Annotated in this window: 104 protein-coding genes, 3 tRNA genes and 1 pseudogene (2 of these 108 cut by a window edge); 62 read left to right on the forward strand and 46 right to left on the reverse strand. The window is 40.7% G+C overall.

Going from position 1 to position 115,343, the window contains the following annotated elements; all coding sequences use genetic code 11:
• The 4 genes from MB09_RS00290 to MB09_RS00305 form a co-directional block, all read right to left on the reverse strand.
• Nucleotides 1–1,496 carry the 5' portion of a S41 family peptidase gene (locus MB09_RS00290; protein ID WP_045078878.1) on the reverse strand. Its footprint begins 106 nt before the window's first position, so only the first 1,496 of its 1,602 coding nucleotides appear in the window; its start codon is at nt 1,494–1,496; its stop codon lies beyond the left edge, outside the window.
• Nucleotides 1,497–1,931, reverse strand: coding sequence for a deoxycytidylate deaminase (locus MB09_RS00295; RefSeq protein ID WP_045078879.1), 435 nt, complete (start codon nt 1,929–1,931; stop codon nt 1,497–1,499). It abuts the gene before it with no gap.
• A 149-nt stretch (nt 1,932–2,080) separates the two neighbouring features.
• Entirely contained in the window at nt 2,081–2,659 is a 579-nt protein-coding gene (locus MB09_RS00300) for a HupE/UreJ family protein (protein WP_045078880.1), read from the reverse strand.
• A 133-nt stretch (nt 2,660–2,792) separates the two neighbouring features.
• Nucleotides 2,793–2,874: transfer RNA gene (locus MB09_RS00305), tRNA-Leu, on the reverse strand.
• A 193-nt stretch (nt 2,875–3,067) separates the two neighbouring features.
• Here MB09_RS00305 and MB09_RS00310 point away from each other — a divergent pair.
• The 10 genes from MB09_RS00310 to MB09_RS00355 all read left to right on the forward strand — a co-directional run bounded on the left by MB09_RS00310 (nt 3,068) and on the right by MB09_RS00355 (nt 11,599).
• Nucleotides 3,068–4,006 carry a ribose-phosphate pyrophosphokinase gene (locus tag MB09_RS00310; protein WP_045078881.1) on the forward strand — a complete coding sequence of 313 codons (939 nt, stop codon included), beginning with the start codon at nt 3,068–3,070 and terminating at the stop codon, nt 4,004–4,006.
• A 150-nt stretch (nt 4,007–4,156) separates the two neighbouring features.
• Nucleotides 4,157–4,804 carry a 50S ribosomal protein L25/general stress protein Ctc gene (locus MB09_RS00315; RefSeq protein WP_045078882.1) on the forward strand — a complete coding sequence of 216 codons (648 nt, stop codon included), beginning with the start codon at nt 4,157–4,159 and terminating at the stop codon, nt 4,802–4,804.
• A gap of 81 nt (nt 4,805–4,885) precedes the next feature.
• Complete coding sequence (gene pth, locus MB09_RS00320; protein WP_045078883.1) at nt 4,886–5,521, forward strand: aminoacyl-tRNA hydrolase; 636 nt, start codon at nt 4,886–4,888, stop codon at nt 5,519–5,521.
• Between the two features lie 2 nt (nt 5,522–5,523).
• Nucleotides 5,524–6,456 carry a bifunctional riboflavin kinase/FAD synthetase gene (locus MB09_RS00325; RefSeq protein ID WP_045078884.1) on the forward strand — a complete coding sequence of 311 codons (933 nt, stop codon included), beginning with the start codon at nt 5,524–5,526 and terminating at the stop codon, nt 6,454–6,456.
• On the forward strand, nt 6,449–7,792 hold the full coding sequence (locus MB09_RS00330) for an HTTM domain-containing protein (RefSeq protein WP_045078885.1): 1,344 nt from the start codon (nt 6,449–6,451) through the stop codon (nt 7,790–7,792). Before MB09_RS00325 ends, MB09_RS00330 begins: the two co-directional genes overlap by 8 nt.
• Nucleotides 7,793–7,822: 30 nt before the next feature.
• Nucleotides 7,823–8,062 carry a hypothetical protein gene (locus tag MB09_RS00335; RefSeq protein ID WP_045078886.1) on the forward strand — a complete coding sequence of 80 codons (240 nt, stop codon included), beginning with the start codon at nt 7,823–7,825 and terminating at the stop codon, nt 8,060–8,062.
• Between the two features lie 2 nt (nt 8,063–8,064).
• The gene (locus MB09_RS00340) at nt 8,065–8,373 is read left to right on the forward strand and encodes a hypothetical protein (RefSeq protein ID WP_045078887.1); all 309 of its coding nucleotides are present in this window, start codon (nt 8,065–8,067) and stop codon (nt 8,371–8,373) included.
• 81 nt (nt 8,374–8,454) lie between these two features.
• The gene (gene serS, locus MB09_RS00345) at nt 8,455–9,726 is read left to right on the forward strand and encodes a serine--tRNA ligase (protein ID WP_045078888.1); all 1,272 of its coding nucleotides are present in this window, start codon (nt 8,455–8,457) and stop codon (nt 9,724–9,726) included.
• Between the two features lie 357 nt (nt 9,727–10,083).
• The gene (locus MB09_RS00350; RefSeq protein WP_045078889.1) at nt 10,084–11,061 is read left to right on the forward strand and encodes a ribonucleotide-diphosphate reductase subunit beta; all 978 of its coding nucleotides are present in this window, start codon (nt 10,084–10,086) and stop codon (nt 11,059–11,061) included.
• A gap of 136 nt (nt 11,062–11,197) precedes the next feature.
• Entirely contained in the window at nt 11,198–11,599 is a 402-nt protein-coding gene (locus tag MB09_RS00355; protein ID WP_045078890.1) for a four helix bundle protein, read from the forward strand.
• A gap of 25 nt (nt 11,600–11,624) precedes the next feature.
• On the opposite strand, the gene MB09_RS16070 is transcribed toward MB09_RS00355, so the two are convergent.
• Nucleotides 11,625–11,789, reverse strand: a complete 165-nt coding sequence (locus tag MB09_RS16070; protein ID WP_165586659.1) for a hypothetical protein — start codon at nt 11,787–11,789, stop codon at nt 11,625–11,627.
• 12 nt (nt 11,790–11,801) lie between these two features.
• Between MB09_RS16070 and MB09_RS00360 the strand changes: the two genes are divergently transcribed.
• On the forward strand, nt 11,802–14,216 hold the full coding sequence (locus MB09_RS00360) for a ribonucleoside-diphosphate reductase subunit alpha (protein ID WP_045078891.1): 2,415 nt from the start codon (nt 11,802–11,804) through the stop codon (nt 14,214–14,216).
• A 76-nt stretch (nt 14,217–14,292) separates the two neighbouring features.
• Here the strand turns inward: MB09_RS00360 and MB09_RS00365 are convergent, their stop codons facing one another.
• The 3 genes from MB09_RS00365 to MB09_RS00375 form a co-directional block, all read right to left on the reverse strand.
• A complete protein-coding gene (locus MB09_RS00365; protein WP_045079306.1) occupies nt 14,293–15,069 on the reverse strand; it encodes a hypothetical protein in 777 nt (258 codons plus the stop codon).
• 194 nt (nt 15,070–15,263) lie between these two features.
• Nucleotides 15,264–17,507 (reverse strand): inorganic phosphate transporter, encoded by a 2,244-nt coding sequence (locus MB09_RS00370; RefSeq protein WP_045078892.1) that lies wholly within the window; start codon nt 17,505–17,507, stop codon nt 15,264–15,266.
• Between the two features lie 78 nt (nt 17,508–17,585).
• A complete protein-coding gene (locus MB09_RS00375) occupies nt 17,586–18,788 on the reverse strand; it encodes a porin (RefSeq protein ID WP_045078893.1) in 1,203 nt (400 codons plus the stop codon).
• Nucleotides 18,789–19,187: 399 nt separating this feature from the next.
• Between MB09_RS00375 and MB09_RS00380 the strand changes: the two genes are divergently transcribed.
• On the forward strand, nt 19,188–19,547 hold the full coding sequence (locus MB09_RS00380) for a hypothetical protein (RefSeq protein ID WP_045078894.1): 360 nt from the start codon (nt 19,188–19,190) through the stop codon (nt 19,545–19,547).
• Between the two features lie 71 nt (nt 19,548–19,618).
• Here MB09_RS00380 and MB09_RS00385 read toward each other — a convergent pair whose 3' ends face one another.
• Nucleotides 19,619–22,450, reverse strand: coding sequence for a TonB-dependent receptor (locus MB09_RS00385; protein ID WP_045078895.1), 2,832 nt, complete (start codon nt 22,448–22,450; stop codon nt 19,619–19,621).
• A gap of 92 nt (nt 22,451–22,542) precedes the next feature.
• Nucleotides 22,543–23,790 (reverse strand): hypothetical protein, encoded by a 1,248-nt coding sequence (locus tag MB09_RS00390; protein ID WP_045079307.1) that lies wholly within the window; start codon nt 23,788–23,790, stop codon nt 22,543–22,545.
• 188 nt (nt 23,791–23,978) lie between these two features.
• On the opposite strand from MB09_RS00390, the gene MB09_RS00395 reads away from it, so the two are divergent.
• Both MB09_RS00395 and MB09_RS00400 read left to right on the forward strand, forming a co-directional pair.
• Nucleotides 23,979–25,307: a deoxyguanosinetriphosphate triphosphohydrolase gene (locus tag MB09_RS00395; protein ID WP_045079308.1), complete on the forward strand. Its 1,329-nt coding sequence runs from the start codon at nt 23,979–23,981 to the stop codon at nt 25,305–25,307.
• Nucleotides 25,308–25,474: 167 nt separating this feature from the next.
• Nucleotides 25,475–28,075: a T9SS-dependent M36 family metallopeptidase gene (locus MB09_RS00400; RefSeq protein ID WP_045078896.1), complete on the forward strand. Its 2,601-nt coding sequence runs from the start codon at nt 25,475–25,477 to the stop codon at nt 28,073–28,075.
• 51 nt (nt 28,076–28,126) lie between these two features.
• On the opposite strand, the gene MB09_RS00405 is transcribed toward MB09_RS00400, so the two are convergent.
• Nucleotides 28,127–29,905: a 1-deoxy-D-xylulose-5-phosphate synthase gene (locus MB09_RS00405; protein WP_045078897.1), complete on the reverse strand. Its 1,779-nt coding sequence runs from the start codon at nt 29,903–29,905 to the stop codon at nt 28,127–28,129.
• Between the two features lie 122 nt (nt 29,906–30,027).
• On the opposite strand from MB09_RS00405, the gene MB09_RS00410 reads away from it, so the two are divergent.
• The gene (locus tag MB09_RS00410) at nt 30,028–30,477 is read left to right on the forward strand and encodes a nucleoside deaminase (protein ID WP_045079309.1); all 450 of its coding nucleotides are present in this window, start codon (nt 30,028–30,030) and stop codon (nt 30,475–30,477) included.
• Nucleotides 30,478–30,531: 54 nt separating this feature from the next.
• On the opposite strand, the gene MB09_RS00415 is transcribed toward MB09_RS00410, so the two are convergent.
• The 13 genes from MB09_RS00415 to MB09_RS00475 all read right to left on the reverse strand — a co-directional run bounded on the left by MB09_RS00415 (nt 30,532) and on the right by MB09_RS00475 (nt 45,198).
• Complete coding sequence (locus MB09_RS00415; RefSeq protein WP_045078898.1) at nt 30,532–30,729, reverse strand: cold-shock protein; 198 nt, start codon at nt 30,727–30,729, stop codon at nt 30,532–30,534.
• Between the two features lie 96 nt (nt 30,730–30,825).
• A complete protein-coding gene (locus MB09_RS00420) occupies nt 30,826–31,071 on the reverse strand; it encodes a hypothetical protein (RefSeq protein ID WP_045078899.1) in 246 nt (81 codons plus the stop codon).
• Nucleotides 31,072–31,126: 55 nt separating this feature from the next.
• Complete coding sequence (locus tag MB09_RS00425; RefSeq protein ID WP_045078900.1) at nt 31,127–32,923, reverse strand: chloride channel protein; 1,797 nt, start codon at nt 32,921–32,923, stop codon at nt 31,127–31,129.
• Nucleotides 32,896–33,759, reverse strand: coding sequence for a tetratricopeptide repeat protein (locus MB09_RS00430; protein WP_407637639.1), 864 nt, complete (start codon nt 33,757–33,759; stop codon nt 32,896–32,898). The genes MB09_RS00425 and MB09_RS00430 overlap by 28 nt, the downstream gene beginning before the upstream one ends.
• Nucleotides 33,740–34,285 carry a hypothetical protein gene (locus MB09_RS15365; protein ID WP_052671262.1) on the reverse strand — a complete coding sequence of 182 codons (546 nt, stop codon included), beginning with the start codon at nt 34,283–34,285 and terminating at the stop codon, nt 33,740–33,742. Before MB09_RS15365 ends, MB09_RS00430 begins: the two co-directional genes overlap by 20 nt.
• A gap of 89 nt (nt 34,286–34,374) precedes the next feature.
• Entirely contained in the window at nt 34,375–36,129 is a 1,755-nt protein-coding gene (gene aspS, locus MB09_RS00440; protein ID WP_045078902.1) for an aspartate--tRNA ligase, read from the reverse strand.
• A gap of 442 nt (nt 36,130–36,571) precedes the next feature.
• Nucleotides 36,572–37,273: a T9SS type A sorting domain-containing protein gene (locus MB09_RS00445; protein ID WP_045078903.1), complete on the reverse strand. Its 702-nt coding sequence runs from the start codon at nt 37,271–37,273 to the stop codon at nt 36,572–36,574.
• 3 nt (nt 37,274–37,276) lie between these two features.
• Nucleotides 37,277–37,963 carry a T9SS type A sorting domain-containing protein gene (locus tag MB09_RS00450; protein ID WP_045078904.1) on the reverse strand — a complete coding sequence of 229 codons (687 nt, stop codon included), beginning with the start codon at nt 37,961–37,963 and terminating at the stop codon, nt 37,277–37,279.
• Between the two features lie 79 nt (nt 37,964–38,042).
• Nucleotides 38,043–41,543: an efflux RND transporter permease subunit gene (locus tag MB09_RS00455; RefSeq protein WP_045078905.1), complete on the reverse strand. Its 3,501-nt coding sequence runs from the start codon at nt 41,541–41,543 to the stop codon at nt 38,043–38,045.
• A gap of 15 nt (nt 41,544–41,558) precedes the next feature.
• Nucleotides 41,559–42,719: an efflux RND transporter periplasmic adaptor subunit gene (locus MB09_RS00460; RefSeq protein ID WP_045078906.1), complete on the reverse strand. Its 1,161-nt coding sequence runs from the start codon at nt 42,717–42,719 to the stop codon at nt 41,559–41,561.
• A gap of 60 nt (nt 42,720–42,779) precedes the next feature.
• Nucleotides 42,780–43,142, reverse strand: coding sequence for a four helix bundle protein (locus tag MB09_RS00465; protein ID WP_205618081.1), 363 nt, complete (start codon nt 43,140–43,142; stop codon nt 42,780–42,782).
• Nucleotides 43,143–43,154: 12 nt separating this feature from the next.
• Nucleotides 43,155–44,594, reverse strand: coding sequence for a TolC family protein (locus tag MB09_RS00470; RefSeq protein ID WP_084709000.1), 1,440 nt, complete (start codon nt 44,592–44,594; stop codon nt 43,155–43,157).
• Nucleotides 44,587–45,198 carry a TetR/AcrR family transcriptional regulator gene (locus tag MB09_RS00475; protein ID WP_045078907.1) on the reverse strand — a complete coding sequence of 204 codons (612 nt, stop codon included), beginning with the start codon at nt 45,196–45,198 and terminating at the stop codon, nt 44,587–44,589. Before MB09_RS00475 ends, MB09_RS00470 begins: the two co-directional genes overlap by 8 nt.
• 156 nt (nt 45,199–45,354) lie before the next feature.
• On the opposite strand from MB09_RS00475, the gene MB09_RS00480 reads away from it, so the two are divergent.
• Nucleotides 45,355–46,329, forward strand: a complete 975-nt coding sequence (locus tag MB09_RS00480; RefSeq protein WP_045078908.1) for a polyprenyl synthetase family protein — start codon at nt 45,355–45,357, stop codon at nt 46,327–46,329.
• Here MB09_RS00480 and MB09_RS00485 read toward each other — a convergent pair.
• Nucleotides 46,326–46,859: a hypothetical protein gene (locus MB09_RS00485; protein ID WP_045078909.1), complete on the reverse strand. Its 534-nt coding sequence runs from the start codon at nt 46,857–46,859 to the stop codon at nt 46,326–46,328. The two genes, MB09_RS00480 and MB09_RS00485, sit on opposite strands and share 4 nt — an antisense overlap.
• Before the next feature lie 113 nt (nt 46,860–46,972).
• Between MB09_RS00485 and MB09_RS00490 the strand changes: the two genes are divergently transcribed.
• The 3 genes and pseudogenes from MB09_RS00490 (at nt 46,973) to odhB (ending at nt 51,466) form a co-directional block, all read left to right on the forward strand.
• Nucleotides 46,973–49,744: a 2-oxoglutarate dehydrogenase E1 component gene (locus MB09_RS00490; RefSeq protein ID WP_045078910.1), complete on the forward strand. Its 2,772-nt coding sequence runs from the start codon at nt 46,973–46,975 to the stop codon at nt 49,742–49,744.
• A 127-nt stretch (nt 49,745–49,871) separates the two neighbouring features.
• A pseudogene (locus MB09_RS15660) lies at nt 49,872–50,042 on the forward strand (ORF6N domain-containing protein); the annotation flags it as partial.
• 131 nt (nt 50,043–50,173) lie between these two features.
• The gene (odhB, locus tag MB09_RS00495) at nt 50,174–51,466 is read left to right on the forward strand and encodes a 2-oxoglutarate dehydrogenase complex dihydrolipoyllysine-residue succinyltransferase (protein ID WP_045078911.1); all 1,293 of its coding nucleotides are present in this window, start codon (nt 50,174–50,176) and stop codon (nt 51,464–51,466) included.
• Between the two features lie 72 nt (nt 51,467–51,538).
• Here odhB and MB09_RS16075 read toward each other — a convergent pair whose 3' ends face one another.
• The 4 genes from MB09_RS16075 to MB09_RS00515 all read right to left on the reverse strand — a co-directional run bounded on the left by MB09_RS16075 (nt 51,539) and on the right by MB09_RS00515 (nt 54,909).
• Nucleotides 51,539–51,682 (reverse strand): hypothetical protein, encoded by a 144-nt coding sequence (locus tag MB09_RS16075; RefSeq protein WP_165586660.1) that lies wholly within the window; start codon nt 51,680–51,682, stop codon nt 51,539–51,541.
• Between the two features lie 78 nt (nt 51,683–51,760).
• A complete protein-coding gene (locus MB09_RS00505) occupies nt 51,761–52,399 on the reverse strand; it encodes a response regulator (protein ID WP_045078913.1) in 639 nt (212 codons plus the stop codon).
• Nucleotides 52,396–54,405: a sensor histidine kinase gene (locus tag MB09_RS00510; protein ID WP_045078914.1), complete on the reverse strand. Its 2,010-nt coding sequence runs from the start codon at nt 54,403–54,405 to the stop codon at nt 52,396–52,398. The genes MB09_RS00505 and MB09_RS00510 overlap by 4 nt, the downstream gene beginning before the upstream one ends.
• 63 nt (nt 54,406–54,468) lie before the next feature.
• A complete protein-coding gene (locus MB09_RS00515; RefSeq protein ID WP_205618082.1) occupies nt 54,469–54,909 on the reverse strand; it encodes a retropepsin-like aspartic protease family protein in 441 nt (146 codons plus the stop codon).
• 48 nt (nt 54,910–54,957) lie between these two features.
• Between MB09_RS00515 and MB09_RS00520 the strand changes: the two genes are divergently transcribed.
• From MB09_RS00520 to MB09_RS00560, 9 genes are all read left to right on the forward strand, one after another.
• Nucleotides 54,958–55,722 (forward strand): TatD family hydrolase, encoded by a 765-nt coding sequence (locus MB09_RS00520; RefSeq protein WP_045078915.1) that lies wholly within the window; start codon nt 54,958–54,960, stop codon nt 55,720–55,722.
• 32 nt (nt 55,723–55,754) lie between these two features.
• A complete protein-coding gene (locus tag MB09_RS00525) occupies nt 55,755–56,147 on the forward strand; it encodes a hypothetical protein (RefSeq protein WP_045078916.1) in 393 nt (130 codons plus the stop codon).
• 180 nt (nt 56,148–56,327) lie between these two features.
• On the forward strand, nt 56,328–57,362 hold the full coding sequence (locus tag MB09_RS00530) for an asparaginase (protein WP_045079314.1): 1,035 nt from the start codon (nt 56,328–56,330) through the stop codon (nt 57,360–57,362).
• A gap of 80 nt (nt 57,363–57,442) precedes the next feature.
• A tRNA-Ser gene (locus tag MB09_RS00535) sits at nt 57,443–57,530 on the forward strand.
• A 121-nt stretch (nt 57,531–57,651) separates the two neighbouring features.
• Nucleotides 57,652–58,461, forward strand: a complete 810-nt coding sequence (locus tag MB09_RS00540; protein ID WP_045078917.1) for a MotA/TolQ/ExbB proton channel family protein — start codon at nt 57,652–57,654, stop codon at nt 58,459–58,461.
• Between the two features lie 12 nt (nt 58,462–58,473).
• Nucleotides 58,474–58,899 carry a hypothetical protein gene (locus MB09_RS00545; protein WP_045078918.1) on the forward strand — a complete coding sequence of 142 codons (426 nt, stop codon included), beginning with the start codon at nt 58,474–58,476 and terminating at the stop codon, nt 58,897–58,899.
• Nucleotides 58,899–59,525: an ExbD/TolR family protein gene (locus MB09_RS00550; protein ID WP_045078919.1), complete on the forward strand. Its 627-nt coding sequence runs from the start codon at nt 58,899–58,901 to the stop codon at nt 59,523–59,525. Before MB09_RS00545 ends, MB09_RS00550 begins: the two co-directional genes overlap by 1 nt.
• Before the next feature lie 10 nt (nt 59,526–59,535).
• A complete protein-coding gene (locus tag MB09_RS00555) occupies nt 59,536–60,009 on the forward strand; it encodes an ExbD/TolR family protein (RefSeq protein WP_045078920.1) in 474 nt (157 codons plus the stop codon).
• A gap of 100 nt (nt 60,010–60,109) precedes the next feature.
• Nucleotides 60,110–60,814 carry an outer membrane beta-barrel protein gene (locus MB09_RS00560; RefSeq protein WP_045079315.1) on the forward strand — a complete coding sequence of 235 codons (705 nt, stop codon included), beginning with the start codon at nt 60,110–60,112 and terminating at the stop codon, nt 60,812–60,814.
• On the opposite strand, the gene MB09_RS00565 is transcribed toward MB09_RS00560, so the two are convergent.
• The 7 genes from MB09_RS00565 to pyrH all read right to left on the reverse strand — a co-directional run bounded on the left by MB09_RS00565 (nt 60,809) and on the right by pyrH (nt 69,946).
• Nucleotides 60,809–61,414 (reverse strand): hypothetical protein, encoded by a 606-nt coding sequence (locus MB09_RS00565; RefSeq protein ID WP_045078921.1) that lies wholly within the window; start codon nt 61,412–61,414, stop codon nt 60,809–60,811. The two genes, MB09_RS00560 and MB09_RS00565, sit on opposite strands and share 6 nt — an antisense overlap.
• Nucleotides 61,414–62,877 carry an RNA polymerase factor sigma-54 gene (gene rpoN, locus MB09_RS00570; protein ID WP_045078922.1) on the reverse strand — a complete coding sequence of 488 codons (1,464 nt, stop codon included), beginning with the start codon at nt 62,875–62,877 and terminating at the stop codon, nt 61,414–61,416. Before rpoN ends, MB09_RS00565 begins: the two co-directional genes overlap by 1 nt.
• A 90-nt stretch (nt 62,878–62,967) precedes the next feature.
• Nucleotides 62,968–64,410 (reverse strand): asparagine--tRNA ligase, encoded by a 1,443-nt coding sequence (gene asnS, locus MB09_RS00575; protein WP_045078923.1) that lies wholly within the window; start codon nt 64,408–64,410, stop codon nt 62,968–62,970.
• Between the two features lie 141 nt (nt 64,411–64,551).
• Entirely contained in the window at nt 64,552–66,942 is a 2,391-nt protein-coding gene (locus tag MB09_RS00580) for an efflux RND transporter permease subunit (RefSeq protein ID WP_045078924.1), read from the reverse strand.
• A gap of 309 nt (nt 66,943–67,251) precedes the next feature.
• Nucleotides 67,252–68,517 (reverse strand): DUF5686 family protein, encoded by a 1,266-nt coding sequence (locus tag MB09_RS00585; RefSeq protein ID WP_045078925.1) that lies wholly within the window; start codon nt 68,515–68,517, stop codon nt 67,252–67,254.
• 87 nt (nt 68,518–68,604) lie between these two features.
• A complete protein-coding gene (frr, locus tag MB09_RS00590) occupies nt 68,605–69,159 on the reverse strand; it encodes a ribosome recycling factor (RefSeq protein WP_045078926.1) in 555 nt (184 codons plus the stop codon).
• Nucleotides 69,160–69,238: 79 nt separating this feature from the next.
• The gene (gene pyrH / locus MB09_RS00595) at nt 69,239–69,946 is read right to left on the reverse strand and encodes a UMP kinase (RefSeq protein WP_045078927.1); all 708 of its coding nucleotides are present in this window, start codon (nt 69,944–69,946) and stop codon (nt 69,239–69,241) included.
• 183 nt (nt 69,947–70,129) lie between these two features.
• Between pyrH and MB09_RS00600 the strand changes: the two genes are divergently transcribed.
• The 5 genes from MB09_RS00600 to MB09_RS00620 all read left to right on the forward strand — a co-directional run bounded on the left by MB09_RS00600 (nt 70,130) and on the right by MB09_RS00620 (nt 76,059).
• Nucleotides 70,130–71,524 carry a peptidoglycan DD-metalloendopeptidase family protein gene (locus MB09_RS00600; RefSeq protein WP_045078928.1) on the forward strand — a complete coding sequence of 465 codons (1,395 nt, stop codon included), beginning with the start codon at nt 70,130–70,132 and terminating at the stop codon, nt 71,522–71,524.
• 294 nt (nt 71,525–71,818) lie between these two features.
• Complete coding sequence (locus tag MB09_RS00605) at nt 71,819–72,775, forward strand: hypothetical protein (RefSeq protein WP_045078929.1); 957 nt, start codon at nt 71,819–71,821, stop codon at nt 72,773–72,775.
• Nucleotides 72,776–72,855: 80 nt separating this feature from the next.
• Nucleotides 72,856–74,385, forward strand: a complete 1,530-nt coding sequence (locus MB09_RS00610; protein WP_131459789.1) for a hypothetical protein — start codon at nt 72,856–72,858, stop codon at nt 74,383–74,385.
• 18 nt (nt 74,386–74,403) lie between these two features.
• Nucleotides 74,404–75,273, forward strand: a complete 870-nt coding sequence (locus tag MB09_RS16310; protein ID WP_045078931.1) for a T9SS type A sorting domain-containing protein — start codon at nt 74,404–74,406, stop codon at nt 75,271–75,273.
• Between the two features lie 57 nt (nt 75,274–75,330).
• On the forward strand, nt 75,331–76,059 hold the full coding sequence (locus MB09_RS00620) for a hypothetical protein (protein WP_045078932.1): 729 nt from the start codon (nt 75,331–75,333) through the stop codon (nt 76,057–76,059).
• 408 nt (nt 76,060–76,467) lie between these two features.
• On the opposite strand, the gene tsf is transcribed toward MB09_RS00620, so the two are convergent.
• The 6 genes from tsf to polA form a co-directional block, all read right to left on the reverse strand.
• Complete coding sequence (gene tsf, locus MB09_RS00625) at nt 76,468–77,433, reverse strand: translation elongation factor Ts (protein WP_045078933.1); 966 nt, start codon at nt 77,431–77,433, stop codon at nt 76,468–76,470.
• 118 nt (nt 77,434–77,551) lie between these two features.
• On the reverse strand, nt 77,552–78,436 hold the full coding sequence (gene rpsB, locus MB09_RS00630) for a 30S ribosomal protein S2 (protein WP_045078934.1): 885 nt from the start codon (nt 78,434–78,436) through the stop codon (nt 77,552–77,554).
• A 179-nt stretch (nt 78,437–78,615) separates the two neighbouring features.
• Complete coding sequence (gene rpsI / locus MB09_RS00635; RefSeq protein WP_045078935.1) at nt 78,616–79,002, reverse strand: 30S ribosomal protein S9; 387 nt, start codon at nt 79,000–79,002, stop codon at nt 78,616–78,618.
• On the reverse strand, nt 79,002–79,457 hold the full coding sequence (gene rplM / locus MB09_RS00640) for a 50S ribosomal protein L13 (protein WP_045078936.1): 456 nt from the start codon (nt 79,455–79,457) through the stop codon (nt 79,002–79,004). Before rplM ends, rpsI begins: the two co-directional genes overlap by 1 nt.
• A gap of 262 nt (nt 79,458–79,719) precedes the next feature.
• Entirely contained in the window at nt 79,720–81,261 is a 1,542-nt protein-coding gene (locus tag MB09_RS00645; protein ID WP_165586661.1) for a T9SS type A sorting domain-containing protein, read from the reverse strand.
• Between the two features lie 108 nt (nt 81,262–81,369).
• On the reverse strand, nt 81,370–84,210 hold the full coding sequence (polA, locus tag MB09_RS00650; protein ID WP_045078938.1) for a DNA polymerase I: 2,841 nt from the start codon (nt 84,208–84,210) through the stop codon (nt 81,370–81,372).
• 99 nt (nt 84,211–84,309) lie between these two features.
• Between polA and MB09_RS00655 the strand changes: the two genes are divergently transcribed.
• The gene (locus MB09_RS00655; protein WP_045078939.1) at nt 84,310–85,242 is read left to right on the forward strand and encodes an isoaspartyl peptidase/L-asparaginase family protein; all 933 of its coding nucleotides are present in this window, start codon (nt 84,310–84,312) and stop codon (nt 85,240–85,242) included.
• 48 nt (nt 85,243–85,290) lie between these two features.
• Here the strand turns inward: MB09_RS00655 and MB09_RS00660 are convergent, their stop codons facing one another.
• The gene (locus MB09_RS00660; protein ID WP_045079316.1) at nt 85,291–86,163 is read right to left on the reverse strand and encodes a cyanophycinase; all 873 of its coding nucleotides are present in this window, start codon (nt 86,161–86,163) and stop codon (nt 85,291–85,293) included.
• Between the two features lie 96 nt (nt 86,164–86,259).
• Between MB09_RS00660 and cphA the strand changes: the two genes are divergently transcribed.
• The 5 genes from cphA (at nt 86,260) to MB09_RS16320 (ending at nt 92,399) form a co-directional block, all read left to right on the forward strand.
• Nucleotides 86,260–88,896: a cyanophycin synthetase gene (cphA, locus tag MB09_RS00665; RefSeq protein ID WP_045078940.1), complete on the forward strand. Its 2,637-nt coding sequence runs from the start codon at nt 86,260–86,262 to the stop codon at nt 88,894–88,896.
• 221 nt (nt 88,897–89,117) lie between these two features.
• On the forward strand, nt 89,118–90,344 hold the full coding sequence (locus MB09_RS00670) for a metallophosphoesterase (RefSeq protein WP_045078941.1): 1,227 nt from the start codon (nt 89,118–89,120) through the stop codon (nt 90,342–90,344).
• Nucleotides 90,345–90,399: 55 nt separating this feature from the next.
• Nucleotides 90,400–90,696 carry a thioredoxin family protein gene (locus tag MB09_RS00675; RefSeq protein WP_045078942.1) on the forward strand — a complete coding sequence of 99 codons (297 nt, stop codon included), beginning with the start codon at nt 90,400–90,402 and terminating at the stop codon, nt 90,694–90,696.
• A gap of 228 nt (nt 90,697–90,924) precedes the next feature.
• A complete protein-coding gene (locus MB09_RS16315) occupies nt 90,925–91,494 on the forward strand; it encodes a hypothetical protein (RefSeq protein ID WP_240484786.1) in 570 nt (189 codons plus the stop codon).
• 59 nt (nt 91,495–91,553) lie between these two features.
• Nucleotides 91,554–92,399, forward strand: a complete 846-nt coding sequence (locus tag MB09_RS16320) for a hypothetical protein (protein WP_240484787.1) — start codon at nt 91,554–91,556, stop codon at nt 92,397–92,399.
• On the opposite strand, the gene MB09_RS00685 is transcribed toward MB09_RS16320, so the two are convergent.
• The gene (locus tag MB09_RS00685; protein WP_045078943.1) at nt 92,386–93,024 is read right to left on the reverse strand and encodes a polysaccharide deacetylase family protein; all 639 of its coding nucleotides are present in this window, start codon (nt 93,022–93,024) and stop codon (nt 92,386–92,388) included. The two genes, MB09_RS16320 and MB09_RS00685, sit on opposite strands and share 14 nt — an antisense overlap.
• Before the next feature lie 27 nt (nt 93,025–93,051).
• Entirely contained in the window at nt 93,052–96,375 is a 3,324-nt protein-coding gene (locus MB09_RS00690; RefSeq protein ID WP_045078944.1) for a glycosyltransferase family 117 protein, read from the reverse strand.
• A gap of 190 nt (nt 96,376–96,565) precedes the next feature.
• On the opposite strand from MB09_RS00690, the gene MB09_RS00695 reads away from it, so the two are divergent.
• Nucleotides 96,566–96,638, forward strand: a tRNA-Gln gene (locus MB09_RS00695).
• A gap of 212 nt (nt 96,639–96,850) precedes the next feature.
• Here MB09_RS00695 and MB09_RS00700 read toward each other — a convergent pair.
• Nucleotides 96,851–98,098, reverse strand: coding sequence for an NAD(P)/FAD-dependent oxidoreductase (locus MB09_RS00700; RefSeq protein ID WP_045078945.1), 1,248 nt, complete (start codon nt 98,096–98,098; stop codon nt 96,851–96,853).
• Nucleotides 98,099–98,199: 101 nt separating this feature from the next.
• Here MB09_RS00700 and MB09_RS00705 point away from each other — a divergent pair, with 101 nt between their 5' ends.
• The 22 genes from MB09_RS00705 to MB09_RS00810 all read left to right on the forward strand — a co-directional run.
• Complete coding sequence (locus tag MB09_RS00705; RefSeq protein ID WP_045078946.1) at nt 98,200–99,726, forward strand: HAL/PAL/TAL family ammonia-lyase; 1,527 nt, start codon at nt 98,200–98,202, stop codon at nt 99,724–99,726.
• A gap of 61 nt (nt 99,727–99,787) precedes the next feature.
• Entirely contained in the window at nt 99,788–100,921 is a 1,134-nt protein-coding gene (locus tag MB09_RS00710; protein ID WP_045078947.1) for a WG repeat-containing protein, read from the forward strand.
• Nucleotides 100,922–100,984: 63 nt separating this feature from the next.
• Nucleotides 100,985–101,737, forward strand: a complete 753-nt coding sequence (gene fabG / locus MB09_RS00715) for a 3-oxoacyl-ACP reductase FabG (protein ID WP_045078948.1) — start codon at nt 100,985–100,987, stop codon at nt 101,735–101,737.
• A gap of 78 nt (nt 101,738–101,815) precedes the next feature.
• Nucleotides 101,816–102,067, forward strand: coding sequence for a DUF6364 family protein (locus MB09_RS00720; RefSeq protein WP_045078949.1), 252 nt, complete (start codon nt 101,816–101,818; stop codon nt 102,065–102,067).
• Nucleotides 102,068–102,484: a PIN domain-containing protein gene (locus MB09_RS00725; protein WP_045078950.1), complete on the forward strand. Its 417-nt coding sequence runs from the start codon at nt 102,068–102,070 to the stop codon at nt 102,482–102,484.
• Between the two features lie 11 nt (nt 102,485–102,495).
• A complete protein-coding gene (locus MB09_RS00730) occupies nt 102,496–103,716 on the forward strand; it encodes a beta-ketoacyl-[acyl-carrier-protein] synthase family protein (RefSeq protein ID WP_045078951.1) in 1,221 nt (406 codons plus the stop codon).
• Between the two features lie 2 nt (nt 103,717–103,718).
• Nucleotides 103,719–103,961 carry an acyl carrier protein gene (locus tag MB09_RS00735; protein WP_045079317.1) on the forward strand — a complete coding sequence of 81 codons (243 nt, stop codon included), beginning with the start codon at nt 103,719–103,721 and terminating at the stop codon, nt 103,959–103,961.
• A gap of 18 nt (nt 103,962–103,979) precedes the next feature.
• Entirely contained in the window at nt 103,980–104,861 is an 882-nt protein-coding gene (locus MB09_RS00740) for an LpxL/LpxP family acyltransferase (RefSeq protein WP_045078952.1), read from the forward strand.
• Nucleotides 104,862–104,864: 3 nt separating this feature from the next.
• Nucleotides 104,865–105,782 carry a flavodoxin family protein gene (locus tag MB09_RS00745; protein ID WP_045078953.1) on the forward strand — a complete coding sequence of 306 codons (918 nt, stop codon included), beginning with the start codon at nt 104,865–104,867 and terminating at the stop codon, nt 105,780–105,782.
• Nucleotides 105,782–106,915, forward strand: coding sequence for a beta-ketoacyl-ACP synthase III (locus MB09_RS00750; RefSeq protein ID WP_045078954.1), 1,134 nt, complete (start codon nt 105,782–105,784; stop codon nt 106,913–106,915). The genes MB09_RS00745 and MB09_RS00750 overlap by 1 nt, the downstream gene beginning before the upstream one ends.
• On the forward strand, nt 106,916–107,353 hold the full coding sequence (locus tag MB09_RS00755) for a hypothetical protein (protein WP_045078955.1): 438 nt from the start codon (nt 106,916–106,918) through the stop codon (nt 107,351–107,353).
• Nucleotides 107,353–107,811, forward strand: a complete 459-nt coding sequence (locus MB09_RS00760) for an ABC transporter permease (protein WP_045078956.1) — start codon at nt 107,353–107,355, stop codon at nt 107,809–107,811. The genes MB09_RS00755 and MB09_RS00760 overlap by 1 nt, the downstream gene beginning before the upstream one ends.
• A 2-nt stretch (nt 107,812–107,813) precedes the next feature.
• Nucleotides 107,814–108,215 (forward strand): hypothetical protein, encoded by a 402-nt coding sequence (locus MB09_RS00765; RefSeq protein WP_045078957.1) that lies wholly within the window; start codon nt 107,814–107,816, stop codon nt 108,213–108,215.
• A 123-nt stretch (nt 108,216–108,338) separates the two neighbouring features.
• Nucleotides 108,339–109,346 (forward strand): BtrH N-terminal domain-containing protein, encoded by a 1,008-nt coding sequence (locus MB09_RS00770; RefSeq protein ID WP_240484788.1) that lies wholly within the window; start codon nt 108,339–108,341, stop codon nt 109,344–109,346.
• 95 nt (nt 109,347–109,441) lie between these two features.
• The gene (locus MB09_RS00775; protein ID WP_045078958.1) at nt 109,442–110,185 is read left to right on the forward strand and encodes an ABC transporter ATP-binding protein; all 744 of its coding nucleotides are present in this window, start codon (nt 109,442–109,444) and stop codon (nt 110,183–110,185) included.
• Entirely contained in the window at nt 110,178–111,446 is a 1,269-nt protein-coding gene (locus tag MB09_RS00780) for an ABC transporter permease (RefSeq protein WP_045078959.1), read from the forward strand. The genes MB09_RS00775 and MB09_RS00780 overlap by 8 nt, the downstream gene beginning before the upstream one ends.
• Nucleotides 111,436–111,864 carry an acyl-CoA thioesterase gene (locus MB09_RS00785; protein WP_045078960.1) on the forward strand — a complete coding sequence of 143 codons (429 nt, stop codon included), beginning with the start codon at nt 111,436–111,438 and terminating at the stop codon, nt 111,862–111,864. Before MB09_RS00780 ends, MB09_RS00785 begins: the two co-directional genes overlap by 11 nt.
• Nucleotides 111,865–111,866: 2 nt before the next feature.
• The gene (locus MB09_RS00790) at nt 111,867–113,015 is read left to right on the forward strand and encodes a beta-ketoacyl synthase N-terminal-like domain-containing protein (protein WP_045079319.1); all 1,149 of its coding nucleotides are present in this window, start codon (nt 111,867–111,869) and stop codon (nt 113,013–113,015) included.
• A 32-nt stretch (nt 113,016–113,047) separates the two neighbouring features.
• A complete protein-coding gene (locus MB09_RS00795; RefSeq protein WP_240484789.1) occupies nt 113,048–114,094 on the forward strand; it encodes a methyltransferase in 1,047 nt (348 codons plus the stop codon).
• A gap of 4 nt (nt 114,095–114,098) precedes the next feature.
• Nucleotides 114,099–114,731: a 3-oxoacyl-ACP synthase gene (locus MB09_RS00800; RefSeq protein WP_117624759.1), complete on the forward strand. Its 633-nt coding sequence runs from the start codon at nt 114,099–114,101 to the stop codon at nt 114,729–114,731.
• Nucleotides 114,728–114,985: a phosphopantetheine-binding protein gene (locus MB09_RS00805; protein WP_045078963.1), complete on the forward strand. Its 258-nt coding sequence runs from the start codon at nt 114,728–114,730 to the stop codon at nt 114,983–114,985. The genes MB09_RS00800 and MB09_RS00805 overlap by 4 nt, the downstream gene beginning before the upstream one ends.
• Before the next feature lie 10 nt (nt 114,986–114,995).
• Nucleotides 114,996–115,343, forward strand: the 5' portion of a protein-coding gene (locus tag MB09_RS00810; RefSeq protein WP_045078964.1) for a beta-ketoacyl-[acyl-carrier-protein] synthase family protein. 855 nt of this gene lie beyond the right edge of the window; 348 of the gene's 1,203 nt are visible here — the first part of the coding sequence; the start codon lies at nt 114,996–114,998; the stop codon falls past the right edge of the window.

Consider the following 115,343-nt stretch of genomic DNA (forward strand, 5'->3'; position numbering starts at 1 on the left):
TGAGCAATGTTTGCCTTGAGGGTTCGCTTTAAATCTTCGGTGTAGTTTGAAAGATCTATCTGGGCTTCGTTAAATTTGGCATATTCAATAAATTCTTTTGAAAGCTTTTCGTCCACGATAAAGTTTTTTCTGAAATCTTCAAATTTCACTCCTTTAAACATATCGCGATTTTTTTCGAGGTATTCAAAGATGAAATAGCTCATAAAACCACTTCTCGACACATATTGAAGAGTTTCATTTTCCACGCTCGTATCTTTTGGAACAAATACGTCCGGTATAATTCCACCGCCGCCATACACTACTTTGCCTTTTGGGGTTTTGTATTTTAGGGAGTCTGCAACCTTTATACTGTCTGCGTGTATCAGTTCTCCGTTACGGTATCGCTTTTCATAATCGCTGTAATACGTATCATTGCCGTTGCCATAAGGCCGCTGGATGGAACGGCCGGTAGGAGTGTAATAGCGAGCAATAGTTAAGCGTACGGCACTGCCATCGCCAAGCGACATTTCGCGCTGCACCAGTCCTTTCCCGAAAGAGCGGCGGCCAATTATGGTTCCCTTATCGTTATCTTGAAGTGCGCCGGCGACAATTTCACTGGCCGAAGCGGAGTTTTCATTGATGAGAACATAGAGCTTGCCATGCTCAAAATCACCCCGACGCGTGGCGTAGGTTTTGTTGATGTCGCCACTTTTATTTTTAGTGATAAGTACTAGTTTGTCTTTTTCCAAAAATTCATCCACAACCCGTTCGGCAGTTGAAATGTAACCTCCTGGATTGTTGCGAAGATCCAAGACCAATTTTTTGATACCTTGATCCTTGAGATTGTCCAGCGCGGTTTCAAACTCCTTAAATGTTGTTTCGGAAAAGCGATTGATTTTTATATATCCCAAATCATCTGCCAATTTATAGGAAGCGTCCACACTTACGAGTGGTACTTGTTTTCTTCTCACTTTAAGCTCCAATACCTTATTTTCACTGGGGCGATAAACGTCTAGAGCAACTTTGCTGTTTATCTCGCCTTTTAAATAATTTGAGATGCTATCGCGATTTACCAATTCGCCAAAAAGTTTTTTGCCGTCGGCATAAAGAATTCGGTCACCTCCCTTAATGCCCGCTTTTTCAGCAGGTCCTCCTTCGATGGAACGGATTACGGCGATGGTATCTTTATAAATATAGAAACTTACGCCAATGCCGGTAAAGGCTCCACGCATATCATCAGCATTGTGCTGATATTCGCTTTTGGGAATATATACGGAATGCGGGTCCAGGTTTTCGAGTATGCCGTTTACGGTAACGTCCACGATGCTGTCTGTATTTACCTTGTCCACATATTCGTAGTCTATGTAATCTATAAGCCTGTTGAGCTTGTCCTTTTTGGAGCTTGTGGCAAAGATCTTTTCGGTATCGTCGTTAAAATTGAGTTTTGACCCAATAAAAACACCTGCGGCCAGCGCCAGTCCAATCCACAAAGGCAAGTATTTTTTTTGATTTCCCATTTATTCTAAATCCAAATCTGTAATGTGCTGTATGCTTACGCCTGCTTTTTCAAGAAAGGTAATGCCGGAGTTGTCTTTATATTCGTTTAAATAAACCATTCTTTTTATACCGGCTTGGTGTATTAATTTGCTACACTCCTTGCAGGGCGACATTGTAATGTAAAGCGTTGCTCCCTGACAGGCTTGGGTACTTGAAGCTACTTTTAAAATCGCATTTGCTTCTGCGTGAAGTACGTACCATTTGGTAAAACCTTCCTCGTCTTCGCAAATATTCTCAAAACCTGTGGGGGTGCCGTTATAACCGTCGCTAATAATCATTTTATCCTTTACAATAAGCGCGCCAACCTGTCTTCGCTTGCAATAGGAAAGTTTGCTCCATTCTTGGGCCATTCGCAGATAGGCAATGTCATACTTGCGTTGTTTGCTGTCCTTCATACAATTAAATAAGTAGCGAAATTACTGGGAAGTTACGCCACTGCCAAAAAAAATGTTGTTAAGTTATTGCCAAAGAAGGATAAGAGTGGATGCGTTTAGAAATTTAAGGGTATTTCTGAAACTGCTTTTCCGCGAAACTTGCTAATTCTTTAAAAAATCCAATTGTCAATTAGCATCGGGATTATCATCCCTATCACCAATGAAGAAACCACCAATACCCAATCTCTTTTGTTGAAACGGAAAATGGTTTGAAAGATAAAGGCGATAATTAAAATGATGATAACAACTATAATTTGGGCTGCTTCAATCCCTAGAGCAAATTCAAGCAATGGTAAAAACCCATTGCCGCTGTCCAAAGCAGTGAAGAAGGAGGCAAACCCCAAGCCGTGTATCAATCCAAAAAAGATGGTAACAATATAGAAAATACCCATTTTCTCCATTTTCTTTTCCTTACCGGCGGTAAAAAGATTGAAAAGCGCCGTAACCAAAATGGTAACGGGAATCAGAAACTCAATAAGCCTGCCCGAAACACTTACCACGTTGTAGCTTGCCAGAAGTAACGAAAGTGTATGGCCAATAGTGAACATGGTCACCAAAAGCAACAATCTTTTCCATGACGAAAAAGTATAAGCTGCGCAGAGCACAATTAAAAATAGAATGTGGTCATAGGCCTTCCAATCCAATACGTGGTGAAGACCAAGGTTAAAATACAACCAGAAATCAGACATTGGGGATATTGGGTTTTCAGGGTTTGCCCAAATATAGTGATTGTGTGGAAGATTTCTAATTAAAATTTATGTAGTTTTTGTAATTTTTATGGAAAAAATAAACCCCAACATTTCTGTTGAGGTTAGTTATCTGTACTCGAGGTGGGAATCGAACCCACACTCCCGAAAGAACTGGATTTTGAATCCAGCGCGTCTACCAATTCCGCCACTCGAGCTTATTAGTTATTTATTTTTTTACCCCAGCGCTTCTATCATCCCGATTGCTATCGGGGCCGCCACTCGAGCAAACGGGAGGCAAAAATAAACAAATTATTATAATTACATTAAATTTTTATGCGGCTATTTTTTTAAAAATCGCTAACTATTAATTTTTACCTTTGTAGCCTATTCAACCAAAACCATATAATAATGCCGACCATCGCACCAGACCCCAAGATTTTTGCTTGTAAACAAAGTGAAGTTCTCGCTAAAGATATAGCAGAAGCCTTCGGAATACCTTTGGGAAAGGTAATAACGGCCCATTACAGCGATGGCGAATTTCAACCTTCCTTTGAAGAATCCGTTCGCGGCAGCCGTGTGTTTTTGATTGGTTCCACATTTCCGAACAGCGACCATTTAATGGAGCTTTTACTGATGATAGACGCCGCAAAGCGAGCTTCGGCAAGACATATTACAGCCGTATTGCCTTACTTTGGTTGGGCGCGCCAAGATAGAAAAGACAAGCCCCGTGTGCCGATCGCCGCAAAATTGGTCGCAAAAATGCTTGAAACCGCAGGAGCTACGAGAATTATTACAATGGATTTGCACGCAGACCAAATTCAAGGTTTTTTCGAAAAACCTGTGGACCACCTTTTTGCTTCAACTATTTTTCTTCCTTATTTAAGAAGTTTGAATCTTGAAAACCTAACAATTGCCTCGCCAGATATGGGCGGTTCAAAACGCGCCTATGCCTATTCAAAATTTTTGGAAAGCGATGTGGTAATCTGCTACAAGCAGCGTGAAAAGGCTAATGTTATCTCACACATGGAACTCATTGGCGACGTAAAGGGTAAAAACGTTGTTTTGGTTGACGATATGGTCGATACTGCTGGCACCCTCACCACCGCTGCCGATTTGATGATGGAGCGCGGTGCTTTGAGCGTTCGTGCGGTCTGTACGCATCCGTTGCTTTCGGGGAATGCTTACGAGCGGATTGAAAAATCACAAATGCTCGAACTAATCGTTTCAGATTCCATTCCTACCAAACCGAGCAAAAAAATCAGAGTGATAAGCTGCGCAAAATTGTTTGCAGATGTTATGTTGAGCGTAAATGCCAACAAGTCCATCAGCGGTAAGTTTTTAATGTAATAGCCCCCTAACCCCCGAAGGGGGAACTTTTATTTTCGAAAGAAAAAATCGTAAATCGTAAATCGTAAATCCAAAATAAACCCTATCTTTGCCGTCCTTAAAAAACGGGGTTTCAAGAACCCAATAACTTAATAATTAATAACTTTTACAATGAAATCTATTACAATTAAAGGATCACAAAGAGAAAGCGTGGGCAAAAAGGCAACGAAGGCCCTACGTAATGCTGGAATGGTTCCTTGCGTAGTTTACGGAGGGGATGAGCCAATTAGCTTTTCAGCAGAGGAAATTGCATTTAAAGACTTGGTTTACACTCCAGACGTACACACGGTTGTAATCAACCTGGGAGGCACAAAGATTAACGCCATCCTTCAGGATATACAATTTCACCCAGTGACTGACCGTATTCTTCACATCGATTTTTATCAAATTTTTGATGACAAGGAAGTAACTATGGAAATTCCGGTGCGTACCGTTGGTAACTCCCGCGGTGTTCGTAACGGTGGGGTTTTGCGTATTGTTAACCGTAAACTTCGTGTGAAGGCGTTGCCCGAAAATCTACCGGATTTTATTGAGGCAGATATTACCGAAATGCGTATTGGTAATAAAATGTACACAAAGTCGCTTAAGACAGACAATTACAAAATCATGCACCCAGATAACACTGTTATCTGTCAGGTTAGAACTTCACGTACCGCCATTGTGGACGAAGTTGAAGAAGAAGATGAAACTGCTGAAGGTGCAGAAGGAGAAGAAGTTCCAGCTACAGAAACCGATGATGTTGCTGCAGTAAAGGAATAAATTTCTTTTTAAGAAGATTACCCAAAAGCATCCCGTTAATTCGGGGTGCTTTTTTTATTTTTACCGAAGATTGACAGCAATATGTTTTCATTTTTCAAAAAACTTTTTTCGGCAAAAACTGTCGATACTATTTCAGAAGAAACAGATCCAATGAAGAAATTCCTTATTGTGGGCCTTGGCAATATTGGCCCAAAATACGCAAACACCCGCCACAACATCGGTTTTAAAGTGGTCGATTTTTATGCCGAAAAGAATTCCCTTTCGTGGGAAACGGCCAAATTGGGCGACGTTACTTCGCATAAAATAAAAGGAAGAACGCTCATATTTCTGAAGCCGAGCACGTATATGAATTTAAGCGGAAAGGCCGTAAATTACTGGCTCGAAAAAGAAAAAATCCCTTTGGAAAATATGCTGGTGATTACGGACGATTTAAATTTGGCCTTTGGAACCATTCGCATAAAAACCAAAGGCAGCGACGGCGGGCACAACGGGTTGAAGGATATTCAGAATACGCTGCAAACCACTAATTACAACCGTTTCCGTTTCGGGATAGGCGATGCTTTCTCAAAAGGGAGACAGGTAGATTACGTGTTGGGCGAATGGGAAGCCGAAGAAGAAAAACAACTGCCCGAGCGGCTGGAGTTAAGCTGCAAAATTATTGAATCCTTTGCCCTCGCGGGGATGAATATTACGATGAACACATATAACGGCAAATAATTTTGAAGAAATATCCCTCAGCTTCCGCATATAAAAATTCCCGCCAAAGTGTGGTCACAATCGGCACTTTTGATGGCGTGCATATTGGCCACAAAGCCATTTTGAAGCGTTTGGTAGAAACCGCAAAAAAGGAAAATCTGGATTCCGTGGTGCTGACTTTTTTCCCACATCCGCGGATGGTGCTTCAACAAAATGTGGATATAAAATTGATAAACACCATCGAAGAGCGCACCGAACTGCTCGAAAACACAGGGCTGGACCATTTGGTTATCCATCCGTTTACCCACGCTTTTTCACGATTGACCGCTTTGGAATACGTGCGTGATATTTTGGTAAATAGTTTAAAGGCGAAAAAAATCATTATCGGTTACGACCATCGCTTCGGAAGAAACCGCAATGCCGATATCGAGGATTTAAAGGAATTCGGAAAAACCTATAATTTTGAGGTTGAGGAAATTTCAGCAAAGGAAATTGACGATGTTGCTGTAAGTTCCACTAAAATAAGAAAGGCGTTGAACGAAGGCGATATTGAAACGGCCAACAATTATTTGGGGTATAACTTTATGATTTCGGGCGAAGTGGTTAAAGGAAAAGCCATTGGCCGAACTATAAATTACCCCACTGCAAATCTGAAATTGAAGGAAAAATACAAACTCGTTCCCAAAAACGGCGTTTATATTGTGCAGTCCACAATTGAAGGCGAAAAAATCTTCGGAATAACCAGTATCGGCACCAACCCCACCGTTGGCGGAACCGAAAAAACCATCGAAACGCATTTTCTCAATTTCAACAAAGACCTATACGGAAAGGAAATAGCCATTGCGTTTTTAAAATACATCCGCGATGAGGAAACGTTTGATTCGGTGGAAATTCTAAAACAAGAAATTGAAAAGGACGAAACGTTCGCAAAGCAATTTTTAGAGGGCCGTGGATAAATTTCTTTTCAAACAAATTGACAATATAGGTCTGGTTCTTTTTCGGGCCGTTTTTGGTCTTTTAATAACCATCGAGGCTTTTGGGGCAATTGCCACGGGGTGGGTGCGGCGTACACTGGTAGAACCGCCTTTCACTTTCAACTTTATCGGGTTTGACTTTTTGCAGCATTTGCAAGGTCCCGGAATGTATTATTACTTCGTGATAATGGGCATTTTCGGGATTTTTGTGATGCTTGGTTTTAAGTATAGGTTCAGTATGATAGCCTATGCGCTAATGTGGACCTGCGTCTATTTAATGCAGAAAAGCAGCTACAACAACCATTATTACCTAATGATGCTGCTGTGCTGGATTATGGCCTTTCTTCCCGCCAACCGATGGTTTTCAGTGGATGCAAACCTAAATCCTGAAATTAAATCGCCGTCCATGCCGCGGTGGGTGCTGTTGATTTTGATTTTGCAGGTATGGATAGTTTATACCTACGCCTCCATCGCAAAACTATACCCGGACTGGCTCGATGCCTCCATGCCGGCACTGTTGATGGCCGGGAAAAAAAATTATTGGCTCATTGGCGAATTTTTACAGCAAAACTGGGTGCATTGGGCCATTGCCTATACGGGCATCTTTTTCGATTTGCTCATAGTGCCGTTAATGCTGTGGAAACGTACGCGTTTATTGGGTTTTATAATTTCCGTGTTTTTTCATCTTTTCAACTCAATCGTCTTTCAGATTGGCATTTTTCCGTATATGTCCATTGCGTTCGCCCTGTTTTTCTTTTCTCCGGAAATACTCAAAAAACGATTTCTTCCGAAGAAAAAATTATACACGGGCAATGCGGTAATCGTGCCGAAATACAAAAACCTGTTGCTTGCGGTTTTTGGGATTTATTTCGCCTTTCAAATAGGTTTGCCGTTGCGGCATTGGTTCTTTAAGGACGATGTGCTTTGGACCGAAGAAGGCCACAGGCTTAGCTGGCGCATGATGCTCCGTTCCAAAAGCGGAAGTCTTACGGTGTGGGTAAAAAACAAGCCTGATGGGGAAAAGAAGCGGTACAATTATAGTGAGCTTTTGGGTTCCAAACAACAAGGCTCCGTCGCAACAAAGCCAGATGTTATGTGGCAACTTGCCCAAAAAATAAAAGCAGTGGAAGCTAAAAAAGGGCGTGATGTGGCTGTGTATATGGAAGCTTCCGTTCGCGTAAATCACGGTAAATACCACCCCTTTACCGATCCAACCGTAGATTTGGCCGCCGAGCCTTGGCATCCCTTTAAGCATAGTGAATGGATTTTGCCCTCGCCAGAGGATTATAATGAAAAGCCAAAACCAAACTCAAACTAAATTTCATTATATTTAAATAAAAAAGGAATCATGAATATTCAATTGGAAAAATACAAATTGGTTGAATGGTTAATCCAACAGAATAGTGAAGAAGTTATTGAGAAATTGAAGAATTTCAAGGAATCATTTTCTAAAGATACTGACTGGAATTATGATATTTCTGAAACCGAAAAGCTTTTTGTTGAGGCTGGATTAAAAGATATTAAGGAAGGAAATGTTTTTACAAATGAAGAAGTTATTCTTGAGATTAATGAAAAGTATGGCCTGTAAAAATGGAAATAGTTTGGTCAAAACTTGCGCTTATTACGTATAAAGAAATTTTTGAAAATCTTCAATTTCGGTGGACGAAAAAAGAAATGAGAAAATTCAGGGATTTGACCCAAAGTCTGATGCAGAAAATTGCAACCCAACAAATAAAGTGTCCTGTAGTAAATGAAAAACTAAGTATCCGAAAAGCTGTCGTGCATAAAAATGTTTCGTTTTATTATCGCGAAGATATTTCTGTCCAAAAAATTTACATCATTACCTTTTTCAATAATAGAATGAATCCCAAAACCTTGAAAAAACTTTTAAGGGAATAGATTTTAATCATAAAATAAGACCCCAAAGTGTTTGAAAACCTTTGGGGTCTGTTGTAACTTAGCGGCTTCAAAAATCAGAACATGCTACAAGTAACCGACATCCGCGAAAACAAAGAAAAGTACATAAAAGCACTGGCCAAACGCGGCATAGATGCTGCTTCCGTTTTGGAGGAAGTTTTAAATGTGGATGAAGAACGCCGCGCTTCGCAAGCGCAGCTGGATGAGGTTTTGGCACAGAGCAATTCCTATTCAAAGGAAATCGGGAAACTTTTTCAAAGTGGCGAAGTCCAAAAAGCAAACGAACTAAAAGAGAAAACAGTTGAATTGAAGGAATCCTCAAAACAACTGAACGAGCAAATGCTTGCGGCTGCCGAAAAATTGCAGCAATTGCTTTATACGCTTCCAAACATTCCGAATGATTTGGTGCCTGCCGGAACCGATGAAAACGACAACGAAGAAGTTTTCAAAGAAGGCGAAATTCCAAAACTTGTTGAAGGCGCGCTGCCGCATTGGGAACTTGCCAAAAAATACGATTTAATCGATTTTGAGCTCGGCGTAAAAATTACGGGTGCAGGTTTTCCCGTCTATAAAGGGAAGGGCGCACGTTTGCAACGGGCGTTGATTGCTTACTTTTTGGATAAAAACACAAAAGCTGGTTATACCGAATATCAAGTGCCGCATTTGGTGAACGAAGCTTCGGGTTATGGCACCGGCCAACTTCCGGACAAGGAAGGGCAGATGTACCACGTGGGCATTGACGACCTTTATTTAATCCCCACCGCTGAGGTTCCCGTAACAAATATGTTCCGCGGCGATTTACTGAACCATTCGGAATTACCAATTACCTGCACAGGCTATACGCCTTGTTTCCGTCGTGAGGCAGGAAGCTACGGCGCACATGTTCGCGGTCTCAACCGTTTGCACCAATTTGATAAAGTTGAAATAGTTCGTATCGAGCATCCCGATAATTCATACGCAGCTTTGGACGGAATGGTGGAGCACGTAAAGGAAATTCTTCGCGAATTGAAATTACCGTACCGAATTCTTCGCCTTTGCGGCGGCGACTTGGGCTTTACTTCAGCATTGACGTATGATTTCGAAGTATTTTCAACCGCGCAGGACCGTTGGCTGGAAATTTCGTCATGTTCAAATTTTGAAACCTTTCAAGCCAATAGATTGAAACTTCGCTTTAAGGATAAAGACGGTAAAAACAAACTTGCGCACACCTTAAACGGAAGCGCCTTGGCATTGCCGCGCGTTCTGGCGGGCATTCTTGAAAACTACCAAACCGAGGATGGAATAAAAATCCCGGAAGTCTTAGTGCCGTATTGCGGGTTTGATTTTATAAAATAATTTATTTACCACGAATTCACGAATAATTTTTAAAATATTCGTGAATTCGTGGTAGTATTTCTTCTCAGAGAACAGTTTTTCACGGCTTGGGGAATCATTTTAAATGTTTAGAATATTCTGAATATAGTTTTCATTTTTTGTAAACTTTTTTACTTGCCAAGTCCACTAAAAAGTATATAATATTCTTATTATAAGAATATTAGAAAAAATGATTTCAATTTTTTTGTAAACTTTTTATTTTTTATGTTGAAAACTTTGTTAAAAAAGACAAAACAATTCATCTGAAATAACCTTTTAATTTCTTCATATTTGTTAGTCCCAAGTATCAATAAATTTTAATCTAAAAACAAAGGACTTATGAGTGCAATTGAACCAATTTTACAGGAAAACAAAAACAGATTCGTAATATTTCCCATTCAACACCACGACATTTGGGACTGGTATAAAAAAAGCGAAGCCAGTTTTTGGACAGCCGAGGAAATTGATTTGCACCAAGACCTTACCGATTGGACCTCAAAGTTAAATGATGACGAGCGTTATTTCATAAAGCACATTCTTGCTTTTTTCGCCGCTTCTGATGGCATTGTGAATGAAAACCTTGCTGAAAATTTCGTAAACGAAGTACAGTACAGCGAGGCAAAATTCTTCTACGGTTTCCAGATTATGATGGAGAACATCCACAGTGAAACCTATTCTCTTTTGATTGATACGTACGTAAAGGATGAAAAGGAAAAAGACCAGCTTTTCAACGCCATTGAAACTTTTCCGGCAATTAAAAAGAAAGCAGATTGGGCTTTGAAATGGATTGAGAGTGATTCATTCGCGGAGCGTTTGATTGCTTTTGCTGCGGTTGAGGGCATTTTCTTCTCCGGGGCTTTCTGCTCTATTTTTTGGTTGAAAAAGCGCGGCTTGATGCCCGGGCTTACTTTTTCAAACGAATTGATTTCCAGAGACGAAGGCGTTCACTGCGACTTTGCCGTTCATCTTCACAACCACCACTTGGTGAACAAAGTTTCTAAAGAGCGCATCCGCGAGATAATTGTTGACGCTTTAAATATTGAACGTGAGTTTATTACCGAATCACTTCCCGTAAGTTTGATAGGGATGAACGCCAAATTGATGACCCAATACCTTGAATTTGTAACCGACAGGCTTTTGGTGGAATTGGAATGCGAAAAGGAATACAACGTTACCAACCCATTTGATTTTATGGATATGATTTCGCTTCAAGGGAAAACCAATTTCTTCGAAAAGCGCGTAGGCGAGTACCAAAAAGCTGGGGTTACAAACAAAGACAAGGAATCAAACAAAATCAGTTTCGACGCGGAGTTTTAGATTATTGATACTTGGTAGATACTAAGTGGATACTATAGATTCTAAATTGATTCTATTGTAACTTCCCAACAAACAACAGCCTCAACAGTATCAACAGCATCAATAGTATCAACAGCATCAATAGAACCATTTCAAAATGAGTTATAGGAATTTACAGATTTGGCAGCTTGCTCGATTGCTTGTTATTGATGTACATAATATGTCTTTAAATCTTCCTGTATTTGAAAAATTTGAAGTTGGGAGCCAAATTAGACGGTCTGTAAAATCTGTAAAATCAAATATTGTAGAAGGATATGGTAGAAGAAGATATAAGCAAGAATACATTCGGTTTATGGTTTTTGCGCTTTCTTCAAATGATGAAACAATAGATCATTTGGAAACACTATATGAAACGAAGTCCTTAAAAAATGAAGAGTTGTATCAAGATTTACACAAAAGAACAAAGCAATTAGGAATTAAAATCAACAACTTTTTGCAAAGTATAGAAAAGAATCACAATAAGTTCGATGATTTGAATGATTATATGGATACTAAGTAGATACTAAGTGGATACTAAGTGGATACTAAGTGGATACTATAGATACTAAATTGATTCTATTGTAAACATCAACAGCATCTACAGTATCAATAGTATCAACAGCAACAACAGAATCAATAGCATCCATAGCAACAACAGAATCAATAGCATCCATAGCAACAATAGTATCAACAGTAGTATCTAACCACAAAAATTAAGAATTATGAATGTAGTAAAAAGAGACGGCCGGAAAGAGCCCATAATGTTTGATAAAATTACGGCTCGCGTGCGCAAACTGTGCTACGGTTTAAACGAATTGGTAGATCCCGTAAAAGTAGCAATGCGTGTAATTGAAGGGCTTTACGACGGTGTAACAACCAGCGAGCTGGATAATTTGGCTGCGGAAATTGCCGCAACAATGACCACTTCGCACCCGCATTACGCACGTTTGGCGGCTCGAATCTCTGTTTCCAACCTTCATAAAAACACCAAAAAATCATTTTCGGAAGTGATGACGGATCTATACGAATACGTAAATCCGCGTACCGGAAAAAAAGCGCCATTGTTGAGTGATGAGGTTTTTGAGGTAATAAAAAACAACGCTGAGGAACTGGATTCAACCATCATTTATAACCGTGATTTTGGGTACGATTATTTCGGTTTTAAAACTTTGGAACGCTCCTATTTGCTGAAACTGAACGGAAAGATTGCAGAACGTCCACAGCATATGTTGATGCGTGTTTCCGTAGGAATTCATATGAACGATTTGGCAGCAGTGAAGGAAACCTATGAGTTGATGTCGAAGAAATATTTCACCCACGCAACCCCGACACTTTTCAACAGTGGAACTCCGAAACCGCAGATGTCATCCTGCTTTTTGCTTACAATGAAGGACGACAGCATCGATGGAATTTACGATACGTTGAAACAGACCGCAAAGATTTCACAATCTGCTGGCGGAATTGGTCTTTCAATCCACAACGTTCGTGCAACGGGTTCTTATATATCCGGTACCAATGGAACTTCAAACGGAATTGTGCCGATGCTTCGCGTTTTTAACGATACCGCGCGGTACGTGGACCAAGGCGGCGGAAAGCGAAAGGGAAGTTTTGCAATTTATGTAGAACCTTGGCACGCTGATATTTTTGACTTTTTGGATTTGAAGAAAAACCACGGAAAAGAGGAAATGCGCGCCCGCGATCTTTTTTACGCCATGTGGATTCCAGATTTGTTTATGCAACGCGTTCAGGACGATGCCGAATGGACATTGATGTGCCCAAACGAATGCCCCGGACTATATGATTGCCATAGTGAGGATTTTGAAGCACTTTACCATAAATATGAAGCTGATAACAAGGGCAGAAAAACCGTAAAGGCCCGTGAGCTTTGGGAAAAAATCCTGGAATCGCAAATTGAGACCGGCACGCCGTATATGCTCTACAAAGATGCCGCAAACCGAAAGAGCAACCAGAAGAATTTGGGAACCATTCGTTCTTCAAATTTATGTACCGAAATTATGGAATACACTTCCAAAGATGAGGTAGCGGTTTGTAATTTGGCCTCCATCGCACTGCCTATGTTCGTGAAAAATGGCGAATTTGACCATAAAGAACTTTTCAAAGTAACCAAACGTGTAACCAAAAACTTGAATCGCGTAATTGACCGAAATTACTATCCGGTTATTGAAGCGCAAAACTCCAATTTCCGCCACCGTCCGGTTGGGTTGGGAATTCAAGGTTTGGCAGATGCTTTTATCATGCTTCGTTTACCGTTTACCAGTGATGAAGCCAAAAAATTGAACCAAGAAATTTTTGAAACGCTCTATTTTGCAGCTGTTACTGCTTCTATGGAAGAAGCGAAGGCAGATGGTCCCTACGAAAGTTATAAAGGCTCACCTATTTCCGAAGGATTATTTCAGCATAATTTATGGGGAATAAAGGACGAAGAGCTCAGCGGCCGCTGGGATTGGGGAAAACTGCGCAAAGACGTAAAAAAGCACGGCGTTCGCAACTCACTTTTGGTAGCACCGATGCCGACTGCTTCCACGTCGCAGATTCTTGGAAATAACGAGGCGTTTGAGCCATACACTTCAAATATTTACACCCGTCGCGTACTTTCGGGAGAATTTATTGTTGTGAACCAACACCTTTTGGAAGACTTGGTTGAACTTAGTTTGTGGAATGAGGATTTAAAGGAAGAAATTATGCGCGCCAATGGTTCTATCCAGGATGTTGAAATAATTCCGCAGGAACTGAAGGAACTTTATAAAACCGTGTGGGAACTTTCTATGAAAGATATTATTGATATGAGCCGCCACCGTGGTTATTTCATTGACCAAAGCCAATCGCTGAACCTATTTATGGAAAACGCAAATATGGCAAAACTAACCTCGATGCATTTTTATGCTTGGAAAAGCGGTCTTAAAACCGGAATGTATTATTTACGCACGAAAAGTGCCGTGGATGCTATTAAATTCACACTTAAAAAGGAAGAGAAAAAAGAAACCGTTGGTGCCGAAGTTGAGGCAATGGCAACAAAAGATGTTTCCACTAAACCAATGACGCCACAGGAATTGCGCGAAATGCTGGCACAATCCAAAAACGCTCCGGATGATGATTGCTTGATGTGCGGATCTTAAATTTTGGAATAGTTTTATAATGGAAAAAGCCCTTGTTCAATTGAGCAAGGGCTTTTTCGATTTAAGAAGAAATTATTTATCCTTCGTCGGAAGGCAGGGACATTCTGGTATATTCCAGCACGAGGGCACTCAGCCAATCCCAGTTAATTGATTTGTACGGATATTTCGCCATAAACTCGGCATTGTCGCCAAATAGTAATTCATAATTTTCCTCAAAATCACTTTTTGGCAGCCAGAATATTTTATCGCCCTTCTGAACGTAGTACGATTTCACAACACCGCCACCAATGGTAGGGCCGGGGCCCATTTTAAAACCTTTTGATTCTTTGGCAAATGGATCGTGATAAACCGAAATTATTTGGCTGAATTCGGGATTTATCAGTTGCATCAAAAATTCCTTTTCGTCTTTTTTGTTTTTTAGGGAAACTTTTTGGTTCACAAAATAAATCTGGTCATTGCTGGTCAATTTTTTTGCGCTGTTTCTTCTTCCCATCCCATAATTGCTGAACTTTTGGGAAACCTTTCCGAATTTTTCCCATCCGCTGGCGTAAAGGTAAGCCTCGGCAATCTGCGATGCATCGTAGGTTTCTTTTTTGTCGGTAATACTGTCCTTAAAGACCATTTGGGCAATCTGCCCTTTTTTGGTTACAATGCCTTTGCAGTAGCCCTTGTGTTCGGAACCGTCCTTCATAATCACGGTCGATACTTTTTTAGTGGCAGGTTGGTCAAAACCTTCGTTGAAATAATAGGTTTTTAACATGTCCTTTTCCTCGTCGCTATATTTAACCTTGTCCTGCGCAAAGCCAAAGCTGCAGGCCATTAATAGTACGATTGATAAAAATTTTAGTTTCATAATGTTGAGATTTATTGGTTGCTGAAACAATATTCCAACATTAATTTGAAACGGAGAATTATTTTGGTGAAAAATCGGTTCCGAAAGCATCAAAATACGGCAGATGCCCTATAAAGTTTAACGACACTTCAAATTTTAAAAAGAAAAAGGAGCCCGATTCGGACTCCTTTTTGCTAAAGGTGTTCTAGAATTTACTACGCTTTCTTATAACTGGTGTAATATTCTTCCATCAAGTTCATCAAGGCCGTTACCAGATCTTTAGTTTCAAGCAATAGGCTGAAATACAAAGTGGTGTTTTTAGGGCTTGACTCCTCGGTGCGGGTTCGGGCTATTTGCTTTTCAATTTTATTTGAAAGGCTTGCGAAGATTTCGTCTTTCTTCTCAAGTACATTCCCGATGCGCTGGAATTCCTTTTTGTGGAAGATGTCCTCAATTTCATTTAAAAGCTCTTCCAAATGGTTGTCTATTTCCTGAAGATCCTTTATTTGGTTGAAACGAAGCGCCTTGTGATTGTTGTTCACGTGCTTGTAGCTCGCCTTTGAAATAAATTCCAGCGACTGTACAACATCGGTTAGATAGCCGAGGATGATAATGTAGAAATTGCTTCCGCGAACGCTGGTCTCGTCCAGATTCTTGATAAAGTAGAAAATATTGTCTCGCAGTTCTTCAACTTCGTCATTAAGTTTATTTACGCCTTTTTTGCTCTTTTTCAGTTTTTTGGTGTCCTGTTTGGCAAGACCACGAAGCATATCAGTATAAATTTTATTTGAGCGTGAGACTACATTGCTAATGTTTTCAGCACTTTCCTGGATAATCCCCTGAACGGTTTTGCTTTCGGTCTTTTTCAGTCCGCTTTTGTCCAGTTTCAATTTCACCTTATTTTTATGTGAAAGATAATTTCGAACCAACAAAAGGATGGCCAATAGCAGCAATACGGCAATCATGGCGCCCCTTCCAATATAGATTAGGTATGCCAGCGTGCCGGCAGCCGTAAAGGCCACAAACGCGGTAAAGAACCATCCGCCTATTACATTCATAACCCCTGCCACGCGATAAACGGCACTTTCGCGGCCCCAAGCCCTATCGGCAAGTGATGTACCCATGGCTACCATAAAGGTTACATAGGTGGTGGAAAGTGGTAGTTTCATAGAAGTTGCCGTAGCGATCAAAATACCCGCAACCATAAGGTTTATGGAAGCACGGATCATGTCAAAGGCAGGAAGTTCGTAGGTTTTGTGCTTTGGAAGATTTACTACAGGTTTTTCAAAACGCTTATCTATTTTTGTTTGAAGCGATTTCGGAATAATAAATTCAAAATAAGTTGCAACCTGTGTACTCGACTTTACCAAAAAGCGCGAAAGCATATTGGGACTGAACTTTTCGTGCCCTTCGCCTTGGCGGGCTAGGTCTATCTCGGTATCAGAAACGGTACGTGCTTTTTTGGAAAACCAAAGGGTAAGTACCATAATACCACCCGCAATAAATAGAAGCAAGGGTTCTGCGGGCACCTGATCTGCCAGACTGTGCATGTTGTAATCTGAAGCCGCCACCCCGGAAGCTGCCCAATCTATGTAACTATGGTAGGCCGCCATCGGTACGCCTATAAAGTTTACCAAATCGTTCCCCGCAAACGCAAGGGCAAGACTGAAAGTACCTACAGCAATTACGATTATGAGAATATTCTTCTTGAAAATCATCATAAAAAGCTGTGAGAAAACCGTCCAGAATATGAAGCTACCGCCGATAAGCAACCAAGTGTCGCTTTCAATAATGTTTTTAAAACTTCCGTAAAATGGCGTACCCTTTAATCCTTTTACGAGGATGAAATAACTAATACAGGTAAGGGCCAAACCACCAAAAATAGCCCCGAAATATTTCATTTTTCGCTCAACGTGGAAGGTAAATACTAGCCTCGACAGGTATTGAACTACTGCCCCCACGGTAAAAGCAATCACAACCGAAAGTAGAATTCCTGTTATAATTTCTACCGCTTTTTCGGTATTGATGTATTTTGTAATTGCTGAAATTGTCTCTGCATCGTTATGGCCAATTTTTATCAATGCCATAATTACAGCGGCACCCAAGAGCTCAAAAACGATGGAAACCGTTGTAGATGTAGGTAAACCAATAGTATTAAAGAAATCCAGCAGTAAGATATCGGTAATCATTACTGCCATGAAAATAATCATTATTTCATCGAAGTAAAATTCTCCGGGGACAAAGATGCCCTTTCGCGCAACTTCCATCATTCCACTGGAGAAAACGGCACCAATGAAAATACCTAAACTGGCTATTATTAAAATAGTCCTAAAGGAAAGTGCTTTAGAGCCAATGGCTGAGTTTAAGAAGTTTACGGCATCATTACTAACGCCAACCACTAGATCTGCAATTGCAAGCGCGGCAAGTGCAACAATCATTAATAAATAAATATTATCCATTCTAGTTTTAATTAAGTTGGTGCAAATTTCCCATATAAAATAGGATTGATTGTTACCAAATTGTTATCTGTATTTTTCTTAAAAATGAAGGTCAAAACCCAGCCTGTATTCCAAAGAGCTGCTTTCACCCGCAATGGTTGAATATGATAAATCTGTTTGAATTTTTAATTTATGGCCCACTATATATTTAGACCCTCCCAAAGTATATTGATTTTGTGTGTCATTGGAAGAAAATGTATTGTCTGGCAAAATAGTGGTAAAACGTCCGGAAATTTCCCAATTGTTTTTAAAAACATAGCCTCCTTGAAAATTGAGCCCTTGCCCCGTATAAACCTCCTGCTCTGTAATAGAACCATCACTATTGATTACTAGAGGGTTTTCAGCATCGCGATAACTATATTCTCCCATTAATGAAAACCCGTTATACTTAAACATGGCATCCACAAAAATGGTACTTATATTGGTTTCGTAAAAACCGATATCATTGCGCATATAGCTGCCTTGATTGCTTCGGGTTTTTACGGCATTATTGTTAAAATCATAGGTGGCGCCAATGGCAAGTTTTGGCGTTTTTTCGCGATAAATGTCGCCGCCAATATAATCTCCTTTTTTGGTGAACTCGCCAAAAGGCAATAATTCTACGCGGGTTGTATATTGAAACCCTCCAATATTTCCGGTTGTAATATTTCTACCTTCTCCCTGTGAAACGGCAAACATTTCGCGAATTAGGAAATTTTCAGAAGCCTTAAAACTATGGTGCAATTGCATTCCAAGGTCCCTGTCAATATTGAATAACCTGTTAAGTCTGGAACGGTCTATAAGCTGAAGATTACCGGAAGATATTACACGTTCCCTGTTCCCGGGAAGTTTTGTCTGTCCTGCCCATAGCTCCAGATTTTTGTAGAACTCCCACATTATTACTGCGTCATAAATGATTCGAGGAGCATTGCCAGTGAATTCTGAAGCTCCTGCCACATCAAAATTTGAAAGGCCTAATTCAATTTTATAGCGCAGCTTTGGAGAATAAGCAAATCCATCAAATTTTAATCTTGCACGGCGGATAATAAAGCTTTGTTCCGGTTTTCCAAATTTATCGCCATCGTGATCCCAGGAAGAATTGGCCCGTACTTGAATTCGTGGCGCAAAACGGACGCTCCACATACTGTCTTTGCCCACAACGTTAAGCATGCCGTCACCAAATTTTGGAACGCTTATTTGTGAATGGACCGCGGAAACACATAAAAATAGAAAACCAAAAAAGAAAATATTCTTTAGGTACATTTTAAAATCGATTATAGTTTTTGTCGCTGCAAAGGACTAAATTTTAAACTAATTGTATGTTTCCGTAATGTTAAGCAACGTTTCTTTAGTTTCTTATAAATTTAATAAAAAAGGGCTGTCCATAACGAACAGCCCCATTTGAAAATCTAGTCGACAAAAACTAAACGATTTCAAAAATTGCCCAATATAATAGGCAATTACAAAGAAAATCTATCGATCATAACTTAGTGTGAAGATAGCTTTACCAAATCATTAAGATATTGATTCGAAACAAAGGATTTTTTTAAAACACTGAAAATAAACAGGTTAAAGGTTTAATGTTAAGTTAACGTTACCAAATGGTTTCGTAAGCGTTAATTTTGTAAATTTGATTATTCTGAAAATCTAAAACTTTGAAAAATGAAAAATTTAATCACCCTTTTTGCAATCGTATTAACAGTTTCAATGGCATTTGCACAAAATGCTAATAAAAACACGTATTATTTGGATGGCAATGTGATTAAGGCAACAATATATCACGATAATGGAACGGTTGCACAAACTGGCTACTATACTGCAGACAATAAGCTAACTGGAGAATGGGTGAGCTATGATTTTAACGGTAATAAGGCTGCCATTGCGCAATATAATAATGGTGAAAAAGTGGGCACGTGGTATTTCTTTACAAATGAAGACATAAAAGAAGTTTCTTATGCTGATGCCCGTATTGCCAAGGTTGTAACTTGGAAATCTGACGATATTCAGATTGTTTCTAATTAAACTCTAATTCTATTATACATAAAAAACCCTAGCTCAAATGCTAGGGTTTTTTATTTTTCAAGTAATCCATTTTAAAATTTGAGTGAGTAGCCCAAACTAATTTCTTGTCCCGGACTCCATTTGGAAAATAGTTGATCCTCTGCTCCAAACGATTGATAAACGCTTTCAATATCGTCATTTAATAAGTTGTCAAACTTTAAGGATATTGTTGAATTTTTGTTTGACCCAAAGCTTTTTGAAATGTTCAGTTTCACATTGTGAAAGGGCATTGTATAAACATCTGCCACATCTCCTGCGCCTACAATTTGAAGGGTTTTTCCCTGAGTATTGTAGAAAAGGCCTCCTTGGAGTCCAGTTTCCACATCTTTATAATTGAAGCCAAGATTTATTAAATAAGGGCTTTGGCCTTGCAATTGTCTATTGTCATCAAGTGTTTCACCGGTACGTAAATTATCTAGCCTTCCTGTCCTTTCGTCTTCACTGTACTGCTGTTGCGATTCTATAAGTGAGAAATTTAAATTGAAATCTATATTCTGTAAACCGCTTATAAACCCGAGATTTTTTCTTATTTCTAGCTCACCCCCAAAAACTTTCGCGTCTCCTAAGTTTAGTGGTGTGTATTGTCCATACGCCCTTCTGATAAATGAAAGTTCAATAGGATCAGTAAAAGATTTATAGAATCCGCTTATTGCGAAGAAATCTCCTGCTTCTCCATATTGTTCGTATCTAATGTCAAAATTATTTACATAAGTAGGCTGAAGGTTTATATTGCCAATAAATGTGGTACTGCTTATTGGGTCAAAAATTTCGGCGAGTGAGGCTTCTTTAAATGAAGGTCTTGCCGTAGTTCTTGAATAGGAAGTACGTATTTTTTTGTTTTCATCTTCATTCAAATCAAAAATTAGATTTGCCGATGGGAAAAAGTCTGATTTTTCTAAAATTTTGGCATCTTCCAGTCTGGTTCCGTCCTGTCTTTCACCTGTGTAAATCAAGTCGAATTTTTCAAACCGCACCCCTAAAGCTGCATTCATCCAATTTGTTACCTTAAATTCTTCAGCTATATACCCTGCTGCGATTTGTATTTTTGAATTGTAAGAATCTGAATCGTTGGAGTCTTGGCGCACATAGGTTCCGCTATTTGTATTTGGGTCATAAATATTTTCTGGGATCAATAGTTGGTTTGGATCACCTCCAAATGTTGCCGTCGAAAAATTAAGCAACGGCAAAGAGTATTTTATTACTTCAAAGTCTCTTTCTTTTTGGGTAAAGGCACCGCCGATTTTAGCTTTTGCTTCAAAGCCAAAAAGATTGTGCTCCTTTTCAAGACCAATTTTTCCGGCAAGATTTAACTCTTCAAGTGATCTAAAAAACCTTGACGCATCGCCAGATTCACTTGGCTCAATTGTAAATACTTCCTCACCCGTATTGGGATTTATTGATACTCTAAATGGAGTTGTGCGAAAATCTTTATCGTCCACCTTGGCAAGGGAGGGCGATAGGTTCCATTCCAAATTCCAGTCATTATTACTGCCAAGGGTATGTGTGCCTTTTAATAGTCCATTTGTAATGGATCTCTGAACGTAGGTAAGGTTGTCTTTTTTAATCGTATTGCTGCTAACTATAAAATTATCCAGCCTAAAAATGCCAGCTTCAGATTCTCCATTTTGGATGTGAAGTACATTAAATTGATATTTTGATTTTTCGGTTTTAAATGTCAACCCACCAAGGGCGCTAATTAAAACGGTGTTGTTTCCTAACTCACCAGTTTGTGTGCGGTCTGCTAAAAGTTCAAAATTAGATCTGTCTGATTCGTCTTTTCTGTATAGCTGGCCATTGATGTATTCATCGTAATACTTTGTTTCATTTCGGTATGACACTGATGCCAAATACCCTAATTTATTTTCGCCTACATCAAATTGATCTCCCGCTGTTATAGCAAAGTTATAGTTCATAAAACTTTGTTCCCGCTCTGCTGCCATTTGTGGGTTAAACCGTTGGGTTAAATCTCGAACAAGCTCTCCGTCCTGTTGCGGTAAAGGCACTTGTTGCGATTGGGGAATAGGATTGTCCCTTAGCCCGTCATCAAAACCTAAAAAGTCTGTACCACTTTTATCTCCTGTTAAGTAGTTGTTTTTGAAATGAAAATCAGCGTTGTAGCCCACTCCAAGCGAAATACTATATTCAGCCCTGCTAGGAATGTCCTTAGTTACGATGTTTATTACACCACCGGTAAAGTCGGCTGGCTGGTCTGCAGTTGCAGATTTGGTAATCAATACATTCTCTAGAATTTGTGAAGGAAAAATATCCAGTTGCAGTGTATTTCTATCAGGATCCAAACCTGGCACTTCCATGCCATTTAGTATGGATTTTGTGTATCGGTCTCCTAAGCCCCTAACATACACGTATTTTCCTCCTTGTACCGAAACGCCCGGAACGTTTTGAACTGCTGAAGCCACATCGCTTGCACCAGTTTTTTTAATGGATTCCAAAGACAAGCCATCCATTAGGGTAACTGAGTTTTTCTGAATGCTTAAAACAGAAGCTTCTGTGTTTTTACGGGCAGTTGTGGTAACAACCACTTCATCCAGTTGTCCAGCAGAAGCATTAAGCGTAACATCAACAGTTGTGGTTTGGCCTGGATTTATTTTTACTTCTGTAATTTCCTTAGTTTGATATCCAACGAACGAGAAAACAAGTGTGTAAGTTCCAGCATCTAACTTTAGGTTGTACTTGCCATCAAAATCAGAGGTTGTTCCCGTTTGTGAACCTTTCACAATAACGTTTGCAAAAGAAAGCACGTCATTATATTCACCATCATTTATAACCCCCGTAACAACACCTGTTTGTGAAAAGGAAATTTGAAATAAAAACATTGCAATAAGCAATGGGAAAATATTTTTCATAAAAATATATTTATAAAATTTGCCCGTCTTCTTTTAGAAAGACGAGCAAATTGCTAATTGATTTAAAACAAGTTAAATGAGAATACAAATTTTTAGAAAGCTCCTTTAGATTGTGTGTAAGTCCAAGTAAAGTTTGAAAGATTGGCTCCTCCTGAATTTCCAGAGTTTGCCCAAGAAGCAGCTCTTTCAGTAAATGATGGATTAAGGATTATCGGTGTTTCGCCTTCGCCAGTTTTTTCAACAAAAATGTCATTTGCGTTAGCAACACCACTAGGTAAGCTTACAGTCCAATTTGAAAACGATAGCTTTCCATTGAGGAAGTTTTGTGCCACTGCATTGTTGTCTAACTCTACATCAGAATCTGCTTTAAAACCTACTGCATAAATGTTTTTTAGGGTGCCCATTGCTCTATCGCGCAAATCTGCATATTCGCCATTTTCTGTAGTAGTATTTCCGATTAACGTGATACCGTCCAGTGTGAATCTTCCTTCCAACGATCCTGCTGGGCCGTCAATTTCTAAAGCGTGGTCTGAAACATTTCCTAAGATTGCTACAGAATTTGAAATTGTACCGGAATAAGCCTCGTCTATATCAAGTGCATCATCACCGCAGGCCCAAACTATTGCGTTTGAAACATTTACAGATCCTCCGAACCACTCGATGCCATCATCTACATTTGCTACAACTTCAATGTTTGAAATAGAAGTTCCTGTTCCCACGGCTCCAAGTGTAAGACCGTTAATTTCATTACCATCCCCAATAGAAGTACCTCCGTGGCGAATGGAAACATAATTTAAAGTACCTGAATCATCTGCATTATCAGATCCTCCATAAAGACCATTCGTGTCACTGGCTGGAATACCTTCAATTTGGTTTTCAAGGGCATCACCAGACAAAGAGGCTTTTGCCTTACCTAATATTATAACACCGCCCCAAAGGCCTCTGTCATTTTCAGTAAGATTAGTGCCAAATTTTTGTCCCAATGCTATATTATCTGCAATTGAAGTAAATATAATTGGCTTATCTGCCGTTCCATTAGCTTCAATTTTTGCACCTCTAGCAATAATAAGCACAGCAGCACTAGCTTCTTGACCCGCATAGGCTTTTATTATTGTTCCTTCATTAATGGTTAAGGTAGCGCCGGAGGTAACTGTTACACGGCCATCAAGTTCCCAAATAACATCATTGGTTAATGTCATGTCTGATGTAATTTGACCAGATAGTTTATTGTTTACGGGATCTGGGTCTGGATCAATAATTGGTCCGTCATCATTACTGCTGCAGCTAACGCTAAGCAGAAGAGCAAAAATCGCTATTAGAGGTAAAAAGAATTTTTTCATTAGTTTCATCTTAATTTTATAGATTAATTTCTTGGGGCAAAGATGGTTCTCTTATGTAAGGTTTGTGTTAAACTGAAGTTACCAGTTCGTCATTTTAGGGTTAGCTAAACGTTAAGCCGAAACCAAAAAAAATTGATTGGTTTGCCTTTTGAAAATAGTATCTTGCCTACAAAATTTTTAAAATTATGATGCAATGGGAACAGTTGCTTTCACTACGGAAGCACGGAGATAAAAACAAAAGACTGAGAATTGAGGAGAACGAGACCCGTTTGGGGTTTGAAGTAGATTATGACCGGGTAATTTTTTCCTCCGCTTTCCGAAGTTTGCAGGATAAAACCCAAGTTATCCCACTTTCAAAGACTTCGTTTGTTCACACCCGATTAACGCATAGTTTGGAAGTTTCCGTGGTGGGGCGCTCATTGGGAAGAATCGTGGGGAAGGAAATCCTCAAGAAACATCCACAATTGCAGGGTGTGCACGGGTATCAGTTTAACGATTTTGGGGCGATTGTTGCTGCCGCTGCCTTGGCACACGATATTGGCAATCCTCCGTTCGGTCACAGTGGCGAAAAGGCCATTGGCGATTACTTTCTGAACGGAAATGGCAAACGTTTTAAAAATCAACTTTCCGAAAAGGAATATCAGGATTTGGTTGCTTTTGAAGGAAATGCCAATGGGTTCAAAATCTTGACGGAATCCAAAAACGGGGTTGAAGGCGGCCTGCGGCTGACCTTTGCAACCTTGGGAGCCTTTATGAAATACCCCAAGCAATCGCTTCCGAAAAAACCCACGTCACACGTGGCCGATAAAAAATTCGGCGTTTTTCAAAGTGATACAGATTTTTTTAATGAAGTTGTTTCCGAACTCGGTCTTTTGAACAGAAACGATAATGGATTTGCCCGGCACCCACTTGCTTATCTCGTGGAAGCCGCCGATGATATTTGCTATACCATTATCGATTTTGAGGATGGCATAAACCTGGGACTGATTGAAGAGGAAATAGCATTGGAATATTTGATAAACCTGGTGAGGGACAGTTTGAAAAAAGATATTTATTCGCGCTTAAGGACCGTGCAGGATCGGTTGGCATATTTGCGCTCACTCGCCATTAATACCTTGATTTCTGAGGCGGCAACAATTTTTATAGAAAATGAGGAAGAAATTTTAAATGGCACTTTTTCCGAAGCCTTGCTGGACAGGAGCCAATACAGAGCCCAAATTGCCGACATTATAAAAATAAGCGTTGAAAAAGTGTATCAAAGCACGGAAGTAACGGAAAAGGAAATAGCAGGGTACACCATTTTAACAACCTTGCTTGAGGCCTTAACTACCGCCTTTGAAAACTATCACAACGAGCGGCTTCGTCATTACGATAAGATTTTGTTGCAGCTTATTGGTTTCAACAGCATGGGGAGCTATTCGGTCTATGACTATTTAATGGAAAGTTGTAGCTATATTTCTCGACTAACGGATGGTAATGCGCTTCAGATTTTTCAAAAAATAAGAGGTAACCTTTAAATTTTAAATATTTTAATGGCTGAAAACTGTTAAAAATTGATATTTGAAGGGTGATATTGTCAATTTTATGATATTTTTAGCAATCCTTTTTTAAGGATGCAATAATCAACATTTTTTAGATAGTCCATATCTATTCTTATTCACCTAAAAACTTAATTTTTAAGCTTATGAAAAAAGTTCTTTACTTAATTATCATTTTTGCTGTAAACGTATCCTTTGCACAGGATTACAGCAATGTGGTAAAAGCGTACCTTCAACAAAATCGATCGCAGCATTCGTTCCAACCGCAGGATATAAATGATATTTCGATAGCCTCGCAGAGTTTTTCAAAGAGCATGCAGGCCCACAATGTTTATGTGGAACAGCATTATCAAGGCATTGAGATTTTCAATTCAACCTCTCCATTCGTGATTAAAGATGGAGCTGTGTACAGTGCTAAAATTTCTTTTACGGATAATATTTCTGCAAAGGTAAACGGTACTACTCCTTCAATATCTGCTGTGGGCGCCATAGGAAAAGCAGCAAATGCCCTTGGCTTGCAGAGTCCTTCAAATCTGAATCTTATTGAAACACTTTCAGATCATAGTTACATTTTCTCAGATGGAAATATTTCCTTGGAAAACATTCCCGTGGAACTGGTTTACCAAAAAATGGAACAAACGGGCAACTTGAAGTTAGCTTGGAATCTGAGCATCTATCTATTGGATGCGTCACATTATTATAGTGTTCGTGTGGACGCAATGACAGGTGAATTATTGGATACTATGGATTGGGTAGTTAGCTGTAATTTTGGCTCAGAATCACATTCGCACGCCAATACGGCGAGCATTCTTTTCGCAAATAAGAGTGAAGCTAGCGCGCCTATTACCAATGCCGCAGCAGCCTATCGAGTTTTTCCATTGCCTTTGATTGGGCCTAATAATGGTTCTGATCAATTAGTTAGCGATCCGGCCGATCCGGTGGCGTCTCCTTTTGGATGGCATGATACCGATGGTGTGGCTGGACCTGAATTTACTTATACAAGAGGTAACAATGTTCTTGCCCAGGAAGATAAAAATGGCAATAACGGGTCTGGAGCAACTGCAGAAGGAGGTCCAACCCTTACATTTGATTTTCCTTTTAATTTACCACAGGATCCAAATTTATTTACCGATGGTGCAATCACCAATCTGTTTTATATGAATAATATGATGCACGACATCTCTTTTCATTATGGATTTGACGAGGAAAGTGGAAACTTCCAAATAAGAAATTATACAGGAGCTCCTGGCGCTGGTGATTTTGTTTTTGCAGATGCTCAAGATGGAAGCGGGCTTAACAACGCCAACTTTGGTACTCCTCCAGATGGAAGTGCTCCTAGAATGCAGATGTTTCTATGGTCTGCACCAGGAAGTGTGCTCGGAACTTTGCTAACCGTAAATAACGGACCTTTAGCTGGATCTTATTACGCCTTTGATTCAAGCTTTGCACCGCCATTAACTACTACTCCTATAACGGCAGATCTTGTTGTGGTGGAGGATGATAACTCTGGTGCTTCTACCGATCCTTATGATGGTTGTGATAATATTACAAATGGTTCGAGTATTGCTGGGAAAATCGCAGTAATACGAAGAGGCGAGTGCAATTTTGCCGTGAAAGTGCAAAGCGCACAGGATCAAGGTGCACTGGCCGTTATAATGGTAAATAACACCCCCTTGGATCCTATCCCAATGGGGGGAACGGGAACCGGTATTACCATTCCGGCTATCATGATCTATCAGGCCGATGGGGAAGCATTAATTGCATCTCTTTTAAATGGTGATACAATTAACGCAACTTTAGTGGACGATGGTTCGGGAGATGATCCGTTCCAGCGCGATGGTGATCTGGACAATGTAATAGTTGCTCATGAATACGGGCACGGAATTTCCAACCGTTTAACAGGTGGAAGACTCCAAGCAGGATGTTTACAGAATCAAGAGCAAATGGGCGAGGGTTGGAGTGATTTCTTCGGATTTATATTAACAATAAAACCTGGAGATACCAGATTTGATGCTCGAGGTACAGGGACATATGCGGTAGGTCAGGGAATTGCAGGCCTTGGATTAAGAACCAAGCCTTATAGTTCAGATTTTGCTGTTAACAATTTCACTTATAATAACATTCGATCACAAGCAGTTCCACACGGAGTAGGATCAGTATGGGCTACCATGTTGTGGGATTTAACGTGGGATTTGATAGATGAATACGGCTTTGATCCAGATATTTACAACGGGACAGGAGGAAATAATATAGCCTTGCAACTAGTTATGGATGGAATGAAGTTACAACCATGTAGTCCAGGCTTTGTAGATGGTCGTGATGCAATTTTAGAGGCAGACCAAATTGCCAATGGAGGTGCTAATAGATGTCTAATTTGGCAAGCCTTTGCAAAACGTGGTTTAGGCTTAAGTGCTGATCAGGGAAGTTCTGGCAGCAGATCTGATGGAACAGAGGCTTTTGACGTTCCTGGGGATTGCCCACTGGGTGTGTCAGATAACGGTGGACTTGAGAAAAATTTCATAGTATATCCCAATCCATCTAACGGTGAGATTACAATTAAATCTCGTGTGGATGTGGGAGAAGCCACCATATCTATTTTTGATATGAATGGAAGAAAAGTTTTCACCCAACAACTGGAGCTACATACATCTGCTAACGTAAATGCTAGTGGACTTAAAGCCGGAATTTACTTAATACAAATAGATGGAGATAACCGCTCTCAAACTTCTAAACTTATAATTAATTAAGTTTGAAAATGATTTTTAAATTAAAAGAGGCTCAAAGGAGCCTCTTTTTTTTTATAGATAGTTTTGAATGATTTTATAAATTTCACCAGAAGAAATTCCCATTTGCATTTGTAGTTCGTCGATCGTGCCGTGCTCTGGAAAGACGTCTGGAACCCCCAGCGTTTTTATATTTTTTCGATAACCGTTCGCGCTGGCAAAGGCAGTAATACTTGTTCCTAAACCTCCTATAAGCGTTCCATCCTCAATGGTAATAATTGTTTTATACTTCTGAAAAACCCGGTGCAATAAATTTTCATCCAAAGGTTTTAAGAAGCCAATATCCACACAGCCAACTCTATCTCTATCAGAAGAATTCAGCAGCTCAATGGCCATTTGCGCATTTTGGTTTGCAGTCCCTATTGTAAGTAGGAGAATATCGCTTCCTTCTTTTAAAATTTCGCCTTTACCAATTTCAATAGCATTAAAGCAGCCCTGCCAATTCAATATTTTCCCCCTTCCCCTGGGATAGCGGATAAAAATAGGTAAGTCTAACCCCAGTTGTGCGGTGAACATTATATTGCGCAATGCTATTTCATCCCTCGGAGCAAAAATGATGAGGTTTGGTATGCAGTTCAAATATGCCAAATCGAATATTCCGTGGTGGGTGGCGCCATCCTCGCCTACAATACCGGCACGATCCAAACAGAAGATTACTGGGATTTTCTGGAGACAAACGTCGTGGATCACTTGATCATAAGCACGTTGTAAAAACGTAGAATAAATATTGCAGAAAACCCGAAATCCTTGAGTAGCCATCCCTGCGGCAAAAGTTACGGCATGTTGTTCGGCAATGCCAACATCAAAAGCGCGTGTTGGGTATGCATCCATCATAAATTTTAAGGAACTGCCGGTGGGCATCGCGGGAGTAATGCCTATGATCTTTTCATTTTGGGAGGCCAGTTCCACCAGTGTTTTTCCGAAAACATCTTGAAATTTTGGCGGGTGCATTTTATCGCTTCGGGGAGGTAGGTCACCTGTGAGCGCATTAAATTTCCCCGGAGCGTGATATGCTACTTGATTTTCCTCAGCCTGTCGAAGTCCTTTTCCCTTGGTAGTAATTACATGCAGGACTTTTGGCCCGGCGACATGTTTAAGTCGCTCCAGTTCTGAAATCACCAAATCTAAGTTATGTCCATCTATCGGGCCGGAATAATTGAAGTTTAGCGCTTCAAAAATATTGTCTTCATTTTTGGTTCCGTTGGATTTTACTTTCGTGAAATAATCTTTTAATGCGCCTACACTTGGGTCAATCCCTATGGCATTATCGTTCAGGATAATTAATAGATTAGTGTCTGTAACGCCGGCATGATTTAACGCTTCAAACGCCATTCCGCTTGCTATCGAGGCATCTCCAACTACTGCGACGTGCTGCCTATCAACCTCACCGTTCAGTCTAGAGGCAATTGCCATTCCGAGCGCAGCGGAAATTGCGGTGCTGCTATGGCCAACCCCAAACGTGTCGTATTCACTTTCGTCTCGTTTCGGAAATCCACTGATGCCGCCAAGCTGACGGTTGGTATGGAAAATTTCCTTTCTGCCCGTTACTATTTTATGGCCGTAGGCTTGATGGCCCACATCCCATACTAAAATATCATCCGGTGTGTTAAAAACGTAATGAAGGGCTAAGGTAAGCTCCACTACGCCGAGACTAGCCCCCAAATGTCCTTCTTTTGTGGCTACAATATTTATTATAAAGTCACGAAGTTCCTGTGCCACTTGAGGCAATTTTTCTTTTGAAATTTTCCGCAGATCTTCGGGAAAGTGAATTGTATTTAGTAAGTTTTTTGGCACGCAGTAAAGATACGGTTATTACGAAATTGTTACTTGGAGAATTCGTTAATTTGTATTTTCGTTTTTATTTATCTGAATGTAAATTACGCAGGTAATAGAACCTATATCCTAAAACTTTGAGCATCATAAATCCATACAACGACGCCTTTTTTATGAAAAAAGCCCTGCGGGAAGCAGAGGCTGCCTATGAGAAGGGCGAAATACCAATTGGTGCGGTGATTGTTATCAATAATCAAATTATCGCCCGGGCGCATAATCTTACCGAAACCTTGAATGATGTAACGGCACATGCAGAAATGCAGGCCATTACGGCTGCGGCCAATTACTTGGGAGGTAAGTATTTAATAGATTGCACACTCTATGTAACCATAGAGCCATGCCAAATGTGTGCAGGGGCTTTATTTTGGAGCCAAATTTCCAAAGTGGTGTATGGTGCGCGAGACGAACATCGGGGATGTATTAACCTAAATACCAAACTGCATCCAAAAACCGAACTAATGGGAGGGATTATGGCCGAGGAAGCTTCGCAACTTTTGAAACGTTTCTTTATCGAGAAAAGGAACTTAAACTAAATAAAAAAGCCTTTCACAGTTGAAAGGCTTTAACAAATCGCAACGTATATCTTTTTAGTCGTGGATTACGCGAACTTGAGCGGCAACCATTCCTTTTCTTCCTTCCTCTTCAACATATTCTACTTTGTCACCCTCATTAAGAGCTTCACCGTTTAAGCCGGTTACATGTACAAAAATGTCCTTTCCGGTTTCATCATTTGTGATAAAACCAAAACCTTTTGATTCGTTAAAAAATTTTACTGTTCCTTCCATTTTAAATAAAAAATAAATTAATAATAGATGCAAATGTATAATTTTTATGATTTCAATTGTTAATAAAATGCAAATATTTTGAGGGAAGGCAAGCGTTTAAATTTTTTTATCTTTCTGATAATCTTGCATCTTTTTGATATTTTCCTTGGTAAGCATATAGTCTTTTACGCTTCTGTTTTTCCATCTGTAATAGATAAAAAGGGGCATGAGCACTAGAAACCCGATCATCAAGGAAAGACCAATTATTAAATTGCCGGTGGCTTCGTCCTCCAGCTTAATATAAAACCCAATGCCCAAACCGATGAGTACTGAAAAAAATAGTGTGAGTAGAAAGTATTTCATTTTCTGTGAATATTCAAACGTTAATATGCTAACGAAACTGTCTCCATTTGATTTCTTATTTCCCCGAAAAATCTATCAACTTTCGGCGATAGGCCGTTAGCAATTTTGATTTTGAAACAAAACCGTAATATTTACCTTCATTGATAACCGGTAAATTCCAAGCGCCCGTATCTTGAAATTTTTTCATTACATCGGTCATTTTATCCTCTTGAAGATTTATGATATCGGGCGGATGGTGCATAAGTTCCTTGGCGGTTACTTCTTCGTATAAATTTTGATCGAACATCACGGGCCGCAAATCGTCCAGTAAAATAATTCCTTCTAATGAGTTTGTGGTTTTATTTAGTACCGGAAACAGATTCCTTTTAGATTTTACGATGGCTTGATGTACGATTTCACCTAAATTCATCTCGGGGTATATGCTAATAAAATCGCGTTCTATCACCGTTTGTATGTCCATTAATGTAAGTACCGCATGGTCTTTGTTGTGCGTTATTAGGTCGCCCTTTCGGCCCAATTCCATAGCATAAACCGAATGGGGAATAAAATATTTGGTGATTGAAAAGGAGATGGCAGCCGTTATCATTAGCGGGATAAAAAGCTCGTAACCGCCGGTCACTTCAGCGATTAAGAATATAGCGGTAAGTGGGGCATATAGTACCCCGGCCATTAAGCCAGTCATGCCAACCAAGGTGAAATTACTTTCTGAAACACCGTTTGGAAAAAGCCCGCAATTGTTCAGAATTTTCGCAACTACGTTACCCATTATACTTCCCATGAACAATACTGGTGCAAAAATACCACCTACGCCCCCAGCACCGAAGGTTAGTGCACTTGCAATAATTTTGAAAAACACCAAACCCGCCAAGAGCGCGATAACCACCCAGATACTGCTTAATTCCAACTGAAAAATATTATTCTCCAATGCTATTTCAGGATTTCCTTTTACCAAATTGTTAATTACGTCAAATCCTTCCCCATAAAGTGGAGGGATAAAATATATAAGCACGCCAAGACCAACGCCACCAATAAGAAGGCGTTTACCAGGAGATTTAATTTTTTCGAAAAAAGCCTGTATGCCTGCATATACTTTTGTGAAATAAACCGAAGTGAAGCCTGCTGCAAGGCCTAAAAGCATATAGAAAGGGACATCGCTAAGGTAAAAAGCATCCGTGTTTTTGAACGGCAGTAAAACATCGCTCCCAAAAAAGAAATAGCTGGTAAGTATCCCCGAAATGGAGGCCAAAAGTAGCGGCAGCATAGATGCCAAAGTTAAATCTAAGCTGAAGACCTCTATGGCAAAAATAAGAGCCGCAATGGGCGCCTTGAAGATTGAAGCCATGGCCCCCGCAGCCGCGCAACCTATTAGCAGGGTTCTATTTGCTTGGTTGAGATGTAAAATTCTTGAAAGATTGGAACTTAACGCGGCTCCCGTAGCCACTGTTGGACCTTCCAATCCTACGGAGCCCCCAAATCCAACCGTGATAGGTGCTGTTAAAATGCTGCCAATCATTTGGTAGCGTTTTATAAGCCCTTTTCTTTTTGAAATTGCAAATAGGGTGGATGGAATACCGTGACTCACTCTTTGGCGAATTACATATTTAATTATAAAATACACCAAGGTTAATCCAAGAATAGGAAAAACAAAATAAAATGCTGTGTGGTAATACTGTACAAGATTGCCTTCCAGCAAATGCTGAATAAAGTGTGTTAGGTTTTTAAGTATAACCGCGCCAACGCCCGCCAAAAAACCCACGACAATAGCTATTAAATACACAAACTGGTTTTGCGAAATGTATTTAATTCGCCATATTAAAAAGCGGGTTAGTAAATTTCGTTTTTTTGTTGGCATTCGGTCTTTATGGCTTTTTCCAGATTATTGATATCCTGAATATATATTTGTCTTAAGGCCTCGGTGTAGGGATGCGAATTGTAATAGCCGTTGTTAAAATTCTCAATAGCAATGTCCAGTTCTTTTATCGCCTCTTCACATTTCCCGCCTTCAAACAAAATTAGAGCTTTATAGTAACTTCCGTCTGCCGTCTTGTTTTTATTATATAGAATCATTTTGTTGAAATCCAATAAGGCAGCCTCGGGATTTTCATTTTCATAATGTGCAATTCCACGGTATAAAAAAGCCGTAGGTTCTGCCCAATCTTCTCCGTCGTCTTCAGTAACTTCTTGAATGTAACGATCTAGATATTCTATGGAATTTTCGTACTCCTTTAGACCTAAATAGGCCAGGCCGCGCCAATAATCTACACTTTGTCCTTGAGGGGCATCGGTAAAGTTAGGTGTTAGCGTATCGGAAGCATCAAAATCTGCAATTGCCTTTTTATAGTCTCGATAAAACTGAAGATGAAGGTATCCGCGCCAAGGCACCCAAATCTCTGGATTGCATTCCACTGCTTTATCAAAGGTGGTTTTCCAGGTATCAATTACTCCCCTTTTTAAATACGCAATTGAAAGTGCGCGCAAGGCATCACAATTGTTTGGATCCATTGCAATTGCGGCTTCAAGTTTTGTCATGAGCATCGGGGAGCCTTGTCCATGGTGCAAGCTCTGGGCATCTTCAAACAGTTCGGCCGATCGCTCCTTCTTTTCAGATTCTGAAAGGTTCGAAATATCCTCTTTGCAGGAGCTAAGGATACATAACAAGAATAGAATGCTAAGGTAGTATTTCGGCAATCTCACCATTTTCTAATTTATAGGATACGTACATATAATAGTCAACGGGCCCATCATCAAAACTAATAATATTCCAGTTTTGTGGCATTGCCGTAAGTTCTAATAATTGCGAAGTAAGTTCTTTGGAAAATTGGGTTTCGGCATACGCTGTATCAACCTGTATGGTCTCGAACCAACCGGAATTTCCTTCGCAAGTAACCAAAAAGCGAAAATTCAAATATCCCGAATCGGTATAATTTTCGTTTTTGTAATTTTTCAGTATAAAATCCCTGAATTGTTTTTTATTGCCTGCATATCCTTCTTCCGCAGCGCCATGGTGCAGATGATAAATGGCTTCTGCATTGCACAGTGAATAAACATCGTTCAAGGCAGCGGTTTCCTGATTTATGTAGCCAACGTAATGGGGATATTTATCGTGGTCTACCGGAAATTTATATTCAAAATAGAGCCATCCTCCAAAAAAGACCAATAATGCCAAAATGCAAAGGCCCAAAACTATAAATGTGATGATTTTTAAAATTTTCATAATCTAATTTACAGTAAATCCTTCGATTATTTCAAAACGTGTATTGGTTTGACGCAAAGGCCTATAAAAACTGGCAGTCTTGCGGACAATTAGTGCTTTAAATTAATCTTTAAATGAAGTTCTTCAAGCTGTTTTGCATCAATAGGCGCGGGCGCGTCAATCATCACATCTCGGCCAGCATTGTTTTTTGGGAATGCAATAAAGTCGCGGATGGTTTCCTGCCCGCCCAAAATGGCAACCAATCTATCCAAACCGAAGGCAATTCCCCCGTGCGGTGGTGCCCCGTATTGAAAAGCGTCCATCAAAAAGCCGAACTGTGCTTTTGCTTCTTCGGATGTGAAGCCCAAATAATCAAACATCAACGCCTGAGTTTTTTTGTTGTGGATACGGATGGACCCGCCGCCAATTTCGTTTCCGTTTAAAACCAAATCGTAGGCATTGGCTTTAACCTCGCCGGGATTCGTGGCCAACAACTCCAACTGTCCCGGTTTTGGGGAAGTAAAGGGGTGGTGCATGGCGTGGTAACGCTCTGTTTCCTCGTCCCATTCCAAAAGCGGGAAATCCACGACCCAAAGTGGTGCGAATTCGTTACTCTTACGCAGTCCAAGTTCTTCTGCCAAATGCATGCGCAAAGCGCTCAATTGGGCTCGTGTCTTATTTTTGTCTCCGGAAAGTACACAGATTAAATCGCCGGGTTTTGCACCGGTTACATCTGCCCATTTTGCCAGATCGGTTTGATCGTAAAACTTATCTACGGAAGATTTGTAAGTGCCATCCTCGTTGCAGCGAACGTAAACCATTCCCAACGCCCCGATCTGTGGACGCTTCAGCCAATCGATTAAAGTGTCTATTTCTTTTCTTGTGAAGGTGTTTCCGCCCGGAACAGCTATTCCGACCACCAATTCAGCTTGGTTGAAAACGTTGAAATCTTTGTGTTGGGCAACGGCATTCAATTCCCCAAACTCCATCCCAAAACGAATATCCGGTTTGTCATTTCCGTATTTCGCCATCGCTTCATCATAGGTCATTCTTGGGAATTCGGAGATTTCTACGCCGTTTATTTCTTTCAGCAAATGTTTTGTCAGCCCTTCAAAAGCATTCAAAATATCTTCCTGTTCCACGAAAGCCATTTCGCAGTCTATTTGTGTGAATTCCGGCTGGCGGTCTGCACGTAAATCCTCATCGCGGAAGCATTTCACTATTTGGAAATATTTATCCAATCCGCCAACCATCAGCAATTGCTTAAAAGTTTGGGGGCTCTGTGGAAGCGCATAAAACTGCCCTTCATTCATTCGTGATGGCACGACGAAATCGCGTGCGCCTTCGGGGGTTGATTTTATTAAATATGGGGTTTCTACTTCCACAAAACCTTCCTTCGATAAATAATTGCGAACGGCAATAGCCACTTTATGACGGAAGATAAGATTCTCGCGTACGGGTTTTCTGCGGATGTCGAGGTAGCGATATTTCATACGCAAATCCTCGCCACCGTCGGTTTTGTCTTCAATAGTGAAGGGCGGGGTGAGGGATTCATTCAGAATGGTAAGTTCAGAAACCAAAATTTCCACATCGCCCGTTGGCATGTTTGGGTTTTTGGATTCGCGCTCTATTACGGTTCCTTTCACCTGTATTACGAACTCACGGCCCAGTTTTGTAGCTTTTTCCATTACTTCCTTGGGAGTTCTTTCCTCGTCAAAAATAAGTTGGGTGATGCCGTAGCGGTCGCGAAGGTCCACCCAGACCATAAAGCCCTTGTCGCGGGTTTTTTGCACCCAGCCGGAAAGGGTTACTTCTTTATTGATATCTGCCGCGCGAAGCTGGCCATTGTTGTGCGTTCTGTACATTTTATTCTGAAAAAAATTGAGACGGCAAATTTAATAAGTATTAAATGAATTGTTGTGGTTTTAAGGGTATTATTATTGGTGTGGGTTGCCTGCCGCGAATGCACGAATGTTTTTTTGATTGTTTGGGCGTATAGTTTAAAGTGCGGATGGCAATACTATAAATTCGGAGACGAGATTTGTTAAAGCCGAGACGAGAATTGTTAAAGCGGGGACGAAAATTGTTAAAGCAGAGACAAGAATTGTAAAAACGAGGACGAGAATTGTCAAAGCGGAAAGGAGATTTGTTAAAGTGAAGGCAATAATTGTTATTGCGGAAGCCAAAATGTAAATGGTGGTCACCATTATTTAAAAAGTGGGAAGCATATTTATTAAAGCGAAGGCTATAATTGTTAAAGCGGAAGGAATAAGTATAAAAGGGGTAGCTATTTTATAAAAACTAGTATTATTCCATTAAAAACTTTATTACTTCTGTATGGCCGTTTTCATCTTCAATATTTAAAAAATAGATACCGCTGTCAAGATTGGAAACGTCCATGGAGGTTTGATTTTCAAGATTTAGATTTGTTAAAAGTCTGCCCTCTAAGTTGAAGATTTTTACTTTTAGATTTTTTGTGGGGTTTGTGGCGTTTAAATAAAGTTTGTCTTTTGCGGGATTTGGGTAGATTGAGAATTGTGATGCTAAAAAATTGGGATTGGACAAGGCTTGATTGCCATAAAATGCTTGGTTGCCTAAATCATTAGTTAATATTAAAGATAATGCATTGCTTTGACTTTCTATTGTGTACTCAAAGGTCCTGTTAGAAGATTGCCATTCAAAAAAACCATTGTAATATCGATTTTCAAAAATATTGTTTTCAGGCAATGTACAAGGGTCGCTAGGCACAATAATAAATTTAAAAACATTTATTTCTGTATTTGAAATTGTCAATTGGTGTCCTGAGAACCCTACACAAACGATGGTCTCAAAGAAATCTTGATAAATATTTAATTCAATAGAGTCAATTTCATTGTTTTGAGGAGCTAGATAATCTATACCATCAATATTTATCTTCTGAAGATACCACGTATTATCAAAAAGTCTTTGGTCTTGGGCAAATGAGCTAACACTGATGCTGAACAATAGGATGTGTAGTAGTGTTTTCATAGGCTACTGTTTTATAAACTTTTTCACTGCCTTATTGCCGTTTTCGACCTCAATGTTTAAAAAGTAGATACCGCTTTCAAGATTGGAAACGTCCATGGAGGTTTGATTTTCAAGATTTAGATTTCTTAAAAGTCTGCCCTCTAAGTTGAAGATTTTTACTTTTAGATTTTCGGTGGGGTTAGTTGGGTTTAAAAACAATATGTCTTTAGTGGGGTTTGGGTATAATTGAAACGCATTTCTTTGAAAATCTGTAGTGGAAAGTGGATAGCTTTTAAAGGTAGCAAAACCAAACAATGGAGTTTCAAATGAAAGAACTCTACCATCGTTATCTTCCTCAATAGTGTAGGTATAACCACCTTGTATAAATCCAAAATATTCACTTTCAAAATTATTATGCAGTTGGATGCCACAGTCTTCCGTAGTTGCATTGAAACTAATTGAAAATAATTCACCTATAAATTCATAATTTCCGCTAAAGGTATTGCACGCTCCCATGCCATTAAAGCTTAAATCTTCTGAAATACTTAAAGAGGGGGCAATTGGCGGATCTATAGTGGAAACATCATAATAAGTTCCCAGATCTGTACTCATTACTTCATATAAATACCAATCATTTTCAAAAAGTCGCGGATCTTGGGCAACACTTGTTTGAAAAATGAGGAGGATAATTAAGGAGTACAGTTTTTTCATAACTAAGATTTCACTACAAAGTACAAAAAAATCCCTTTGCGCAATAAAGCCGCAAAGGGATTTTTTTATGATTTAGTACCTACTCGGCAATCCTATCATTGTAGCTAGGCTGTTTTGCCCTAAGCTTTTTTAGTTCCTTCAGTCTGCGCTTTTTTCTGAATCTAATTTTGGCGCGGTTTACCAAATAGAACATGACCGGGACTACAATCAAGGTCAGGAAAGTGGCAAAAATCAATCCGAAGATTACCGTCCACGCCAGCGGACCCCAGAAAATCACGTTGTCACCACCAATGTAGATGTTAGGGTTATAATCTGTAAAAAGCCCAAAGAAATCTATGTTGAGACCTATGGCCAGTGGAATTAAACCAAGCACGGTTGTAATTGCGGTAAGCAATACGGGGCGCAAACGCGACTTTCCGCCTGCCACTATCAAGTCAAAATACTGGCGTTTGGTGAGCATTTGGTCCTCATCCATCTGTAGATCGTACATTTTTCGGTCAATGAGAATCTGGGTGTAATCTATGAGGACGATGGCATTGTTTACCACGATACCTGCCAACGAAATGATACCCATCATAGTCATAATAATCACAAAATCCATCTGGAAAACTACGAGTCCGAGAAATACCCCTGCCAAGCTCAATACGATAGCCGTTAAAATAATTAGGGGTTTGCTCAAAGAGTTGAACTGCGCCACAAGAATAAGCATGATGCCCCCCATAGCATAGAAGAGAGCCAGCAATAGGAACCCCATATTATCGGCCTGTTCTTCCTGCTCTCCCGTAAAGGCAAGGTTAATGTCTTTTGGAAGTTCGTAGTTCTGCAATTCAGTCTTTAGGTCGTTGACGATTTCGGTGGCGTTGTAGCCCCCAAGCACGTTGGAATATACCGTAATGGTTCGCTTTAGGTCTTTTCTTTTGATGGAACTAAAGGAAGCTGTATTATTTTTTGTAACCATTGCCGAAATAGGCACTTGTACAATTTTTCCTTGGTTGTTTCGGAACGTAATGGGCTGATTAAAAAGCGCGCTCTCGTCATAACGCGATTTATCGGAAAGACGGACGTTTATTTCGTAATCATCGTCGCCTTCTTTATAAGTGGAAGCTTCTTCGCCGAAAATAGCGCGCCGCAGCGTTTGCCCAATTTGCGCAGTGGAAATGCCCAACTGGCCCGCTTTTTCACGGTCCACGGTAACGTCCATTTCGGGCTTGCTTTTATTAATGTCTATTTTCAACTCCTCGATACCACTGATGCCCAATCCTTCAATATAGGAACGCAGGTTTTCCGCCTCGCGAAGCATTTGTTCATAATCCTCGCCTATCAGTTCGATATTTATCGGATAGCCCACAGGCGGGCCGGCAGCATCCTTTTCTACGATTATAGAAGCTCCGGGGAAACCTTTTACGGCTTCGCGCACTTCTTCAAGTACAGTACTACTCTTTACGCCCCGTCGCAATTGGTAATCGCGCATGGAGAGGGTAATCTTTCCCTTTTGGGGCATTTCGTTGCTTTGGCCACCGTCAGTCTGTGGGTTACCAGCGCCTTGGCCCACCTGCGAAATGGCAGATTCTACCATATAGTTGTAGCCGTCGTCTTCGTATTTTGAAATGGCATCAAACACACGTTTTTCAACTTGTTTTGTAAGCTCGTTGGTTTTTTCGATGTCGGTTCCCTGCGGGTATTCTATGTAGGTGATAATCTGGTTTGGTTCATTTTCGGGGAAGAAGAGCACTTTTGGTTGTGCAATTCCCACTAAAATGAAGGAGAAGAGCAAAAGCGCTATGGTTCCGAAGAAAAAGACGTACGCCTTTCTTCCGCGTAAAGCGTATTTCAGGGTATTTTCATAGAAATTCTCCAGTTTTTTAAGCGATTTATACTGAAAATAGTCAACCGCTCCCGCCAATACATACTTATAAAGCCACAGCAGAAGTGCCGCAAGAATTGCTAAATTTCCGAAGCCCCGGAAAGCGGCCAAATCCATTGCGAAACCGGCAATGAGGAGTAGGGCGCCAACTCCTATTAAAATCAAGCTCCAACGGATAAGTTTCTTTTTGGTAAGCGGTTCTTCTTCCACTTTCATAAATTCTGAAGTAAGCATGGAATTGATAATCAATGCCACAAAAAGTGATGATGAAAGCACTACCGAAAGCGTAATGGGGAAATAAATCATAAACTTTCCAATGGTTCCCGGCCAAAGCCCAAGTGGGAAGAACGCGGCCAGGGTTGTAGCCGTAGAGGCGATGATGGGCCAGGCAATTTCCCCCATTCCTTGTTTGGCGGCCTTTCGTGGAGACATTCCCTCGCTCATCAAGGTATATACGTTTTCAACCACCACAATTCCATTATCCACCAGCATACCCAGACCCATTACGAGCCCAAAAAGGACCATTGTGTTTAGGGTAAAGCCCAATGATGAAAGGATAAATAGCGACATTAACATAGAGAGCGGAATGGCGAACCCTACAAAAAGGGCATTCCTGAAACCGAGGAAAAACATCAACACGATTACCACCAAAAGCACCCCGAAGATGATATTGTTTACCAAATCGTTCACCTGATTTTCAGTCTTTATGGATTGATCATTGGAAAGACTGATATGAAGACTTTTCGGGAGATAATTCTCCTGTTCCTCGGCTACTATATCCTTAATTTGCTCAACAGCCTCGATCATATTCTTGCCGGCGCGTTTTTTCACATCCAGCATCACCACGGGATCGCCATATTCTCGGGCGTACGTAGTAGCGTCTTTTTCCTGGAAATTTATATCGGCAATATCTTTTAAGAAAATGATACCATCATCCTTTTTAACTACAACTTTCTCCAGTTCCTTTGGATCTTCAATTTCACCGGTAATACGAATGTTCTTCTGAACGCCATTGGTAATGATATTTCCACCGGAAATGGTGCTATTTTCACCTTTTATGGCATTTATAATATTGTCAAAACTTACCTGTGAGGCGGTCATTTTATAGATATCCACCGCTATTTCCACTTCTTTTTCCTCCGCGCCGCGAATTGTAGCTTCCTTTATTTGTGGCAGCAACTCAATTTTATCTTGGAGGTATTCTGCATAATCCTTCAACTGTTGTACCGGATAGTCGCCGGTAATATTAATGTTGAGGATGGGCATTTCTTCGGAAAAATTTAAGTCGAAAACATTCGGCTCTACCTTGGCGCCGTTTGTAAGCGTGGGCCAGGTGGTTTCTGCCTTTACTTGGTCAACCTTATCTTTCACCAATTGTTTGGCAACCGGAATATCTACCGTTTCCTCAAACTCCACAATAATGATGGAGTAATCCTGAAGGGTGGTAGAAGTAATTTCCTTCACGCCGCCCACATCCTTAAATTCCTCCTCCAAAGGTTCGGTAATAAATTTTTCCACGTCCTCGGCAGAGTTACCCGGGTTTACCGAGCTCACGTAGATTTTGGTCTCGATAATTTCTGGGAAGGCCTCGCGCGGCATACTGTAATAGGCATATGCTCCCAAAAACAGGATGATGGCCATAATTACATAGACCGTCATTTTATTGTCAATGGCCCAAGACGATATGCTAAATTCTTTATACGGATTTTTGCTCATGGTGCAATGGGTTTCTTAGTTTTTGATGGTTACTTTCTGGCCGTCGCGAAGGGTTTTTGCACCTTCCTTAATGATAGTGTCGCCTTTTTTGATTCCCGATTTCACCTCCGTATGGTTTTCATACGAAAGTCCTGTTTCAAGAAGCACGCGCTTGGCAATGCCCACGGAATCATTCACTGGTTGGTATAGGTAAGCGATGGTTTCGCCCGCGGCATTTTCCTGTAAAATATTCTCGGGCACGGTTATGGCGTTTTCGGCGCTGTAATCGTTCACTTTAACCGTGGCGATAAGGTTTGGCTTTACTAAACCATCCTTATTTGGAATTTCAACCTGTATGTCAAAACTTCTGTTGTTCGGGTTGATGTAATTGCTCACTTGGCGAACCTTTCCGGTGAATTCTTCATTGATGGAAGCTAATTTCACCTTTACTTGCGTACCCTTGGTTATGTTTTTAAGATAGGTTTCGGGAATGGAAGCCTTCACGTACATGTTGCTCAAATTAACCAAACGGATAATTGGGGTTTGTCCGGGCACCACCACTTGGCCTTGGTCTGAAATAATCTCGTCCACAACGCCGCTAAAGGGTGCGGTGATTATGGTCTTGGCCAATTGGGCGCGCAATTGATTGGTAACGTTTTTAGCAGATTCATAATTGGTCTTGGCCTGTAAATATTGTATTTCGGAACCAATTTTTTGTTCCCACAGTCTTTGCTGACGCTCAAAGGTGGTCTGCGCCAAAGCCATTTGGGCTTCCTGTTGCGCAACTTGGCTGGACAGGCCGCCATCGTCAATTTTTGCAAGGCGCTGCCCTTTGGAAACGCGTTGGCCTTCCTTTACGTATATGTTAGTCAGCACACCCGAATATTCGGCATTGAGCACCACGTTTTGATCTGTTTCCACATTGCCCTGTACTTCAACGTAATGCTTAAAAATGGTGTCTTTAATCACTTCAGCAGTAACCAATGCAGGGCGCTCCTTTCTTTCGTGCGTTTCAATGTATTGGTTTAGCTTGTCGATTTCGGCTTTTAATTCGCGTTGTTGTTTGTTCATTTCTGCGCGCTTTGCTTTTATAGCTGTCATGTCGCCCGAATTAATTACTGCATCAACAGTTTGGTTATCGCCGCCGCAGGAAACCAACGTGGTTATAAGGATTAAGAGAAAGAGTGATTTTTTCATTTTGTTGATTTATTTTTAAAAGTCGATTAGTTTAGGAGTCGATTAGTTTAGGAGTTGGTCTTAGTTAGGAATTTGTGATTTATATAGACCGTCGAGCATAGCTGTAATTTCGGTTATGTCGTTTCTTAGTTCAAGATATTTTTCCTCGTTTAAAAATTCCAAATCGTTAGAGAGGATACATTGGTTCAATAATTCAAGTGCGGAACCATAGGCAATTTCTGTAAATCGCCCCTTATCCTTGTTAGTATGTCTGCCAGTCCCCTCTGCTATATTGGAAGATATTGAAATGGCAGCTCTTCTCATTTGACTTGTAAGTCCAAACTTTTCTTCGGAAGTGAAATCAGCCGTTGCTTTATAAATTTTTATAGAAACTTGCCTTGATCGTTGCCAACCCTGTAATTTTTCAAAACCGAAAATTTTCATAATAAATTTATTTTATTTGTTACTTTTTAATTCCCCTTTCAACTCTAAACTCCTCAACTCCTCAACTTTTAATTGGTATTTTCCTTTTATTTCTTCCCAATTAATTCGCAGCTGTGGAATATTTAGAACGGTCTCAAGGTTGGCTTTTTCGTTGATTAATTCCAGCATAGCTTGAAAATATTGCTGCTGGGCCGTGTATAATTGGGTTTGGGCTTGGCGCAAATCAAAACTGCTCGAGAGTCCTTCGGTGAATTTTATTTGGTTTTTGTTCTCTATGCGTTCGGACAGAGCAAGGTTTTTCTTTGAATTCTCATAATTCTCAATTGCGAATTGATAATTGCTCTGGGCCGTTGTAAGGTCTAACTTTATTTGTTGCTGGGTCTGTTCAAAATCGGTCCTTGCTTGGTCGAGCGCTATTTTAGTCCGTTGGCTTGCGGCACTTCGCATCCCACTGCTGAATATGGGAATGTTAAGACTTACCCCAAAAACCGAGGATTGATACCATTTTTGGTCGCCATTAAAAAACGTAAAATCATCGCTGTTTGCTGAGGTTCCATAATTTACGAAGGCCGAAAGCCGTGGTAGAGCTTTACTTTTCTCCAACCGATTTTCAAAATAACGTTGTTCAATAAGGTTTTGGGCAATTTTGTAATCAATGTTGCTCTCGATGTTCAGCGCGGCATCCAAAAGCGCCAGACTGATGTTTTGATTGGCAAGCTCGTCCAGGTCGTCTGTTAAAGTTACGGGTGCTTCCACATCTATCCCCAGCGCCAAATTGAACATTCGTTTGGCGATGGCTTGACTCCTTCGGGCGTTATTGAGTTGTGTTTCGATATCCAAAAGGGTTATTTCGAGTTGCTCCACGCTTTCCTCTTCGGCCAAACCATTTTCAAAGATTTTTCTGGTTTCGTTGAGGTTTTCCTCAAGGTTGGTTTTGTTTTTTCCAAAAATATCCACCAGTTCCTGCGCTAGCAAAACACTACTATAGGCGTTGATAACGCCCTTGCGGACCTCGAGGCGGGTTTTTTCGTTGATGTTTTCGGAATATCTTAAAAACGATTTGGCGGCCTTTAACCCTACTAGATAGCTGCCGTCAAAAATCAATTGGTTTAAGGTGGCCACCGCATTTGCGTTTTGCTTGGTACCAAAGGTTACCGGTACGAAAGTTCCCGGTTCGCCGCCGGTTATTTCTGCGGGCAAAAGCGTAACGGGCTGCTTCAGATTGTTGTTGTAGGAAACATTGGCATCTATCTGCGGAAGTCCACTTGCCGTGGTTTCCCACTTTTGCTTTATGGCCTTGGCAATATCCCGACGCGCGTTTATCGAAGTATAATTGCTGTCCAGGGCAAAGGTTATGGCTTCTTGTAATGTGAAACTATACTCTTTCTGTTGCTGCGAAAAACCTAAAGTTACAGATAGTATAAAACTGAAAATTAAAAGCTTTTTAGTCATTGGTTTGATGCTCTTTGATGAATTTTTTTAGTGTGAGAAAACCTTCGGATGTTACAATTCCGCGGATGTGATATTCGAGATATTCTTCAGTAAGAAATTGGGTTGAAAATTTTTCCACTGGAAATAAGTTCTGGTCCTTTATTCCGTGAATGCCCAAAAAATATAGCCTTGCGATAAAATCTATGTTCAGGTTGCTTCGGTACAAACCTTGGTCAATTCCTCTTTTTAGGTTTTTTCGGGTACACTCCATCATTTTTTCAAAATGGCTTTCTTTTAGTCCCTCACTTATTTCCGGATAATATTTTTGCAGTTGGTATTGGGGGGAAGTCTGTTCGGTTTCCACGGTTTCCATCACAAACTTCTTTATGGCATAGAGCTCTTCTATCGGATTCTGCTCTTGAGAACAAATCTCGTCAATGCCAGTAGTAATATTGTGAAGCACGTTGCAGGTACAAGCTTTTACCAGGGCGGTCTTGTTTTTAAAATGCGTATAAATGGTTTTTTTTGAAATAGCCATTTCATTGGCGATATCGTCCATGGTAACACTCTTAAAACCAAGTTTTAAGAAGAGACTGGTGGCTTTTTGGATAATCTTTTCTCTCATAACAGGGTGCAAAGATATATCGTGGAAACTTTTAAAACAATAATAGTTTCCATAGTTTTATTTTATTTAACAGAAGCTTAACAGCCAAGGTATTTTGACACATTAATTGTGGCCTTTTGCTTAGCTTGTTTTACTTTAGCCGAAATTTTTCGAAAGATGGAGGTTTTAAAGAAATACAATTCAGAATTGCAGCAGCATCTTGAAAACGCCGTTGCCCAAAAGGAGCCGCGCCAACTCTACGACCCTATAAAATATATTCTTTCCTTAGGAGGCAAGCGCATTAGGCCGGCCCTGACTTTGATGGTATGCGATTTTTTCGGAACCGATTTCAAAAAGGCAATGAGCGCTGCCCTGGCCGTAGAGCTGTTTCATAATTTTTCCCTTATCCACGACGATATTATGGACAATGCGCCACTGCGCCGCGGCAAAAGGACCGTCCACGAGAAATGGGACGTAAACACTGCAATTCTTTCGGGTGATGCGATGCTTATTTTGGCATATCGTTTCTTTGAAAACTATGAACCCACAATGTTTCATGAATTGGCAAAACTTTTCAGCGAAACGGCGCTGCAGGTTTGCGAAGGGCAGCAACTGGACATGGATTTTGAAACGCGGGATGATGTTACCCTTGTGGAATATATACAAATGATAGACCACAAAACGGCGGTATTATTGGGCGCGGCAATGAAAATGGGCGCCATTGTTGCCGAAGTTTCCGAAAGCGATAAAGACAAAATTTATCAATTCGGAAGAAATTTGGGCATTGCCTTTCAATTGCAGGACGATTATCTGGATGTTTTTGGCAATCCCGAAACCTTTGGAAAGCAGGTGGGCGGTGATATTATTTCAAATAAAAAAACCTTTCTGTATTTAATGGCGGTGGGCGAGGGCACTTCGGCCCAAGCGGAGGAACTGGAGCATCTTTTCACCATAAATCCAAAAGACCCTGCCGATAAGATTGCTACGGTTAAGGAAATATTCCTTAGCTCTGGTGCAGCTGAAGCAACGCAGGCAGAAATAGAAAAATTCAGTCATTTGGCGTACTCGCTTTTGGATGAAATAGATATTTCCGAAGACAAAAAGATACTGCTCCGCAAATTCGGGAAGGATTTGATGGAGCGCGACGTTTAAAAATACACCCGCACGAAAGGGGCAAAGGCACTTGCGTAAATACTTTCATCCGCATCAAAAAGAACATCGTAACGGATGCCAATTGTAAAATTATTGCTATGGAAACCGACGCCCAGAAATAAGGCCGGATACCAATAGTTCCGCGTTTGGTCGGGGCTTCCCCAATATTTATACTTTCGGGTTACGTGCAATTCCTCAAATTCTGCCGAAAGCTGTATTTCCGGTATTACATTATAAAGCGCCAGCACACTTCCGCCCAGAATGGTCGCGTTGGTATCGTTTTTCAGGCTTGCATACGTTCCGTGTAGCGCCAGTCCGGCCGCAAACTGGTCGTTAAACTGGTAAATAGCGCTGGGCGCAAGGGTTCCACTGAAAAAACCATCTCCAAAACTAAGGCCAATTCCTCCCCCAAAACGCAGGTGCTGCCAGAATTCATTTTTATTAGCTTGACTGAACGATTTAGTAAGGCTAAGAAGAAACAGCGCAATAAAAAATAATTTGCCAACATACCTAAATTCAGTCTTTTTCATTATGAATACTTTAAGATTTTCCACCTATAAATATATAGAATCAGGCGGAGTAGTTTGCGTAATTGTTGTATTTTTGTAGCGTTTTATCAAAATGACCCATTTGTACATTTATCATGGATAAATTTTCCTTCTTAAACGCGATCCACCCATCCCAAATCGCGGAACTTTACGAAAAATATTTACAATACCCCGATAGCGTTGAGCCAAGTTGGCGTGCTTTTTTCCAAGGTTTTGACTTTGGTTCGGAGAATACTGCACAGGAATTCTTTGGTACCACAGAGCCTGCGGAACCCCAAGATTATGATGTGGGCGCTATCTGCGCCGATGTTATAAAGGAATTCCAGGTTGTGAAATTGATTGATGGTTACAGGACCCGTGGGCATTTATTTACCAAAACAAACCCAGTGCGGGAGCGCAGAAAATATACGCCTACCTTGGCAATCGAGAATTTTGGCCTTTCACAGCACGACCTAAAGGCTACTTTTAGAGCGGGTGAAATTATTGGTATTGGCGAGGCTACCCTTGAAGAAATCATAAAACACCTTGAGAGCATTTATTGCGATTCCATTGGAATTGAATATATGTACATTCGGAAGCCGGATGAAATCCAGTGGATTCAACAAAAGTTGAACGTTAACGATAATCAGCCCAGTTTCTCCAACGAACACAAAAAGCATATCCTTAAAAAACTCAATGAAGCTGTGGCTTTTGAGAGTTTTCTTCACACAAAATACGTAGGGCAAAAACGGTTTTCACTGGAAGGAGGCGAAAGTTTGATTCCGGCTTTGGATACCTTAATTGAAAATGCAGCCGAAAAGGGCGTGGAGGAATTTGTAATGGGAATGGCCCACCGAGGGCGTTTAAGCACGTTGACTAACATCTTCGGAAAAAGTGCCAAGGATATTTTCAGCGAGTTTGACGGAAAGGATTATGCGCAGGATATTTTTGATGGCGACGTAAAATATCACTTGGGCTGGACTTCAAAACGCAAAACCGAATCTGGCAAAGAAATAAATCTAAACATAGCCCCGAACCCTTCACATTTGGAAACTGTGGGCGCCGTGGTACAGGGAATAGCCCGTGCCAAACAGGACGACCATCACAAAGACAATCCAAATAAAGTATTGCCAATAATTGTTCACGGCGACGCGGCAATTGCCGGGCAGGGCATTGTGTATGAAATTGTACAAATGGCGCAGCTGGACGGCTATAAAACCGAAGGCACGATCCACATAGTAGTCAACAACCAAATAGGTTTCACTACGAATTATTTGGATGCGCGCTCCTCAATTTACTGTACTGATGTTGGAAAGGTAACGCTTTCACCCATCCTGCACGTTAATGCGGATGATGTTGAGGCAGTGGTGCACGCGATGAATTTTGCGTTGGATTTCAGAATGGAATTTGGCCGTGATGTTTTTATCGATTTGTTGGGCTATAGAAAATATGGACATAATGAAGGTGACGAACCGCGTTTTACGCAGCCCAAACTTTATAAGGCCATAGCCAAACACGACAACCCCCGCGATATTTATGCTGAAAAGCTTATTTCCGAAGGTGTGATAGATCAAGGCTACGCCGATAAACTGGAACAGGAATACAAAGATAAGCTGGAAGAAAACCTTGAAGATTCCAGAAAAGAAGACAAAACCACCATAACTCCTTTTATGCAGGATGAATGGGAAGGCTATGATTATGCCGAAGAGGATAAAATGATGGAGGCGGTTGATACCACTTTCGATTTGAAAAAGTTGGATGAAATTGCCGAAGTAATAACCAATTTGCCTGAGGATAAAAAATTCCTAAAGAAAATTGCCAAGCTTGTTGAAGCAAGACACACTATGTACTTTGAGGACAACAAACTGGATTGGGCCATGGGCGAATTGCTTGCTTACGGATCACTTTTAAAGGAAGGCCACGACGTGCGTATGAGCGGGCAGGACGTGGAGCGCGGAACGTTTTCGCATCGTCATGCCGTTATTAAAGTTGAGGACAGTGAAGAAGAAGTTGTGCTTTTAAATCATTTAAAGGGAGATCAAGGCGATTTCTATATATACAACTCATTGCTTTCCGAGTATGGGGTTGTTGGTTTTGACTATGGGTATGCTATGGCGAGCCCTCAGAGCTTGACGCTGTGGGAAGCACAATTTGGCGATTTCAGCAATGGGGCGCAAATTATGATAGATCAATACATTTCGGCCGCCGAAGACAAGTGGAAGCTGCAGAATGGTTTGGTGATGCTTTTGCCCCACGGTTATGAAGGCCAGGGCGCGGAGCATTCATCGGCGAGAATGGAACGTTATCTGCAACTTTGTGCAACAGACAATATGTTTGTGGCGGATGTGACTACGCCAGCCAACCTTTTTCACCTTTTCAGAAGACAATTAAAGGTAAATTATCGCAAACCGTTGATTGTATTTACGCCCAAGAGTTTGCTTCGCCACCCAAAAGTGGTATCTACCAAAGAAGAATTGGCCAACGGAAGTTTCCAAATGGTAATTGACGATGCCGAGGCAAAAGTTGCAAAAGTGAAAACATTGGTATTCCTAACCGGTAAATTCTATTACGATTTGCTGGAAAAAAGGGAGGAGTTGAAAAGGGATGACGTCGCATTGGTGCGTATAGAGCAGTTGTTTCCATTGCCAACGGATGAAATGAAAAAAATTCTAAAGAAATATAAAAACGCCGATGATGTGGTGTGGGCACAGGAAGAACCAAGAAATATGGGCGCCTATTCGCATATCTTGATGCACTTTGAAGAAGCGAGAAACTTTAGGGTTTGCAGCAGAAAAATGTACGCGGCACCGGCAGCGGGCAGTACAGTTAGGTCAAAAGCAAGACACGCCAAGGTAATTGAAAACGTGTTTGACAAAGATATGGAGTAGGGACGCACGACCGTACGTTTCCACGGTTTTTGAAATGTTGTGATGTAGCTGAAAATGATGGATTATTTTATTATTTTCATACTGTGAAATTGCAGAAATTCAGAATAAGATTTAAGAAGTCCGTGGCAAAAGATTGATGTTCGATTTTGACCTTGCGGAAATATATGGCGTGGAAACCAAAAGATTAAAAGAATCTGTAAGTAGAAATATAGACAGATTTCCAAAGGATTTTATGTTTGAACTTACTAAAAATGAGTTTGAAAACTTGAGGCCACAGATTGCAACCTCAAGTATTTGATACAAAAGGAAAAAAACGATAAAGGGCAATCAGAAAGAAAGTGAATAGAATACAAATAAGTAGATTTATAAAAATCTGAAGAATAAAGAATAAAGAATAGCACCCTCCAGGTTGCAATAAACAATAAGATTATGGCATTAGAAATGAAAGTCCCCTCCCCGGGAGAATCCATCACCGAAGTAGAAATAGCAGCTTGGCTAGTAAAGGATGGTGATTACGTTGAAAAAGATCAAGCAATCGCCGAAGTGGATAGCGACAAAGCTACGCTCGAACTTCCGGCAGAAGCCAGCGGCATCATTACCCTAAAAGCAGAGGAAGGCGATGTGGTAGGCGTAGGCGAAGTAGTTTGCTTGATAGATACCGACGCAAAAAAACCTGGTGGTGATGATGCATCCGACCAAAAGGAAACTTCCAAAAAATCCGAATCCGAGGATACGGAAAAGAAGGAGAAGGCTACAAAAGAAGCTGCTACCGAAAAAGGGGAAGCCAAAAAACAAACGCCGTCAAAATCATCTACTCCCAACCAAGAGCAGGATAAGAAAACATACGCTACAGGTTCGCCTTCACCTGCGGCCAAGAAAATTCTTGATGAAAAGGGAATGTCTTCCAAAGATGTGAAAGGAACTGGCCGTGATGGAAGAATCACAAAAGAAGATGCGGTAAGCGCAACCCCTTCTATGGGAACTCCTGGAAGCGGCAGCCGCGGTAGCGAGCGTAAAAAACTCTCCATGCTTCGCCGAAAAGTTGCAGAACGTTTGGTTTCGGCCAAAAATGAAACTGCCATGCTCACTACTTTCAACGAGGTGGATATGACAGCGATTTTTGAATTGCGAAATCAATACAAGGAACAGTTCAAAGAAAAACACGGCGTAGGGCTTGGGTTTATGTCGTTTTTTACCTTGGCGGTAGTCCGTGCACTGGAACTTTACCCAGAAGTAAACTCCATGATTGATGGCGATTATATGATAACCTATGACTTTAAGGATATTTCAATTGCCGTTTCAGGACCGAAAGGTTTAATGGTTCCCGTAATTAGAAATGCCGAAAATCTAAGTTTTAGAGGTGTGGAAAATGAAGTGAAGCGACTTGCAATTAGAGCGCGCGATGGTGAGATTACCGTAGATGAAATGACTGGAGGCACATTTACAATCTCTAACGGTGGCGTTTTTGGCAGCATGCTTTCAACCCCGATTATTAACCCACCACAATCCGCAATTTTGGGAATGCACAATATTGTGGAGCGTGCCATTGTTCGCGATGGGGGAATAGTAGTGGCGCCAGTAATGTACGTTGCGCTTTCGTATGACCATAGAATAATCGACGGCCGCGAATCTGTTGGGTTTTTGGTTGCCATAAAAGAAGCCTTGGAAAGTCCTGAGGAACTTTTGATGGATAACAACGTAAAGCGCGCCTTGGAATTATAAGTTGATACTCTTTATAGAAATGAAAAATCCGGCCTGTAGAGCCGGATTTTTTTGGTTAGTTAGGAAACATCTTCAATAGAATATGATGGTTGAAATTAAATTCAATAAAAGAACAAGAATTATCGAAATAGTCAGCACAACTACTATGGGTTTTCTGGATGTTTCCGAAGTGGAAAAATCCTTTTCTTTATCTTCTATATAAACTGAATCTTTCATAGTGTAAATATCCACTATTTCTTCTAAAAATAAAATACGTGGTAACACGTAAATTTTTGTAATCACTTCAAAAAAAATTTATAACAGCTTGTCGTGGTGCTCTTTGGCCCAGATTAATAGGCTGTTCGTCTTAGGTTCAATATTAAGTTTATTGATGATGTTGCTCCGGTGTTTTTCCACAGTTCTGTAAGATATAAATAGTTGCGAGGCTATCTCCTTATTGGTCTTGTCTTGGGCAATAAGTTTCAATATTTTCTTTTCTGAAGGTGTAAGGTTGGCGAGCTCACTATCTTCCACCAGCACTACGCCTATGAGTTCCTTAATCTTGTCGCTAAAAAAAGGAACACCATCTTTTACCGTCTTTATACAGTTTTCTATCTCTTCCAGAGCAAATTCTTTTAAGATGTATCCAAAAATATTGAGTTCCTGTGCTTTTTGGTATAAATCCTTTTCTTTGTGAAGCGTTATCAATACAATTTTCGTGTCAATATCGGCACCCTTGCATTGTTGGGCAATTTCGAGTCCGGACATATAGGGCATCTGAATGTCCAGAATGGCGATGTCTGGCTTTTTCTGTGTTATAAGATTGTAGGCTTCTCTTCCGTCGCTTCCGCTTCCCAAGAGGTTGTAGCCCTTTTCAATTAAAAAGTCACTCAACCCTTTTAATAAAAGTGGATGGTCGTCTGCAATAATGATGGATGGTGTAGTTTCGCTCATAATGGAAATTGAAATTCCAGCACAGTGCCGGTGTCTTTTTTAGAGGTTACCTTCATTTGGCCCTTTAAGAATTTTGTACGTTCCAAAAGGGTTTTAAGGCCAAGCGATTTCACATCTTGGTATTTTTCGGCAAAGTCAAATCCTACGCCGTTGTCGCGTATGGATATCAGAATATTATTGGTGAATTTTTTTATTGAAACCTTTCCTGCCTCCGCGTGCGCATGTTTTAAAATGTTGCTTAGGCTTTCCTGGATTATCCTGTAAATATTTACTTCGTCTTCCTTTGAGAAAATATCATCAATATTGTCAATTTCCGCAGAAATAAAAAGCGTGGTATTCTCGTCTATTTGGTTTATGGTGTATTCAATAGCCTTGGTTATGCCGAGCTCCTGTAACTGGAAAGGATGCAGATCGCGCGAAATGGCGCGTACTTCCTCAATAGTGTGGTCCACCATTTTTTTGGTATCTGCATCACCGGTGGACATTAATTTATTTTTTATTACCAACAGTTGCTGTCCAATGCCATCGTGAAGGTCCTTTGAAATCCTCCGGCGTTCCCCTTCCTGCGAAATGAGCAGCTCCTGGCTGAATTTTTCCTGAAGAACCTTATTGCTCTTTAAATGCCGTTGGTTTCTATATAAAAGTATAAGTCCAAAACTCAAAAGAATGGCGATACCGCCAAAAAGCATCGCTTTTTTGAAGCTTTCATTGTCTTTTTCCAGAAGACTAATGCTAGTAGTTTTTTCTACCAATTCCTTTTCCTTCTTTTCGGTTTCGTAGAGGGTTTGGTAATATGCCAGTGCGTTTGCGGTACTTCGGTTATATATGGAATCCTTTATAGCGGTGGAGGCTTGGTTGCTTTCAATGCTTTTTTTGTATTCTCCCATATCGTAATAAATTTCGGATAAGAAAGAATAGGTTCCCATAATTTCGTCCTCCATTCCCAAACTTTTGGCAACAGCGAGTTTTTTCTGTGCCAGTACCAATGCGGTATCATAATCACCTATAGTTTGCAGATATTTGGCTTTTCCGCCCAAAAAATTCAGTTCCGCGGCGGAGTTACCGGAGAAATCAAAATCTAGGCTTTCCAAGAGATCTAAATGTTTCTTGGCTTCGATGATTTGATTTTGCTCGCAGTAGTATTCTATAAGTCGCGAATGAATGCCTATATAGGTTGACTTATTAGAATTTTGTTGGTCAAAACTCTTTTCTGCCATTAGCAACGCTTTGTATTCCAGATCGCGGTTGCCCATTTTTTTGTAATCCAGCGCTTGATTGTAATATTCGTACGAGAGAAATTGGTTGAGCCCCAAATTTTTCATTTTATCAATTAAGGCGTCGCGTTCCAGCTTGGCTTTTTCATAAAAACCATTCATGCTGAACATATTGATGATGCCCTGTTGCGCATATACCATATAATCGTATTCTTTTTGAAGCTCGTACATGGTATAGGCCCGGGTCAAATCTTCGCCCGCGAGAACAAATTTGCCCATTTGCGAATAAGTCTGGCCGCGAAAAAGATAGGTATCCGCTATATTGAGCGTATCTTTTGGCGTAAAATTTTCCAATGCCATATTGTAATCCTCTATGGCTCTTTTAAGGTCCACCTTTCTATTGGCACTTCCACGTTTCAAATATAATCCGCCCAATAGAAGACTGTCCTTTATTTTGTATTTGCGGGCCAGAACGCTGTTGATAACAGTAATTGCGTTTAGTGGATCGTTGGCATAATTGGTGAGCGGAAACTGTAGGTTCATCGCTTTTTTGGCTGCTAGTTCTATACTGTCCAATTCCTGGGCCAGGTCTATATATTGTAGGCTGTATTTTATAAAGGCATCGGGGTCTTTTGAGAAGGTGCGCTTTAATAAGCTATCTATAACCGTTAGCCTCTGGGCCTTATTTTCGGTGGTGTGTAATATTTTTTCGTAATATGAAATATCCTGGCCAAACCCTAAATTAGGGTAAAGTGCAATAATGAAGAGTAATGCAATTATTTTTTTCAGCACAAAAGTTTTATTTCTGAAGATAGATAAAAGTACTTAAATTATTGGAAATAAACATATCAGCGGTTAATTCTCTTTCACATAAAAACAATTTCTCCCATAATCGATAACCGCCCTGTGATCCTTTAAAAAATCTGCGCCAATTATTCCGTGTACCGCTTTTTCGTTTACTTGCTGAAGCGCCTCATTTACGTGCGAGAGGTCAAAAAGCACAAAATCCATATTCCGGATGCTCCATTTTTTAATGCTGAAATTATTTCCCCGGGAAAGCATGGTTTCCATATTTATGGCCCCCGCTCCGGCGGCTTTTATGATGCTTTCCTCGCTTACCAACAAAAAATGGGCGCTGTCTGAAAACCCAACACAGCTGGTGGATGCCCCGGTATCCAAAATGAAATTGCCCGCAATGCCATTGATCTTGGCGGAAAAGAGATAATGACCCGTGGCAAGCCGTTTTAAGGGAACGCGATAAAATCCTTGGGCTTCAATAAATTTGCGTAATTGCATCAGCTTTTTTGTGTAAAGATAGCAAACAAAATAAGTAGCTTTGCAGTTATGCTTACAGATACCCATACCCATTTATACAGCGATGCCTTTGCCGAGGATCGCAACCAAATGATGGAACGGGCCTTTGACGCCGGCATTGACCGTTTTTTTATTCCGGCCATTGATTCGGGTTATACCGAGGCGATGTATGCCCTGGAAGCAGCGTATCCTAAAAACGTTTTTTTGATGATGGGGCTGCATCCCACTTCGGTAAAGGAAAATTTTGAGGAAGAGCTGGCCCACGTTGAGGCGCAATTTAAAAAAAGAAGTTTTTATGCTGTTGGTGAAATAGGCATTGACCTGTATTGGGATAAATCTACCTTGGGAATACAGAAAATAGCTTTTAAGCGGCAAATTCAATTGGCCAAAAAATACAAACTGCCTATCGTTATCCATTGCCGCGATGCCTTTGATGAAATTTTTGAAGTATTGGAAACCGAAAAAGGCGATGATCTCTTCGGAATTTTTCATTGCTTTACGGGAACTTTTGAGCAGGCACAACGCGCCATTTCCTTTAATATGAAGCTCGGCATAGGCGGAGTGGTTACATTTAAAAACGGAAAGATTGATACGTTTTTGGACCAAATCCCACTAGAACATATCGTTTTGGAGACTGATTCGCCTTATCTTGCCCCGGCGCCCTTTCGCGGCAAGCGCAACGAGAGTAGCTATTTGGCATTGGTTTGCAAAAAACTTTCGGAGATTTATAATATTTCGGAAGAAGAGCTAGCGCGGGTTACTACTGAGAATTCTAAGAATATTTTTAAAATTTAATATTAGGCTCTAACTTTTAAAAACATAAAACAATGAAATATTATCTATTCGTATTAGTAATCTTTTCAGCATTAATTAGCTGTAATAATGATGATGACCAAGATGACTGTTGGTCAACCTTCGAAACTGCTTATGTACAAAGTGTAATTGCCCCAAGTACTGGCACTGTAGGCGAAACAATTGCAATAGACGTAATTTTTAGCGTCTCTAATGGATGCGGTATTTTCAATAAATTTGAAGAAACCATAACTGGAAATTCCCGTACAATCACTGTAAATGCTGAATATGAGTGCCGACCTTGTACACAAGCAATAGAGACGATAACAGTCGTTTATAGTTTTACTCCTTCCGCCTCGGGTGATTATGAATTAAAATTCGAATCTGGAGAAAACCAATATATTATCGTTGACGTTAATATTCAGTAAGATAATATTCTCTTTAATTTCAGAGATAACATCTAAAGCACAGTCAATTTCGGCTGTACTTTATTTTTTTAGTATTGTCGGAATGTGAAGCAGTAATTTTTAAGTTATTTTTGAAATTCTTTATTCTAAATACCTGTGAATTTTTGTTGGAATTTGGAATTTGAAAATTTGGAATTTTATATGATAAAAAACACCAACCCCAACATACTCCTTATATATACAGGTGGAACCATCGGGATGATCAAGGATTTTGAGACCGGGGCGTTGCGCAATTTCAATTTTGATGAACTGCTGAACCATATTCCCGAACTGAAACTCTTGGATTGCAACATTACAACCACTTCTTTTAAAAAACCCATCGATAGCTCTAATATGAACCCGAAATATTGGGTAGATATTGCGACCATAATTGAAGAAAATTATGAAAAGATGGATGGGTTTGTGGTGCTGCACGGTAGCGATACGATGAGCTACACCGCCTCGGCCTTAAGTTTTATGTTGGAAAATCTGGGCAAGCCGGTAATCTTTACAGGCTCACAGCTTCCCATTGGCGATCTGCGGACCGATGCCAAGGAAAATTTAATCACTTCCATCCAGATTGCCGCTTTGCAGGAAAAAGGCGTTTCAAAAATTGCTGAGGTCTGCCTTTATTTTGAATACAAATTATATAGGGCCAATAGAACTACAAAGATAAACGCGGAGCATTTTGAGGCTTTCGCTTCCCTAAATTATCCAGAGCTTGTGCTAAGCGGCGTGCATTTGGTGGTGAACAACGAAGCGCTTTATAGACCCAATAGAAGAAAAAAGCTTAAGGTCCATAAAACTTTGGAAAGCAATATTCTTTTGGTGAAAGTGTTTCCGGGGATGGACGAGGCTACCATTAAATATCTTTTTGACTATCCCCAGATGAAGGGATTGGTGCTGGAAACCTACGGCGCCGGAAATGTAACAAATGCCGATTGGTTTATAAACCCCTTGAAGGCCGTAATAAAAAGAGGCATTCCCGTGATAAATGTTACCCAGTGTTCGGGCGGGAGCGTAAATATGGGATTATATGAAACCAGCACGGAGTTAAAAAGAATAGGCGTTATTAGCGCAAAGGACTGCACGACAGAGGCGTCTTTGGCTAAATTGATGTATTTATTGGGGCAGAAAATTTCGGCTAATAGCTTCAAAACCATATTTGAAACCTCTTTGCGCGGAGAAATGCAATAAATAAACCGCTTAAATTATTTTATGGCGTTGTTTTTTTTTTGATATTTGGCACTCCATTCAAAAAATGGCTAAATATTAATAGAGAGGTGGCCGAGTGGTCGAAGGCGCACGCCTGGAAAGTGTGTATACGCCACAAGCGTATCGAGGGTTCGAATCCCTTCCTCTCTGCAACAAACATACTGGTGTATTAATACGCTCGATTAGAGTGTCGATTAATATTCTTGCAGATTAACTAAATTATTTTATATCTTTAAACCTTTAACTAAAAACAAACTTTAAGTCGATAGCAATGAAAAAATTATTTTCTATTATGGCGGTTGCCGCAATGGTATTTGTAGGCACATTAAACGCGAACGCTACAACAGCGCAAACAATGCCAACGAGCTCTCAAGCTTTGGTGACGGCAGCTACAGTTTCCTTTATTCAAGATGAAACTGCGCCTGCAGCAGAACCCGAAAAAGGATTTCATCAAGAATTGAAAGAGCGTTTCGTGGAGGGGGGTCCTGGATTTATGGGGATCGTATTATTGTGTTTGATTCTTGGATTGGCAATTGCTATTGAAAGAATTATCTACCTTAACCTTTCTACTACCAATACACAAAAATTGGCTCAGGATGTGGAAGACGCTTTAAATAGCGGTGGTATCGAAGCTGCAAAAGAAGTGTGCAGAAACACAAAAGGCCCTGTTGCCTCAATCTACTACCAAGGTCTGGACCGCGCCCACGAAGGTATCGACATTGCTGAGAAAGCAGTAGTTGCCTATGGAGGTGTTCAAATGGGTCAACTTGAAAAGAATGTTTCTTGGATTTCGCTTTTCATCGCTTTGGCTCCTATGCTTGGGTTTATGGGTACTGTAATCGGGATGATTATTGCATTCGATAAAATTCAGGCGGCTGGTGATATGAACCCATCACTTGTAGCTGGAGGTATTAAAGTGGCACTTTTAACAACCGTATTTGGTTTGATCGTGGCTATTATACTTCAAATTTTCTACAACTACATTATCGCTAAGATTGATAGTATCGTAAACAGTATGGAAGATGCTTCCATCACTTTGATCGATATGTTGTTCGACTACAAACAAAAAAACAAAATCTAAACAAACCACAAGATGGCATTACATAAAATTTTAAAAATAATAGCGTTGCTTCTCGGCGTTGCGGGAGTTATTTTTCTTGCAATGATCATCGCCAAAGGGGATGAGGCTGTATCGGCAACCGGCGAAGGCGTTGATGGTTTCTTGTATGTTGCTTATATTACATTTGCTATAACAATTGTATTTGTTTTGTTCTTTGTACTAAAAGGAATTTTTGCAGGAAACATAAAGAACACCTTAATATCCGTGGGTGCATTTCTACTTATCGTAGTAATCGCATATGTGCTGGCAGACGGAAACCCAATGCCGATGCAGGAAGGCGAAATGCTTTCAGCTAGCGGATCCAAATGGGTAGGAACTGGATTATATGCTTTTTATATATTAGCAATATTGGCTGTGGGCTCAATGGTTTTCAGCGGAATTAAAAAAGTAACTAAATAATGGCAAGAAGAGCAACACCCGAAGTGAATGCAGGGTCAATGGCTGACATCGCTTTCCTATTGCTTATCTTTTTCTTGGTAACTACTACCATTGAAAAGGACAAAGGAATCGCGAGACAGCTGCCACCTAAGGAAGATGTTGTGGATCCGCCAAAAATTAAAGAGAAAAACCTATTTATTGTAAACGTAAACAGGAGCGATCAATTATTGGTTGAAGAAAAATTGATGGAGCTTAAAGATCTCCGTCAAGCCGCGATCGCTTTTCTCGACAACGGTGGAGCACCTTCCGGAAGCCCGGAATATTGCAGTTATTGCAAAGGAAAACGTGACCCAGAATCGTCTGATAACCCGGATAAAGCAGTAATCTCTGTACAAAATGACAGGCTTACTTCATATAAAATGTACATTGCCGTTCAAAATGAGTTGGTAGCGGCATACAATTATTTGAGAGACAGGGAATCAGAAAGATTATACGGATGGAAATTTACCGAAAAGAGTAAAGACCTCGATGAAGGAAAGATAAAGGGTGAAGCCGCTAAAGAGGCACTGCAGGAAAAATTGGAGAATGTTCAAAAATTATTCCCGCTAAAACTTTCAGAAGCTGAACCAAAAAAATCTGGACAATAATATTTAGAATATGTCAAAATTTAAAAAGAAAAAAGACGGCGGATTGCCAGCTATATCTACAGCATCCCTTCCGGATATTGTATTTATGCTACTGTTCTTCTTTATGGTTGTAACGGTACTTCGCGATGACAATCTGCTTGTTCAGAACAAGTTGCCAAAGGCAGATCAAGTTGAAAAGTTGAAGAAGGACCGTTCCGTTTATATTTATGCCGGAAAGCCAAGTTCAAGATATCAGGACAAGTATGGTTCTGAGGCTAAAATCCAAATTGGCGATAAGTACACAGATATATCCAATATCAAGTTTGCTTTGACAGAGGCCCGTCAAAAACTACTTCCTGAACTTCAGGATAAGGTAATGGTGGCCCTTAAGGTTGATGAGAAGACTAATACTGGAATGGTAACTGACATCAAGCAGGAGTTACGTGATCTTAATATGTTGAAGATTATATACATTACCACTCCTGGCAATGAAATAAACCAATAATAAGTATCGACTTTATTTTAAAACGCCTTGTACCAAAATTTTGGGTCCAAGGCGTTTTTTTATGCGCCATATTTTGAAAATACAAGTATCTTTGATTCGTATGCAAAGCGCACTAAAAATTCTTTTTACACTTTTTCTGGGCCTGGTTTCACTTAAAACGGTGGCCCAGGATACCATTCCAAAATCCCCTGTTGATTCGTTATATAGGGAAGACCAGTTTTATATAGGCGTTACCTATAATGTGCCACTGAATCTTCCATCGGGCGGAAATATCCGCGGCCTTTCGGGAGGGATACAATTTGGCTTTTTACGGGATATGCCCATTAACAAACAACGAAACGTGGCCATCGCAATAGGCGCAGGGCTTGCGATTGATCAATTGGGTGAAAATCTTTTTATCGGTGAAACAACAAATGATGAAACCATTTTTAGGGTACTCGATGGCAACGTAGGTTATACCCGAAACCGCTTCAATATGGCAATAATTGAAGCTCCCGTTGAATTTAGATGGCGTACTTCCACGCCTTCCAGTTATAAGTTTTGGAGAGTTTACGGAGGTTTTAGAGTGGGTTATGCCTATTATTACAAAGCAACTTTCAAGCAATCTGGAAACACAGTAAACCAAACTAAAATTCCGGAATTCGATCCATTAAGACTTTCAGCTACACTTAGTCTGGGTTACAATACGTTTAACTTTTTTGCTTCCTACAGTATCAATCCATTTTTTAAAGATGCCGTTACCATTGAGGGTGAAAGAGTGGATATGAGGGTGTTAAAAGTAGGATTGCTGTTTTACATTCTATAACCAAAGGTTGAAAAGAATCAATTGCGGTATGGCTCCCAATAACAAGCCAATGCCCAGTTCAGGATAGGTGTGCGAATCACTATTTAACCGCGATGAGGCTACCCAACCATTTACAAAGAGGAAAAAGGAAATAGTAACCAAAAGGTTTATTTTGAAATGCGCGCTCAGCCCCACAAGAAACATCAAAATACCGGCAACGCCCATTTGGTGCAGGCTTACCTTTAATTTAAAAAGCACCATTACAAGCGCACTGAAGGCTGAAAACAACATGCCTACAAAAAAATAGTACAGCTCTGGATCTTCATAGGGATCAAATATCATCTTGATGATGAGTAGTAAGAGTATGCACTGGATCATTAAGGGAAACTTGCGTTCCCGCACCTCTTTTAGGTAAATCGTTTCTACTACTCCAAGGTTTTTCAGAAGAAAGAAAACCACCAACGGTATTAACACGGTGATTATGCCGATGGCGAAGAGATTGGCGCGCATCAACTCTGGTTCAAGGTATCTCGGTGTAACGTTGAAATAGAGCACGGTGCCCAAAAGCGGCATCAACAATGGATGAAAAATATAGGAAGCAGCTTTTAGAAAAAATCTCATCAAATTTCCTTTCGTAGTCGCGCGACTGGCAAGTCCAGTTGTTCGCGGTATTTGGCTATGGTACGCCGGGCAATAGGATAGCCCTTTTCCAATAAGATCTTTGCCAGTTTATCGTCGGTAAGGGGCTTTCTTTTGTCTTCTTCGGAAATGGTTATTTCAAGAATTTTCTTGATTTCCTTGGTAGAAACATCTTCGCCCTGATCATTCTTCATCGATTCACTGAAAAATTCCTTTATCAGCTTTGTCCCGTAAGGCGTGTCAACGTATTTACTATTTGCAACGCGTGAAACGGTGGAAACGTCCATATTGATCTTATCGGCTATATCTTTCAGGATCATCGGTTTCAGCTTGCGCTCATCTCCGGACAAAAAATACTCTTTTTGATGGTGCATGATGGCGTTCATCGTAACGTAGAGCGTCTGTTGCCTTTGTTTGATTGCATCTATAAACCATTTGGCCGCGTCCAATTTCTGTTTAATGAACATTACCGCGTCCTTCTGCGCTTTCGATTTGTCTTTGGATTCTTTATACCCTTTAAGCATGTTGGTATAATCGTGGCTCACGTGAAGCTCTGGCGCATTTCTTCCATTTAAGGTTAAATCCAATTCGCCATCCACAATTTTTATCGCGAAATCGGGTACCACGTGCTCCACGATCCTATTGTTTCCCGAATAGGTGCCGCCCGGTTTTGGGTTCAGGCCTTCAATTTCGTGGATGGCATCGCGAAGCTGGTCTTCAGTAATATCAAATTTCTGAATAAGCTTTTTATAATGCTTTTTGCTGAAATGATCGAAGGAATCATCCAATATATCAATCGCCAATGCAACGGAAGGCGTTTGTTCCCTTCGCTCCAATTGAAGCAGTAAACATTCCTGAAGATCGCGGGCCGCAACGCCGGCGGGATCCAGCTCCTGAACCACTTTTAGAACTTTTTCTACTTTATCCTCGGTGGTGTAAACATTTTGGGTAAAGGCCAAATCATCAACAATATCCTGGATTTCACGGCGTATGTAACCGCTTTCATCCACACTGCCCACCAGAAACTCGGCTATTTGCTTTTCCTCTTCGTCAAGGCGATAGGTGCTCAATTGCTGCATTAAGTGCTGGGTAAAGGAAGTTCCCGCGGCATAGGGCATTTGGCGTTCCTCGTCATCTGCACTGTAATTGTTCGCGGAAAGTTTGTAGCTCGGCACTTCGTCATCGCTCAGGTAATCATCAACGTTTATATCTGTTTCAATTACTTCGTTGCCTTCGTCATAGCTATCGTCAAATTCATCATTGCTGAATTCATCATCAAAATTCTCCCCTTCGTCCTTCCCGCCCTCCAAGGCTGGGTTCTCCTCCAATTCCTGCGCTATCCGCTGCTCAAAAGCCTGCGTGGGCAACTGTATCATCTTCATCAACTGTATCTGCTGAGGCGATAATTTCTGGGAAAGTTTAAGATTTAATTGCTGCTTTAACATACGTCTAATTACTACTTCATAAAGTTAAAAAAAACCAGCTACTAAAATAATTAAGTAGCCAGTTTTAATACAATCTTATGCTTTTATTGCTTAGAACTCTGCGTTGCCCGGAGTTCTTGGGTAAGGAATTACATCGCGAATGTTGCCCATTCCCGTAGTGAACTGTACCAATCGCTCAAAACCAAGCCCAAAACCACTATGGACCGCGGTTCCAAATTTACGCAGGTCTAAATACCAATACAGTTCCTCGGTACTAATGTCCATAGCTTCCATTTTTTGTTTTAGCACATCATATCGCTCCTCACGCTGTGAACCGCCAACTATTTCGCCGATACCGGGAAATAGTACGTCCATCGCGCGGACCGTCTTTCCATCGTCATTCAAGCGCATATAGAAGGCCTTGATTTTTGCGGGATAATCGAAAAGGATAACGGGACTCTTAAAGTGTTTTTCAACCAAGAAACGCTCGTGCTCGCTCTGTAGGTCGGCGCCCCATTCCTCGATTATATATTTGAATTTTTTCTTCTGGTTTGGTTTCGAACGCTTCAAAATATCAATCGCTTCGGTGTAGCTTACCCTTTTGAAATTGTTTTCCAAAATAAAACGAAGCTTTTCGCGAAGTTTCATCTCGCTGCGTTCGTCCTGTGGTTTGTTCTTCTCCTCTTCCAGCAAACGGTTTTCAAGGAATTCAAGATCGTCGGCACAATTTTCCAGCGCATAATTGATTACATATTTGATGAAATCTTCCGCCAAATCCATATTTGCGTCCAAATCATTGAAAGCAACTTCTGGCTCAATCATCCAGAATTCCGCCAAGTGGCGGCTGGTGTTTGAGTTTTCAGCCCTAAAAGTAGGGCCGAAGGTATAAACCTTCCCAAGCGCCATCGCATAGGTTTCGGCTTCCAACTGCCCGCTAACGGTAAGATTGGTTTCCTTTTCGAAGAAATCTTCCTTAAAATCTACGTTGCCGTTTTCATCAAGCGGCGGATTTTTGGCGTCCAAATTTGTAACGCGGAACATTTCGCCTGCGCCTTCGGCATCGCTTCCGGTGATAATGGGCGAGTGCATATAATTGAACCCGTTTTTCTGAAAATACTCGTGCACTGCAAAAGCCAATTTGGAACGTGTGCGCATCACCGCGCCAAAGGTATTGGTCCGCACGCGCAAGTGTGCCTGTTCGCGTAGGGTCTCCAGGGAATGTCTTTTGGGTGATAAAATGGTGAGCTTTACATCTTCAGGATTGGCCTCGCCCAGCACGGTCAATTTTGAAACTTGTACTTCTACTGTCTGGCCCTGACCCTGACTTTCCACAAGCACGCCGGCAACTTCAATGGCGGCCCCCACGGTTGTTTTCTTAAGAATTTCTTCATCAAAATTTTCAAAATCCACTACACATTGCAGGGTTTTGATGGTAGAACCGTCGTTTAAGGCGATGAACCTGTTGCTTCTAAAAGAGCGCACCCAGCCACGAACAATCACGTCAACGTGGGTTTTTTCGCTTTTCAACAATTCATCTATGGTTTTGTGTTGCATATTCTTATTTTAAGAGGAGCAAATATACTTTTAAATAAAATTCCAAAAAAGTAAAAGCGCCAAATTCCAGAGAAGCCAACTCACTATCGTGGGGCGGATTTTAAACCTTTAGTATAAGTTAGAAATTTCGTTGAATACTATCTATTCTATTTCATCTTCGTCATCGGTTAAAATCTCGATGGCGGGTTTTTTCATGGTTTCCTTATTTGCGATGCTTCGTTCCAAAGAAAGTAAGAGCGTGGGCAGCAACAGCAGGTTTGAGAGCATGGCGAAGAGCAGCGTAATGGAAACCAGCGCGCCCAACGCAACCGTCCCTCCAAAACTGGAAATGGTAAACACCGAAAACCCGAAGAAAAGCACAATCGAGGTGTAAAACATACTTACCGCCGTTTCGCGCAGGGCGGCAAAAACCGATTTTTTAATTTTCCAATTATTGGCAATAAGCTCCTGCCTATATTTTGCAAGAAAGTGAATGGTATCGTCCACAGAAATTCCAAAAGCAATGCTGAAGACCAAAATGGTGGATGGTTTTATGGGAACGCCCACAAAGCCCATGACGCCAGCTGTAATTATCAAGGGCAGTAGGTTTGGGATAAGTGAGATTACTATCATTTTAAAGCTTCGGAACATCCACGCCATAAATACAGCAATCAGGAAAATGGCGAGCGAAAGGGAGAGAATGAGGTTGTTTACCAAATAATGCGTTCCTTTCTGGAAAACCAAGGCCTTTCCGGTAACGGAAACATTGTAGCGCTCCGGCGGAAAGACTTTGTTTATTTCGTTGTGCAAATCCTCCTCGATGCGTTTAAACCTATCCGGCTCAGTATCTTTCATAAAGGTGGTAATACGGGCAAACTGGCCCGTGCTATCCACATAACTGTTAAGAAGGTTAGTGTCTGTATTGCTGCTTTTGGCGTAGCTTAGTATAAATGTTTTCTCTTGGCTGTTGGGCAATTGATAGTATTCCGGGTTGCCGTTATAGTATGCCTGTTTTGAATATTTCACCAATTCAACCACGGAAAGCGGCTTTGCAAATTCAGGAATTTCCTTGATATGGTCCTGCAGTTCGTCAATTCGTTTTAAGGTGGAAAGGCTCATAACGCCCTTTTTCTTTTTGGTGTCCACCATTATTTCCAAAGGCATAATGCCTTCGTATTCCTTTTCAAAAAAGCGGATATCGTCAAAGAAGCCAGTATTCTTCGGCATATCCTCAATGAGGCTTCCCGAGATTTTTATGTTGTAGATTCCAATAATACTTGCACAAAGCAACAGTACCGCGGAAATATAAATAGTGATGCGGCGCTCCTTTACCATTCGCTCAATCCAATTCACAAAACCATTTATCCACGTTTTATTTAAGTGTTTTAAATGTTTGTATTTCGGCACCGCCATGTAACTGTAAATTATGGGAATGATCAACAAACTCAACAGAAAGATGGCTACAATGTTGATGGAGGCCACGATACCGAATTCACTCAAAAGCTCACTCTTCACCAAAATAAAAGTAGCAAAACCCGATGCCGTGGTAAGGTTTGTCATCAAGGTTGCGTTGCCCACTTTTGCTATTACCCGCTGCAGGGATTTGGCCTGGTTGCCGTGCAGTTTTATTTCCTGTTGATATTTGTTGATGAGAAAGATACAGTTCGGAATCCCGATTACGATTATCAACGGCGGAATCAAGGCGGTGAGTACGGTGATTTCATAATGCATCAGCCCCAAAAACCCGAAGGCCCACATCACCCCGATAATAACGGTACACATAGATATGAAGGTAGCGCGCCAAGAGCGAAAAAAGAAGAAAAAGATAAGCGAGGTAACCAGCAGCGCCCCGCCAATGAACAACCCAATCTCGTCGATGATACTTTGTGAATTCAACGTTCGGATGTATGGCATGCCCGAAGTATAAACCGTAACGCCCGTGTCTTCCTCAAATTTTTTGATGATGGGTATCAAATCGTCAATCACAAAATCCTTTCGGGCGGCGGTGTTTACAATGTCCTTTTTCAGATAAATGGCCGAACGGATGCTCTGCTTGTCCGGACTGTAAATAAGTCCGTCATAGAACGGCAGTTTATTGAAAAGCTCGTCTTTGTATTCCGCAAGGTTGGCCTGGGTAAATACCGAATCTTTTATGAAGGGCACCAATTCAAAACCCGTGGTGTCAGTCCTCTTTTCAAGTTTTTGCAGGTTGCCCACGGAAAGCGTGAGCTCTACTTCGTTAAACTTGCCAATATCCTTGGAAAGCTGGTTCCAAGCCTTAAATTTTTCGGGCGTAAATATGGTAGAATCCTTGACCCCCATTACAATCAGGTTGCCCTCTTCGCCAAAATGCGACAGAAACTGGTCGTATTCAAGATTAATGGGGTGGTCGTCCGGAAGTAGGTTAGCCTCGGTATAAGTGAAGCGCATGTTTTTCCACTGAAGCGCGAGCAGGACGGTTATGGCTGCTATAACTATTAAAATCCAGGTTCGGTTCCGCAATATAAAACGGGCCACCCAGCTCCAAAACCCGATGCTAAAAAGTTTGTTCAAAGCAATTTTTTATAGACTTGGCAAAGGTACATATTTGCGATAAGTAAGGAATTTATTTTCAGGGGAATTTAGGAAGTTGGTGGAGTTCCATTTTGCGATTCGTTGCTTTTGGACAAACACCGGAGATGAAAGTTCCCAGTTTTATTTAACGTCGTGTAGCATAAAATTTCAACCGTATCAGTCAAAAATAGCCGTCTTGAAGGATAGAATTGGTGCCATAAGGGTTGGAATAGCCGTCGTTTCCCATAAAATAAGCAACTGCACCCATAGATTTACCCGCTAAACCCGAATAGGCAAAGAAGCTACTCGCTACACCTTCAAATAAAATGTAAACTTAAACGAAATATTATCCGAGAATTTAGGCAGGTTGTAGTATCCATAGCGGAAAGCACCGCTAAGCCCAAACCCGAAAAGGATTTTGTTGAGTTCAATGCCACTCTCGTTATAAAGATGGTCCAGCGTATTAAAAGGAATCCCAAAATGATCATCCTTATTGCTCATATCGCCCAAAGCGTGGCGCGTAATAAGTACCAGCTCGGGCTTCCATTTTTCCGTTAGCTTGAACCTGCGCAAGCTGTGCTTTACCTGCAGGGTAGTAAGTTTATCTGAGAAAAATTCGCCAAAGTACATAGTCTCGAAACTTTGCACGCCCGCCACCGAAAAGCGTTGCAGCACTTCATCTTTCGTGGGTTGGTTAGGGTAGGAGTGAAATAAATGCGTAAGAGGAACATCACCTGTGGCCAGTGAGCCTTCCAATAGAATATTGGTTGATGAAAGATCGGTGCGCTTAATGTAATAATCCAATTTCAATCCAAATTTGGTATAGTTGAAATCGCTACTTGCCACGCCCTTGAAGCCTTGGGTAACCTGTGCGCTAATTTTGGGAAAACCATCAAAATATTCACGTATGCCCTCTTCATTGGTAAAAAAATTAGTTTTGGGACTAATCCGAAAAGAAACCGTAGCCTCCGCCAATTGATATTTTGTGAAAGGGACGCCATCGTTGATAAAATAATAGTTTTCAATATTCTCCACGTTGCTGTGTTCCACCCGTACTTCTCCAAGTATTTTTGGGGAAAGTTCTGCCGCAATGTTTGCGTACCATTTTCTATACTTGTAAAATTGGGTAATATTTACAAGCCGTGGCTCAAACAGGGAATAGACCCGGGCATCGGTCAAATAATCAAAGGAGCCAATTTCCTTTACGTCATCGGCATAATAGACACTTATCCAAGCTTTCTTCTCCTTATTTACCCGCGCACTCCCGCCTAGACTAAATTTTGAGGTTTTATCCTTAAAGCCATAGGCATAATACCCGCCCAATTTATATTTTTCGAAAAGCCTGTCGTTGGTCAATCCACCAATTCCTAGTCGAAGACCTTCATAATTATTTAGCTTGATGATAGTTTTTAGGTCTATGTCAAAAAAACCAATGGGGTAATATCCCGAAGAGAGGGGATGTTCTTTTTTGTCTGCGACTCCTGCAATGGTATCCTTGTCGGTCTTTATTGCCGGCTCTTGCGCAGACGCAAAAATGGTAAGGCTTAAAAAGACAGGGAAAAGAAATTTTCGCATTCGCAATGGTTGGTTTAGGATGTTTTAAAAGTAAAAAGAAAGCGGCCATTATGCCGCTTTATTGTATTTAGTTTAACGATGTCTGCATTACACAGTCATAATTTCTTTTTCTTTTTTTGCCAAAATCTCATCGATCCTTTTTATATGGGTATCGGTCATTTCCTGAATGTCCTCTTCCAGACTTTTTTTAAGATCTTCGGATATTTCCAAGGCTTTCAAGTCGTTGTTTGCGTTTTTACGGTCATTGCGAACGCCGATTTTTGCCTCTTCCGCAGCGGCCTTTGCCTGTTTTGCTAATTCCTTTCTGCGCTCCTCCGTTAGTGGCGGTACGTTAATGATCACGCTTTCGCCATTGTTCATGGGGTTGAAACCTATATTGGCAAGGTGGATTCCGCGTTCTATTTCTGGAATCATCTGCTTCTCCCACGGCTGGATGCTTATGGTCATCCCGTCTGGAGTGCTCACGTTTGCCACTTGGCTCAAAGGCGTTGGACTGCCATAATAATCTACCATTACGCTGCCAACCATTGAAGGTGAAGCCTTGCCGGCACGAATGTTTACCAATTGCTTTTCAAGATGCTTAATGGCGTTGCCCATTGCTTCTTTTGTGCCGTCTATTATAAAATCTATTTCGTCTTCCATGTTAATTCAAAATTCCGGGTTCAAAATTCACTATATTTTTGCCACGAAATCGTGCAATAAAAATATTCGTGGCTACTTTTTACAAATTCACCTTCGTGCCAATCTTTTCACCGGAAATAACCTTTAATAGGTTTCCTTTGGTGTTCATATCAAACACGATGATTGGCAGCTCATTTTCCTGGCTTAGGGTAAAGGCTGTGGTATCCATCACTTTCAGGCCTTTTTGCAATACATCTTCAAAACTGATAAAATCAAATTTTGTTGCCAGCTTATCTTTTTCTGGGTCGCTGGTATAGATTCCATCTACTCGGGTTCCTTTCAAAATAACATCGGCACCTATCTCAATGGCCCGCAGAACTGCTGCCGAATCTGTCGTAAAATAAGGATTTCCGGTGCCGCCTCCAAAAATAACCACGCGTCCCTTCTCCAAATGCCGAATGGCTTTCCTGCGGATAAAAGGCTCCGCAACCTCATTAATATTAATGGCGCTCTGTAGGCGTGTGGGCACCTCTTCATTTTCCAAGGCACTTTGAAGCGCCAGTCCGTTTATTACGGTTGCCAGCATTCCCATATGGTCGCCCTGCACCCGGTCCATGCCGCTGCTGGCGCCCGCCAAGCCCCTGAAAATGTTTCCGCCGCCTATTACGATAGCCACTTGTACGCCTTTATCGGTAATCTGTTTTATCTCTTGGGCGTATTCCTTTAGGCGAACGGGGTCTATGCCATATTGTTGATCGCCCATTAAGGCCTCTCCGGAAAGTTTCAATAGTATTCTTTTGTATTGCATAATCTGGGTTTGCTGGGGCAAAAATAATGAAAATTATTGATGCTGTGGAAGGAATTGAAAAAGTAGTTTTTTTGAAATAGAGTCACATTCTATAATTGGAAAGTTTGGATTTCGTGATGACAAATTACCCATTTGCCCGATGTAGGAATGTTTAACCATTTATAATCCTTAAAATTTCACAGTATGAAAACACCATTATTTTATTTGATTTTTGGAATTTCGACCGCAATGATTTCCCAAAATTCGGGGAAGCTTGTGCCGCCGAATGCCCCAAGCCTGCACACTCCAAGTATTGAGAAAACCGAATGTATAACCGATGCGCAAAGACAGGAAGTGCGCCGTCAAATTGCGCTGAACAAGGAGCGCATACTCCGGCAAAACCCAAATGCTTTTCAGCACAAAGGGAATTCGCCTTTATTTGTTATGCCCCTTCGCGCCAAAGCCGGTTTTGATGACTATGGATATTATATAGTAAATAATCAAGTAGATCACAACTTAACGCCGAATGGAAATCTGTTGGACTATGAATGTGGTCAACGCAGTTATGATTGGGCAACCGGTAACCATGAAGGTACAGACTATGTGCTCTGGCCCTATCCTTGGAAACGGATGCAAGAGGAAGTTATGGAAGTAGTGGCCGCTGCCCCAGGTACTATTATCGACAAACGCGATGGGCATTTTGACCTGAACTGCGTGAACAACGGCAATCCCAAGTGGAACGGCATCATAATAGAACATTCCGATGGTTCCCAAGCATGGTATTGGCACTTTAAGGATGGAGCCATTACCTCAAAAAATATTGGCGACACCGTGTCTGAAGGTGAATATCTGGGCGCTGCGGGTAGCTCGGGCAGCAGTACCATTCCGCATTTGCATTTTGAAATTTATGATGCGGGCAATAATTTAATAGACCCCTATCAAGGTCCGTGCAATAGTATGAATTTCGATAGCTGGTTCGTCAATCAGCCAGATTACTATGTTCCGGCAATAAATCACCTTTCCACCCATAACTCCACAAATTTTGACGATGATTGTGGGATTGTGGAAAACACCTATGAAGAGCTAAATTTTGAACCCGGAGAAATAGTTTACTTTCGAATTTTTTATCGAGACCTTCAGACTGATAGCGACACTCATATAACAGTACGAAGGCCCGATAATTCCATACTCTATGATTATGTATTTACATCGCCTTGGCCATTCTATACCGGAGCCTATGCGCAATGGGAATATCCTGTAGATGGCAGTTGGCCAGATGGGGTCTATACCATTACTGCTGAATTTGCCGGAAATACCTATGAAACTATTTTTGGGGTGAATACGAATTTGGGTGTTAATGAATTGGATTCTTTAAATATATCAATATATCCAAACCCCACGACCGGGCAATTGTATATCAAGGCCAGCTCACAAATTGAAAGCGTTGCGCTTTTTGATCTCTTGGGAAGAAGTGTTCTGGAAATTTCTCCTTTGGCCGAGACTGCAACTTTAAATCTTGAAGCGCTAAGTTCGGGAATGTATGTTGCCGTAATTTCTTCAAAAGGGAAAAGAGCAGTAAGAAATATTATAAAGGAATAATTTAGGATTAAGTTGTCCCGTCGAGTGCAGTGGAGACCTTTTTATTTTAAAACAAATTAAAACCCTTGGGAGGTAACACTTCCGAGGGTTTTCTTTTTTGTAGGAAAAAACTTAATTTCATACAGGGAAATCCCCCTGCAAAAAACAGGGAAAATCCTATTTTATATTTAATTTTTTTAGCATAATTTTAAGAAATTAACTAACTTTAATCGACCAAAGTATGAAAGCACACGCCCACACGCCCACACGCCCACACGCCTTAAAGATTATGCATTTCTTTTATTTTTAATACTCATGTTTTCTGGATTTGCATATTCCCAGACTGATAACTTATGCATTACCCCTACCAATTATACCCCGGACACATTAGGGGCTTATAGTAAATCTACCTCCCCTTCCTATATAAATAATTTTCCAAGTAGGACTTTTAATATTTTTTACGGGAGAATAAATAAAAGTGATGGTTCTTATAGCCAGCCTGGATGGCCTGTAACCTTAGAGAAGGCAAAAGCAAGTGTTGCTCTTTTAAATTCATATTATAAGCCTTTTAACATCTGTTTTAATCTGACTGGAATGGATACTATAAATTCAACCGCTCACCACACCGGATCAAATTTATATAACATAAATCTTTATGCAGAAAATAACGGCTATGTAAAATCAGATGCCTTTAATATATATGCTCCCCATGAATTAATTCAAGGAGCGGGGGAATCGTGGCTTAAAAATACAAAAATAGCTATGACAGGTTCCTTAATTGCAATAGGAACAATTTTACCCCATGAAATAGGCCACTGTTTTAACTTACACCACACTTTTGGGCCCGGAAATAGTAGACCTGATCCCCTTAACTGCGAACGTGTAACCCGCATTCCAAGTGACCCCGAATATAATGCTCATATGGCAGGTGATATGGTTATTGATACCAATGCAGTTCCTAACTTCAATTTAGAACAGCATAGCTATTATGCTTACGCTTTACTCGAGGCCGGGCTTGTTCCTATTTGGTCGGACGGTATTCAGATTGCCAAAAATCCGAACGGCTTCAATGGGTTAATTAATGCCACAGCGATTGCACAGGCACTTGCGGATTATGGATTTACACAGACAGAAATAAATTATTTACGTTATAATCCGGCCATTAGAGATGCTTATACAGATGTTCCCAACTGCTTGTATGCGCCAGACGGGAGGATTAATGACCCGACCGTCGATTTTTTAAAGATTGTGGAGGATCGTCTTATACAATAACCCAAGCCGATATTAAGAATATGATGGCCTACTCAAATTCAAATTGCGGGAGAATTTTTTCTTCCGGTCAAAAGATTAGAATGCATGAAACTATTGAAAGCGATTATCAAGGAAGATTCAGCGCTGTAATGGCAGATAAGGATTATGACCTATATGTAGAAGATATGGTAGATGATATTGGCCAAGAACCCAATATTCATACGGATGTTTTCTGGAACAGTAAAGATATTTGGGTTAGAAATACAAATGACGGCATGGTTATACAAGAACATCAAAATCCCATATATTACCCATCCAGTCCCAATTATGTTTACGTTAAAGTGAGGAATAAAGGTTGTAGCCCTTCTTCCGGCAATGACCAATTGAAATTATATTGGGCAAAAGCAAATACTGCTCTCGATTGGCCGATATCCTGGAATGGAGGAGTGGTTATTGGGGGTATTCCAATGGGAGGTCCTTTAGGGACGTTAACCATTCCTCCAATCGCATCTGGTCAAGAATCTATTCTGGAATTTGAATGGTATGTGCCCAATCCTGCAGATTATAGTAGCAATCCAAATCCGTGGCATTTCTGTCTTTTGGCACGTATCGAATCCAGTAACGACCCAATGACCTATCCCGAGGGTACGTTCATTACAGATAATGTTAAAAATAATAACAACATAGCTTGGAAAAATACCACTGTGATTAGAATTAACCCAGACAGTCCAAGTATAGGCGCTGTAATTGGTGTAAGTAATCCCACAAATGTAGCGAAAAATTACAGCTTAGAGCTTTTGGCATCACCTAATGAACCTGGAAAACCAATTTACCAAGAGGCAGAAATAGGTATAGAAATGGATGATATACTTTATGACGCTTGGGAAAGAGGCACTGGCAGTGGTACAAATTTTCTCACCACAGCAAACAATCATAAGTTAATAGCTACAGGTAATAATGTCGTGATTGATAATATCGCTCTTGAGGCCAATGGATACGGAACCGCTTATATTACATTTAACTTTTTAACGGCACAACTTACTGGCAAGCAGTATTATGTTTATCAAGTAATTCAAAGAGATAAAGCAACCAATAAAGTTATTGGCGGCGAAACTTTTGAAATAAAAAAACTGCCCAGACCGTCTTTTGAAGCAGATGCGGGCGATAATAAAGAAATAGAAAGGAATGAAAGCATAACCCTTCAGGCAGATGATATTAATGAGGATGCTGTTTATAATTGGTACGCTCCAGATGGAACCCTCATATATATTGGAACTACATTGACCATAGCACCCGAAATAACCCAACAATACAAACTTGAAATTATTTCAGATTTAGACGGATTAAAAGATTATGATGAAGTGACGGTTACAGTAAATCCATACCGGATTATAAGCATGGCTCCCAATCCAGTGAGTTCACTTTTAAGTATCGATTATATGGTCGAAGGGGTAAATTCTGCCTATATTATGGTCTTGAACCAAAGCACCGGCGCATCGGACAATTATATACTAAACACAACCCAAAATGAAATTGCTCTTGACCTTACTACCCGCCCTACTGGCTTATATTCCATAATTTTAGTATGCGATGGAGAAATACAGGATACTAAAAACCTCTTAAAACAATAATCTTAAAAATCTATTATTATGAAAACTTATTTTTTAATATTTCTATTTAGTATATGCACAGCTGGTTATGCGCAAACAACCCAAATCCCAGATCCAAATTTTGAACAAGCGTTGATTGATTTGGGCATTGATAGCGATGGCACGTTAAATGGTCAAGTGTTAACGACAGATATACAGGACGTAACGACCCTAGAATTGATAAATAAAGGGATAGAAGATTTAACTGGTGTTGAAGGATTTGCCTCTCTTGAAAATCTGGATGTTACCAATAATATTCTAAGCAGTCTGGATTTAAGTAATAATATTCAAATTAAGGAATTAATCTGTTCCAATTGGGATGGATTTGCAAACATGAATATAACATCTTTAAACCTTTCTAACAATATAAATTTAGAATCACTTTACGCTGAAAATTTATTTTTATTGGAAGAGTTAAATCTAAAAAATGGCCATAATGCAATTTTGAACGTACTTTTAAGCTGTGATTTTGAAGGAACACCTTGCCAGCTTACGGAATTGGATTGTGTGAAGGTTGATGATGCGGTAGCCGCCACAAATAATGAAGCCCCTTATAATGGCTGGTACATAGCAGCAGATTTTATTTATTCCGAAGATTGCATCCTTGGCGTATCGGAATTTGGCGTTTCTACATTCTCCATTTACCCCAACCCAGCCAATAATGAAATGTTTTTAACTTCAGATAACACATCTGAAAATATTACCCTGAAAATTTATAACGTACAAGGCAAACTTTTAAGCACAAAAATTTTGGAGCTTCAAGACCAGAACTCGGCAGTAGATGTCTCCCAACTTGTCAGCGGCATCTACTTTCTAAACATAGAAGACGAAAACGGCAACACAACAATCAAAAAATTCATAAAACAATAACCCATTCACAAACTCACAAATTCACATACTCAATACTAACATCTAAATACTAAAAAAATGGCATCAAATTCAGAAGTAGGCCACGCTAAAAATGTAGCGAACTTCCAAGACCTAATCGCCTTTGTAGAAGGCTATGGCCCCATCTACAACCCCTCAAAAAACAGTCTAACCGCAGAACAGCTCACCGCCCTGCACGCCACGGCAAACGCCAGCCTGCAAAACGTAATCAACCTAAACACGGCATACAATGATGCTGTAAACAGCAGGGTAGAAGCCTTCGCAGACCTACGCCCCCTCAGCACCCGCCTTGTAAACGCCTTGGAGGCCACAGACGCATCCCAAGAAAAAATAGACGATGCCAAAGGCTACAACCGCAAGATCCAAGGCCAGCGGGCCACTAAAGAAGAACCCCTAGACCCAAACGTGCCTGCTCCCCGAAGGATCAGCGCCAGCCAACAGTCTTATGATCAGCTCATCCAGCATTTCGAAGGTCTAATCTCCGTCTTGGCCTCAGAACCAAGCTACGCCCCAAACGAAACCGAACTGCAAATAACATCCCTTCAGGCCCGCGCCCAAGATTTAAGCAATAAAAACAACCAAGAGGCAAGCGCAGACACCGCAGTGAGCAACGCCCGTCTGGAAAGAAACAGAATTCTCTATCAAGAAAACACAGGTCTGGTAGACACCGCCCTCGATGTAAAAAAATACGTCAAGTCCCTTTTCGGAGCCTCCAGCGCAGAGTACAATCAAATAAAGGGCATCAAGTTTAAAAAGTATAAAGATTGAACCTCCGCCCATTCAGTTAATAATAGGGTTTACAATCTAAACAGAAAGCAGGATTTTCATAAATAGCGCATCAACTTTTTATATTCTCGTTGCAACTTTTATACATTTTGCTTCCGCTTTAACAAATCTGCCCTCCGCTTTTTATATAATGGCGGGCGCATTAACAAATCTTGCGACCGCCTTATATATTTTAGCCTCCGCTTTAACACTTCTCACATTGGCTTTAACAATTCTTGTTTCCGCTTTAACAATTCTAGCGTTGGCTTTAACACTTCTTGCGTCCGCACTTATACTATTACCTTCCGCTTTCAACTATAATAAAAAGTACAATTCGTGTATGCGTGGTAAGCAAACAAAAAAAGAGGCTGAAATCAATCAGCCTCTTTTCATTTAAAATATGCTTGTAGTTTACGCCAAAGAAACTCTCTTAAAGCCTACAATTTCTACATCGCCATACGTTTTTACGTAATCTGCAACGCTCTTTTTGTCGTCCTTAATAAAGTTCTGGTCAAGCAACGCTTTTTCGTAGTCAAGCGTAGTGTTATCGCTGATGAAGCGCTCCAATTTCCCCGGAAGGATTTTGTCCCAGATTTGCTCTGGCTTGCCTTCAGCTTTCAATTCAGCTTTTGCATCAGCTTCGGCCTGTGCCAAAACTTCAGGAGTCAATTGCGCTCTTGAAATGAATTTGGGAACGTTTTTAAGTGTCTTGCCCAAACGGCCCAACTCAATATTGTCTTTCTCGATAGCTGCAATACGCGCTTCAGTTTCAGATTCTACAAAAGCAGGATCAAAGTCTTTGTAAGAAAGGGTAGTAGCACCCATAGAAGCCACTTGCATAGAAACATCTTTTGTCAATTCCTCAGCGTTATCAACGGCTTTTGAAAGACCAGTTAAAGCAGCAATCTTGTTTACGTGAACGTACGAACCTACAAATGGAGCTTCCAAAATTTCGTAACCGCCTATTTCTATCTTCTCACCTATAACACCAGTTTGCTCAGTCAATTTTTCAGCAACGGTCATTCCGCCAAAATCTGCAGCCAAAAACTCATCTTTTGAAGATGTATTCAGTGCAATCTCGGCCATTTTGTTTGCCATTTCAACAAAAGAATCGTTTTTGGCAACAAAGTCAGTTTCACAGTTTAATGAAATAGCCACACCTTTTGTGTTATCGCTATTTACTTTTGCTGTAGCCACACCCTCGCTAGAGTCGCGGTCTGCTCTTTTTTCTGCAATTTTCTGTCCTTTCTTTCTAAGGATAGATATTGCTTCTTCCATATTTCCGTCTGCCTCGACCAATGCCTTTTTACAGTCCATCATTCCGGCGCCGGTGGCTTGTCTTAGTTTATTTACTTCTGCGGCTGTTATGTTTGCCATTTTTATAAATTTTTAGTGTTGAGACACAATATATTGTGTCTGTACTTTTTTTATTGTGGTTTTCGTATGAGATGCACGTCCGTGCTTCCCTTTTGAGACGCACGTCCATGCGCCTCTACTATTCTTCTTCCTTAAGAACTTCTTTCTTTGATTTTTGACGCACAGGCTTCTTTGCCTCTTTCATATCTTCTACGTCTTCTTCGTCAGTTGAAGGAACTTCGGCTTTTACTTTTTTAGCTTCTTTCTCCTTTTTGGGAGCTTTGGCTTTTTTTGCCATTCCTTCTTCATCATCGCTATCGTCATCACTACCAGCTTTTCTTTCAGAAAGCCCTTCAATAATAGCTTCAGAAACAAAACTCATAATGCTCTCGATAGATTTTGAAGCATCATCGTTAGATGGGATTACGTAATCAATAACCCGTGGGTCACTGTTGGTATCAACCATTGCGAAGATCGGGATGTTCAATTTCATAGCTTCTGCAACCGCAATGTGCTCGCGGGTTGTGTCCACCACAAAAAGTGCTGCGGGAAGACGGCTCATATCAGAAATGGAACCTAAGTTCTTTTCCAATTTAGCACGAAGACGATCTACGGCCAAACGCTCTTTCTTTGAAAGGGTGTTGAAAGTACCGTCCTGCTTCATTCTATCAATAGAAGCCATTTTCTTAACGGCCTTACGGATAGTTACAAAGTTGGTAAGCATACCGCCTGGCCATCTTTCAGTGATGTAGGGCATGTTTGCGTTCTTTGCTTTTTCAGCAACAATGTCTTTTGCTTGTTTTTTGGTAGCTACAAAAAGAATTTTGCGTCCACTGGCCGCAATTTTCTTTAGGGCGGCATTGGCCTCCTCGATTTTTGCAGCGGTCTTGTAAAGGTTGATAATGTGGATCCCGTTGCGCTCCATATAGATATACGGCGCCATGTTTGGGTTCCATTTGCGGGTTAGGTGGCCAAAGTGCACACCAGCTTCAAGTAAGTCTTTTACTTCTACTTTTTTTGCCATTTTGTTTTAGTTTACGTTCTGTGAAAGGATAGCAACCTGTTCCTAAATTATGGATTTGGTTTAGATGCTAAACTAACTCCGCCAAAGACGGATAACAGCTTTTTTAATTAATAATGAATATGAACTTTTCAACTTTAATTGGGTATCCCCAAAGAGATACCCAATCTAGTTGAGTAATATTAACGTTTAGAGAACTGGAATTTCTTACGCGCTTTCTTCTGTCCGAATTTCTTGCGCTCTACCATTCTTGGGTCTCTTGTAAGCAAACCTTCTGGTTTAAGGATGCCACGATTTTCATCGTTAAGCTCGCACATAGCGCGGGAAATTGCAAGACGGATGGCTTCTGCCTGTCCTGTGATTCCACCTCCAAATACATTTACCGAAATATCGAAAGTCTTCTCGTTATCTGTAAGTGTTAAAGGTTGTTTTACTTTATACTGAAGTGTTCCAGTTGGAAAGTAGTTTTCCAACTCGCGCTTGTTGATGGTAATGTTTCCTTTACCTTCTTTAAGGTACACACGTGCAACAGCGGTCTTTCTTCTGCCTATTTTGTGAATTGTCTCCATTACTTGTTGTCGTTAAGGTTAATAGTTCTAGGTTTCTGTGCTTCCTGTCCGTGGTTTGCATCTGCATACACTTTTAGGTTTCTGAACATTTCTGCGCCCAATTTGTTTTTAGGGAGCATACCTTTCACAGCTTTTTCAACAAGCCTTGCAGGGTCTTTTTTGTACATTTCGGTAGCGGTAAGACTACGTTGCCCACCGGGATAGCCTGTGTGGCGAATGTACGTTTTGTCATTCCATTTGTTGCCTGTAAGTTTTACGTTACCGGCGTTAATAATAATTACGTTATCACCACAATCTACGTGAGGGGTGAAACTTGGCTTGTGCTTTCCACGAAGTAATTTAGCAACTTCGCTGGCAAGACGACCCAATGCCTGGCCGTCCGCATCTACTAGCAACCATTCTTTTACAACGGTATTCTTGTTAGCAGATACTGTTTTGTAACTTAATGTATCCATTAGTTTTTTGTCAATAGGTTAATAAATCATTGTTTCTCACCCTTTAAACAAAACGGATTTTGTCTAAGAGGGGTGCAAATGTAGTGTTATTTATTTGAAAAGCAAGGGGTGGGAAATAAATTTTCTTTGAAAAACTTGACTTAAGACCGCTTACTTCGACAGGCCTGCCTGCCGGCAGGAAGGCTCAGCACAGGTCGCTGAAAGACGTAAGACATAAGACCAAAATAATTCTGAATTCTGAATTCTGAATTCAGAATTAAATTTATTCTTTCACAAACTTTTTCAAAGCCACATTTTTCCCGGAATACAGCTGCAAATAATAAACTCCGGAAGCCAAGCTGGAGACATCTATGGCTGGGGAAACGGTGTTAACCTCCAGTTGCAAAACTTTGCTGCCCGTGATTGTGTAAATGTTTATTTGGTCTATGGTTTTCTCTTGGGTATTTAGTTGCAATTTGTTTTTTGCTGGGTTGGGGTAGAGGGTTATTGTGGTGTTGAAAGGATTTTCTTCTAAGCCTAAGGTTGCAGCATGTTTTATAATCCAAAAATCAGCTTCCCCTCTACTATTTTCAGTTTTATCTCCAGATATATTTGAAGAAGATTGGCCGCAAATCATAAAGCTACCATCGTTATTTTGAATTGCTTTTGGAAGTCTTTCCCCCAACGAGCCATCTATATCATTTTGCCATTCAATTATGCCTACAGAATTAAGTTTCAATATCCAGAAACTCTGGCTGTCTTCAAATGTGTTATCTGTTTTATCCCCAGAAATATTTGAAAGAGAGCTTCCGCTGATAAAATATCCTCCATCAGAAGTTTCTAGAACCGTAAGGGGAATGTCACCTGAGGCTCCGCCAATAGTATTTTGCCAAATAATGTTGCCAGTTGAATCTAACTTTAACACCCAATAATCTTGAAAACCTTGCGAATCTTCCGTCTTATCTCCAGAAGCATCAGAATTTGATTGCCCAATCGCCATATATCCTCCGTCATCTGTTAATATAAAATTTGTCAAAAAATCTTCTCCATCTCCACCATAAATTTTTTCCCACATAGAGCCGCCGTTTATATTTAATTTAGAAACAATATAATCACTAAAAATACCAGGTGTTCCCGTACCGGCTAATATAAAACCGCCATCGTTGGTTAATTTAGCATTGCTTAAAAAAGAATTCGCAAAAAAATCATATCCCTTTTGCCATAAAATATTTCCATTTGCATCTAATTTTAGAATCCATATATCGCCTACAACTGTTTTGTCTCCAGATATTTCTGAAGAAGCTGTGCCGCCAATTAAAAAACTTCCATCTGCTGCCTGTTCAACGTCTGAAACCGTGTCATTTTCATTACTTCCTATTGTGTTTTGCCACATTATATTTCCTGCTTCATCCAGCTTTAGTATCCAATAATCTGTTCCTCCTAGAGAATTTTCAGTTTTATCACCAGATATATCAGAACTAGAATAACCTAGTAATAAGAAGCCATTATCCGATGTTTGAATGATTTTTCTTAAGTAATCATCCTCACTGCCACCTAAGGTTCTTTGCCATTGAATATTACCCGAGTTATCAAGTTTTAATATCCAATAATCGTAACCTCCTCTAGAATTTTCAGTTTTTTCTCCTGAAATGTTAGATTCTGAATAACCTCCAACTGCAAATCCCCCATCATTTGTTGGTGTGATAAAAGCTGGTTGATCCCATTCACTCCCCCCAATAGTCCGCTGCCAAAGAATGCTCGGGTCTTGGGCGTAAATAACAATTATATTAAGCAACAATGTTAAAACTGTAATGGTCTTTTTCATAATATTTTTCATTTGGGTCTTTGGGGTGCAATATTTTATTTATAAAAAATAAATTTTTGGAATTTGGTATTTGGAATTTGTCCTTTTGGGATTTTCGCCGCAAGGCGTTTAATGCGCCTCCAGCCAATTCTCCCCAACGCCCAAATCTACATCCAACGGCACGGTAAGTTTATAAGCGTGTTCCATTTCGTGCTTTACCATGGTTTTTAGTTTTTCAAGCTCAGGTTTATAGGCGTCAAAGACCAATTCATCATGCACTTGAAGCAGCATTTTGCTTTTGTAATTTTCTGCTTCCAACTTTTTGTGAATGTTGATCATCGCAATTTTAATAATATCCGCCGCACTTCCCTGGATTGGAGCATTTACGGCGTTTCGTTCCGCGGCACCACGTACTACCTGGTTGCTTCCGTTGATGTCTTTTAAATAGCGTCTTCTTCCCAAAACGGTTTGCACATAACCATTTTCACGGGCAAACTGAATTTGTTCACTTATAAAATTCCGAAGTTTTGGATAGGTTTTATAATAGGTGTCAATCAAATCCTTCGCCTCTGTTCGGGACAGGTCGGTTTGGTTGCTGAGGCCGAAAGCTGAAACGCCGTAAATAATCCCAAAGTTTACGGTTTTGGCATTGCTTCGTTGTTCGCGGGTCACTTCACTTAAAGGAACATTAAAAACTTTTGAAGCCGTGGAGGCGTGAATATCCTCGCCATTTTTAAAGGCTTCAATCATATTGTCCTCTTCGCTCAACGCGGCAATAATGCGGAGTTCTATTTGCGAATAATCCGCCGCCATTAAAACGTAATCCTCGTTTCTGGGGATAAACGCTTTTCGCACCTCGCGTCCGCGTTCGGTGCGAATTGGAATATTCTGCAAGTTCGGATTGTTGCTGCTCAAACGGCCCGTGGCCGCGACGGTCTGCATATAATCTGTGTGAACTCTGCCAGTCGTTGGTTCCACCTGCCCCGGAAGCGCATCAACATAGGTGCTTTTCAGCTTGGTGAGCCCTCGATATTCCAAAACATCGCGGATTATTTTATGGTCTTTCGCCAAATAGGAAAGCACGTCCTCGGCGGTGGAGTATTGCCCCGTTTTGGTTTTTTTCGGCTTGTCTATCAGTTTCATTTTTCCGAAGAGAATATCGCCCAACTGTTTTGGCGAAGCGATGTTGAAGGTTTCACCAGCTTCTTCATAAATATATTTTTCAAGTTGAAGAATATCCCTGTCCAACGCTTCCGAAAGGTTTTGGAGGAAATCTTTGTCCAGATTGATGCCCTCCAATTCCATAGCCGCCAAAACCCGAAGCAACGGCACTTCAATCTCGTCAAACAGTTTTTGGGTATTTGCCTCACCCAGCTCTTTTTCGAAATGTTCCTTCAATTGAAATGTTACATCGGCATCCTCCACGGCATATTCGGTCTGTTTCTCAATTTCAACATCGCGCATATTGAGTTGGTTCTTTCCTTTTTTGCCAATCAATTCCGTAATGGAAACGGGGGTGTAATTCAAATACGTTTCGCTGAGAACGTCCATATTGTGGCGCATATCTGGGTTTATAAGATAATGCGCGAGCATGGTGTCGAACAATTTTCCTTTAACTGAAATGTTATATTTCGCCAAAACCTTGATGTCGTATTTCAAATTCTGACCAATCTTTTCAATGGATTCATCTTCAAAAAACGGACGTAGTGCTTCCAAAAGCTGTTGCGCTTCTTCTTTATTTTCTGGAAACGGAATGTAAAACCCTTTTCCCTTTTCCCAAGAAAAAGCAATGCCGACAAGTTCTGCTTCCAACGGATTCAAACTTGTGGTCTCGGTATCAAAACACACACTCTTTTGCTTCATCAAATTCTGAAGAAACAGTTTGGTGCCCATTCCGGCCTGTACGGTTTGATAGAAATGTTCGGTATTTTCAATAGTAGCACGGGAATTATAGCTTTTTATTTCTTCGGCTGCTTCGCCATCGCCGCCAAAAAGTGAAAATTGACCACTGCCTGCGGACGAAGCGGTTGTTTTTTTCGCGGTTTCAGAATTTGAAATCTGCGTCACTTTTTCCGCAGCGCCTTCTTCTGAAAACAGTTTTAAAAACTGCTCTTTCAATCTTCGGAATTCCAGTTCCTCAAAAATCTGCTGTACTTTTTCGCCATCGGGCATGGAGAGCTCGTAATCTTTTTCATTGAAAGTAACATCGCAAGTGGTGCAGATTGTGGCGAGTTTTTTGGACAGGAGTCCCAACTCGGCATTTTCTTCCACCTTTTCCCGCATTTTGCCTTTCAGCTTATGTGTATTTGCCAAGAGGTTTTCCATGGAGCCAAATTCCGCGATGAATTTCTTTGCGGTTTTTTCGCCTACGCCCGGTAGGCCGGGAATGTTATCACTGGCATCGCCCATCATTCCGAGATAATCGATTACCTGCTCGGGGCGCTCAACGCCAAAACGTTTTTGAACTTCCGGAATGCCCCAAATCTCAATGGCGTTGCCCATTCGTGCGGGACGGTACATAAAAATATTTTCGGTTACCAATTGGCCAAAATCCTTATCGGGCGTAACCATAAAAACTTGGTATCCCTGTTTTTCTGCCTGTTGCGCAAGGGTGCCGATAATATCATCAGCCTCCAAGCCTGAAAGTTCCACGCAGGGAATGTGCATTGCCTTAATTATTTCTTGGATAATCGGGATGGATTGACGGATTACGTCAGGCGTTTCATCTCGGTTTGCTTTGTAATCCGCAAACATTTCGGTGCGTTCGGTGCTTCCGTCCTTGTCGAAACAAACGGCCAAATGGTCGGGGCGTTCGCGGCGGATAACATCAAAAAGCGAATTGAGAAACCCCATAATGGCAGAAGTGTCCTGCCCTTTGGAGTTAATAGTTGGATTTTTTATAAGTGCGTAATACCCTCGAAAAATAAGGGCGTAAGCATCGAGAAGGAAAAGGCGTTTTTGGGTGGACATTTTGGATTTTTTAGACGAATTCCAAAACTACAAAACTTCTTCAATGGTGCGAAATTAATTGAATTGCAATTCGTATTTTTCCGCCCTAAAATATTTCAGATGAAAAAATATTCCCTAGTAATCCACGGCGGCGCCGGAACGCTCGTAAAGGGCTTGATGACCCCGGAAAAAGAGGAAGCATATAAAATTGCCTTAAATGAAGCGCTTGAAAAGGGCTATGCAATTTTAGAAAATAACGGGTCGGCGATGGATGCGGTGGAAACTGCCGTAAACCATTTGGAGGATTCCCCGCTTTTCAACGCGGGAAAAGGAAGCGTTTTCACCAACGATGGCACCCACGAAATGGACGCCGCAATTATGGATGGGAAAACGCTGGATGCAGGTGCGGTTTCATTGATAACGGGAATTAAAAACCCAATCTCCTTGGCGCGCGATATAATGGAAAAAACCGAGCACGTTTTTTTGGCAGGCGAAGGCGCGATGCGGTTTGCAAAAAGCTTGGGCTATACATTGGAAACCCCGGAGTATTTCTATGACGAACACCGCTACCAACAATGGCAAAATATAAAGGACAGCGACAAATTTCAGTTGGACCACAGTATGAAAAAGGAAGGCAAGTTTGGCACCGTGGGCGCAGTGGCCTGTGATAAAAAGGGGAATATTGCCGCCGCAACCTCAACCGGAGGGATGACCAACAAGCGTTGGGGCCGTGTAGGCGACAGCCCAATGGTTGGCGCGGGTACGTATGCTAACAATAAGACCTGTGCCGTGAGCTGTACGGGCAGTGGTGAATACTTTATCCGTGGCGTGGTGGCGTATGATGTTTCTTGCTTGATGGAATACAAAGGAATGTCCGTGGAAGAAGCCGCTTCCGAAGTAATCAACAAAAGAGTTTTGGAAATTGGCGGCGATGGCGGTTTGATTGCCGTTGATGCCGACGGAAACATTGCGATGCCCTTCAATACCGAGGGAATGTACCGTGCTTTTAAGACCTCCGAGGAAAAAAAGGAGATTAGTATTTATAGAGATTGATGCTTTCTTTCCCACCGCTTATTTCAACAGACAATATATAGCTAATCGCTACAAGGTTTCAACGTCTGTCATTTCCAAATGGATGGGCGAAATATGCACACGCTTCTCCTTAATGTCCAGTTTATCGCCGTTGGCCAAAATATGTGTTTTCAAATTTGTTATTGACATAGGGGAACCCTCCGGCACCACGTCACGATTATTGTGTATTAGCCTGCGTGGGTCAAAAAGAATGACCATCCCGGAGCCTATTACTTCGCAGTTGTTTCGGTTTTTGATGACCATACCTGTGTCTTCGGCAAGGCCGATTCCAATTTTCATGGGAAAACGGGCTACCGCCTCCGCCAGCCTTCCGAAGCGGCCACGGCGAATAAAGTGCGAATCAATTATGAAATTTGGAATGTAACCCATACCCTTGCCCATATTAACCGCGCCTTTAGTAAAGGCTTCCTGCACGCCACCGCCGGTAATCATTTCCTCGCTCATGCACATGGCGCCCGCGCTGGTTCCGGCAATTACGAATTCTTCATTTTCGTATTTTTCCTTTATAATTTGGTTCAGCGTAGTGCCGCCTATGTACTTCACTATTTTGGATTGATCGCCACCTGAAAACATAACGCAGTTGGCTTCTTTCATCAAATTGAGGAATTCGGGATTTTCAGCTTCCTCGCGGCTTCTAATATCCATGATTTTCACATTCTTGCAACCCAATTTTTGGAATGCAGAAAGGTAGTTCTCGCTCACTTCCACCGGAATACTGGATGCTGTGGGAATTACGATTATATGTGCATCTATGCCGCCACTTTCACGTACCACGCGTGCCAAAATACCCCGCTGTATATATTCCAGCGTATATCTTTCATTTTCTCCATTTCCTTTGTCTTCATTTCCACCTATGGGGATCAGTGTGCCTTTTACGCTCATGAATTTATTTGATTTGCGGGCAAAAATACGGTAATTGTTATAAAAATTAATCATATATTTATCAAATTCGAACTAAACTAACAAATCCATCCACTTATGCGAATTAGAGAAATCAACGCCATGCGGGGACCAAATTACTGGTCTATAAGCCGTAATAAATTAATTGTAATGGTTCTGGATCTGGAAGAGATGGAAGAACTTCCTTCAAACAAGATTGACGGGTTTAATGATCGGCTTAAAATGATGTTTCCCAGCATGTACAGCCATCGTTGCAGCGTGGGGGAACCGGGCGGATTTTTCCAACGCGTGGAGGAAGGCACTTGGATGGGCCACGTTATTGAGCATATAGCCTTGGAAATACAAACTTTGGCCGATATGGATACAGGTTTCGGTAGAACGCGTGGTTATGGAGAAAAGGGCGTTTACAATGTGGTTTTCAGTTATATTGAAGAAAATGTGGGTCGCTACGCCGCCAAAGCAGCTGTTGATATTTGCAAGGCGCTTATTTCGGGAGATAGTTACGATTTGGAAGCAGATATCCAGCGGATGCGCGAAATCCGCGAGGATGAGCGTTTAGGGCCCAGTACAGGTTCTATTGTTGAAGAGGCTGAAGCTCGCGGCATTCCGTGGATTCGTTTAAATAAATACTCGCTTTGCCAACTGGGTTATGGCGCCAATCAGAAAAGAATTCAGGCCACGGTAACTTCTGAAACGAGCAGTATAGGTGTTGAAATAGCCTGCGACAAGGAAGACACCAAATATCTTCTGGAGCAAGCTGAGGTGCTCGTTCCCCGTGGTGATATTATTGGTCGTGAGAGCAGTTTGGAGGCTGCCTGTAGATACGTTGGGTTTCCCTTGGTTGTAAAACCGGTGGGCGGAAACCACGGTCGCGGAATAACGGTAAACATTAAAAATTATGAAGATGCTTTAGTGGCATTCCACACCGCAAAAAATGTTTCTTCAAAAGTAATTGTTGAAAAATACATCACGGGCGAAGATTACCGCCTCTTGGTGATCAACAATGTTTTGGTTGCGGCTGCCAAACGCACCCCGGCAAATGTAGTGGGAGATGGAAAATCGACAATAAAGGAATTGGTTGATGAGGTGAACAAAGATTCCCGTCGTGGTTACGGGCACGAAAATGTACTCACAAAAATCACTATTAATGATTTAACCAAAACCATTATTGCCGTAAAGGGATATACTGAAGATTCCGTTCCTGCAAAGGGTGAAACTGTAATCTTAAAGGATACGGCAAACTTGAGTACGGGCGGTACGGCAGAGGATGTTACGGATATTGTGCATCCTTCTAACGTTTCCATGGCGGAGCGCATTTCAAAAATAATAGACCTCGACATTTGTGGAATTGATATAATGACCACAGACATAAGCAAGCCTTTGGAGGAAACGGGCGGAGCGGTACTGGAGGTAAACGCGGGCCCTGGATTTAGAATGCACCTTGCACCAACTACTGGTTTGCCACGAAATGTTGCAGCCCCGGTGGTAGATAAATTATTTCCGCAACAGGGAAATACGGGACGTATTCCTATTATTGCCACTACGGGTACCAATGGCAAAACTACCACCACGCGCCTTATAGCGCATATGGCAAAAATGAAGGGATACAGAGTAGGTTACACCACCAGTGATGGCGTTTATATTCAGAATAGATTGTTGATGAAGGGAGATTGTACGGGGCCCGCAAGTGCCGAATTCGTATTAAAAGATCCTACCGTGAATTTTGCGGTTCTGGAATGTGCCCGTGGAGGGTTGTTGCGTGCGGGACTTGGTTTTAAAAAGTGCGATGTGGGCATCGTTACAAATGTTGCGGCAGACCACTTAGGACTGAAGGGAATACATACCATAGAACAATTGGCAAAGGTAAAAGGGGTAATTCCCGAAACCGTTTTGCCGGACGGCTATGCCATTTTAAATGCTGATGACGATTTGGTTTATGAAATGCGAAGAAGTATCAATTGCAACTTGGCGCTTTTTTCTATGGATGAGGAAAATCCGCGGATAAAGGCACTTCAAAAATTAGGTGGCATAACTGCTATTTATGAAAATGGATACGTAACCCTGTGCAGGGGCACTTGGAAGATGCGTATTATGAAAGCCGAAAATATTCCGTTGACGTATGGAGGAAAAGCGACGTTTATGATTCAGAACATCCTTCCGGCCGTAATAGCCGCAAACGTTCGCGGAATAGGAATTGAGGATATGAAAGTGGCTTTGGAAACTTTCATTCCCTCCGCATCTCAAACTCCTGGTAGGTTGAATCTTTTTAAATTTGAAAATTTCAGTATTCTATTGGATTATGCCCACAATCCCGCCGGAATGCGCGCGCTACAGGATTTCACCAATAATTTGGAGGCAACCGTAAAAGTGGGCATCATCGCGGGTGTAGGCGATAGAAGGGAAGAGGATACCAATGAACTGGGAAGCATTGCAGCCGAGATGTTTGACGAAATAATTATAAGGCAGGATAAAAATCTGCGTGGAAAATCAGAGGAGGATCTAATTAAGATGCTGGACGCGGGGATTAAAATGAAGGATCCGCACAAGAAAACTACGATTATCCCTTCAGAAAAGGAAGCTATTACCCACGCAGTCAAAAATGCCCAAAAAGGTGCTTTGATTATTTGTTGTAGCGATGTTATTCCGGACGCGTTGGAACTTGTCATGAAATTTAAGGAACAGGAAAGCAAGGGCGAACTAAAATTCGCACAATAAAAAAATCATCGGCCCTTAATTTTAAAGTAAAATCAGGAGTTATTCAACTATAGCCCGCACTTCTAATGCGGGCTTTCTTTTATTGATTTTTCTTGAAGGAATTCTCCAATTAGAACTAGTGGTCTTAAGATTTAAAAAGAAAGGAGATATAAACCGTTAAATTAAAGTGAACTGCCATTTCAGATTTTTAAAACGTATTATCTTTAAAAATTCTTACATCTATGCGCTGGATTCTATTTATAATTTTCTACATACTTATTGATATATATGCCTTTCAGGCGGTACGCACCCTCGCCAGGAATTCTTGGATACACGGCGTATATGTTTTGCTTTCAATCTTGATTTTGGCTGCGCTGATATACCAAATCTCGAACATGGGAGCCGGAAAGGTTATGGACATAAACACCATGTATGTCTTCGGTATTTTTCTAACCTTTTTTGTCCCAAAACTTATAATAGTGGTATTTATGTTTGGTGAGGATATAGGTAGATTTTTTACGGGAATATTCATGAAAGTGGCCGGTAGCGATGAAGCTCAATTTATGGCTTCCCGCAGAAAGTTTGTAAGTACAATCGCCTTGGGCATTGCCGCTATTCCTTTTACATCGCTATTGTATGGAATGATTCAGGGGAAATATAATTACAAAGTGTTGAAATATGTGTTGGAGTTTGAAGATTTGCCTGGGGAATTTGAAGGTTTCACCTTAACACAGATCAGTGATATTCACAGTGGCAGTTTTGACAACCGAAACAAGGTGGAATATGCTATAAACCTGATCAACGAACAAAAAAGTGATGTAATCTTATTTACGGGCGATTTGGTAAACAATATTGCCGATGAAATGAACGACTGGAAGCAACTCTTTTCCACATTAAAAGCTCCCCATGGAGTCTTTTCGGTTTTGGGGAATCATGATTATGGCGATTATGTGAAATGGGAAAGCGATTCAGAAAAAGCTGGGAATCTTCAGAATTTAAAAAAGCTGCAAAAAGACATGGGCTGGAACTTGCTCTTGAATGAAAATCGCTATCTCAAAAAAAACGGACAAAAGATAGCTTTGATAGGTGTTGAAAATTGGGGCGAGAATGGATTTAAACAGGCCGGCGATTTGGACAAGGCCTGCCAAGGAATTTTGGAAGACGATTTCAAAATTTTAATGAGCCACGACCCATCACATTGGCAGTCAAAGGTGAAGAAAGACCCGCGCCATTTTCATCTAACGTTGAGCGGCCATACGCACGGCATGCAGTTTGGCATTGAAATACCGGGAATATTAAAATGGAGCCCCATAAAGTACAGATATAAAAACTGGGCAGGAATTTATGAAGAGTTTGGAAGGTTCATAAATGTAAATCGGGGCTTCGGGTTTTTGGGCTATCCGGGAAGGGTGGGAATCTGGCCGGAAATCACTGTTATCCAACTTAAAAAGAAACAGAATACCGTATAATAATTGGGAAATGTTATATTTGTAAATACAATTGTTCAACTAACACATTAGGCAAATGTCAAAATTTGGAGAATTAATTGAAACAAGAGTTCCGGTTCTGCTGGACTTTTATGCGGAATGGGACGACGCCTGCAAGGAAATGCACCCCGTATTGAGAGATGTTGCGGCTGCACTTGGCGACAAAGCCCGCGTCATTAAAATTGACGTTGAAAAGAACAAAGAACTGGCCGAAGCACTTCGGGTTAAAGGACTTCCCACGTTAATGATCTATAAAAATGGCGAAATGAAATGGCGCCAAAGCGGGGAACAGGATGCCAATACGCTAATTGGTCTCGTAAACGAATATGTTTAGACCCTCTAAACCCCTCATTTATTTATCAGTACATTCCTTTATTTCATAAAAAAATATGGAAAAAAGAGTATTTTGATAAGTATTTTCTTCTTTTCCCCCTCTTTCTTTTAGTTTATTGTATTTCCCACAATAAAAGTTAAAATTTTAAAATTTTATCGTTAAAGTGATTGTAAATTCGGATTAAGTCTTTTAATTTGTCCGAAAAATTTTACATTATCCCCAACTGCTATGAAAAAATCCTACATTCCTTCTTCCTTAATTGGAGGAATCGTTCTTTTCGTTTTTTTATTTTCCGCATCGGCTATCCAAGCGCAGGTGGGAATTGGGACAACGAACCCTAATGCCTCTTCGGCACTTGATATTTCTTCCACTACAAAGGGTTTGCTTACCCCGAGGATGACTACCGCACAACGATTGGCAATAACAACTCCTGCCAATAGTCTGTTAGTTTATGATACATCTCTGGAATCGTTTTATTATTATGACACAACCCCTGCGCCCGGTGCGTGGATTAGAATAAACTCGGGTTCCAATCAAAGGAATAATTATGTTTTGGTAAAAAGCGCGGCAGACCTGCCTAGTCCCATTAGTGGCACGATCACTTTGCTTTCCAATACATATTATGAAATTAATGGAACGATCACGTTAACAGGATCAATAAATTTGAATAATGCCTACGTTGCGGGACTTGATGCCAATGAAGATGTGTTGTCTTACCTAGCGGAACTGTTTTTGCAGGAAATACAGGTGGCAGTATTAGAAATATTACCATTAAGGGTGCACATGCTTTCAATATAACCGGCCCTGGAATTTCCACAAACTCTTCACTTCTTGTACAAAATACAATTATAGATGGAATGACCACGGATGTAGGTAATATATCCGGGTTGGGGCTTTATTTTGGAAATATTGTTCAGTTTCTAAATAATGCCAATGGAATAACCTATAGTAATATTGGAAATCTTCTGCTTAGCAATCAAGGGTGGTTTGGGGGAAATAATGGGACATATGAAAAATTCACTGGCAATTTTGGGTTGATTGAAAAAGTAAGTGGTTTTAGTACAGTTAATGGAACTGCTGTTGCGATTGATGTAAGTACAACAGGTTTGGCCGTATCGAATGGTGTAATGAATGGAACCGTATTTTCAGGCACGAGTACTACTTATATAAAAGCCTATGGAGCTGCTAATACATATCCTGGGTATAATTTTAGCAATGCTTGGGCGGTGAACTGTCCTGGGATTCCTAGAGAGTCTGACGATGTTGCGACGGGAAATATTGTTTTAAAAACAAATACACCGACTACATTTTCAACCACAGGACCAAAAAAATTAAATGTAGAAACAAATTCCTCCAATCTATTCAGATTTACAAAGGAGGGTGAAAATCGAATTATGTATAAAGGAGAAAAGAAAAGGTTTTTTCAGATATTCGGATCTTCTTCTTTTAGTGCCACAGACGATACATTTGGTCTTATTATTTATATTGCAAAGGGAAATGGTACAGGTGCTGCATCGGTTATTAATGAAACTAGAGTATATGGAAAGGGTGCGACAGCCTTATTTTCTGATGGAGGGCTCCTAAGTTTACCTATTGCCGCCTCAATTGAGCTTAAAAAAAATGATTATATAGAAATATGGGTGGAAAGAAATGTGGGTTCCGGTAACTTAAACACTCTCTCGTTAAATGTCACGGCACAATAAGATTGTTAATAATTCTAGAATTCAACCTGTTTTTATCTATAACCTCCAAAACCTTCGGCAAAACAAACCGAAGGTTTTTTTCTGCCTTTAAGCTATCGTGAAATACGATTACACTTCCGGGCTTTATGTTTTTCAGTACATTTTGAAGGCATTTTTCTGGAGAAGTATTGGCGTCATAATCATAGCTAATGATATCCCACATCACAATTTTAAAACCTTTGCGCTGAAGAATTTTTGCTTGTTTTGAAGTGATTTTTCCATAGGGCGGTCTGAATAATCTTATATCTTGAATCTTGAATTTTGAATTGTTTCCCATCTGTCCTTCAGCTTTGTCAACATTTTCAATATATTCGGAAGTGGCTTTCCAACCGTTCAAATGATTAAAGGTGTGATTGCCCACCGAATGCCCTTCGGAAAGAATTCTTTGGAAAATCTCGGGATGCTTTTGAACATTTTCGCCTATGCAGAAAAAGGTGGCTTTTGCATTGTACTTTTTTAACTCATCCAAAACCCAAGGGGTTACTTCAGGAATTGGGCCGTCGTCAAATGTGAGGTAAATGGATTTTTCTTCACGCGAAAATGCCCAAATCCGTTCAGGGTATAACCGCTGAATGAATCTGGGCATTTTGACGAAATTAAAATTCAAAACGTTCTAGTTTATCGGTACATTTTCATCTACTTGCTTGGTTGGTTCAAGTTCCATTTGATCAATAAGGGATGAGTCTACCGGAATTTCTATAGTGGAATCCCTCTCAATATCTTTGTCCAAATCCATAGCCTCATCGGGAGAGTAGAAATGGCGGAAGCGTTTTAAATAATCATTAAATTCCTTGGCCTCGGCTCTGCCGTACTGCTCTTCATCATAAACCACCACCAATTGCACCAAACTTCGGTAGCGTTCCATATCGCTTATAATATCTTGTGCCAGGGCACGCTGTTTATTAAACTTCAGACTGTTGTAATATTCCAGATTTTCTTGGTATTTTTTGGAAACATCCTCGTACACTTTTCGGGCTTTTTCAGGCTTGTCCAGTTCATAATAACCTATAACGAAGGGTTCCAGCAGGGAGTAGTATTCAAAATACTTAATAGGCATTTTCTCCATTGCCAGATCGAGGATTTTTTCTGCCTTGTCATTCTTTCCTTCGTTGATTAGTGCTTCTGCAAGGCGCGCAAGATTGCTTCGGTAGGTAATACCGTTTCTTCGCGTTTCGGTATCGTGGTAAATGTCTGGGCTACCGCTATTGCCCCAATCCCAGTCCATGACAATATTGTACATTTTTTCGGTGTCAATTCTACCCATATCAAATGGGCTTCTTTTGTTTAACGGGGTTTTTATAGGAACCAATTTATAGACCACGCCATCCAGTTGAAGATAATCTTTCATCCACAAATAATCATCATCGCCAAAACTGCCACCGCTAAAGTAAATAGGACGCTCCCAATTATTGTTGGCAATAATGTCCAGCATCATCATGCGGTTTTTATAGATAACATCGCCTTTTAGATTTATATCTATATAAGGAACAATCTTATCGGCATCTTTTGGATCGACAATTCCATTTTCTAATACAGTTTCCTTATCCACAGGAATGCGGATTACTTTTGAAGGAAATGTATTTACCATTTGCCCGTTTTGCAACTCCACTTGCGTGGCGGGACTGTCGCTGGCCACAAAATTCATCCAGGTTTTGATGTCAATGGTGTCTTTGTTGGTCTGTTGATAAAATAGATAATCGCGCGTTCCCCAGCGGTATTTGTCATGCGTTAATTGCGAAGGTATTGGGTCGCTGGTAAACGCTTTTTTCTTCATATCGTCAATATACCAATCGGTTTGGAACAAACTGGTGTTTACCACGCGTACATCCTGGCGGTAGCCTTCAATGTTTTGGGCATACCAAAGCGCAAAAGTATCATTGTCGCCAATGGTAAATAATATGGCGTTTTTATCACAGGAGTCCAGGTACATTTTGGCCATACTCTGTGCGGTGTAACGGTTGCTTCGGTCGTGGTCGTCCCAGTTTTGGGTGGCGAGCAAAACCGGCGCCGCCAAAGTGGTAATTACTAGTACAACGGGCAATGCTATTTTCGGTTTTAAGTATCCTTTTGCGAGGTCAAAAAGGGCATACACTCCGTATCCGATCCACATGGCAAATACGTAAAAACTTCCCACCAGCGCATAATCGCGCTCGCGAGGCTCAAAGGGTCTTTCATTCAAATAAACTTTCAGCGCCAATCCCGTAAAAAGGAAGAATACGAGCAAGACCCAAAAACTTTTTTGGTCATTTTTAAAGTGAAATACCAAGCCTATGATTCCTAATATCAGCGGCAGAAAGAAGTAGGTGTTCCGCGCCTTGTTTTCTTTCATATCGGTAGTGAGGTGGTCTTGATTGCCCAACCGGAGTTCGTCTATAAATTTGATGCCGCTTATCCAGTTGCCGTGCATATCGGTGTATTGGCCCTGGACATCGTCTTGCCTTCCTGTGAAATTCCACATAAAATAGCGCCAATACATATAGCCAAACTGAAACTCGAGCATAAATCTCATATTCTGAAAAAAGGAAGGTTTTTGGATGTCTATATATTGTCCAAAATTCTTCAGAAACTTGTCGTAATCGCTCTTATCAACCAAACCTTGGTTATAGGCTTGCTTAAACTTGTTTACTTCCTCCACGAGTCGGGGCTCATTTAAAAATTCACTTTTAACTGAAAAATCCAATCCGCCCGTGAATTCCATATAGTTGGCATTATGCTCCGTGCTCCACATACGGGGCATAAAGGCTTTCTGCGAATCATCGGTGTTCTGTCCGGCGTTTTTATAATTGTTTACGATAACGTATTTGCCGGTAGCCTCATCTTTTTCGTATTTCGGCTTTTCATCTTTATAGGGGTTGTCCTTGTCCAGCCCAACATAGGTTTCGGTGAAAAGAGGGCCATAAAAAAGATGGGTTTCGGGATACTGCTCACGGTTGTAATACGCCAAAAGTTCCCGCGCGTTGTTTGGGTTGTTTTCGTTAATTACGGTCCCCGCATTTGCGCGAATGGGCAGCATCAACCAGCTTGAAAACCCAATGAATATAAACAGTACGCACAGCAAAAGCGTATTTAATTGCACAAATCCCTTTTTTCGGGTGGCTCGAAGTCCATAAACAAAAAGCACAATAAAAAGTAGTGCGGCAAAAATGGTCCCCGAGTTAAACGGAAGGCCGATGGTATTTACGAAGAACAGTTCCGAGGCACTGAAAAATTTCATCGTCATGGGCAGTAAAAGCTTGAAGATGAAGAGCAGGATGGCCACGGTAACAATATTGGCTATGATAAAGTTTTTTACCGTAACGGTTTTATAATGTTTGAAGAAATACAAAAACCCAATCGCGGGAATGGTAAGTAGGGCCATAAAGTGCACCCCGAAAGAAAGCCCAACGATAAAGGCGATTAAAATAACCCAGCGGTTCCCGCGCGGTTCCAGCATTTCGCGCTCCCAGCGGAGGGCGGTGTAAAACAGAACCGACATTAAAAAGGCCGCACTGGCGTAAACTTCGGCCTCTACGGCATTGAACCAAAAGCTATCGGTAAACGCAAATGCCAACGAGCCCACGGCAGCACTTCCAATGATTGCAATGGCACCAGTTTTTTCTATTTCATTATGTTTGGAAACCAAATTGGTTAACAGTATTGTTAACGACCAAAACATAAATAATATGGTAAATGCGCTGGCGAAAACAGACATTAAGTTAATGGTAAGCGCAATTTGCGAAGCTTCTGCGGCAAAAATGGAGAAAAAAGCGCCGAGCAATTGATAGAGTGGTGCTCCCGGAGGGTGGCCTACCTCTAAGTTACTGGCGGTGGTAATATATTCGCCCGCATCCCAAAAACTGGCGGTAGGCTCCACGGTTAACCAATATGTTGTCAGTGCAATGGCAAAGACAAGCCAACCCGTGATTTTATTCCATTTTGTAAAGTTAAAAGAACCCATAAGCGCTTAAAAAATTTTATGGGACGAATTTACTAATAATATAGATAGCCCCAAGTATGTAATTGAGGTAACGTACAATCTGCTTTGATATTTTTGCCAAAGACACAGTTTGAAAAATTCGAATTATTTTTTGCGATAAAATATTTGCACAACACAAAGTTTGTATTAAATTTGCCCCTCATTATGGAATTGGCCCATGGTGTAACTGGCAACACGTCTGGTTTTGGTCCAGAAGAGTCTAGGTTCGAGCCCTAGTGGGCCAACAAAAGTCTCAGTCTTTTTTAGATTGGGACTTTTTTTATTCCAAAATATTTAAGTCGAGAAGTTTACCCTGAGCGAAGCCGAAGGGAGCCCTAACGGGCCAACAGAAAAAATCCCAATTTTTCGAAATTGGGATTTTTCATTTTTAAACAACCGTTATTGATTTAATTTCGGTGGTGGTAATTTAGAATTATGGCATGCTTTAATTCTACAATTACAACAATGCCCGTTCATTTTCCATATCAATAACCTTCGCAACCGTTTTTACAAGACGGTTGTGGTTTTTTACGAACGGATTGGTCTCATCCCAAACATAACCAGCAAGCACAGCGCAAATCTGTTCTTTGATCACAGGATTTTCGGGGCGGTGGAAAAATATTTTCTGAAGATTGCCGGTGTACCATTCGCTAACGTACGTTCTAAAAACATCAACGCCTTTCATTATATAGCCCGTGTAATCCTGTTCCCAATCCACTTTTTCGCCATTTAATTCTTTGGTTATTAGTTTGGCAGCTTTCACGCCCGATTCTGTTGCAAACGTAACGCCCGAGGAGAATACGGGGTCCAAAAATTCGGCGCTATTTCCCGTAAGGGCATAACCTTTTCCGTAAAGTTGTTTTACGGCTTTTGAATAATTTTTGATAATATGTGGCTCAAAAAGGAAGTCCAAATCTTTTAGCCTATCGTAATAATAGTCGGAAATTTTCAGCATTTCCTTAAGCTTTTCAGCATTTGTCCCTTTAAAAGATTCAATAAACTCCGTTGGTCCTACAAAGCCAATGCTCGTATTTCCGTTTGAAAAAGGAATGACCCAAAGCCAAACTTCATCTTTCACCACATCAAAGGTAATAAGCGTTCCCTCTACACCTTCGGGGCGTTCGGTTTCTTTTACATGTGTGAAGATTGCGGAATTTGCTTCAAGGGTAGAAGGCTTGTCCAAATCCAGCAGTCGAGGCAAAACCCTGCCGTAACCACTACTATCAATAATAAACTTTGCGCGGATCTTGTATTCCTTTCCTTCTTCGGTTTTAACGGTTGTTGTGGAATGGCCGTTTTCGTCAAATTCCACAGCAGTAACTTGGTGGCCGAAGGAAACATCCACACCTTTTTTCACTATTTCTTTGGCAAGCGTATGGTCAAAATCTGCCCGCGGAACCTGCCAAGTATAATCCCAGCCCGGGGTGTGTTTTTTCGAAAAATCGAAATTGCACACAATATCATCCTTCAAAAATCGGGCTCCTGCCTTAATTTCAAATTGCTGTTCCATCAAACAATCCAAAAGTCCAGTTTCCTCAAAATGGTCCATACAGCGCGGCAACAGACTTTCGCCAATCACGAAGCGCGGAAATTTACTTTTTTCAACCACTTTGGAACTTATTCCGTTGTTTTTTAAGTAGGAAGAAGCAACACAGCCAGAAGGTCCTGCGCCAATAATTAACACATCAACAGCAATATCATTCATATTATTAAGATATAGATTGTTAAAAAATTCTAAATTTGCATTCTAAAGTTACCAAATTATTTAAGACCGAAAAGTTAATAAATCAATTGATTCAACTATAAATGCCAACATTACAAGGAAAACTGGAAACAGCCGATTTTGATAAAATCATTTTCAAAAACGAAGCCGTCCAACTTCACAAAGATATAATAGAAAGAGTTCAAAACAGTTTCGACTTTCTGAAAGAATTTTCTGAAAATAAAATTATTTACGGGGTCAATACAGGTTTCGGCCCGATGGCGCAGTACAAAATAAAGGACGACGAGCGCATCCAGTTGCAGTACAACCTTATCCGCAGTCATGCTTCGGGAACTGGAAATGCTATTCCGGCACAATACGTCCGTGCGGCTATGCTTGCGCGCATGAACACGCTAAGCCTTGGAAACAGTGGCGTTCACCCTTCCGTCATTAAATTGATGGGCGAATTGCTCAACAAAAATATTATTCCACTTATATATGAACACGGTGGCGTTGGTGCCAGCGGCGATTTGGTCCAACTTGCCCATTTGGCGTTGGTGTTGATTGGTGAAGGCGAAGTTTTTTATAAAGGAGAGCGCAGGAATACGGAAGAAGTTTTCAAAATTGAAAACCTTCAACCCATAAAAGTGGAGCTGCGCGAAGGATTGGCTTTAATGAACGGAACGTCAGTAATGACGGGAATTGGCGTTGTAAACGTGCTTTACACAAAACGAATTATGGATTGGATGATTAAAGCTTCATCTGCCATAAATGAAATTGTAAAAGCATATGACGACCATCTTTCTTTTGAATTGAACGAAACCAAAAAACACAAGGGCCAGCGCCAAATTGCCGAAATGATGCGCAGTCATTTAAAGGACAGTAATCTTACCCGCAAGCGCGAACACCATTTGTACAACGGTTCAAAAAACGAAGAGGTGTTTGTTGAAAAAGTACAGGAATATTACTCGCTTCGCTGCGTACCACAAATTTTGGGACCTGTTTTGGACACGCTCAATTCCGTTGAAAAAATATTGATTGAAGAAGTAAATTCAGCAAACGACAACCCGATCGTGGATGTTGAAAAACGAAATGTATATCACGGCGGAAACTTTCACGGCGATTATGTTTCCCTTGAAATGGACAAGCTGAAAATTGTAGTTGCAAAAATGACGATGCTTGCCGAGCGTCAATTGAACTATTTATTGAATTCAAAATTGAACGATATACTTCCGCCTTTTGTGAATTTGGGAAAACTTGGGCTAAATTTTGGAATGCAGGGCGTTCAATTTACAGCTACTTCCACAACCGCCGAAAGCCAAATGCTTAGCAACCCCATGTATGTGCATAGCATCCCGAACAACAATGACAATCAGGACATTGTAAGTATGGGCACCAATGCGGCGCTTATTACAAAAAAAGTGATTGAAAATGCTTTTGAAGTGGTTGCAATAGAGCTAATAACCATCGTCCAAGCCATTGAATATTTGAAGGTGCAGGACAGCGTTTCTTCCGAAACCAAAAAAATGTATGATGAAATTCGTGCCATCGTCCCAGTTTTTAAGGAAGATGTCGCAATGTATCCGTATGTCAATAAAGTGAAAGAATTTTTGATGGATTCTTCAAAATAAGAACGGAATAATTTTGTAAATTGTTCGACTCTCCTCAACTAACTCAAAAAATTATATAATTATGAAAACAATTTTTTCCTTCACACTTATTCTTTTAATGGGCGCTACAGCAACTTTTGCACAGGAACTTGCTTTGGTGCGCGACAATGATTTGTTCGGCTACATCAACAAAACGGGTGAGTACGCCATCCAGCCACAATTTGAAAAGGCAGATAGTTTTTCAGGGAAACTTGCCGCTGCTATGAAAGACAAAAAATGGGGTTTTATCAATACCTCCGGCGAATGGGTTATCCAGCCGCAATACGACCGCGTAAAAGCTTTTAATTCTGGCTATGCGTTGGTAGAATTGGATAAACAGTGGAAGTACATTAACGCCAAGGGCGAGACCCTAAGCACTCCCGCAACCGATAAATACTATGATTTTGACGACGGTGTTGCCATTATCCGCAGCGGTGAAAAAATAGGTTTGATGGATACCAGCGGAAAAACAATTTTGGAGCCTAAATATGATGAAATAAAAGGCTTCAACAATGGTTATGCAAAATTCAAGAATGGTGAAACTTGGGGATTGCTGAGCAAAAAAGGCGAGGTATTTGTACCCGCAGAATATGATGAAATAGGCGATTACAGTAAAAACGGTATTTGGGCACGAAAAGGCGACAGTTTTGGCGTGCTCGTTAACGGAACATTTACCCCAATCAGCGGGGTAGACAAAATTTGGGATTTTACCAATGATTCCTCGCTAACCTACGCCCGAAGCAATAAAAAAATGGGTTTCATTAATGCGAAGGGAGAATGGGTAATACAGCCTGCTTATGATAAAGTACGTGCATTTAATGCTGGACTTGCTCCTGTAAATCTAGGGAAGGAATGGGGCTTTATTAATGAAAAAGGTGAAAAAGTGATCGACGCTAAATACAGAGACGCCGAGATTTTTGCAGATAATGGTCTGGCTCCAGTAAAAGAGAAAAAACTTTGGGGTTTTATCGATAAATCTGGAAAGCTTATAATTCCTATGGAGTATGACATTTCAATTGGCATGTTCGGCTTTTTGCAAAGCGGTTCCGAAAAAGGATTTCAAAATGGTCTTGCCCGTGTAAAGAAAAACAAGGAATGGGGTTTTATAGATGAAAAAGGTCAAGTGGTTGGCAAATGGCACCAAAACGCCGAGGTGTTTGTGGATACTTCGAAATAGAATATAAAAGAGTATTCAGTGGGAAGAAGCAGTTAGCAGTAAAAAGTTGTGAGAAAAAATTAAATGGAAGATAAAAAAACGAAACAAAAATACGCATTAGTAACAGGAGGTTCGCGAGGTATTGGCCGCGCAGTTTGTATTCAATTGGCGAAAGATTTGGAATACAATCTCCTTATAAATTACAACGGCAACAAAGATGCGGCCCAACAAACTCTAAAGGAAGTTGAGGCGCTCGGCGGTAAGGGCGAAATAATCCAGTTTGACGTTACCGATGCCGAAGCTGTTAATAAGGCATTTGACGTATGGCATGAAGCTAACAAAGACGCTATTATTGAAGTAATTATAAACAATGCCGGAATCACCAAAGACGGCATGTTCATGTGGATGAAACCCGAAGATTGGCACAGCGTAATAAACACCAGTTTGAATGGTTTTTACAATATTACCAATGCTTTGATCCAAAAATTGCTTGTCAACAAGTATGGCCGCATTATCAATATGGTTTCGGTTTCGGGATTAAAAGGAACGCCCGGACAGGTAAATTATTCCGCGGCAAAAGGAGCGGTTATCGGCGCCACAAAAGCCTTGGCACAGGAAGTTGCAAAACGGAACATAACCGTAAACGCAGTAGCCCCCGGTTTTATAAAAAGCGATATGACCGCCGAACTTGACGAAAAGGAACTTAAGAAAATGATCCCGGCCAACCGTTTTGGCGAAGCTGAGGAAGTGGCCCACGTGGTGAGCTTTTTGGCCTCGCCGAAAACTTCCTATATTACCGGGGAAATTATTAATATTAATGGAGGAATTTATTCATAATACTGAATAACTTACAATCAGCACGTGTAAAATGTTTGAAATTAATACGTATTTTTGTACTTATTACACTTATATGTTATGAACACCAAGCTCACATTGACAATTCAACAAGATGTAATTGAGAAGGCAAAAAAATATGCTAAAGCAAAAAATCGAAGCCTTTCAGACATTATTGAAAATTATCTAAAATTGGTTACTAAAGAAGAACATAACCCCAAAAGTAAAAAGTTGGATTCAGTTGTATCTTCCTTAAAGGGCTCTTTCAAAATGCCTGCGGATATGGATTACAAAAAGGAGCTCCAAAAGATTCGGGAAGAAAAGTATTTATAAATGGATAAAGTACTTTTGGCTGCTGATGTTATTTTAGATTTCTTTTTTGACAGAGAACCTTTTGCTACACATTCGGCCGAGGTACTAAATCTTTGTTTAAAAAATAAGATTGGTGGTTTTACAACTCCTGTAATAATTGGCAATGTATATTATCTCCTTAAAAAAACGGCAAAGAATGAGCTAGTAGTCGAAAAAATAAAACAACTTTTAGTAATAATAGATATACTGCAAATGAACAAAACAGTTGTCATAAACGCTTTAAACTCTGATTTTAAGGATTTTGAGGATGCATTACAAAATTTCTCGGCAATTGAAAAAGGTGATATTGATATAATTTTGACACGAAATATAAAAGATTATAAGAAAAGCGAGTTGGCAGTTCTAAGTCCTGAAACTTATTTAAAGGGTAAAATTTGAGTATTCAAAAAATGAGAAGAGTAGTAATAACCGGAATGGGCATCTATTCCTGCATAGGCAAAAACCTGCAGGAAGTGAGGCAATCGCTTTATGAAGGAAAATCTGGAATTATTTGCGACGAAAAGCGGAAGGATTTCGGCTATCGTTCCTGTTTAACGGGTTGGGTGGAAGAACCCAATTTGAAGGAACAACTTTCCCGCAGGGAACGCGTCAGTCTAGGTGAAGAAGGCGCCTACGCCTATGCCGCAACTATTGAAGCCTTGAAAAACGCTAAAATAGACCAGCAATTTCTGGATGAAAATGAAGTGGGCATTCTTTACGGAAATGACAGCACCGCAAAATCGGTCATAGAATCGGTTGATAAAATTCGCGAAAAGAAAGATACAACGTTGGTGGGTTCGGGCGCAATTTTTAAGGCGATGAACTCGTCCGTTACGATGAACCTTTCCACCATTTTTAAATTGCGAGGCATCAATTTTACAATCAGTGCGGCCTGCGCGAGTGGCTCACATTCCATCGGAATGGCCTATTTTCTTATAAAAAACGGGTTACAGGAATGTATCATTTCCGGCGGAGCCCAAGAGATTAATGAACTGGCAATGGGCAGTTTTGACGGGTTGGGCGTTTTTTCTACACAGGCAGATCCCACAAAAGCCTGCCGCCCATTCGATAAAGACCGCGATGGGTTGGTTCCCAGCGGTGGCGCGGCAACTTTAATTATTGAGAGTTACGAAAGCGCTGTAAAAAGAGGCGCGCCAATTTTGGGCGAAATTATTGGTTACGGTTTTTCTTCAAACGGCGACCATATTTCAACCCCAAATGTTGACGGCCCTGCCCGAGCGATGAAAATGGCTTTGGAACAGGCAAATATCCAGGCTTCGGAAATTGATTACGTAAATGCACACGCAACTTCAACACCAGTTGGCGACGCAAATGAGGCGCTCGCAATTACGGATGTTTTTGGGGAAAACGGACCCTATGTGAGTTCCACAAAATCCATGACCGGCCACGAATGTTGGATGGCAGGCGCGAGCGAGGTTATTTATTCCATGCTTATGATGGAACACTCCTTCATAGCGCCAAATATCAATCTTGAAACGCCGGATGAGGCGGCTTCAAAATTAAACCTTGTTAACAAAACGTTAAATAGAAAAATTGATGTATTTTTGTCCAATTCTTTCGGGTTTGGGGGAACCAATTCCGCATTGATAATTAAAAAATGCACACATTAGAAATGAATAAAGAAGTTATAGTTGAGAAGATAAACTACTTTTTGGTAGATGAGTTTGAGGTAGAGACCGAAGACATTGAACCAAGGGCCAATCTAAAGGAAACTTTGGAGCTGGACAGCTTGGATTTTGTGGATTTGGTAGTTGCCATTGAGGCCAATTTTGGCGTGAAATTGACTGGTGAGGATTTCCTTAATGTTATTACACTTCAAGATTTTTACGACCTGATTGAAACAAAAATCAGCTGAAATTTGCAATAACTATTTATGGCGGGCGAGTGGGAAGGCAAAAGCAAAGGAACCGTTTTAGGGTATAAAATCTTTATATTTTTTATCAGAAAATTAGGTGTTCGCGCTGCATACGGACTGCTTTATTTCGTTGCTCTTTATTACGTATTCTTCGCCGGAAGAAGCACCCGATCCATATTTTACTACTTTCGTAAAAGATTGAAATATTCTTGGACTAAGAGTGTTTTCAGCATTTACAAAAGTTATTATGTTTTTGGCAAGACCATTATTGACAAGGCCGCAATCTCTTCTGGTCTGCAAAACAGATTTACCCATGAATGTGACGGAGTTGACAATATTATAGAGCTTCTCGACAAAAAGCAAGGTGGCATTATGATAAGTGCCCACGTTGGCAATTTTGAAATCGCCGAATTCTTTTTTGAGGAAATTGATACCCGATCGCAAATAAGCCTTGTAACCACCGATGCCGAACATAAAAACATCAAGGAATATATGGAAAAAGTAACCATGCGTTCCAATGTAAAGTTTATCTTGGTGAAAGAGGATATGTCGCATATTTTTGAAATAAACAATGCCCTCAGCAATGGCGAATTGGTCTGTTTTACAGGCGATAGATATATGAAAGGCCAAAAAGTATTGACGGAATCGTTGATGGGAAAAGAAGCAAATTTTCCCGCCGGCCCATTTTTATTGGCCAGTAGGCTGAACGTGCCGGTTTTGTTCGTTTATGTAATGAAGGAAACCAATAAGCACTATCATTTATACGCCCGTCAAGCGGAAGTAAAGAACCGCGATGCACAAGGATTGCTGAAAAAATATACCGAAAGTGTGGAATGGATGCTGAAAAAATATCCGTTGCAATGGTTCAACTATTTTGATTTTTGGGAAACGGACGATTAAGAAATGAAGGAAGTACTTATAATTTATTATTCCCAAACCGGGCAGCTTTTTGATATTCTGAAGAATATTGCTTCAACGATTTCAGTTGAAAAAGTTAACATATCCTATTGCGAAATAATTCCGAAGAAAAAATTCCCCTTTCCGTGGAAACAGGAAGAATTTTACGGTGCTTTCCCGGAAACCTTTCTTCAAATCCCAACACCTTTGGAAGCGATTCCATCAGAAATTCTTCAAAAAAAATACGACTTGGTTATTTTGGGTTACACTACTTGGTATTTAACGCCTTCCATCCCTATCAATTCGTTTTTAAAATCTGAAGAGGCAAAATTATTGCTTGCAAATACGCCGGTGGTAACCGTTTCCGCAAGCCGCAATATGTGGATAATGGCGCAGGAAAAAGTGAAGAAATTATTGATTGCGAACCACGCGAAATTGGTCGGAAATATTGCTTTGGTGGACCGTAACCTGAACCACATCAGCGTAATCACAATCGTGCATTGGCTTATGGGCGGTAAAAAAACTAAAATGTTCGGTATTTTCCCAAAACCGGGAGTGTCGGACAAAGATATTGAAGCAGCCTCCCGTTTTGGAGTTCCCATTAAAGAAGCTTTGCTTCAAAATGAATATTCAAATCTGCAGCAAAATCTTTTGGACGTGGGAGCCGTAAAAGTTGACCCATCGCTAATAGCAACCGATATTCGCGGAAATATGGTTTTTACAAAATGGGCGAACCATTTAATCAAAAAAGAGGGCGAAGAAAGAAAGAAATGGCTCGTTTATTTTAAATATTATTTGTTATTTGCAATATGGCTTATAGCCCCAATAGTATTTATTGTATTTTTGCTCACTTATATCCCAATGTACCGTAAAATACAAAGGGACAAAGCCTATTATTCATCTGTTGCATTAAAGCAAGATTAATGAAGAACGTTTACATTACAAGGATTGCGAAGTTTTTGCCTAACGAGCCCGTGGACAACGAGGCCATGGAAGAAAAGCTTGGGGTTATCAATGGAAAGACCTCAAAAGCGCGCCGCATCATCCTTCGGAACAACCAAATAAAAACACGTTATTACGCCATCGACAAAGATGGAAACGTAACCCATAACAACGCACAACTTGCTGCGGAAGCGGTTGAGGCTTTGTGTGATGAAACTTTCAACAAAAACGATATTGAATTGCTGTCCTGCGGCACCTCCAGCCCAGACCAGATTTTGCCGAGCCACGCCGCCATGGTACACGGTTTTTTAAAGAACGGAAATCTTGAAGTAAACTCCCCTTCCGGCGCTTGCTGCAGTGGAATGAATGCTTTGAAATACGGCTACATGGCCATAAAATCTGAACAGGTTAACAATGCGGTCTGTACAGGTTCCGAAAGAACTTCTTCTTGGATGAAGTCTGATATTTTTGAGGATGAAGTGGCACATTTGCAACAAATTGATGAAAACCCAATTTTGGCATTCAACAAAGAATTTTTGCGGTGGATGCTTTCAGACGGAGCTGGCGCAATGCTTTTGGAGAGTGAGCCCAAAGGTGAAACTCCTTTGAAGATTGAATGGATGGAAGGTTACAGTTACGCCTTCGAATTGGAAACGTGTATGTATGCCGGTGGCGACAAACTTGAAGATGGCAGCCTAAAACCTTGGAGCGAATATCCAGCAGATGTTTGGGGAAAAATGTCGCTTTTTGCGATGAAGCAGGACGTGAAATTGTTGGGTGAAAACATCCTTCAAAAAGGGGTGGAAAGCATGAAAGATGCCATGGCAAAGCACAACATCACTGAAGACGATATTGATTACTACCTGCCGCATATTTCTTCCTATTATTTCAAGGAAAATCTGTATAACGAAATTGAGCGTCAAGGCCTACATTTACCTTGGGAAAAATGGTTTTTGAACCTTCAAAAAGTTGGAAATGTGGGCGCTGGTTCCATCTATCTTATGCTTGAAGAATTGGTACATTCCGGAAAACTGAAAAAGGGCGATAAAATATTTCTGCAAGTACCCGAAAGCGCGCGTTTTGCATATTCGTACGCCTATTTAACAGTTGTTTAAATGAATCAATTCACCGAAAAAATAACGGACAAAGATTTCATCGGAAAATTGATTCCACAGAAAGCGCCGTTTGTGATGGTGGACAAACTGCTTCATTTTGAAGATAAAAAAGTAATCGCGGGATTGACCATTTCCGAAGAAAACATTTTTACGCAAAACAATAAATTTACCGCGCCGGGTTTGATTGAGCATATGGCGCAGACCGTGGCACTTTACACGGGCTATCAATTTTTTTTAAAGGAAGAAGATGCTCCCCTGGGCTATATCGGGGCAATAAAAAAAGCTGAAATCATTGAGCTCCCTTCTGTTGGAAATGAACTGAAAACCACGGTAAACGTGCTGCACGATATAATGGGCGTAACTTTGGTAACTGCCGAAACCGAATGCAATGGAAAAGTAATCGCCTCCAGCGAAATGAAAACCGTATTGGCCAATTAATGAAAGCTGAGGACGTTTCAAATATTGACATTGCCAATTTTCTGCCGCACCGTGAGCCGATGCTTATGGTTACTTCAGTGCTCGAAATTGACGACGCTTCGGTTTCCACCCAATTCCACATTACAGAAGATTGCGTTTTTTTGGATAACGGAGAACTTTCTGAAACCGGGCTGATTGAAAACGCTGCCCAAGCCGCTTCGGGCGTAGTCGGGCAAACTTTTTTTGAAAAAGATGATTTGGAAGGAACAGGCAACAAACTGGTTGGTTACATAAGCGCCATCAAAAAAGTTGAGATTTTTCAACTTCCAAAAGTTGGCGAAACGATCATTACAAAAGCAAAACTTCTTTCAAGATTCGACACAGGCGAAATGACAATGTGCAGCCTAGAAGCCCACACATTTGTTGCTGAAAAATTAATTGTATCTTCTACCATGAATTTTTTAATCCATGAAGTCTGATTATGAAGAAAAAAGAAGTACCACAGGACAAAAGCAATCTGGAATCCGCAAATTTCCGCGAACTCTGTTATGCCGTTGACGAAAATGGCGAATACACTACCGAAAACAGCACAGGCTGGGAACCAAAAACCGTAGCATTGAACAATGCAATCGAGGAAATAAAAGAGCGCATTGCCGATGCAAAAAGCCGTGTAATTGCAGGCGAAACCAGCCCCATAGAATATTATATGGAACTCCACAAAATGGACGTGGGCATTTTGGCAAGCTACGTTGGCTTTTGGCAATGGAAGGTAAAACGGCACTTTAAGCCTTCGGTTTTTAAAAAATTGAGCGATAAAACTTTGAACAAATATGCTGAAACGTTTGACATTTCAATTGATGAATTGAAGTCGATGGGTCGATAAGTTTATATGTTTATGAGTTTAAAAGTTTATGAGTTTAAAAGTTTATGAGTTTAAAAGTTTATAAATTTCCATAGAATCCATAGAATCAAAAGTATCCACAGTATCAATAGAAAAACCAGAAACTTGAAATCAGAAACCATAATAGACTTCACCCACCACCAATCTGCACACTGTGAAAACGGCGTTGTTTCAAACTTGATGAAGCACAACGGTTTCAGCATTAGCGAACCCATGGTTTTTGGAATTGGGAGCGGGCTGTTGTTTTGTTATATCCCTTTGCTGAAGGTAAACCACGCGCCAGTAATCACTTATCGCGCACTGCCGGGACATATTTTTAAAAAATTCGCCAAGCGCACGGGCGTAAAAATGAAGCGCGAAAAATTCAGCAATCCAAAAGATGCAAAAGCACGTTTGGATGAAAATCTTGAAAAAAACAATCCCGTCGGGTTGCAGGTTGGCGTTTATAATTTGGTTTACTTTCCCGATGAATACCGTTTCCATTTCAACGCCCACAATATGGTGGTTTATGGAAAAGAAGGCAATCGGTATTTAATAAGCGACCCAGTTATGGAAGATGTAACTTCCCTTTCCGAAAAGGAACTGGAAAAAGTGCGTTTCGCCAAAGGAGCTTTTGCGCCAAAAGGCCATATGTATTACCCAATTTCCTTTCCCGAAAAACTGGAATTGGAAAAAGCAATCGTAAAAGGAATTAAAGATACCTGCAAGGCAATGTTGGCGCCAGTTTCATTTGTTGGCGTAAAAGGAATTCACAAAATAGCTGGTTTAATCAGAAAATGGCCAAAGAAAAAGGGTATTAAAACCGCAAACCATTATTTAGGACAAGTAGTGCGGATGCAGGAAGAAATAGGTACTGGTGGCGGCGGCTTCCGTTATATTTACGCAGCATTTTTACAGGAAGCCGGAAAACTTTTAGGAAATGAAAAGTTAATCGAACTTTCAAAAGAAATGACCGAGATAGGCGATTTATGGCGCGATTTTGCTTTGGAAGCTTCCAGAATCTACAAAAACCGTAGCGCCCAAACCGATAGTTATAACAAAGTGGCTGACCAGCTAGACCATATTGCCGATTTGGAAAAGGTGTTTTTTAAGAAGTTGAAAAGGGCGGTGTGAAGAAGTTAATGGTTATTGAGTTAATTGTTAATAGGGGAAGGATAGTAAAAGTAAAAAAAAGATAAAAGTCCCTCTTTGGGGGATTTAGGGGGACAATGATTGAAATAAACCAACTTTCAAAAAAATACAAAGGTGCCGAATACTTTTCGGTAAAAAACCTTGATTTGAAAGTTGAAGAAGGCGAAATCTACGGGCTGCTCGGCCCAAACGGCGCTGGAAAAACCACGCTTATTTCCATGCTTACTTCTTTGCTGAAACCCACTTCGGGTTCTTTCACGATAAACGGATTGAATTTTAAGGAACACAAAAACCAATTGAAACAGTTAATTGGTATCGTTCCGCAGGAATACGCACTTTACCCGACGCTCACCGCTTTTGAAAATTTGGAATACTTCGGAAGTATGTACGGAATTAAAGGCGAAATTTTAAAAAACTCCATTAACGAACATCTAAAAATAATGGGACTTTCAAAATTCGCAAATAAAAAAACCGATACGTTTTCCGGTGGAATGAAGCGTCGTGTAAACTTGATTGCCGGAATTCTCCACCAACCAAAAGTGCTTTTTTTGGACGAACCAACCGTAGGCGTGGACGTGCAATCCAAAAACGTAATTATTGACCATTTAAAACTGTTAAATAAACAAGGAACCACAATAGTTTACACCTCCCACCATTTAAATGAAGCCGAATTTTTCTGCACCCACGTCGCCATTATTGACCGCGGTGAAATTATTGTAAAAGGAGTTCCTTCGGAATTGATAAAAAACCAACCCGAAGCCAAAAATCTTGAAGAAGTATTTTTGGCAAAAACCGGCAAAGCGCTTCGCAACCATGCATAAACTCTGGGCTTCTACATATAAGGAAATGCTTTTGCTAATCCGCGATTTGGGCGGAATCGCGATTCTTTTTATAATGCCGTTGTTACTTTTGATTGTGATTACTTTAGTGCAGGACAGCACCTTCAAAACCATTAGCGATATAAAAATCCCCGTGCTCCTGGTGGATAATGACAAAGGCGAAGTTTCAAAAAATATCATTGAAAACCTTTCCGAATCCAATTCATTTGAAATTCTTCAGAAATCTTCCGAAGAAGAGGCAAAGGAGGCTGTATTCTCAGGAAAATATCAACTCGCCATCGTAATTCCCGAGAATCTTTCGGCCTCGCTTCAAAAGAAAGTGGATCAAAATGTGGAAGGCATTTTATCAAAATTCGGGTTGGAAGAAGATACTTTGGCAGTTGCAAAAGAAGCGATTCCGCAAAAGGAAGTCCGTTTGTATTTTGACCCCGCAACGCAGGTAAGTTTTAAATCTTCCGTGAAAAATGGCATCGACAAAATGATTTCAGAAATTGAAACCCAAAGTATTTACAAAGCGTTTCAAACGGAATTGGGCGAGGACGATTCCGAATCTATTTTTGAAACTGAAAGCTTTATTGCTTTTAAAGAAATTCTTCCCACAAAAAACAATGAAGAAATCATCCCGAACTCAGCACAGCACAACGTTCCGGCGTGGACGCTGTTTGCCATTTTTTTCATCATTGTTCCGCTTTCAATCAATCTTTTAAAGGAAAAAAATCAAGGCACTTTTGTCCGTTTGCGCACCACTCCGGTGAGTTATGCTACCGTTCTGGGCGGAAAAACAATCGTTTATCTCGCGGTCTGTCTCGTTCAATTTACGTTGATGCTGCTCGTGGGAATTTTTCTCTTTCCCGCCATCGGCCTCCCGGGAGTTGACGTTTCCGGAAAGTTGCTAATGCTATATTTAGTCGCGCTTTTTTCGGGCCTTGCCGCGATAGGATTGGGGTTGCTGATTGGCACCGTAGCAAAAACACAGGAACAGGCAGCACCGTTTGGCGCCACTTCGGTGGTTATTTTGGCGGCGCTCGGCGGCGTTTGGGTACCCGTTTTCGTAATGCCGAAATTTATGCAGTTTGTTTCCAAAATTTCCCCGATGAACTGGGGCTTGGAAGCGTTTTACGATGTATTTTTAAGAAATGTAAGTTTTGTTAAAATCCTTCCCGAAATTTCGTTATTATTGTTGTTCTTCCTCACCACAATCGTAATAGCAATAATCTATAACCGAAGAAAAAATGCCGTCTGACAATAAAAAGGAAATAAGTTTTACATCAGAAATTCGGGTGCGTTTCACCGAAACAGACCCTTTGGGAATTGTTTGGCACGGCAATTATATCCAGTATTTTGAGGATGGCCGCGAGGCTTTTGGGCGCGAACACGGCATTTCGTATTTGGAACAAAAGGCGAACGGCTATACTTCCCCAATCGTGAAGTCTTCCTGTGAACACAAGCTGCCGTTGCGCTACGGCGATGTGGCAACCATAAAGACCACTTTTATCGACTCGCCGGCGGCAAAAATGATTTTTCAATACCGCATTTTCGACCCCAAGGGAAGATTGGTCTGTCTTGGTGAAACCATTCAGGTTTTTTTAAATGAACAGGGCGAACTTTCGTTGACGAAACCTGAGTTTTTTGCAAATTGGAAAAAGAAAATGGGATTGTAATAATGGCCAAAACCTTCGTTTCACATAACAATATTTTAAGCAATCTCGGTTTTGACAGCGAAACCGTAGTTGAAAATATTTCCAAAGGAAAATCGGGCCTTGAAAAATTTGATGATGCTTCCCTTTTGCCCGAACCGTTTTGCGCCTCGATGATTTCTTCGGAAGTGATAAAAAGTGAATTCAATAAAATTGGCGATACTTCAAAATATACGAAACTGGAGCAAATGCTGATTCTTTCCTTAAAAAAAGTCGTCGATGCAACTGATATTCAGTTAAATGAAAAAGTTGGATTAATCATTTCGACAACAAAAGGAAATATTGACGTACTTGAAAAGCAAAGCAATTTTCCCGAAAGTCGCGCCTATTTAAGTGAATTGGGAAAAACAATCCAAAACTTTTTCGGTTTTAAAAATGAGGCAATTGTACTTTCAAACGCTTGTGTTTCGGGCGTTTTGGCTATTTCGGTTGCAAAAAGTTTTATTTCCGAAGGAAAATATGACCACGTTTTTATAACCAGTGGCGATTTGGTGACGAAGTTTATTCTTTCGGGCTTTAATTCGTTTCAGGCTTTATCGGCAGAACCTTGTAAACCTTATGATAAAAATCGTGTTGGAATTAATTTAGGCGAAGTCGCCGCAAGTGCCTTGGTTACTTCTTCCGAAAAGAACCTATCGCAGGAAGCCGTTGCAATTTTGGGTGATGCAACCTGCAACGACGCAAACCATATTTCGGGTCCGTCGCGAACGGGCGAAGGGCTTTTCAGAAGTGTAAAGTCTGCGCTGAAAGAAGCAAACTTGGGCGCTTCACAAATAGATTATATTTCCGCACACGGCACCGCCACGCCTTTTAACGATGAAATGGAGGCCATCGCCTTCAACCGATTGGGAATGGAAAATGTGCCGCTCAATAGTTTAAAGGGCTATTTTGGTCACACTTTGGGAGCTTCGGGGCTGTTGGAAACTATTGTGGGAATGCACTTTATGAAGAAAAATATTCTTTTTTCTTCCAAAGGATTTTCCGACCTTGGGGTCTCAAAAATAATAACGATTATTAAAAATAATACTCCCAAAAACCTGCAGATTTTTTTGAAAACTGCTTCAGGTTTTGGAGGCTGCAACACAGCGGTAATTTTTGGAAAAATAAACAACTAACCAACCATAAAATGTCAAGTCCAATTAAAAAAATGAATGCCGTTGAAGCTTTGGAAGAAGCGCACCGCATTGCCTTTGCGCCCTTTGTTTTCCAAGCTTCTGTTTCCCTTCGGAAACTTGGGATCTTAGATTATATTTTTGACCAGCGAGAAAAAGGAGGCCCAACTGTTGATGAAATTTCCAAAAACCTTTCCATAACTCCCTATGGCGTAGGGGTACTGCTCGAAATTGCGGAAACTTCAAACATTGTAAGCAAAAATGGGGAAAATCAATACGAGCTTACAAAAGTAGGTTACTTTTTAAATTACAACACCACGGCTGGGGTGAACCTAAATTTTGCAAACGACGTTTGTTATAAAGGGCTGTTTCATTTAAACGATTCCATAAAAAACGGAAAACCCGAGGGGCTGAAAGAACTGGGCCAATGGAAAACAATTTACGAGGGTCTTTCGCAGCTAAACCCCGTGGAACAGCAATCTTGGTTTGATTTTGATCATCATTATTCTGACGATATTTTCGGGGAAGCTTTGGAAAAAATATTTGAAAGAAAACCGAAAACTCTCTTCGACATTGGTGGAAATACGGGCAAATTTTCTATTAAATGCTGTAATTTCAATGAAGAGGTACATGTGAAAATAGTCGATTTACCGGGCCAATTGAACATGGCTTTGGCCAATGCCGAAAGCAATGGTTTTAAAGATAGAATTTCTGGCCATCCCATTGATTGGCTTTCGGAAAACCCACAAATTCCAAGCGGGGCAGACTTAATTTGGATGTGCCAGTTCTTGGATTGTTTTTCTGAAGAAGAAATTGTAAAAGTGTTGAGCATTTGTGCAAACTCCATGGACGATGATGCCGAATTGGTGATTGTTGAAACCTTTACGGATAGACAGGCCTTTCGCGCTTCACAATTTATATTGGAGGCCACTTCGCTATATTTTACAGTACTTGCAAACGGAAACAGCAAAATGTATCCGGCCAGTGTTTTTATGAAATTGATTGACAAGGCTGGTTTAAAACTCAAAGAAGACATCCAATTGGGTGAATATCACACCATGTTGATTTGCGAAAAGAAATAGAATTTTGACTAAAACTTTTCACATAAAAAGCTATTGCCATATTAAGAACCAAATGGTTTCATTGAATGGAAATGTACTTTTTAGTGAGGTCCCGATAACTATCGGGGCAGAAGATTTTTCAACTTTTATAAAAAACGCATACAAGTTTTTGAAAACAGATTATTCCAAGTTTTTCAAAATGGACAATCTCAGCAAGCTCGCATTTTTGGCGGCAGATGTTTTGTTGAAAAAGGAAAATTTAAACGAAGAAGAAAATAATATTGCCTTAATTTTTTCAAACAAAGCATCCAGTTTAGACACCGATAGAAAACACCAAGCTGCAATAGAAAACGATGCTGAATATTTTCCCAGTCCGGCGGTTTTTGTTTACACCTTGCCAAATATTTGTTTGGGCGAGATAAGTATCAAGCACAGGCTGTATTCTGAAAATAGTTTTTTTATCTTTGACCGCTTTAATGCGGAACACTTGCAACTGTACGCCAACAGTTTATTGCGAAGCGGAAAAGCAGAAAAAGTACTTTGTGGTTGGGTAGATTTAGACGAAAATAGCTACGATGCTTTTTTATATTTAGTTGAAAAAGAAGGCGAAATTGAACATAAAACTGAAGAAATAACCAGATTATACAACATATTATGAGTGAATTAAAAGAAGAATTGAAAGGAAAAATCATAGAACAATTAAATCTTGAAGATGTTTCAGTGGCAGACATAACAGACGATGACGCACTTTTTGGCGACGGACTTGGATTGGATTCCATTGATGCTTTGGAACTTATCGTTATGCTGGACAAAGATTACGGCATCCGTTTGAGCGACCCCAAAGAAGGAAAGAAGATTTTTGAATCTGTGCAGGTAATGGCAGATTATATTCAGGAGCACCGCACGAAATAATTCCGTATAAATGGGTAAAGGCGTAGCCATAACCGGAATGGGTATTATTTCTGCAATTGGCAACAATGTGGCGGAAAATTACGATGCGCTCATAAACGAAAGAAAGGGCATCACCCGCGTTGATAATATTGAAACCATCCAGCGCAGTGAAATTATGGTTGGCGAAGTGAAATTCACCAACGATGAATTGATTGCCCAATTAAACCTTCCGCCGGAAAATAATTATTCCCGTACCGCAATGCTTGGTGTAATTGCCGCGAAAGAAGCGATTGCCAGCGCAGGAATCACCGATATCAAAAAATACAAAACGGGCATCGTCTCGGGAACCAGCGTGGGCGGCATGGATATGACCGAAAAA

The organism is Aequorivita vladivostokensis (assembly GCF_000952855.1).
Lineage (GTDB): Bacteria > Bacteroidota > Bacteroidia > Flavobacteriales > Flavobacteriaceae > Aequorivita > Aequorivita vladivostokensis.

Coding starts and splice junctions, on each gene's coding strand:
- MB09_RS00295 (WP_045078879.1), bottom strand. CDS start 1,931: ATGAAGGACAGCAAACAACGCAAGTATGACATTGCCTATCTGCGAATG.
- MB09_RS00300 (WP_045078880.1), bottom strand. CDS start 2,659: ATGTCTGATTTCTGGTTGTATTTTAACCTTGGTCTTCACCACGTATTG.
- MB09_RS00310 (WP_045078881.1), top strand. CDS start 3,068: ATGCCGACCATCGCACCAGACCCCAAGATTTTTGCTTGTAAACAAAGT.
- MB09_RS00315 (WP_045078882.1), top strand. CDS start 4,157: ATGAAATCTATTACAATTAAAGGATCACAAAGAGAAAGCGTGGGCAAA.
- pth (WP_045078883.1), top strand. CDS start 4,886: ATGTTTTCATTTTTCAAAAAACTTTTTTCGGCAAAAACTGTCGATACT.
- MB09_RS00335 (WP_045078886.1), top strand. CDS start 7,823: ATGAATATTCAATTGGAAAAATACAAATTGGTTGAATGGTTAATCCAA.
- MB09_RS00340 (WP_045078887.1), top strand. CDS start 8,065: ATGGAAATAGTTTGGTCAAAACTTGCGCTTATTACGTATAAAGAAATT.
- serS (WP_045078888.1), top strand. CDS start 8,455: ATGCTACAAGTAACCGACATCCGCGAAAACAAAGAAAAGTACATAAAA.
- MB09_RS00350 (WP_045078889.1), top strand. CDS start 10,084: ATGAGTGCAATTGAACCAATTTTACAGGAAAACAAAAACAGATTCGTA.
- MB09_RS00355 (WP_045078890.1), top strand. CDS start 11,198: ATGAGTTATAGGAATTTACAGATTTGGCAGCTTGCTCGATTGCTTGTT.
- MB09_RS00360 (WP_045078891.1), top strand. CDS start 11,802: ATGAATGTAGTAAAAAGAGACGGCCGGAAAGAGCCCATAATGTTTGAT.
- MB09_RS00365 (WP_045079306.1), bottom strand. CDS start 15,069: ATGAAACTAAAATTTTTATCAATCGTACTATTAATGGCCTGCAGCTTT.
- MB09_RS00370 (WP_045078892.1), bottom strand. CDS start 17,507: ATGGATAATATTTATTTATTAATGATTGTTGCACTTGCCGCGCTTGCA.
- MB09_RS00375 (WP_045078893.1), bottom strand. CDS start 18,788: ATGTACCTAAAGAATATTTTCTTTTTTGGTTTTCTATTTTTATGTGTT.
- MB09_RS00380 (WP_045078894.1), top strand. CDS start 19,188: ATGAAAAATTTAATCACCCTTTTTGCAATCGTATTAACAGTTTCAATG.
- MB09_RS00385 (WP_045078895.1), bottom strand. CDS start 22,450: ATGAAAAATATTTTCCCATTGCTTATTGCAATGTTTTTATTTCAAATT.
- MB09_RS00390 (WP_045079307.1), bottom strand. CDS start 23,790: ATGAAAAAATTCTTTTTACCTCTAATAGCGATTTTTGCTCTTCTGCTT.
- MB09_RS00395 (WP_045079308.1), top strand. CDS start 23,979: ATGCAATGGGAACAGTTGCTTTCACTACGGAAGCACGGAGATAAAAAC.
- MB09_RS00400 (WP_045078896.1), top strand. CDS start 25,475: ATGAAAAAAGTTCTTTACTTAATTATCATTTTTGCTGTAAACGTATCC.
- MB09_RS00415 (WP_045078898.1), bottom strand. CDS start 30,729: ATGGAAGGAACAGTAAAATTTTTTAACGAATCAAAAGGTTTTGGTTTT.
- MB09_RS00420 (WP_045078899.1), bottom strand. CDS start 31,071: ATGAAATACTTTCTACTCACACTATTTTTTTCAGTACTCATCGGTTTG.
- MB09_RS00425 (WP_045078900.1), bottom strand. CDS start 32,923: ATGCCAACAAAAAAACGAAATTTACTAACCCGCTTTTTAATATGGCGA.
- MB09_RS15365 (WP_052671262.1), bottom strand. CDS start 34,285: ATGAAAATTTTAAAAATCATCACATTTATAGTTTTGGGCCTTTGCATT.
- aspS (WP_045078902.1), bottom strand. CDS start 36,129: ATGTACAGAACGCACAACAATGGCCAGCTTCGCGCGGCAGATATCAAT.
- MB09_RS00445 (WP_045078903.1), bottom strand. CDS start 37,273: ATGAAAACACTACTACACATCCTATTGTTCAGCATCAGTGTTAGCTCA.
- MB09_RS00450 (WP_045078904.1), bottom strand. CDS start 37,963: ATGAAAAAACTGTACTCCTTAATTATCCTCCTCATTTTTCAAACAAGT.
- MB09_RS00455 (WP_045078905.1), bottom strand. CDS start 41,543: ATGAGCAAAAATCCGTATAAAGAATTTAGCATATCGTCTTGGGCCATT.
- MB09_RS00460 (WP_045078906.1), bottom strand. CDS start 42,719: ATGAAAAAATCACTCTTTCTCTTAATCCTTATAACCACGTTGGTTTCC.
- MB09_RS00465 (WP_205618081.1), bottom strand. CDS start 43,142: ATGAAAATTTTCGGTTTTGAAAAATTACAGGGTTGGCAACGATCAAGG.
- MB09_RS00470 (WP_084709000.1), bottom strand. CDS start 44,594: ATGACTAAAAAGCTTTTAATTTTCAGTTTTATACTATCTGTAACTTTA.
- MB09_RS00475 (WP_045078907.1), bottom strand. CDS start 45,198: ATGAGAGAAAAGATTATCCAAAAAGCCACCAGTCTCTTCTTAAAACTT.
- MB09_RS00480 (WP_045078908.1), top strand. CDS start 45,355: ATGGAGGTTTTAAAGAAATACAATTCAGAATTGCAGCAGCATCTTGAA.
- MB09_RS00485 (WP_045078909.1), bottom strand. CDS start 46,859: ATGAAAAAGACTGAATTTAGGTATGTTGGCAAATTATTTTTTATTGCG.
- MB09_RS00490 (WP_045078910.1), top strand. CDS start 46,973: ATGGATAAATTTTCCTTCTTAAACGCGATCCACCCATCCCAAATCGCG.
- odhB (WP_045078911.1), top strand. CDS start 50,174: ATGGCATTAGAAATGAAAGTCCCCTCCCCGGGAGAATCCATCACCGAA.
- MB09_RS16075 (WP_165586660.1), bottom strand. CDS start 51,682: ATGAAAGATTCAGTTTATATAGAAGATAAAGAAAAGGATTTTTCCACT.
- MB09_RS00505 (WP_045078913.1), bottom strand. CDS start 52,399: ATGAGCGAAACTACACCATCCATCATTATTGCAGACGACCATCCACTT.
- MB09_RS00515 (WP_205618082.1), bottom strand. CDS start 54,909: ATGCAATTACGCAAATTTATTGAAGCCCAAGGATTTTATCGCGTTCCC.
- MB09_RS00520 (WP_045078915.1), top strand. CDS start 54,958: ATGCTTACAGATACCCATACCCATTTATACAGCGATGCCTTTGCCGAG.
- MB09_RS00525 (WP_045078916.1), top strand. CDS start 55,755: ATGAAATATTATCTATTCGTATTAGTAATCTTTTCAGCATTAATTAGC.
- MB09_RS00530 (WP_045079314.1), top strand. CDS start 56,328: ATGATAAAAAACACCAACCCCAACATACTCCTTATATATACAGGTGGA.
- MB09_RS00540 (WP_045078917.1), top strand. CDS start 57,652: ATGAAAAAATTATTTTCTATTATGGCGGTTGCCGCAATGGTATTTGTA.
- MB09_RS00545 (WP_045078918.1), top strand. CDS start 58,474: ATGGCATTACATAAAATTTTAAAAATAATAGCGTTGCTTCTCGGCGTT.
- MB09_RS00550 (WP_045078919.1), top strand. CDS start 58,899: ATGGCAAGAAGAGCAACACCCGAAGTGAATGCAGGGTCAATGGCTGAC.
- MB09_RS00555 (WP_045078920.1), top strand. CDS start 59,536: ATGTCAAAATTTAAAAAGAAAAAAGACGGCGGATTGCCAGCTATATCT.
- MB09_RS00560 (WP_045079315.1), top strand. CDS start 60,110: ATGCAAAGCGCACTAAAAATTCTTTTTACACTTTTTCTGGGCCTGGTT.
- MB09_RS00565 (WP_045078921.1), bottom strand. CDS start 61,414: ATGAGATTTTTTCTAAAAGCTGCTTCCTATATTTTTCATCCATTGTTG.
- rpoN (WP_045078922.1), bottom strand. CDS start 62,877: ATGTTAAAGCAGCAATTAAATCTTAAACTTTCCCAGAAATTATCGCCT.
- asnS (WP_045078923.1), bottom strand. CDS start 64,410: ATGCAACACAAAACCATAGATGAATTGTTGAAAAGCGAAAAAACCCAC.
- MB09_RS00585 (WP_045078925.1), bottom strand. CDS start 68,517: ATGCGAAAATTTCTTTTCCCTGTCTTTTTAAGCCTTACCATTTTTGCG.
- frr (WP_045078926.1), bottom strand. CDS start 69,159: ATGGAAGACGAAATAGATTTTATAATAGACGGCACAAAAGAAGCAATG.
- pyrH (WP_045078927.1), bottom strand. CDS start 69,946: ATGCAATACAAAAGAATACTATTGAAACTTTCCGGAGAGGCCTTAATG.
- MB09_RS00600 (WP_045078928.1), top strand. CDS start 70,130: ATGAAAACACCATTATTTTATTTGATTTTTGGAATTTCGACCGCAATG.
- MB09_RS00605 (WP_045078929.1), top strand. CDS start 71,819: ATGTTTTCTGGATTTGCATATTCCCAGACTGATAACTTATGCATTACC.
- MB09_RS00610 (WP_131459789.1), top strand. CDS start 72,856: ATGCATGAAACTATTGAAAGCGATTATCAAGGAAGATTCAGCGCTGTA.
- MB09_RS16310 (WP_045078931.1), top strand. CDS start 74,404: ATGAAAACTTATTTTTTAATATTTCTATTTAGTATATGCACAGCTGGT.
- MB09_RS00620 (WP_045078932.1), top strand. CDS start 75,331: ATGGCATCAAATTCAGAAGTAGGCCACGCTAAAAATGTAGCGAACTTC.
- tsf (WP_045078933.1), bottom strand. CDS start 77,433: ATGGCAAACATAACAGCCGCAGAAGTAAATAAACTAAGACAAGCCACC.
- rpsB (WP_045078934.1), bottom strand. CDS start 78,436: ATGGCAAAAAAAGTAGAAGTAAAAGACTTACTTGAAGCTGGTGTGCAC.
- rpsI (WP_045078935.1), bottom strand. CDS start 79,002: ATGGAGACAATTCACAAAATAGGCAGAAGAAAGACCGCTGTTGCACGT.
- rplM (WP_045078936.1), bottom strand. CDS start 79,457: ATGGATACATTAAGTTACAAAACAGTATCTGCTAACAAGAATACCGTT.
- MB09_RS00645 (WP_165586661.1), bottom strand. CDS start 81,261: ATGAAAAAGACCATTACAGTTTTAACATTGTTGCTTAATATAATTGTT.
- polA (WP_045078938.1), bottom strand. CDS start 84,210: ATGTCCACCCAAAAACGCCTTTTCCTTCTCGATGCTTACGCCCTTATT.
- MB09_RS00655 (WP_045078939.1), top strand. CDS start 84,310: ATGAAAAAATATTCCCTAGTAATCCACGGCGGCGCCGGAACGCTCGTA.
- MB09_RS00660 (WP_045079316.1), bottom strand. CDS start 86,163: ATGAGCGTAAAAGGCACACTGATCCCCATAGGTGGAAATGAAGACAAA.
- cphA (WP_045078940.1), top strand. CDS start 86,260: ATGCGAATTAGAGAAATCAACGCCATGCGGGGACCAAATTACTGGTCT.
- MB09_RS00670 (WP_045078941.1), top strand. CDS start 89,118: ATGCGCTGGATTCTATTTATAATTTTCTACATACTTATTGATATATAT.
- MB09_RS00675 (WP_045078942.1), top strand. CDS start 90,400: ATGTCAAAATTTGGAGAATTAATTGAAACAAGAGTTCCGGTTCTGCTG.
- MB09_RS16315 (WP_240484786.1), top strand. CDS start 90,925: ATGAAAAAATCCTACATTCCTTCTTCCTTAATTGGAGGAATCGTTCTT.
- MB09_RS16320 (WP_240484787.1), top strand. CDS start 91,554: ATGACCACGGATGTAGGTAATATATCCGGGTTGGGGCTTTATTTTGGA.
- MB09_RS00685 (WP_045078943.1), bottom strand. CDS start 93,024: ATGCCCAGATTCATTCAGCGGTTATACCCTGAACGGATTTGGGCATTT.
- MB09_RS00690 (WP_045078944.1), bottom strand. CDS start 96,375: ATGGGTTCTTTTAACTTTACAAAATGGAATAAAATCACGGGTTGGCTT.
- MB09_RS00700 (WP_045078945.1), bottom strand. CDS start 98,098: ATGAATGATATTGCTGTTGATGTGTTAATTATTGGCGCAGGACCTTCT.
- MB09_RS00705 (WP_045078946.1), top strand. CDS start 98,200: ATGCCAACATTACAAGGAAAACTGGAAACAGCCGATTTTGATAAAATC.
- MB09_RS00710 (WP_045078947.1), top strand. CDS start 99,788: ATGAAAACAATTTTTTCCTTCACACTTATTCTTTTAATGGGCGCTACA.
- fabG (WP_045078948.1), top strand. CDS start 100,985: ATGGAAGATAAAAAAACGAAACAAAAATACGCATTAGTAACAGGAGGT.
- MB09_RS00720 (WP_045078949.1), top strand. CDS start 101,816: ATGAACACCAAGCTCACATTGACAATTCAACAAGATGTAATTGAGAAG.
- MB09_RS00725 (WP_045078950.1), top strand. CDS start 102,068: ATGGATAAAGTACTTTTGGCTGCTGATGTTATTTTAGATTTCTTTTTT.
- MB09_RS00730 (WP_045078951.1), top strand. CDS start 102,496: ATGAGAAGAGTAGTAATAACCGGAATGGGCATCTATTCCTGCATAGGC.
- MB09_RS00735 (WP_045079317.1), top strand. CDS start 103,719: ATGAATAAAGAAGTTATAGTTGAGAAGATAAACTACTTTTTGGTAGAT.
- MB09_RS00740 (WP_045078952.1), top strand. CDS start 103,980: ATGGCGGGCGAGTGGGAAGGCAAAAGCAAAGGAACCGTTTTAGGGTAT.
- MB09_RS00745 (WP_045078953.1), top strand. CDS start 104,865: ATGAAGGAAGTACTTATAATTTATTATTCCCAAACCGGGCAGCTTTTT.
- MB09_RS00750 (WP_045078954.1), top strand. CDS start 105,782: ATGAAGAACGTTTACATTACAAGGATTGCGAAGTTTTTGCCTAACGAG.
- MB09_RS00755 (WP_045078955.1), top strand. CDS start 106,916: ATGAATCAATTCACCGAAAAAATAACGGACAAAGATTTCATCGGAAAA.
- MB09_RS00760 (WP_045078956.1), top strand. CDS start 107,353: ATGAAAGCTGAGGACGTTTCAAATATTGACATTGCCAATTTTCTGCCG.
- MB09_RS00765 (WP_045078957.1), top strand. CDS start 107,814: ATGAAGAAAAAAGAAGTACCACAGGACAAAAGCAATCTGGAATCCGCA.
- MB09_RS00775 (WP_045078958.1), top strand. CDS start 109,442: ATGATTGAAATAAACCAACTTTCAAAAAAATACAAAGGTGCCGAATAC.
- MB09_RS00780 (WP_045078959.1), top strand. CDS start 110,178: ATGCATAAACTCTGGGCTTCTACATATAAGGAAATGCTTTTGCTAATC.
- MB09_RS00785 (WP_045078960.1), top strand. CDS start 111,436: ATGCCGTCTGACAATAAAAAGGAAATAAGTTTTACATCAGAAATTCGG.
- MB09_RS00790 (WP_045079319.1), top strand. CDS start 111,867: ATGGCCAAAACCTTCGTTTCACATAACAATATTTTAAGCAATCTCGGT.
- MB09_RS00795 (WP_240484789.1), top strand. CDS start 113,048: ATGAATGCCGTTGAAGCTTTGGAAGAAGCGCACCGCATTGCCTTTGCG.
- MB09_RS00805 (WP_045078963.1), top strand. CDS start 114,728: ATGAGTGAATTAAAAGAAGAATTGAAAGGAAAAATCATAGAACAATTA.